This is a genomic window from Agrobacterium sp. 16-2014-1-2a, from assembly GCF_053522705.1.
Genome location: NZ_JBNWBX010000001.1, coordinates 1400969 through 1514361, shown reverse-complemented (window position 1 = coordinate 1514361; position 113393 = coordinate 1400969). Strand labels below are relative to the sequence as shown.

Below are 113393 nucleotides of genomic sequence, written 5' to 3'. Positions count from 1 at the left end.
CGGCGAACGTCCCGCAGAACAGGTTCCGGTAATTCTGGAATCGAGTGGCGCGGGTGATTTTCATCTCATCGACAGCGGCAATGGCCTGAAGCTTGAACAATACGGCGAATATCGCGTCGTCCGTCCCGAGGCGCAGGCTCTCTGGCAACCGTCGGTTCCCGACCGCGTATGGCAGAATGCCGACTCCATTTTTACCGGCGACACGGATGAAGACGGCATGGGCCGTTGGCGTTTTCCAAAGGCAGCACTTGGCGAAACCTGGCCACTGTCGCTGCTCGGCGTCGAATTTCTCGGCCGTTTCACGGCCTTCCGGCATGTCGGCGTCTTCCCGGAGCAGATCGTCCACTGGGAATGGCTGAAAAATGCCGTCGAAACGGCTGACCGGCCGCTGAAAGTCCTGAACCTGTTTGGTTACACCGGCGTCGCTTCTTTGGTCGCCGCTGCTGCAGGCGCTGAAGTGACCCATGTCGACGCCTCCAAGAAAGCGATCGGCTGGGCAAAGGAGAACCAGGCGCTTGCCGGGCTCGAACAGGCGCCGATCCGCTGGATTTGCGAAGACGCGATGAAGTTCATCCAGCGCGAGGAGCGTCGCGGCAGCACCTACGACATCATTCTCACCGACCCGCCGAAATTCGGCCGCGGCACCCATGGTGAAATCTGGCAATTGTTCGACCATCTTCCGTTGATGCTCGATATCTGCCGGGAAATCCTGTCGCCCAAAGCGCTCGGTCTGGTGCTGACGGCCTATTCTATCAGGGCCAGCTTCTATTCGATGCATGAATTGATGCGCGAAATCATGCGCGGCGCCGGTGGCGTCGTTGCGTCCGGCGAGCTCGTCATTCGCGAGGCCGGGCTTGATGGGAAGACGCCGGGCCGGGTGCTTTCCACATCGCTGTTCAGCCGCTGGGAGCCGAAATGACGAACGACATGCGCGAAAACACGACGCGCCGGGTTGGCCAGGTCAAGGAAGTCACCAGCCTTGCCAATCCCATCATCAAGGATATCAAGGCGCTTACCCAGAAAAAGGGCAGGGAAGAGACCGGCACCTTCATGGCGGAAGGCTTGAAGCTGGTTATCGACGCGCTCGAACTGGGCTGGACCATCCGCACCCTGGTTTACGCCAAGGCGGCCAAGGGCAAGCCGCTGGTGGAGCAGGCGGCCGTAAAGACGGTCGCTTCCGGCGGGCTGGTGCTAGAAGTCAGCGAAAAAGTCATCGCCTCGATCACCCGCCGCGACAATCCGCAGATGGTCGTTGGCATCTTTGACCAGAGATGGAAGCCATTGAAGGATATCCGTCCGGAAAAAGGCGAGACCTATATCGCGCTCGATCGGGTGCGTGATCCCGGCAATCTCGGCACCATCATCCGCACGGCGGATGCGGCGGGTGCCTCAGGTGTCATTCTGGTCGGCGATTGCACCGATCCGTTTTCGCTGGAAACCGTGCGTGCGACCATGGGTTCGGTCTTCGCTACGCCCGTTGCCCGCGCCTCGGTTGAGGAATTCCTCTCATGGAAAAAATCAGCCAATGTCAGTGTCGTTGCCACCCATCTTGCCGGGTCGGTGGACTATCGAAAAATCGATTACGCCGGAAAGCCCGTCGTGCTTTTGATGGGTAACGAACAATCCGGCCTGCCGCCTGAACTGGCCGGCAAGGCAGACCAACTGGCGCGCATTCCCCAACAGGGCCGTGCCGATAGTCTCAATCTCGCCATCGCAACCGCTGTCATGCTTTTCGAGGCGCGGCGACATCTCCTCGAACTGGCACCGGTGAAGTAATGGCCAAAGCGGCGTTGTTTTCGAAATTTGGCCCGGCTTTCGCGCTTATCGTTGCTGCCCTTGTGTTGGACCAGGTCGTCAAGCAACTGGTCGAGACCTATCTGCCGTTGCAGGAGATGGTGCCGGTCATTCCGTTCCTGGCGCTTTACCGCACCTATAATCTAGGTGTGGCGTTTTCGATGCTGGCGGACATGCACGGCTGGTTCATCGTCAGCATGCGGCTCGTCATCGTGGTCTTCGTTCTGTGGCTCTGGCGCAAGACGGCGGCGGATCGGACTTTTGCCCATCTTGGCTTCGCCTTCATCATCGCTGGAGCAGCCGGCAATCTTCTCGACCGCTTTTTCTACGGTCACGTCATCGACTACATCCTGTTTCACACCGATACATGGTCGTTCGCGGTCTTCAATCTGGCCGACACTTTCATAACAATCGGTGCCGGTTGCGTCATTCTCGATGAGTTTCTGCACGCCCGGGCGGCTAAAAAGTAAAATTTTAGCGTTTGAGCCAAGCATATCAAAACCGCTGCCGTGGTAGCGGTTGTGCATGAGCGAACTGGCACGACTGCGGGAAAAAGTTTCAGATGGCCTCGCCGCCACCCCGGCGCAGCCTGCGGATCGTGTCGACACGACATCTCACCATGGCGGTGCGGAGCGCGGGATAGATGCCAGATCGATCACGCTGTACGTTGCCGCGTCATTGTCGGTGGGTGCCTTCTCCGCGGCCTTGATCGCGCTTGCGGTGCCTTATTCGGTCACCGTCGCCTTGGCATCCTTCTTCGGTGCGGTGCTGGTCGGTCTCCTGTCCTACGCCATGTTCGGCAAATCCTTCCAGTATCCCGGCAAACTATCTGCAGATGATTTGGATGTACGGCTACGCCAAACTCAAAACCGATCGCTGATTGCCGAGATCCAGGAGGCCATGGGCGATATCATCGTCATCCGCAATATGGATCGGCGCATCGTCGAGGCGAATGCGGTTTTTCGTGAAGTGACGGGCTGCTCGGCACCCGAAGGGCTGAGCTGTGAGGAAATCGGCATCGCTTTCCGGCCAGGCGACAAGGCCCACGCTTATGATGTGGAAATCGCGACCCCGTTCGGTCAGCGCATTTTCTCCTGGCACGATGTCGTCACCCGCGATCTGGCAAGCAGTCGTCTTCTCATCAGCAGCATCGCGAGAGATGTCACCGAGGAGCGGCTGGCACTCGGCGAGCGGGAAAACGCCCGGTTACGCGCGGAAAAGGCCGATGCCGAAAAGGCAAGGCTGCTGGCAACTGTTAGCCACGAGATCCGTCTGCCGCTTTCCGGCATGCTCGGCATGAACCATCTTCTATCGCAGACGAAGCTCAATGAAGAGCAACGTAATTATCTCGACGGCATGAAGCAGTCCGGTCAGTCGCTGGTACAGTTGGTCGAGGACCTGCTGGATTATTCGACCATGGAGGCGGGCCGTTTCAAACTCAATCCGCGTGCGGAAAACCTGCGCCGGCTGATCGAGAGCATTGTCGAGATGCTGGCGCATCGCGCCCACGAAAAGGGCATCGAAATCACCTCCTTCGTCACGCCGGATGTGCCTGATTATCTGGATTTCGATCCGGCAAGGCTGCGTCAGGTTCTGTTCAACCTCCTCGGCAATGCCGTCAAATTCACGCAGGTGGGCGGGGTCGTCATCCGAGCGCGCATGGTTGAAGGCGAATTGCATATCACCGTCGAGGACACCGGCCCCGGCATGAGCCAAGCGGAACAAGCCCGTATCTTTGGCGAATTCGAACAGGCAGGCCCGATGTCGCAACAAAGTGGGGGAACAGGGCTTGGGCTCGCGATTTCCGCCCGCATCGTGCGGGAATTCGGCGGCAGCCTCACGGTCTTCAGCCGCAAGGGTGAGGGCAGCACCTTCAAGCTGGCATTCCGTCCGGGCAGTTCGTCCACCGGCACGCCGGACCCGGACCGGCACCATTGCCTGCAGCATACCAATGTCCTGCTGGTCGCGCCGAGGGGCGTGGCAGCAACGGTGACGATGGAGGCGATCGAGGCTTTCGGCGGTAAATGCGCTCTTATCCACGAACCGGAGGACTTGGAAAAGCTGCACGGTACAGCTGCCGATCTCACCGATATCATTGTCGACAGGCGTATTTCGCCTCTGTTCAGAGACGCGCTAAGGGATTGGCCGCAACAGAATGTCCGCCGCACGTTGCTGGTCAGTCCCGAAGAGCGGGCGTCGACCATGCATGCGTCCTTCGACGCCTGGTTGATCCGGCCGCTGCGCGAAAAGTCCCTGATTGACGTCCTCTGCGGCCGTCTGCGCGGCATAGAACGGCGCGATGCCATCAACGACAACCATCCGGATGTGGGGTTTTCGTCACGGGTAACGGAGGGGGTAAGCGGTATCGATATCCTCGTGGCCGAGGACGACGCCGTCAATGCGCGCATCATCCGGGCCGTTCTGGAAAAAAGCGGTTACATCGTGCGCGGTGTCGACGATTTTCAGGCCCTGCAGCAAGCCGTGGCGCCGGGCACAACCCGCCTGCCGCACCTCATCATATCCGATCTCAATATGCCGGGCGGCGAGGGGCTTGAGGTGCTGCCGGAGCTTCTCGGCACGCTGAAGGGCGGAAGAAATATTCCGCTCATCGTGCTCAGCGGCGATGCGAGCGTTGAAACCGCTGAAATCCTGCTGAATGCCGGTGCGGCCAAGGTTTTGACCAAGCCTGCCGACCCGAGACGACTGGTCGAGGAAATCCGCCGCTTGCTGGAGGCGAAACGCCTGTTGCCATCATGACTTGAGAGACTCGCAATGGCTGCATTTTGTCACTATTCTGTCGTCAATTAGTGATTTATGACAGGAAAAATCTTTTGGTGGCGGAGCGATTCCCCATGGTTGCCGAAATCTACAGTCACGACATTTGTGAAAACAAAGTTGTTATTCATCCTCGTCCAGACACCGCTCAGGACAATGAGGGGCTTTTCGGCCGTATCGGCTCGCTGGAAACGCGGCTCGCAAGAAACGAGCGGGAGATCGACGCGGCGCAGTCCGTTCGTTACCGGGTTTTCGTTGATGAAATGAAGGCGCGCCTTCCCGCAGACGCCATGCGCCGCAAGCGCGACATCGACGCCTGGGACAGTGTCTGCGACCATCTGCTCGTGCTCGACAAGGCGATTGAAGGCGACAGCGAGGACCAGATCGTCGGTACCTACCGTCTGTTACGTCAGGAAACTGCACTCGCGAATAACGGTTTTTATTCCGCAAGCGAATTCGACATCGCCGGGCTGGTAGCGCGCCATCCGGGCAAGCGCTTCATGGAGCTTGGCCGCTCCTGCGTGCTGCCGGAATATCGCACCAAGCGCACGGTTGAGCTTTTGTGGCAGGGCAACTGGGCCTATGCCGTGAAACACCGCATGGATGCCATGATCGGTTGCGCTTCGTTCCCCGGCGTGCAGCCGGAAGCCCACGCGCTTGCTCTGTCCTTCCTGCATCACAATTGCGTTGCAAAGGGCGAGTGGGCGGCTTCCGCTCTTCCCGAGCTTTATCACGAGATGGACCTGGTACCGGCTGAGGCGCTGAACGCCCGCAAGGCGCTGAACGCCATGCCGCCGCTGATCAAGGGCTATATGCGTCTCGGCGCTATGTTCGGCTCCGGCGCCGTGGTGGACCACGCCTTCAACACGACAGATGTTCTCGTGGTCCTGCCGGTTTCCTCTATCGCCGGCCGCTACATCAGCTATTACGGCGGCGAGACCGAGCGCATCAACGGCTAACCGGTTTTAACTCGGATCAAGCGGGATGTTCCTGTGGGCAGCGGTGCCGTGTGTGTTGTCTTGGTGCGGCCATTGCCGCTAGTGTCGGCGCTCCCTTTCCGCAACACGATATGACATCGGCAAGCCATTGACGGACGTTTTGACCACCGCTTCCCTGATCTCGGAAGAGAGCCGCGCTACGGCCACTCCCATGATGGAGCAATATATCGAGATCAAGGCGAACAACCCCGGTTCGCTGCTGTTTTACCGCATGGGCGATTTTTACGAATTGTTCTTTGACGATGCGGTGGAAGCCTCGCGGTCGCTCGGCATCACGCTGACGAAACGCGGCCAGCATATGGGGCAGGATATTCCCATGTGCGGCGTTCCCGTTCACGCCGCCGATGATTATCTCCAGAAGCTCATCCTGCGCGGTTATCGCGTCGCCGTCTGCGAGCAGGTGGAGGACCCGGCCGAGGCGAAGAAGCGCGGATCGAAATCCGTGGTGAAGCGCGATGTGGTGCGGCTTGTCACGCCTGGCACGCTCACCGAAGAAAAGCTGCTGTCGCCGACGGAATCCAACTATCTTATGGCGCTCGCTCGTATTCGCGGCAGTGCGGAGGCACAGTTTGCGCTTGCCTGGATTGATATTTCCACCGGCGTCTTCCGCTTGGCGGAAACCACGCTGACGCGGCTCCTCGCTGATATCTGGCGCATCGATCCGCGTGAGCTGATCGTTACCGACAGTCTGTTCCATGACGAAGAGCTGCGACCGGTTTTCGATATGCTTGGCCGTGTCGCCGTGCCGCAGCCGGCCATTCTGTTCGACAGCGCTACGGCGGAAGGGCGGATCGCGCGTTACTTCAACGTCTCGACCCTCGATGGTTTCGGCACATTTTCGCGCGTGGAAATGGCCGCTGCCGCTGCCGCGGTTGCCTATGTTGAAAAGACCCAGATTGCCGAGCGCCCGCCGCTTGGTGCGCCGGAACGCGAAAGCGCTGCCTCCACGCTGTTCATCGATCCCGCGACCCGCGCCAATCTGGAGTTGGTGAAGACGCTCTCAGGCGAAAGGGACGGATCGCTCCTGCATGCCCTCAACCGCACGGTCACGGGCGGCGGTGCGCGGCTTCTGGCCGAGCGGCTGATGTCTCCCTTGACCGATCCGGAAAGGGTTAACGCCCGTCTCGATGCGGTCGCCTATCTTATTGATGACGTATCCCTTTGCGATGGCCTGCGCGACGCCTTGAAACAGGTTGCCGATATGCCGCGCGCGCTCTCCCGTCTTGCGCTGGAGCGCGGTGGCCCGCGCGATCTCGGGGCGATCAGGCAGGGCCTGGCGTCGGCCGAGAGAATTGCCGCCATTCTCGATCAGGGATTATTGCCGGAGGAGCTTGCTGCTGCACTTGCGGATCTGAAGGCTTTGCCGGGCGGGTTGGAAGCCATGCTCGGATCGATGCTGGCCGACGATCTGCCGCTTTTGAAGCGTGATGGCGGTTTTCTGCGTGAGGGCGCCAATCCAGAACTCGACGACGTGCGCGCATTGCGTGACCAGTCGCGCCGGGTGATCGCCGGGCTGCAGCTGCAATATGCCGAGGAAACCGGCATCAAGTCGCTCAAGATCAAGCATAACAACGTGCTTGGTTATTTCATCGAGGTAACGGCGGGCAACGCCGATGTCATGATGGCGACGGATGAAGCGAAGGCGCGCTTCATTCACCGCCAGACCATGGCCGGCGCCATGCGCTTCACCACCACCGAGCTTGCCGATCTCGAAAGCCGCATCGCCAATGCCGCGGCTGAGGCTCTGACCATGGAGCTGGAAGCCTTCGAGCGCATGGTCGAGGCCGTGGTGCAGCAGGCGGAGGCGATCAAGGCGGGTGCGCTGGCGCTTGCGGTGATCGATGTCGCCTCAAGCCTTGCTTATCTCGCTACCGAACAGGCCTATTGCCGACCGATCGTTGATGCCTCCATGACCTTCGCGATCACAGGCGGGCGCCACCCTGTGGTTGAACAGGCCCTGCGGCGCCAGTCGGCTGGGCCATTCATCGCCAATAATTGCGATCTGTCGGCTGCTGCGGGCGGCAAAAATGGTGCGATCTGGCTGCTGACCGGCCCTAATATGGGCGGTAAGTCGACTTTCCTGCGTCAGAATGCGCTCATCGCCATCCTCGCGCAGATCGGCTCCTTCGTTCCGGCAGAAGCCGCCCATATCGGCATCGTAGACCGGCTGTTTTCCCGCGTCGGCGCGTCCGACGATCTGGCGCGTGGCCGCTCGACCTTCATGGTGGAAATGGTGGAAACGGCCGCCATCCTCAATCAGGCGACGGATCGCTCGCTGGTCATTCTGGATGAGATCGGCCGTGGCACGGCAACCTTCGACGGCCTTTCGATCGCCTGGGCGGCGGTCGAGCATCTGCACGAGGTCAATCGTTGCCGTGGCCTCTTCGCCACGCATTTCCACGAACTGACGGTGCTGTCGGAAAAACTTGGTCGCCTTTCCAATGCCACGATGCGGGTGAAGGAATGGGAGGGTGATGTCATCTTCCTGCACGAGGTCGGACCGGGTGCTGCGGATCGTTCCTACGGTATTCAGGTGGCAAGGCTCGCCGGACTTCCGGCATCGGTGGTGGAGCGCGCCCGTGAGGTGCTGACGAAGCTCGAAGATGCCGATCGAAAGAACCCGGCCAGTCAGCTGATCGACGATCTTCCGCTGTTCCAGATCGCGGTTCGCCGTGAGGAAACCCGCAAGGCTGGACCATCTAAGGTGGAAGAAGCTTTGAAGGGGCTCAACCCGGACGAAATGACGCCGCGTGAGGCATTGGACGCGCTCTATGCGTTAAAGAAAGAACTTGGCAAGGCTTAAGAGGATAGACTGCCTGTCCATCGCCTTTGAAACTCGCTATAGGACAATCCCATCGCAAGCGGTGGCTTTCCCACAGGACATGGATAACGGCATAAATGGCCATCAAGGACCTGGATTTTTCCGAAATTCTCGATGTTTCGGCGCTGAAGCGCGAATGCGACATCATCTTCAAGAACGACGGCAAGCGCATCGCCGATGTCAGGTCAGACCTGCTGCCGATCTTTCGCAAGGCCAGCACGGAAGGCCGGGAAAAGGCTCGCGAACTGCTGAAATCCGACGGCAGCGGCATCGATTGCGCCCGACGTATCTCCTGGCTCCAGGACCGGCTGATCGAAATCCTCTATGATCTCGCCTGCCAATATGTCTATCCGAAAGACGCGCCGCAGATCGCCGTTGCAGCGGTGGGGGGTTACGGTCGCGGCACGCTGGCGCCGGGATCGGATATCGACCTTCTGTTCCTGCTGCCGGCCAAGAACACGCCGGATATGCACAAGGCCGTGGAGTTCGTGCTTTATCTGCTCTGGGATCTCGGCTTCAAGGTCGGCCACGCCACGCGCACGGTGGATGAGTGCGTCCGCCTGTCGAAATCCGATATGACCATCCGCACCGCCATTCTGGAAGTGCGGGCAATCTGCGGCAAAAAATCCCTGACCGACGATCTCGAAAAACGTTTCGAGTCGGAAGTTGTCACCGGCACCGGGCCGGAATTCATCGCCGCCAAGCTGGCAGAGCGTGACCAGCGTCACCGCAAGGCGGGCGATACGCGCTATCTGGTGGAGCCGAACGTCAAGGAAGGCAAGGGCGGCCTGCGCGACCTGCACACGCTGTTCTGGATCGCCAAATATTATTACCATGTCCGCGATACAGCCGATCTCGTCAAGCTTGGCGTCCTGTCTAAGCGCGAACTCAGGCTGTTCGAAAAGGCCGATGATTTTCTCTGGGCCGTCCGTTGCCAGATGCATTTCATCACCAACAAGGCGGAAGAGCGCCTTTCCTTCGACATTCAGCGCGAGATCGCCGATGCGCTGGGCTATCAGCCACGCCCCGGGCTTTCCGCCGTCGAACGTTTCATGAAGCATTACTTCCTGGTGGCGAAGGACGTGGGTGACCTGACCCGCATCGTCTGCGCCGCACTGGAGGACAGGCAGGCAAAGGACGTGCCGGGCCTGTCGGGTGTTCTCAGCCGCTTTGCCCACCGCGTCCGCAAAATTCCCGGTTCTGTTGAATTCGTTGAGGATCGCGGCCGCATCGCGCTGGCCAAGCCGGACGTGTTCAAAAACGATCCGGTCAATTTGATCCGGCTCTTTCATATCGCCGATATCAACAATCTCGAACTTCACCCGGATGCGCTGCGTGTCGTTACCCGGTCGCTGTCGCTGATCAATGACGGGCTTCGCGAGAACGAGGAGGCGAACCGGCTGTTTCTGGCGATCCTCACCTCGAGGCGTGATCCGGCGCTCACCTTGCGGCGCATGAACGAGGCTGGCGTCCTCGGCAAGTTCATTCCCGAATTCGGCAAGATCGTCGCGATGATGCAGTTCAACATGTATCATCACTATACGGTGGACGAGCATCTGATCCGCTCGGTCGGCGTACTGTCGGAGGTGGACAAGGGGACGGCTGTGGATGCCCATCCGCTTGCCAACCAGCTGATGCCGGGTGTCGAGGAGCGTGAGGCACTTTATGTGGCCGTTCTGCTGCACGATGTCGCCAAGGGCCGGCAGGAGGACCACTCGATTGCCGGCGCGCGGGTGGCCCGCAAGCTTTGCCAGCGTTTCCGGCTGACCGGCAAGCAGACCGAAATGGTGGTCTGGCTGATCGAGCAGCATCTTCTGATGTCCATGGTCGCCCAGACGCGCGACCTGCACGACCGCAAGACCATCACCGATTTCGCCGACAAGGTACAATCCATGGAGCGGCTGAAGATGCTGCTTATCCTGACGGTCTGCGATATCCGCGCGGTCGGTCCGGGTGTCTGGAACGGCTGGAAGGGTCAGTTGCTCCGCTCGCTTTATTACGAGACCGAGCTGCTTCTCTCCGGTGGCTTTTCGGAAGTCTCCCGCAAGGAAAGGGCGCATATTGCCCGTCAGGCGCTTTACGACGCGCTGGAAGACTGGGGCCAGAAGGCACGGCGCAAATACACCAAGCTGCACTATGAGCCCTATCTGCTGACGGTGGCGCTGGAAGATCAGGTGCGTCACACCCGCTTCATCCGCGAGGCCGACAAGCAGGAAAAAGCGCTGTCGACCATGGTGCGCACACATTCCTTCCACGCCATCACCGAAATCACCGTGCTGGCGCCCGACCATCCGCGCCTGCTGTCGATCATTACCGGCGCCTGTGCTGCGGCCGGCGCCAACATTGCCGACGCGCAAATCTTCACCACATCCGATGGGCGGGCGCTCGATACGATCCTGATCAACCGCGAATTTCCGATCGACGAAGACGAGACGCGGCGCGGCAACAATGTCGGCAAGCTGATCGAAGAGGTTCTGTCCGGTCGTCAGCGCCTGCCGGAAATGATTGCCACCCGCACCAAGAGCCGGAGGAAGAAAAGCGCCTTCACCATTCCGCCCTCCGTTATCATTTCCAACGGGCTTTCGAACAAGTTCACCGTTATCGAGGTCGAGTGCCTGGACCGGCCGGGGCTTCTGGCGGATATGACGGCTGTCATCGCCGATCTGTCGCTGGATATTCATTCCGCACGCATCACCACCTTCGGCGAGAAGGTCATCGACACATTCTACGTGACTGATCTCTTCGGCCAGAAGGTCACCAATGACAACCGGCAGGCCAGCATTGCCACGCGCCTGAAGGCCGTGATGAGCGAGCAGGAAGACGAATTGCGCGATCGCATGCCAAACGGCATCATCGCCCATCCCGATGTGGCGGCGCTGCCGGCCACGCGCACGGCAAAGGCTTGAAATTCCCATGAGCTTGATCGGAAAGTTCGCCACGGTCGGCACGGCCACGCTCGGAAGCCGTATCTTCGGGTTCCTCCGCGAGACGCTGATGGCCGCAGCCGTCGGTACCGGCCCGGTCGCCGATGCCTTCAATGCTGCCTTCCGGTTCCCGAACACCTTCCGGCGCCTTTTTGCCGAAGGCGCGTTCAACTCGGCCTTCGTGCCGCTTTTTGCCAAGGAAATCGAGGCGAACGGCATGGAGGGCGCAAGGCGCTTTTCCGAAGAAGTTTTCGGCGTTCTGTTCACCGTGCTTCTGGCTTTGACGATCCTGATGGAACTGTCGATGCCGTTCATCGTGCGCACCGTTATTGCGCCGGGCTTTCTGGAAGACCCGGTGAAATTCGACAACACCGTCCGTCTCGCAACCATCATGTTCCCCTATCTCGCCTGCATGTCGCTGGCGGCGATGATGGGCGGCATGCTGAATTCGCTGCACCGCTATTTCGCTGCCGCGATTGCGCCGGTCTTCCTGAACATCATTCTGATTGGTGTTCTGATGCTGGCCTGGTGGAAGCATTACGACCCGCTTCAGGTGGGTTATGCCCTGTCCTGGGGTGTCATGGCGGCGGGTGTGGTGCAGCTTGGCATCGTCTGGATCGCCGTGCGCAATGCCGGCATGCGGATCGGTTTCCGCAGACCCCGGCTGACGAAGAATGTCCAGCGCCTGCTGGTCCTTGCTTTGCCGGCCGCGATCACCGGCGGCATCACCCAGATCAATCTCCTGATCAACACCAATATCGCGTCTGCCGGTGAGGGTGTGATCTCCTCGCTCGCCTATGCCGACCGGATTTACCAGCTGCCGCTCGGTGTCGTCGGCATCGCCGTTGCCACCGTGCTTTTGCCGGAGCTGGCGCGGGCTTTGCGTGGCGGACATATGGTCGAGGCGGGAAGCCTGCAAAACCGCTCGGTCGAATTCGTGCTGTTTTTGACATTGCCCGCCGCCGCTGCCCTTCTCGTCATGGCGGAACCCATCGTGCGCTTTCTGTACGAGCGCGGCAATTTCGCGCCTTCGGCCACCGTCACCGTCGCGCAGATCCTCGGTATTTATGGCCTCGGCCTGCCGGCTTTCGTGCTGATAAAGGCGTTCATTCCCGGCTTCTTTGCCCGCGAGGACACCCGCACCCCGATGATCTTCGCGGCGATTTCCGTGGTTGTGAACGTCTCTCTGGCGCTGACGTTGTTTCCGCGTCTCGGAGGTCCGGGCATCGCCATTGCCGAGATCACTGCCGGCTGGGTCAATGCCGCCCTGCTGTTCGGCATGCTGTTGTGGCGGGGTCACTGGCATGTGGACATTCCGCTCCTCACCCGCATTCCGCGCTTGCTGCTGGCCGCCGCCCTTATGGCGGGCTTCGTTCACTATGCGCTGACCTATCTCAGCTTCGAGCTGTCCTCCGCCTCCTCCATTTTCGTCCGGGCCGGAACCATCATGGGCCTCGTGCTCTCCGCCATGCTCGTTTATTTCGTGCTGGCTTTCGTTTCGGGTGGTGCCGATCTCGGCATGGTCAAGAGAGCCATCAAAAAGCGCCGCAACAAGAATGCCCAGACGGAGACAAGCTGATGTCCTTTGCAGAAAACCGTCGCATCGCCCTCATCACACTCTTGGTGGACGATTATGACCGGGCAAAGACGTTTTATTGCGAGGTCCTGGGGTTTGACTGCCTTTCCGACCAACCTCTTGATGACGGCAAACGCTGGCTGGTGGTGAAGCCTCAAGGGACCGATGGCTGTGCCCTGTTGCTTGCCGAGGCGGATGGCGAAGCGCAGCGTCTTGCCATCGGCAACCAGACCGGCGGCCGTGTCGGGTTTTTCCTGCATACCGACGATTTCGGTCGTGACTACGAGACGATGCTTGCGCGCGGCGTGCGCTTTCTGGAGGAGCCGCGCCATGAGGTTTATGGCTCTGTCGCGGTCTTTGCGGACCCTTATGGAAATCACTGGGATCTTCTTCAGCCACGCGGCTGACGCGCCCTGAAACCGCTTGATTGCGAGGGGCTGTAGGTGCATAAGCGCGCGTGCAATTCCAACCACGGGGCGGGGCCCTCCACAAGCCTTTTCGAGGACGACAATGAACGCATTCAAGCCGCTGGTTTTCTCGGGCGTCCAGCCGACCGGCAATCTGCATCTCGGCAATTATCTCGGGGCCATCCGCAAATTCGTGGCGTTGCAGGAAGATAACGACTGCATCTATTGCGTCGTCGACATGCACGCCATCACCGCCCAGCTCGTTCATTCCGACCTGAAGGCGCAGACCCGCTCGATCGCTGCCGCCTTCATTGCCGCAGGCATTGATCCGGTGAAGCATATCGTCTTCAACCAGTCGGCTGTGCCGCAGCACGCCGAACTCGCCTGGATCTTCAATTGCGTGGCGCGCATCGGCTGGATGGAGCGCATGACGCAGTTCAAGGACAAGTCCGGCAAGAATGCCGAGCAGGTGTCGCTTGGGCTGCTTGCCTATCCGAGCCTGATGGCTGCGGACATTCTCGTCTACCGCGCGACCCACGTTCCTGTCGGCGACGACCAGAAGCAGCATCTGGAACTGGCCCGCGACATCGCCCAGAAATTCAACATCGATTTCGGCGACCATATCCGCAACGCCGGTCTCGGGCTCGACATCACCGTGGGCAATGAGCCGGTGCATGCCTATTTCCCGATGGTGGAGCCGCTGATCGGCGGTCCGGCACCGCGGGTGATGTCGTTGAAGGACGGCACCAAGAAGATGTCGAAGTCCGATCCGTCGGATCTGTCGCGCATCAACCTCATGGACGATGTCGACGCAATTTCGAGAAAGATCAAGAAGGCGAAGACGGACCCGGATGCACTGCCGAGCGAAGTGGAAGGCCTGAAGGGCCGCCCGGAGGCCGAAAACCTCGTTGGTATCTATGCGGCACTGTCTGACAAGACGAAAGCGGAGGTTCTTTTAGAGTTCGGCGGACAGCAGTTCTCGGCCTTCAAGCCGGCTCTCGTCGAGCTTGCCGTCAATGTGCTGGCTCCGGTCAACAACGAGATGCGCCGCCTTCTCGACGATCCCACCCACATCGATGCCATCCTCAAACAGGGTGGTGAGCGCGCGCGCGCGATCGCCGAAAACACGATGAACGAGGTGCGCGACATCATCGGGTTCCTGCGCTGACCACGTATCGCCTTGCGGATCACGGCGGGCGGTTTGCGCCTGCCGTGATTTGATATAATCTCCGCCCGAACCGTCGGGCGGTTTTTCGGATCGCGGCGGACACAGGGAGTGCGGAATGGTTTCAAAACGGCTGTCGCGTCTGGAAGGGCATCGTCGCAAATTTCTCGCTGTTATCGATGACACACCGGAATGCGAAAGGGCCGTGCATTATGCCGGTCGTCGCGCCAAGAACTCCAATGGCGGACTGGTTCTGCTTTACATGATACCGGAAGGCGATTTCCAGCAGTGGCTGGGCGTCGAGCAGATCATGCGGGCCGAGGCGCGCGAGGAGGCGGAAGCAACGCTTGCCAAGATCGCCCAGAAGGTCCGTGAGACCATCGGCATCGAGCCAGAAGCGGTCATCCGTGAAGGCGGCGCAACCGAACAGATCCACGGGCTCATCGAGGAAGATCGCGATATTGCCATTCTGGTTTTGGCGGCAGGATCGACGAAGGAAGGGCCAGGACCGCTCGTCTCCTCCATCTCAGGACGCGGTGCGGCCTTCCCCATCCCCGTCACCGTGCTGCCGGATACGCTGACGGATGAGGAAATCGACGCCCTTTGCTGACCTTTGTTCGACCCCGAAAGGCAGGAACGGATTCGGGCAAGAATTTGGGGCTGACGATTTCTTGAATGTAATTATCATGTCAGGGCTTGAAGTAAGGCTTCGCCAGGCGTATTTTTTGGAAGAATTCTAAATTGCGGGGCGTGAACGGCGACCTCGAAGGAGACAGATAATGTTCATTCAGACGGAAGCCACGCCGAACCCCGCAACCCTCAAGTTCCTGCCGGGCAAGGTGGTGCTGGAAAGCGGCACGGCTGAGTTTCTCAACCCCGCGCAGGCGCAGGCCTCGCCGCTAGCAGAGCGCCTCTTCACCATTCCGGGTGTCACCGGCGTTTATTTCGGCTTCGATTTCATCACCGTCACCAAGGATGACGCCGAATGGCAGCATCTGAAGCCCGCCATTCTCGGTTCGATCATGGAGCATTTCATGTCTGGCCGCCCCATCATGGGCACTGCCATTGCGGCTGAAGTGTCGGATGAGGAAGGCGAGTTCTTTGAAGCGGGTGACGAAACCATCGTCGCCACCATCAAGGAACTGCTGGATACCCGCGTCCGCCCCGCCGTGGCGCAGGATGGTGGCGATATCACCTTCCGTGGTTTCCGCGACGGCACCGTGTTCCTGAACATGAAGGGCGCCTGCTCTGGTTGCCCGTCCTCCACCGCCACGCTGAAGCACGGCGTCCAGAACCTGCTTCGCCATTTCGTGCCGGAAGTGCGCGAAGTCGAAGCTGTATGACGTTGTAAGCCAGGCCGCGCCATGATTGTTCTCGCACTCGATACCTCAGGTGTGGACTGTTCTGCCTGCGTCTATGACAGCGCCTCCGACACGGTGCTTGGCGAGGTGTGCGAAACCATCGGAAAAGGTCATGCCGAGCGGCTGATGGCTGTGATTGATGGTGCCCTGCAGCAGGCACACCTGCCGCTTCAGAAAGTCGGGCGCATCGCGGTAACGATCGGACCGGGTTCCTTTACCGGCATTCGCGTCGGCGTTGCCGCCGCGCGTGGTTTTGCCCTGTCGCTCGGCATAGAGGCAGTCGGCGTAACCACGCTTGAGACGATCGCCTTGCATCATCTGCTGGAAAATCCCGGCCGGCCAGTGGCTGTCGGGCTCGACGCCAAACGGGGCGAGGCCTACCTCCAGACGTTTGCAGAGGATGGATCGCCGCTCCTCGAGGCCGCGCTTTTGTCTCTGGAGGATGCCAAAACGGCTCTCTCCGGTTTCGATGGCGCCATTATCGGTTCCGCCGCACCCCTTTTTCAGGGTTTCGACGCGGGGTCAGGGCCCGATCATTTTCCGATTTCCACTGTCGCGCGGGCGGGTGGACGCAAGCCGAAAGGCATGCCGAAACCCGCACCGCTTTACCTTCGCGGCCCGGATGCCCGGCCGCAGACGGGTTTTGCGCTGGCACGCCAGAGCGTTGCCTGATAGGTGGCACCCGTAAATGCGTGCGGATGATTCCTTGTTATGTTTGACGAATATCTAAGCTGGAAGCCCTATTTCGAGATCGTGCCGATGCAGCATGAGGATTGCGCCGGAGTGGCGGAATTGCATGCGCTGCGCTTTCCGCGCCCCTGGAATGACGGGGAGTTTTCCGGGCTGTTGACGCAAGGCTCGGTTTTCGGTGCCGTCGCGCGGCAGACGAACGCATTTTTCAGCAAACCGCTCGGTGGTTTCGTGCTTGCGCGCGAAGTGGCCGGCGAGGCGGAAATCCTGACCGTTGCGGTGGCCGACAAGTTCGCGCGCACCGGCCTCGGCTGGCGCCTGATGCAATCGGCCGTCCGTGAGGCGATGATGCGCGGTGCCGAAACGATGTTCCTGGAAGTGGACAGCAACAATGCCTCCGCCCTGGGACTTTATAAAAAGCTCGGCTTCAAAACGGTCGCTGAGCGCAAGGCCTATTACACCGCCAAGGATGGCGCGAAGTCGACGGCGCTTGTCATGCGCCGCGATCTTCGCTAGTTCCCTGCGACAGGCATTTTTCGGCGACAGCCCCGAAATTCAACCGGAATACTCAAAAGGCCAGAAGACGTGATAGACCTTTCGAAAACGCTGGAGGAACTTTGTGCCGAACGCGGCATGCGGATGACGGACCAGCGCCGTGTCATCGCCCGCGTGCTGCAGGAATCGGCAGACCATCCGGATGTCGAGGAGCTTTACCGCCGTTCCTCCGCCGTGGATCCGCGCATCTCGATTTCCACCGTTTACAGAACGGTGAAGCTGTTCGAGGACGCCGGCATCATCGAGCGTCATGATTTTCGCGATGGCCGCTCGCGTTACGAGACCGTGCCTGAGGAACATCACGATCATCTGATCGATCTGAAGAACAGTGTGGTCATCGAGTTTCATTCACCCGAGATCGAGGCGCTTCAGGAAAAGATCGCCAGGGAGCATGGCTTCAAGCTCGTCGATCACCGGCTCGAACTCTACGGCGTACCGTTGAAGCCCGGCGAACATTGAGACGCTGGTGAGCAAGCGCACGGTTCAATCATGATGTGGCTCCGGACAGCCTATATTGCGGTCGTTCTCCTGATCGTCACGCTTATATTGCTGCCGCTGCAACTGTTGGGCCTTGCCTTCGACTGGCAGCTTCGCCGTCGCATTCCCCGCATCTGGCACCGCATAGCCTGCCATGTCCTCGGCATCCGCGTGCATGTCCATGGGGATGTGGAGCGGGCAAAACCGTTGATGCTGGCGGTCAACCACGCCTCGTGGAAGGACATTCTCGTTCTCGGCAGTATTGCCGACGTGGTGTTCATCGCCAAGACGGAAGTGCGTGACTGGCCCGTCTTTGGCTGGCTCGCCCGTCTGCAGAAAAGCATCTTCGTCCAGCGCGAGCAGAAGCGCAGCACCGGTGCGCAGGTCGGCGAGATCGCCGCCCGCATGGCCGATGGCGAGATCGTCGTGTTGTTCCCGGAAGGCACCACCTCTGACGGCAACCGCATGCTTGCCGTCAAATCCTCGCTGTTTGGCGCAGCCTCCACGGCTGCCGAGCAGGTTCCGGGCAAGCTCGTCTATGTGCAGCCGGTCGCAATCGCCTATACGCGGGTGCAGGGCATGGCCATGGGACGTTACCACCGGGTCATTGCGGCCTGGCCGGGCAGCATAACTCTGGTGCCGCATCTGCTCGGTATCATCAGGGCAGGTGCTATCGACGTCGACGTTACATTCGGTGACAGCGTTCCGTTTCACAGCACGGATAACCGCAAGCGTCTGGCGACCGATATCGCCGCTTCTATCCGTTCCATGTTGGCTTTCAGCCTGCGTGGTGGCTGGCGGAAATAGAGCATTCCAGCTTTTCCGGTATTTTTCTGTTTAATCCGGGCGTGAAAAACACTAGATAACCGCCATGACCCAGGAAACGCTTGGCCTCGATGCCCCCGAAATGATTGCCCGCGAGGGCTCTAACAGCAGGAAGGTCTTCATCAAGACCTATGGCTGTCAGATGAACGTCTACGATTCCGTCCGCATGAGCGATGCGCTGGCGAAGGACGGTTACGTTCAGACGGAGGATATGGGCGAGGCGGATCTGGTGCTTCTGAACACCTGTCACATCCGCGAAAAGGCCGCTGAAAAGGTCTATTCGGCGCTCGGCCGCCTGCGCGACATGAAAAAATCGCGCGAAGAACAGGGCCGCGAATTCGTGATCGGCGTTGCCGGATGTGTGGCGCAGGCGGAAGGCGAGGAAATCCTTCGCCGTGCGCCAGCCGTCGATGTCGTCATCGGCCCACAGACCTATCATCGCCTGCCGGACGCCCTGAAGCGGGTGCGCGGCGGCGAGCGCGTCATCGAGACCGAATATGCCGTTGAGGACAAGTTCGAACATCTGCCGGTGGCCGAAAAGGCAACACTGCGTACGCGCGGCGTCACGGCATTTTTGACGGTGCAGGAAGGCTGCGACAAGTTCTGCACCTTCTGTGTTGTGCCCTATACGCGTGGTTCGGAAGTTTCGCGTCCCGTGCGCCAGATCGTGGATGAGGCGATGAAACTGGTGGATGCCGGTGTGCGCGAAATCACGCTGCTCGGCCAGAACGTCAATGCCTGGCAGGGCGAAGGCTCGAAAGGCGAAAAATGGGGACTTGCCGAGCTTCTTTACCGGCTGGCGGAAATTCCCGGTCTCGCACGCCTTCGTTATACCACCAGCCATCCGCGCGACATGGATGACCGCTTGATTGGCGCACATCGCGACCTGCGCATTCTGATGCCCTATCTGCATTTGCCTGTTCAGTCCGGGTCGGATCGCATTCTGAAGGCGATGAATCGTCGCCACACAGGTGAGGAATATATCCAGCTCATTGAAAAAATCCGGGCCGCCCGCCCTGATATCGCCATGTCCGGGGATTTTATTGTTGGCTTCCCCGGCGAGACGGATCGTGATTTCGAAGACACGATGGCGATCATCGAACAGGTGAAATATGCGCAGGCATTTTCATTCAAATATTCCACACGCCCCGGAACGCCGGGCGCTGATCTGACGGATCAGGTTGCGGAAGAGGTGAAGGCCGAGCGGCTGGAACGATTGCAGGCGCTGCTCTTGCGGCAGCAGAAGGAATTTGCGGAATCGCTGGTCGGAAAGACGATGGATGTGTTGCTGGAAAAGCCCGGCCGCATGCCTGAACAGTTGATAGGTCGCTCTCCCTGGCTGCAATCTGTGAATCTTGATGCAAAGACTTTGAAAATCGGTGACATTGTTAATGTACGAATCACCGCAACGGGTCCAAACAGCTTGTTTGCCGAGGTGGCAGAGAGTTAGAGTGAGGAGCCGACACTGATTGGGACAGGAGCCTGACCGCTTGAACGCACATGAATTGGTATCACCTTCATCGCGCCAGCCACGCCAAGCCGCGACCGACGCCAATCACTTCGTCCTCACGTTCGAGAATAACAGGATAGCGGGAGAGCTATTCGGTCAGTTCGATCAGAACCTCAAATTGCTGGAACAACGCCTCAACATCGATGCGCGCCCGCGCGGCAATTCCGTTGCCATCACCGGCGATGTCGTTGCCACCAATCAGGCTCGCCGGGCGCTGGATTTCCTTTACGAGCGTCTGCTCAAGGGCGGAACCGCCGAGGTTTCCGACGTGGAAGGCGCGATCCGCATGGCCATGGCGGCAGATGACCAGCTGACCTTGCCGACGATGGAGCGCAAGGCGAAGATCTCCATGGCGCAGATTTCCACGCGCAAGAAGACCGTCGCTGCCCGAACGCCCACCCAGGATGTCTACATGCGGGCGCTGGAGCAGTCCGAACTGGTTTTCGGCGTCGGCCCCGCCGGCACGGGCAAGACCTATCTTGCCGTGGCGCATGCAGCGCAACTTCTGGAGCGTGGTGCGGTCGACCGCATCATCCTCTCGCGTCCCGCAGTAGAAGCGGGCGAACGCCTTGGCTTCCTGCCGGGCGACATGAAGGAGAAGGTCGATCCTTATCTGCGCCCGCTTTACGACGCGCTTTACGACATGATGCCGGGTGACAAGGTGGAGCGCGCCATTCAGGCGGGCGTCATCGAAATTGCGCCGCTGGCCTTCATGCGCGGACGCACGCTCGCCAACGCCGCCGTCATTCTGGACGAAGCCCAGAACACCACGACCATGCAGATGAAAATGTTCCTTACCCGTCTTGGTGAGAAAGGCCGCATGATCGTGACCGGCGACCCAAGCCAGGTGGACCTTCCGCGCGGCGTGAAGTCGGGCCTTGTCGAGGCCCTGCAAATCCTCACCGATGTGGAAGGTGTATCCGTCGTGCGCTTCAAGGATGTGGACGTCGTGCGCCATCCGATGGTGGCGCGCATCGTGCGGGCGTACGAATCCCACACGGCGGTGCCGGATGAAAGCCTCGTGAAGGGCAACTGACGCAAGACAATGACAGCTCTGGATATTCAAATCAGCGTCGAGGCCGAAGGCTGGTCCTCGGAAGAGGACCTTCTTGCCTTCGCCACCAAGGCGCTGGATGCAGCGGTTGATTTTTTGAAGCGGGAAGAGAACCAACCCTTCCCGAAAATGCCGGTGGAACTGTCGCTGGTCTTTACCGACGATGAAAATATCCGGGAAATCAATGCCGAATGGCGCGACAAGGACAAGGCAACCAATGTCTTGTCTTTCCCCGCTTTTCCGCTGGAACCGGGCGGCATGCCTGGCCCGATGCTGGGCGATATCGTCATCGCGCGCGAGACGGTTGAACGCGAGGCTCTTGAACTTGAGAAGAGTTTCGAGGATCATCTGACCCATCTTCTTGTTCATGGGTTCCTGCACCTGTTCGGTTATGACCACATGGATGAGGAGGAGGCGGAAGAAATGGAGTCGCTTGAGACTCGCATTTTGGCGGTGCTTGGCCTATCTGATCCTTATGCGGGACAGGAACCGCTTTGAATATTGTCTGGAGCCATGAACGAACATTCTGCACGACCTGCCAATGAGGGCAGAGAAAACGGCGAGCAGTCCTCCTCGGAGGAGGGCAGTAGTCATTTACGGAACGACTCCAATGCAAAGCCGAGATCGACGATCTGGTCGCGCATTGGACGGTTGCTGAAACCGTCACAGGGTGAGCGCCTGCGCGAGGATTTGACCGACGCGCTGATGGACGACACCGAAATCGGTGCCGCCTTTTCGCCCGAAGAGCGGGCGATGCTGAACAATATCCTGCGTTTCCGGGAGGTTCGGGTCGAAGATATCATGATCCCACGCGTGGATATCGACGGTCTCGACCAGAATATGACCATCGGCGAAGCTCTGATCCTCTTTGAGGAAACCGGGCGCTCCCGCATGCCGGTCTACGATGAGACGCTGGATAATCCGAAGGGCATGATCCACATTCGCGATCTGCTGGCCTATGTCGCCAAGCAGGCGCGCAACAAGCGCCGGGTGGGATCGCGTGGCGTTGCCTATGGCGAGGCGAAAGCTCCGCGCTCGCCGCGACCGAATTTTGACCTGGCACGGGTGGATCTGGAACAGACGGTCGCCGATGCCGGGCTGGTGCGTAAAATTCTTTTTGCACCCCCCTCCATGCTGGCCTCCGATCTTTTGAAGACCATGCAGGCACAGAGAACACAGCTTGCCCTCGTGATCGACGAATATGGTGGCACGGACGGTCTCGTCAGCCATGAGGACATCGTCGAGATGGTCGTGGGTGACATTGATGACGAGCACGACAAGGACGAGACGATGTTTTCGCGTCTGTCCGCCGACGTGCTGGTGGCGGATGCCCGCGCCGAACTTACTGAACTTGCCGAGGCAATCGGACCGGAATTCGATGTCCGCGAGCATCTTGAAGAAATCGATACGCTCGGCGGCCTGATATTCTTCGCACTCGGCCGCATTCCGGCCAAGGGTGAAGTGGTCAGGGCCGTACCTGGTTTCGAGTTCCAGATCCTCGATGCGGATACAAGGCGTATCAAGGGTGTCCGTATCGTCCGCGATCATGGCTCGGAAGGGCAGGATGACCGCGCGCCGGGCGATGCCGATGCCGATGAGGTTATTCCGCTGCCCGCGCCGGATGTTCGCCTCATCACCCACCAGCAAAACGCTGACTGAGGTGGGCGACGGGATGCTCCCCGTCGCCGCCGCTCCTTGAACGCGTCATCAAGAGTCCAAAAGGACGGACGGTGCTCCGGCGACCATCCCTTCTGTGGACTGCGAATCTTTTTTCCTTTACGTCGAGTCTAAAGGGAAATTCCTTTGCGCGGCCATGCCGGGGTTGGGCTTTTCCGGGTGGGCATTAAACGGAGATGGCATGGAGCGTCTTGCAGGCAGGGTAATGCTGGCCGGCGGCAAAAGCCGCGCAGTGATGGCGATTGCCGCAGGCGCGGTTGGAGCGCTGGCCTTGCCTCCGGTTGGCTTTTTCGCGGCGCTTTTTTTGTCTTTCACTCTGCTTGTCTGGTTGGTCGATGGCTGCACCGGCAAGCCGGGCGGCGGCATCTTCAGCCGTATCATGCCCGCTTTCGGCATCGGTTGGTGTTTCGGCCTTGGTTATTTCGTGGCGGGCCTGTGGTGGCTGGGCAATGCGCTCCTGCTGGAAGCTGACGAGTTCGCCTGGGCGCTACCGCTCGCCATCCTCGGCCTTCCGGCTGTTCTCGCCGTGTTTTACGGTTTTGCGGTCGCAGCCGCCAATATCGTCTGGTCGGACGGTCTCGGCCGTATCGCCGCACTTGCGGCCGCATTCGGCCTTTTGGAATGGCTCCGCAGCTTCATAGCAACTGGCTTCCCCTGGAACGCCATCGGTTATGGCGTCATGCCTGTGCCGATCATGATGCAGTCGGCGCATCTGCTTGGTCTTTTTGGTGTCACCACGCTTGCCGTTTTCATCTTCGCCTCGCCTGCCTTGATCGGCACGAAAAAAGGCATGTGGCCGGGTCTCATTGTGGCGGGCCTGCTGCTGGCTGGCCATTTTGGTTATGGCTTTTACCGCCTTCAGACACCGTTGGAGACACCTGCGGACGCGCTGACCGTGAGGATAGTGCAGCCGTCGATCGACCAGTCCCGCAAGATGCTGAATGCAGACAGGGCCGAGATTTTCAGCGAGCATCTGCGCTTGACGGGACTGCCGCCCGGCGAAGGAAAAAAACGCCCAGATATCATTGTTTGGCCGGAGACCTCCGTGCCTTTCATCCTGACGCAAAATCCGGACGCTCTGGCGGAAATCGCCAAGACGCTTGAAGACGGGCAGGTCCTGTTTACCGGTGCGGTCAGAATGGAAGATGCCGGTGCCGGCCGGCCTCCGCGTTACTACAATTCGGTCTATGCGATTGACAGTCAGGGCGAGATCATCGGCGCGACCGACAAGGTCCATCTTACACCCTTTGGAGAATATGTCCCTTTCGAAGATATTCTACGGGGATTCGGCATCAATAATGTCATCAGCCTGCCGGGCGGCTTTTCAGCCGCGTCTTCGCGCACGCCTTTGACGCTTCCTTCCGGTAAAACCCTCTATCCCCTGATCTGCTACGAGATCATTTTTCCCGAAGAGATGACCCCTGGTCTGGCGGGCGCCGCAGCGATCCTGAACGTCACGAATGATGGCTGGTTCGGCGATACACCCGGCCCTTATCAGCATTTTCTACAGGCAAGAGTACGGGCCGTTGAAACGGGAGTGCCGGTGATTCGCGGCGCTAATACCGGGATTTCCGCCGTTATAGATCCCTATGGTCGTATTATTGCCGGGTTGGATTACGGCCGGGTCGGAATTGTTGACGCCACCTTGAGTGGTGGGTCAAATGACGCTGTTACTTACGACATACATCGGACGTATTTCTGGTTGATTTTTTCTATCATGCTGACCGTTTCGGTATTTTCTGCCTGGCGTTTTGCCCGGCGCCAGAATTGACCGGGAACCCCTACAATTGCATAGTGAATACGTCAGTCGTAAAACAAGTTTAGACGCTGTCGAAATACCAGCTCATTTCTTCGAATAAGCAATGAAACGAGATATCAACCCTTTCCGAGTGTCAGGACCGCATGATGACCGAAAATAAGAAAAAGCCTAACCCCATCGACATTCATGTCGGAAGCCGAATTCGTCTTCGCAGAACCATGCTGGGCATGAGCCAGGAAAAGCTGGGTGAAAGCCTCGGAATTACCTTTCAGCAAATTCAGAAGTATGAAAAGGGCACGAACCGCGTGGGCGCCAGCCGCCTGCAGAATATCTCCGCGATCCTGAATGTGCCGGTTTCCTTCTTCTTCGAGGACGCGCCGGGTGATCAGGCCGTCGGCACGACGGGCATGGCAGAAGCATCGAGTTCCAATTACGTGGTGGATTTCCTGTCGTCTGCCGAAGGCTTGCAACTGAACCGCGCTTTCGTGAAGATCGCCGACCCGAAGGTTCGCCGCCGCCTCGTTGATCTCGTGAAGTCGCTCGCCGCCGAAGGGGATGCCGAGTAGCACTCGCAGGCGACTGCTTTATTTTCCAGCGTACGGCGCTGGACACTCAACGGTCCGCAAGGGCCGTTTTTTTGTGCCCAATTAGAAAGGAATTCTCACATAAAGATATATTTATGTGGTTGTGTCCTTGTCTTTCATGGCCGAAATGACTAACAAACTCGAAGACCGTTCTTTGAGGGGAATCCCGCATGCGTGCCAATTACCTGTTCACCAGCGAGTCCGTGGCCGAAGGTCATCCGGACAAGGTTTGTGATCGTATTTCCGATGAAATCGTGGATCTCATCTATCGTGAGGCATCCAAGACGGGTGTCGACCCCTGGACCGTGCGCATCGCATGCGAAACGCTTGCGACGACGAACCGCGTCATTATCGCCGGTGAGGTTCGGGTTCCCGATACCCTGCTGAAAAAGGACAAGGACGGCAAGGTTCTCAAGGATGCTGCCGGCCACCCGGTTATCAATCCCTCGAAGTTCAAGTCGGCTGCCCGCAAGGCGATCCGCGACATCGGCTACGAGCAGGATGGTTTCCACTGGAAGACGGCGAAGATCGACGTTCTCCTGCATCCGCAGTCGGCGGATATCGCGCAGGGCGTGGACAACGCCTCCGACAAGCAGGGCGACGAGGGTGCTGGCGACCAGGGCATCATGTTCGGTTACGCCTGCAAGGAAACGCCGGACCTGATGCCGGCTCCGATCTATTATTCCCACCGTATTCTGCAGCTGCTCGCGACCGCCCGTAAAAGCGGCGAAGGCGAAGCTGCGAAACTCGGTCCCGACGCCAAGAGCCAGGTGACGGTTCGTTACGTCGACGGCAAGGCTTCGGAAGCCGTATCCATCGTTTTGTCCACGCAGCATCTCGATGCCAGCTGGGATTCGAAGAAGGTTCGCGAAGTTGTCGAACCTTATATCCGCGAAGCGCTGGGTGACCTGAAGATCGCCGATGATTGCCAGTGGTATATTAACCCGACGGGCAAATTCGTTATCGGTGGTCCGGATGGCGATGCGGGTCTGACCGGCCGCAAAATCATCGTGGACACCTATGGCGGTGCTGCCCCCCATGGCGGCGGTGCATTCTCCGGCAAGGACACGACCAAGGTTGACCGTTCCGCGGCCTATGCTGCCCGCTATCTGGCCAAGAACGTGGTGGCTGCCGGTCTGGCCGAGCGCTGCACCATTCAGATTTCCTACGCGATCGGCATCGCCCAGCCTCTGTCGATTTATGTCGATCTGCACGGTACCGGCAAGGTCAGCGAAGATCAGGTCGAAGGCGCCATCCGCAAGGTCATGGATCTCTCGCCGTCGGGCATTCGCCGTCATCTCGATCTCAACAAGCCGATCTATGCTAAGACGTCCTCCTACGGCCATTTCGGTCGCAAGGCGGGCCGTGACGGTTCCTTCTCCTGGGAGAAGCTCGATCTGGTGAAGCCGCTCAAGGAAGCTTTGAGCGCTTGAAGCATTTCCAGTAAAATTGCGTAGCGATTTTACGTTCGGAAAATGCGGGGACTTGTTCTAAGCCTTGTCATTCGACGGGGATTGAGAGATACCGGTTGCACCATTTGTAACCCGCATAGTGCCATTCAAGTGGCCCTGTGCGGGTTTAGTCTATTTGTTCTTGAGAGTATGACATGACGGAAGAGCGGCGTTCGCGCGCAACGGAAGCGTTTTTTGGCAGACGCAAGGGCAAGCCCCTGCGCAATCAGCAGATCGATACGATCGAAAACCTGCTGCCTTTGCTGAAAATCGATCTGGAAAGCGCGCCTCCGAAAAATCTCGTCGCTCTCTTTCCGGCGGATGTGAAATCGGTCCGTCTGGAAATCGGTTTCGGCGGCGGCGAGCACCTTGCCCACCGCGCGGTTGAAAATCCTGAGACCGGCTTTATCGGCGTCGAGCCCTTCGTCAATTCCATGGCAAAGCTGCTGGCAAGCGTGCGTGAAGGCGAGTTGATGAATATCCGCCTTTACGATGATGACGCGACGCAATTGCTGGATTGGCTGCCGGATGGGTCGATCGATCACATCGATCTACTCTATCCCGATCCCTGGCCGAAGAAGAAGCACTGGAAGCGCCGTTTCGTTTCCGACGTCAATCTTGCCCGTTTCCATCGCGTCCTGAAACCCGGTGGCAAGTTCTGCTTTGCTTCCGATATCGATACCTACGTCAACTGGACGCTACAGCATTGCGCCCGCCACGGCGGTTTCGAGTGGACGGCGGCAAGTGCCGAGGACTGGCACACCCCCTATGCCAACTGGCCGGGCACGCGTTATGAGAACAAGGCGAAAAGAGAAGGCCGCAGCTCGGCCTATCTCACTTTCATTCGCATTTAACAGCTCGAACCGTCAGATATTCGCGTCCACTTCGGCAGCAACCGGAATGGAAGGCTGGGCGCCGGCGCGGGTGCAGGCGAGCGAGCCTGCGACGGCGGCGCGCTTCAGCGCCTTTTCGAAATCCATACCCTGATCGAGGCTGGCGGCGAGATAACCGCAGAATGTATCGCCAGCGCCAACAGTATCGACCGGCTCGATCTTGAGACCGGACGCCTTGAAGACCTTGCCGTTGCGAATGGCGATCACGCCATCAGCACCAAGCGTCACGATCAATGTCTGGCCGGTCTGCTCATGCAGGGATTTGAGTTCATTTTCCCGTTCGGAGGCTGAAAGTCCGTTTTTGTCGATCAGCAGTTCGAACTCGGTTTCATTGGCGATGACGATTTCGGCAAGGCTGGCGAGGCGCGGCCCGTCCGCGGTCAGCGGCGCGGTATTGATGATAGTGGTGATGCGTTTAGCCTTCGCGGCCGTCAGTGCTGCTTCGATTGAGGGTGCCGGCACCTCGAACTGAAGCATCAGAATATCGCCCGCTGCCATCTCCGCCACGGCTTTTGCGGCGTCGGATGCGGAAACTTCGCCATTAGCGGCGGGAATGACCGAGATCATGTTCTCCCCGCCTTCACCGATCAGGATTACGGCGGTTCCCGTGGGGCCGGGCGCGGTCTTGACGAGCGACAGATCGGTGCCGGCATCGCGCAGCAATGTCAGCGCTGGCGCGGCAAAGGTGTCATCACCCGTAGCGCCCGCCATTTTGACCGTTGCACCTGCGCGCCGTGCGGCAAGCGCCTGATTGGCTCCCTTTCCGCCGGCCGCCGTGGAAAAGGTCTCTCCCGTCACGGTTTCACCGGGTTTGGGCAGGCGTTTGGCGGTGGCGACGAGATCCATGTTGATGGAGCCGAAAACAGTAATCATCAGGGCATGTCCGTATGAAATTCAAAGCAAGGCGGTGACTTTGCCCGAGGGGATCACTCGTCGTCAACCACCCGCAACTTGGCCGTTCCTGCCCTGTTCTCTGCAAAGCGTCGCGCCTGCTCGATTTCGCTATGGGAGGTCTCCTTTTCCGTCGGCGAAAAATCGAGGCCCTCGATCTTCTGGCCACGCGCCAGCACCTTGTCGGAGGAAATTAGCATCATGTCGACATCTTTCTGCGCCAGCCCGAAATGGGCCTGCAGCTTGCGCGTCCGGTCGTCCAGCCGCCGCACGTCATCCATGAGAAGCGCGACTTCACCCTGAATGAGGTGCGCCTGCTCGCGCATGCGCTGGTCCTTCAGCACCGACTGGATAACCTGCACCGACAGCATCAAAAGCGATGGCGAGACAATGACGACACGGGCGCGATGGGCACGCTGCACGAGATATTCGAAATGCTGGTGAATATCGGCGAAGATCGATTCCGACGGCACGAAGATGAAGGCCGTATCCTGCGTTTCGCCGCGTATCAGATATTTCTCAGCCACGTCGCGAATATGCACTTCCATATCGCGGCGGAACTGCTGGGTCGCAGCCCGTTTGCCCTCGGGCGTTTCATCCGCCTTCAGCGCATTCCACGCCTCCAGCGGAAACTTGGCGTCGATGACGAGGGACGGGGCGTTGTTCGGCATCCTGATGATGCAGTCTGGTCGGTAGCCATTCGAAAGCGTGGGCTGAAGCTGAAAGGCCCCGGCGGGAAGCGCATCGGCGATCAGCGCTTCCATCCGCGCCTGCCCGAAAGCGCCGCGCGTCTGCTTGTTGGAGAGGATCGCCTGAAGCCCGACCACGTCCTTTGCCAGATCCTGAATATTACCCTGGGCGGCATCGATAACCGCAAGCCGCTCCTGCAGGCGGCTTAGATTCTCGTGTGTCGACCGGGTCTGCTCGGTCAGCGTCTCGCCCAGCCGCTGCGACATGCCGTCGAGGCGCTGGTTGATCGTCTGGCCCATCTCGCTCTGGCGCGTGCCGAGCGTCTCGGCCATCGCCGCGATCCGGCCGTGCAGTTCCGACTGGGTCTTCAACAGATCGGAAATTTCACCATCGGCTTCCGCTTTTTTCCCACGACTTTTCGTGACCATCCAGAAAGCGGAAAGGCCGAAAACGAGAGCCGCAAGAAGCCCGCCGAAGCTGATGTCGACGGAGCCGGCCCGCAAGGCGGGATCGAGGAGAAAAGAGAAATCGATACTCATGGCTAAATCTACCAGATTTCCAGTGATTCGTAAGATCAAAACAAGAACATTCATGCGGCGGAATTGAGTCGGGCAAAACCAGCCGAAGGTCCCATTTCGACCGCGTATTTTTTATTTCCTCCGCGCAAGAGATACGTTATGGGAAGCCATGACTATCAAACCGCTTATCATTTTGCCCGATCCCGTGCTGCGCCAGCAATCAAGGCCCATCGAACAGGTGGATGCCGAAGTGTTGCGCCTTGCCGACGATATGCTTGAAACCATGTATGATGCGCCGGGTATCGGCCTTGCCGCCATTCAGGTGGGCGTGCCGCGCCGCATGCTGGTGATCGACGTTTCGCGCGAGGACGAGGAGAAAAAGCCGGTCGTCTTCATCAATCCGGAAATCCTCAAAGTGTCGGACGACGTGTCGGCCTATGAGGAAGGGTGTCTCTCCATTCCCGATTATTATGCCGAGGTAGAGCGTCCCGCATCCCTGACAGTGCGATATGTCGATCGTGACGGCAAGCAGCAGACGGTCGATGCGGACGGACTTCTGGCGACGTGTCTGCAGCATGAGATCGACCACCTGAACGGCATTCTGTTCATCGACCATATTTCGCGGCTGAAGCGAGAAATGGTCATCAAGAAATTCACCAAAGCAGCCCGCGCTAAGGTCTGATTCGTCTTAAATATGTAGACGGACCGGCATAGAGGGCAGGGGGCGATATGGCTCTTCGCATCATTTTCATGGGCACGCCGGATTTTTCCGTTCCCACGCTGCGTGCATTGGTGGACGCTGGTCACGAGGTCGTTGCCGTTTATACGCAGCCGCCGCGTCCAGGCGGTCGCCGTGGCCTCGATCTGCAGAAATCGCCGGTGCATCAGGCGGCCGAACTGCTGGGTCTGCCCGTGCTGACGCCGGTCAATTTCAAGGCCGAGGAAGACCGGCAGCAATTCAGGGAATTCGATGCGGACGTCGCTGTTGTCGTTGCCTATGGGCTGCTATTGCCCGAGGCGATCCTGAGCGGTACGCGTCTTGGCTGCTATAACGGCCACGCCTCGTTGCTGCCGCGCTGGCGCGGCGCTGCTCCCATTCAGCGGGCGATCATGGCTGGCGATGCCGAGACGGGCATGATGGTCATGAAAATGGAAAAGGGGCTGGATACCGGCCCGGTGGCGCTGACCGCCAAGGTCACGATCGGTGAGAATACCACGGCAGGTGAATTGCACGACAGCCTGATGCTGACAGGCGCGCGGCTGATGCGGCAGGCGATGGACAAGCTGGAAGCAGACGATCTTCCTCTCGTTGCGCAGCCGGAAGAAGGCGTCGTTTATGCGTCGAAAATCGACAAGGGCGAGACCCGGATTAATTTTTCCCGGCCGGCACAGGACGTCCATAACCATATCCGCGGCCTATCGCCTTTTCCCGGCGCCTGGCTGGAAATGGAAATCGGCGGCAAGGCCGAGCGCGTGAAGGTTCTGGCGTCAGAACTGGCGAGCGGTATGGGCGAGGCAGGCGCTGTGCTCGATGACGCCCTGACCATCGCCTGCGGAAGTGGCGCGGTGCGGCTTACCCGTTTGCAGAAGGCAGGTGGCAAGCCGCTGTCGGCTGCCGATTTCGTTCGTGGCACACCCGTTCCCGCCAGAACGAGGCTCGGCTGATGCCGCGTTTCCGCATGACCGTCGAATATGACGGTACGCCTTACTTCGGCTGGCAGAGACAGGATAACGGCCCTTCAGTTCAGGGCGCGCTTGAAGCTGCCGTCCGGTCGCTGACCGGCGAAACCGTTTCTATTCGCGGCGCTGGCCGCACCGATTCCGGCGTGCATGCCGTGGGACAGGTAGCTCATGTCGATCTTTCCCGCGATTGGGCGCCATATAAGCTTCGCAATGCTCTCAACGCCCATCTGGCCATGGCGAAAGAGGCCGTCTCGGTTGTCGACGTAACGGCGGTGACCGAGGATTTCGACGCGCGCTTCTCCGCGCTTCGCCGCCATTATCTGTACCGCATCATTTGCCGGAAAGCGCGGCTGGCACTCGAGCACAAGCGCGCATGGTGGGTATCGAAAGATCTGGACCACGAACACATGCATGAAGCTGCACAGATGCTCGTCGGCCGGCACGATTTTACCACTTTCCGCTCGGTTCATTGTCAGGCGACGAGCCCGGTCAGAACGCTCGACCGGCTGGATGTGACGCGCAATGGCGATCTTATCGAGATACGCGCCACCGCGCAGAGCTTTCTCCACAACCAGATACGCTCTTTTGCCGGAACGCTAAAAATGGCCGGTGAAGGCAGCATGACACCGGAAGACGTGCGCGCGGCACTGGAAGCACGGGATCGCAAAGCCTGCGGCCCCGTCGCGCCGCCGGATGGTCTCTATTTCATGCAAGTCGATTATCCCGATGTCATTCCGCCGCGGGTCTATTCAAAGGTCGAGACGGTCGAAGACACGGACTAAAGTCCGTCTCGTTTCTCAGGCCGGATAAACGCCGAGAAAACGCTGCAGCGCCTCGGACAGAAGCATGCCCGGCACCAGCAGGGTAATGACGATCGCCGAGACAAGCAACGACTGGTCGCGGATGAAGAAGCGCACGATCCGCGAAAAGGCGAAGACCAGCGACAGCAGGAGTGCCAGCCAGAGGATGGCGATCAGCCCCTGCAAGGGCGGCAGAAAAAACGCGATCAGGATCAGAACCGCATAGGCATAGGAAAACGGCAGCGACAGCCAGTTCATGGTGGTGACCAGTGCGGTGAATTTTTCCCGTGCGCCAAAGGCGAACAGCAGCATGCCGATCAACAGCAGCGGCACGATCCAGCAGATAGCCTCGACCATCGCAAGGCGGAAAAAGTAGATTAGTCCCGTTCCTGTTCCGGGCGGATAGCTTGCCAGGAACGCAGCGCGCAGCCACAGCCAGGACACCAGCATGGCGGGCAGGCACCAGAGGGCGGAGTAGAAGGACCGCCACATGCCGCGTTCGGACAGATCCAGATAACGCGCGCCGGTATGGTCGCCGAGCAGCAGCAGCCAGAGGCCTTTCAGATAGAGCCTTACTTCACTTGCCGTCGGCATGGGAGAACCAGCGTTCGATGAAGGTCTCGTAGATGTTTGTGAGAGTCTCCAGATCGGCGATTTCCACGCGCTCATCGACCATATGCATGGTCTGCCCGACGAGGCCGAATTCCACGACGGGGCAATAATCCTTGATGAAACGCGCATCCGACGTGCCGCCAGTGGTCGAAAGCTTGGGCTCCTTGCCTGTCACGGCTTCCACGGCGCCGGAAAGCGATGAGATGAGCGCATTGTTCCGGGTCAGGAAAACATGGGCCGGACGGTCCGCCCAGACGATCTCATATTTGACCGGGCTGCGGTCGGGACGAAGTTCTCCCTCGGCAGCGGCGGCATCGAGGCGGCGGATGATTTCCGCCCGCAGGCTCTCCACCGTCCAGCTGTCATTGAAACGGATGTTGAACGACGCCGTCGCCCGCGCCGGAATGACATTTGTGGCGGCATTGCCGGTGTCGATGGTCGTCACTTCCAGATTGGACGGCTGGAAGTCGTCCGTACCGTGATCGAAGGGCGGATGCATCAGCGCGTGGGTCAGTTGCAGCAGCCCGCGAATGGGGTTGTCGGCCAGATGCGGATATGCGGCATGACCCTGCACGCCATGCACGGTGATGCGGCCCGAAATCGATCCCCGGCGGCCGATCTTGATCATGTCGCCCAGCTGGTCGGGGTTGGTCGGTTCACCCACCACGCAGGCATCCCATGCCTCGCCTTTGGCGGCGGCCCATTCCAGCAACTTCGAGGTGCCGTTGATCGAGGGGCCTTCCTCGTCACCGGTGATCAGGAAAGAAACGGAACCTTTCGGTTTTCCGTGTTTCTCGATGTAGCGGGCGATGGCGGCAACGAAACAGGCAATGCCGCCCTTCATGTCCACCGCACCACGGCCGAACATTTCGCCGCCGGCAATTTCAGCGGCAAAGGGTGGATGGCTCCATGCCGCCTCGTCGCCCACCGGAACGACATCGGTATGGCCCGCAAACATCAGGTGCGGACCTTCCGTGCCAAGCCGGGCGTAGAGGTTTTCAACGTCAGGCGTTCCCGCTTCCGTCGCCACCATCTTTTCCACCGCAAAGCCAAGCGGTGAAAGCAGGGTGTCTAGCAGGGATAGCGCGCCACCTTCGGCTGGTGTCACCGAAGGGCAACGGATGAGGGCGGCGAGATTGGCAACGGGATCGGTCGTGGTCATGGTATCAGCTTTTATCAGTCGCGCAGAAGCTCGTTGATGCCGGTCTTGGAGCGGGTCTTTTCATCGACGCGCTTGACGATGACGGCGCAATAAAGGCTTGGGCCCGGCTCGCCGTTCGGGAACGGCTTGCCCGGCATGGTGCCGGCAACGACGACGGAATAGGGTGGCACTTCGCCATAGGTGATCTCGCCGGTGGCGCGATCGACGATCTTGGTCGACTTGCCGATGAAGACGCCCATGCCGAGAACGGCGCCTTCGCGCACGATGCAGCCTTCTACGACTTCCGAACGGGCACCGATGAAGCAATTGTCCTCGATGATGGTTGGGCCGGCCTGAAGCGGCTCCAGAACGCCGCCGATGCCAACGCCGCCGGACAGATGCACGTTCTTGCCGATCTGCGCGCAGGAGCCGACCGTCGCCCAGGTGTCGACCATCGTGCCTTCATCGACATAGGCGCCGAGATTGACGAAGGAAGGCATCAGCACCACGTTCTTGGCCACATAGGCCGAGCGGCGCACGACGGCGTTAGGCACTGCGCGGAAGCCCGCAGCGCGGAACTGGTTTTCACCCCAGTTCTCGAACTTCGACGGCACCTTGTCCCACCAGGTGGATTCACCGGGGCCGCCGGTGACGATTTCCATGTCGTTCAGACGGAAGGAGAGGAGCACGGCCTTTTTCAGCCATTGGTTCACTTTCCAGTTCCCGTCCGCCTGCTTTTCGGCGACGCGGACCTTGCCGCTGTCGAGAAGTTGAAGAGATGTGTTCACCGCGTCGCGAACCTCGCCCTTCGTCGATACGTTCACACCGTCACGGTTGTCGAAGGCTGTTTCGATGGTGGTTTCGAGAGAGGTGAGATCCGGAAGGCTCATGGAAAATTCCTTGAATGTCGCGTGTGTTCTTGGCCACGGATGGTCCCGCGCCGCTGGAAGGCTATGGTCATTTGATCTAAGGGAGTGTTGGAAAGGCGTCAATGTGATTTGGGTGATTTGGCGCACCAGACGAAAGGCTTGGAAATGACACGACTGAAAAACGGCAAATTGCGGCGCAAGGATGGGGTGTGGGACCCGTTGAAGCGTAGCTCTGCGGACAAGCAGCAGGCCGATGTCATTCCCAAAACACCGCAGTCGGATTCCCCATCCTACCGGCTTGCCTACGCGGATATGGATTTTCTCTGCCGCGAGGAGTTGCGCCCCGTCAGGCTTCAACTCGAACTTCTGAAGACGGAAATGGCGCTGACCGAGCGGGGCATCAAGTCCACCGTCGTCATGTTCGGCGGCGCGCGCATTCCCGAGCCCGGCGGCGAGGCTTGGGCGGCCCGCAACGAGACGCAGAAACGCAATCTGGAGCAATCCTCGGTTTATTACGAGGAGGCGCGCAAGTTCGCCCGGCTCTGCACCGACTACGGCGCGAAATCGGACCATCTGGAATATGTCGTGGTCACCGGCGGTGGTCCCGGCGTCATGGAAGCAGGCAATCGCGGCGCAGCCGATGTCGGAGGCCCGTCCATCGGCCTCAACATCGTTCTGCCGCATGAGCAGGCGCCCAACCCCTATGTCACGCCGGAGCTGAGCTTCAACTTCCACTATTTCGCCATCCGCAAGATGCATTTCCTGATGCGGGCCAAGGCCGTGGTGATCTTCCCCGGCGGTTTCGGCACGCTCGATGAACTCTTCGAGACGCTGACGCTGATCCAGACGAAGCGCATGGCGCCCATCCCGCTCATTCTCTTCGGAGAGAAATTCTGGCGCTCCGTCGTCAATTTCGAATTCCTCGTGGATTTCGGAACCATTGCGCCCGAAGATATGGAGCTGCTACATTTCGCCGAAACGGCCGACGATGCATGGAACATCGTATCCGCCTATTACGAGCACTGATTTCGGCTCGATGCGACGGGGGAATTTTAGGGGTTAATTAGCAAAGATATTCTAATTTCCCCTCGTCGCGTTGCAGCGCACTGCCCCCAGCGGGCGGGCCTCCATGACGGAGATTTCTCATCCGTTGACGCCAGCCTTTTCGGCCGGCGATTTGATCGAGGCCAAAATGTTCAATTTCAAAGTGAAGTCGCTTGCGACCAAGCTGATCCTTGTAACCGGCTGTGCAATCACCACGGTCCTTGTCGCATCGAATTCCTTCCTCATTTCCCAGACCAGCGACCGTGTCCATTCGCTGACCATGGATCAGGCGAACACCGAGGCACGCGCCATCGCCAACGTCATCGCCGCAGATGTCGGTGAACTCGGCAGTGCTGCCCGCTCCATGGCCGGTATCATCGGCCGTGCGCACCAGGCGAAATCGATGGACCGCCCCGGCATCGTCAACATCCTCAAGGCCAATGTCGAGCAGAATGCTTTCGCTTTCGGAAGCTGGTTCTGTGAGCAGCTGGGCCTTTTCGACGGACAGACCACCGAGATCGCCAACAGGCTCGATCTCGGCACCAATGCAACGGGTGCATTTGCCCCCTACTGGTCGAAGACCCAGAAAGGCGACATCCAGTTTTCGACCTTCAAGAACGACTATGCGGCGGAGTGGTATTCGCTGGCTGCCAAATCCGGCAAGGGCGCCATTACCCAGCCCTATCTGGCCGAAGGCACGGAAGTGCCCACCACAATGACCTCGCTTGCCTATCCCGTCATGTCTGATGGTAAGATGATTGGTGTGGCGGGGGTCGATATCTCTCTGGCAGCTCTGTCGCAGAAGCTGCAGGCTCTGCATCCTTTCGAAACCGGCCGTGTGACACTCATTTCGCAGGGCGGCCAATGGCTGGTACCGCCGACGCCCGAGCAGAACATGAAGGCCTATGACGGAGAGGGTGCAAGCACCGTTCAGGCGGCGATCACATCCGGCAAGCAGGGCCTGATCGAAAATCTCGGCCTTGATACAGACGCGCCCTATAACCGCCTTGTCTATCCGTTTGCGGTTCCGGGCCTCAATGCCACCTGGGTGGTTCTGGTGGATATCCCGCATCAGGCGTTGAACGCGCCAGTGCAGGAGCAGACTTATCTGATGATCCTCGGGGCGATCGTCATTCTTGCGGCGGTTATTGCCGCGCTTTATTTCTCCGTCCGCTATTTCGTCCGCAATCCGCTCGCCTCCCTGGTCTCCGATGTGAAAACACTGAGCGACGGTCGTTACGATGTGCCGGTTTCCGGACAGGATCGCAGGGATGAGACGGGCGCGGTGGCAACGGCTCTGGAAGGCTTCCGTGCGAAGCTTGCCGGTATCCGCGAAATGGAAGCGGATGCCGCCGTGCAGCGTGGCAATGCGGAAACGGAGCGCCAAAGGTCCGAATCCGAGCGCAATGAGAACAGCCGGATGCAGCAACACATCGTGAGCGTACTCGGCGCGGGTCTCAATGCGCTCTCGCAGGGCAATCTGACCTATCGTATCGAGGACCAGTTCCCCGGTGAATATGCAAAGCTGCGCAACGACTTCAACTCGGCGCTCGCCAGCCTCGAGGAAACCGTTTCCACCGTCAACGGAACCGTTGCCAGCATCGGCAACGGCACGGGCGAGATCACCCGCGCTGCGAGCGATCTCTCCCACCGCACGGAACAGCAGGCTGCAAGCCTGGAAGAAACCGCTGCCGCCCTCAACCAGCTGACTGCGCAGGTCAATTCCAGTGCGGAAAACGCAGCGCAGGCGGCGACAGCTGTCAGCAATGCCTGCGATGACGCCGGCAAGTCGGGCGAGGTCGTGCAGCAGGCCGTCAGTTCCATGGAAGGCATCGCTCAATCCTCGGCGGAAATCTCCCGCATCATCGGGGTAATCGACGAAATCGCTTTCCAGACCAACCTTCTGGCGCTGAATGCCGGTGTGGAAGCTGCCCGTGCGGGCGAGGCTGGCAAGGGTTTTGCCGTCGTCGCGCAGGAAGTACGTGAACTGGCGCAACGTTCCGCGACGGCTGCGAAGGAGATCAAAGGTCTGATCAACACCTCCGCAAGGCAGGTGGGCGAGGGCGTCCAGCTGGTCGGCAAGGCCGGCGAGACGATGAGAAAGATTGCCGATCAGGTTCTGCAGATCAACCAGCTGATACGGCAGATTTCGGCCTCCGCCAGCGAGCAGGCGGTCGGTCTCAAGGAAATCAATTCCGCCGTCACCCAGATGGATCAGGTCACCCAGCAGAATGCGGCCATGGTGGAAGAAACAACGGCGGCAAGCGTGACGCTGAACAGCGAGGCGGAAACGTTGAAATCGCTCGTTGCCGGCTTCTCCGTATCCGGCGGTCATTCCAGCCAGTCGAGCCAGCAATTGCGCGCCACCGCGGCGGCAATGCGTGCGCCTGTCGCCCCGTCACAGGCATCGGGCCGCTCGGCTGCGACCCAACGTTCGCGCCCAAGAACCAGCGGCGCAAACGCGCTGGCACAGGACGACTGGACCGAGTTCTGAGAATATCCCGTGGTTCCAAATGAAAGGGCCGCTGGTCATGCCAGCGGCCCTTTTCATGTCTGCGTTCCCATCAGAGGCGGGCGAAACGTTCCGTCAGCAATTCGAAAAAGCCGTCCGCATCCACATTTCGCATCACGCGGGCGTTGACCGGGCGCTCGGTCACCCGCCACCAATCCACCACCGTCATGCCCATGGTCAGTTCGGAATTGACCTCGATTTCGACATTGCAATCGCGGCCCTGAAACAGCTCGGGCTTGAGGAGATAGGCGATGACGCTTGGATCGTGCAGGGGGCCGCCGTCCGAACCGTATTTCTCGATGTCGAAACGCTCGAAGAATTCCAGCATTTCCGCCATGGCGATTGCCGGGCGTGTGCCTATATCGCGAATGCGGCTGACACGCGCCTTGGTGGTCAGCAACTGGTGGGTTACGTCAAGCGGCATTACGACGATGGGCACGCCGGAACGGAAGACGATATCGGCAGCCTGCGGATCGACATAGATGTTGAATTCCGCAGCCGGTGTGATGTTGCCGCCTTCAAAGAAGCCGCCACCCATCATCACAAGTTCCTTGACGCGGCCTGCAATCTCGGGGGCCTTCTGCAAAGCCAGCGCCACATTGGTCAGCGCGCCGAGCGTGCAGAGCGTCACGGTGCCCGCAGGCTCCCGCAGCAGCGTTTCGATCATGAAATCGACGGCGTGCTGCTTTTGTGCCTCCATCGTCGGCTCGTCGAGAACCGGGCCATCAAGGCCGGTGCTGCCGTGAACATGCTTGGCAGTGATGGGCTTTCGCACCAGTGGCCGCTCGGCACCCTCATAGACGGGAATATCGGTGCGGTCGCACAATTCGCAGATGATGCGGATGTTGCGGCTGGTCAGTTTCAGCGGAACATTGCCGGCGACGGCGCACAGACCGAGAATTTCAATTTCTTCCGGGCTTGCGAAAGCCAGCATGATCGCTGCCGCGTCGTCCTGACCTGGATCCGTGTCTATGATGATTTTTCTGCGTTCTGCCATGTCTTGCCCGCCGTTGAGATAAGGCGCTTTTTTCGAGCGGCGGACGCTCACTTGTCAAGTCTCATTCCTCGGCGTGCCCGCCTTTGCCTTGTGGCCCCGCCTTGCGCATCGTGGTTTTGCTTCCCATATTGCGTAGAGCCGGTAAGATTGACCGGCAGGGTTGCCGGAAGCGGGACCGCGAAACGTCGCTTGGTTGCAAGGACAGAGACGATATGAGCCGCATGACGCCATTCACCCACCCGCTTTTGCTGGGTTTTGATGCCATGGAAAAAACGCTGGAGCGTATGGCGAAGGCCAATGATGGCTACCCTCCATACAACATCGAGCGCCTGCCCGGCGGTGAAGACGTGCCGGAACGCCTGCGTATCACGATTGCAGTCGCCGGTTTTTCGCAGGACGATCTGGATGTGACGACGGCCGACAATCAGCTCGTCATTCGCGGTCGCCAGCAGGAGCAGGAAAAGCGAGATTTTCTCTACCGGGGTATCGCTGCCCGGCAATTCCAGCGGGTCTTCGTGCTTGCAGACGGCATGCAGGTGAGGGACGCGCGCCTGCGCAACGGCCTTCTTGCCATCGATCTGGTGAAGCCCGAAATTTCAAACGTGGTAAAGAAAATTAATATTTCCGTCTCAGAGTAGAACGTGAACGCCGGAATCCGACACGAATCGCTCGGCGTGAAGAAGGAGGCTGAAATATGCTTTTAAAAGAAGCGCATGCGCGTCTCACCCGGTCCCAGCTCGCTCATATCGGCGAGGGAGAAGTGGGCTATATCCGTAAAATCCGCGCGGAAGACGTAAGCCGCTGTTTCCCGGAAGCGCCTGATCTCGATCCGCAACTCGATCTCTGGGCCCTGTTTGGCGCGGATGGCACGCCGATCCTCCTGACAGACAATCGTTCCAGCACGTTTTTCAAGGCTGCCGAAGACGATCTGAAAACCGTCAGCCTGCATTGAAAGGAAAAAAGCCCGCCGATTGAGCGGGCTTTTTCTTATGTGATTAAAGGAACGGGCGGTCTGGCATATCATCGATAGAGATGACGCCGTCCTTGTTCCTGTCCAGCCGTTCGAACATTTTTTCGCCGGCTGCGGTGAATTCGGCCTTGCTGACCTGGCCGTTTTCATCGGTGTCGGCCATGCGCATCATCGCGAACGCCCCACCCTTGCCGCCATGCTTGCCCCAGCCCTGACGACCGCCATGTTCGCGTTCGGCGCGCTTGCCCTCAGGTCCCTTGCCTTCGCCCGCTTTGGCGTTAGCAGCCTCTGGGCGCGGATGAGCCGCACGGAACGCCTCCATTTTGGCCTGGCGGTATTCACGCATTTCCTTTGGCGTGATCGAACCGTCCTTGTCCTTGTCGATCTCGGCAAAAAGTGCGTCCTGACGTGCGGCGAACTCTTCCTTGGTAATCTTGCCGTCCTTGTTGGTGTCGGCCACCTTCAGCAGCTGAACGAACGCCAGTTCCGGGCGGAACGGCATGCGCTCGCCGTGGCCTTTGCCGTGCGCTGGCGGGGCCGCAAAGCTGGCTGTAGCGGCCGAGCCGAGCAAGAGGGCTGCGCCAAGAGCAGAGAGTGCGATCTTTCGTGTAGACATCGTCATTACCTTCCGTTGGTGTCCCTGAGGAGGAAGATAGTGGCGCAGGTGGCAGTTCACTACTTAAACATCCGTAAGGTGCATGAAGCTTCGGTAATGTCGTCTGCGCTCGATTTCGATGTTGCCGGTCAGCGGGTGATCGTTTTGGTCAGGAAACCGGTCAGATCGTCAGTGATGTAGTCGATATGCTCATCCGTCGCCGCGGGAATCTCCCAGCGCTCCATGATGACGCCTTCGAGGTTCGAAGGAACGAGCAGCACGGTCTTCATGCCGAGTGCCTTGGGTGCCGCGAGATTGCGTGGCAGGTCCTCGAACATGGCGGCTTTTCTGGTGTCGAGCTTCGCAAGTGCGGCGAACTTCTCATATGTCGCGCTGGCCGGTTTTGGCAGATAGTCCGCGGCGACGATATCGAAAATATCCTCGAAATGGTCGAGAATGCCGAGCGCGCCCGCCGCTGCCTGTGCATGCTTGACGCTGCCATTGGTGAGGATGAACTTGCGGCCCGGCAACGCCTTGATTGCCTCGCCGAGCTCCGGATGCGGGCTCAGCGCGGAATAGTCGATGGCATGCGCGCGCTCCAGAAACTCGTCCGGGCTGATGCCGTAGTGGATCATCAGGCCCTGAAGCGTGGTGCCATGTTCGTGGTAATAGCGCTTCTGAAGTGCGCGAGCCTCGTCGGGCTCGAGCTTTAAAAGCTCCGCAACATACGCCGTCATGTTACGATCGATCTGGGAAAACAGATTGACGTGATGCGGATAGAGCGTGTTGTCGAGGTCGAAGACCCATTCATTGACGTGGGCGAAATCGGCGGCATCGGGCAGGTTTTTCGGCTTTGTGTCCATGGGCAGCTTTATGCCCGTTTCGAATGCCGAAGAAAATCGAAAAGACGACGACAGACGGGAAAATCGGGCTTGGCTGCGGCCTCCAGCGCATGATACCGCCAAGATCATGGAACTCTGGATAGGCATAACCTTCGCAAGCGCGTTCTTGCAGAACCTGCGCTCGACCCTGCAAAAACACCTGAAGGGCATGATGGGCACCACGGGCGCAACTTTCGTGCGCTTCGTTTTTGGAATGCCCTTCGCTCTTGCCTATCTCGTTTTTCTGCATGGTGTACTTGGCCGGCCGCTGCCGGTGCCGAACATGTCATTCGCCGTCTGGGCGATGGTTGGGGCCATGGCGCAGATCGCCGCCACTTTCCTGTTGGTGCACCTGTTTTCCTTCCGCAACTTCGCGGTTGGCACGGCCTATTCCCGAACTGAGCCGGCGCAGGCGGCATTGTTTGCGCTGATTTTCGTTGGCGAAAGCGTCAATGGCGGCACTCTTGCGGCCATCGCTATTTCGGTGGCCGGCGTCATGCTGATTTCGGTCGCGCGCACGGAAGTGACCCCTGCCTCCATTCTCACCTCCATCTTCAGCCGGACGGCGGGCATCGGCCTCGCCTCGGGGGCTTTTTTCGGCCTGTCGTCTGTCGCTTACCGTTCGGCCTCGCTGGCGCTAGCACCCAGCCTGCCGGCACCGGATGCGGTGATGCAGGCCGGCTTTACCCTCGTCGTTGTCATCGTGACGCAGACCTTGGCGATGTTCTTGTGGATCATATGGCGGGAGAGGGACGAATTGCGGCGGATCGCGAAGGCATGGAAACCGTCGCTTGCGGTCGGTTTCGTGGGGGCCACGGCGTCATTCGGCTGGTTCACGGCGATGACGTTGCAGCAGGCGGCTGTGGTCAAGGCGCTGGCGCAGGTGGAGATGCTCTTCGCCTTCGCCTCGACCGTGCTCTTCTTCAAGGAAAAGATCAACCGGCTGGAACTCTCGGGCTGCCTGCTGATCGTGCTGGGCGTGCTGTCGCTTCTGATATTCGGCTGAAAGTGTTGTCGTGGCGGACAGGCATTCCCGTCCGCCACATGAACCGTATCAGGGCACGATGAGCGTGCCCGCGCCTTCCGTGAAGATTTCCAGAAGAACGGAATGGGCGGTCTTGCCGTTGAGGATCACCACGCCCTGAACACCGGCCTTGATGGCCTCGATGCAGGTCTCGACCTTCGGGATCATCCCACCGGAAATCGTGCCGTCCTTGATCAGCGCACGCGCCTGGGAGACCGTCAGTTCCTTGATGAGTTCCTTGTTCTTGTCGAGAACACCAGGCACGTCCGTGAGGAACAGGAGGCGGGTGGCGTTGAGCGCACCGGCAATTGCGCCGGCAAAGGTGTCGGCATTGATGTTGTAGGTGGCGCCATCGCGACCGGGAGCGACGGGAGCGATGACAGGGATCATCTCCGACTTGGCAAGCAGGTCAAGCAGGGTGCGGTCGACCTCGACGACTTCACCGACAAAACCAAGATCGAGAACGCGCTCGATATTGCTGTCGGGATCGACGACGGTCTTTTTCGCCTTTTCGGCGAAGACCATGTTGCCGTCCTTGCCGCACAGGCCAATGGCCCATTCGCCCGTCTGGTTGATGAGCGCGACGATCTCCTTGTTGATCGAGCCGGCCAGAACCATTTCGACGATCTCGACTGTCTTGGCATCGGTAACGCGCAAGCCGCTTTCGAACTTCGATTCAATGCCCATCTTCGTCAGCATCGCGCCGATCTGCGGGCCGCCGCCGTGCACGACGATGGGGTTGATACCGGACTGCTTCAACAGGGCGATATCTTCCGCAAAAGCCTTTCCAAGTGTGGAGTCGCCCATGGCATGACCGCCATATTTCACCACGATGGTCTTGTTCTCATATTTCTGCATAAAGGGCAGAGCCTGTGCGAGCAGCCGCGCCTGAGTCTCGCTTTCGGAAGCAGTCATGGAAAAACCTCGGTCTGTGGTTGCGGCCCTTGAGAGCCTTTCATCGCTCTACAGCATCGGCGCAAAAATCGGAATCGATTTTTGCGGTGCAGGATGCGCAGATTCGGCATGTCGATGCGTTTGCAAGGACAGGTGAATACGCGGGGTGAATGAATGAAGTAACCTCCGGGCCATATTGTGTCGGCGCATAGTAAAATTCCGCTTTTGGGCGGCCTGCGGCGCGTAATAAGATTGACATAAAGCACCAATCGGACCAGCCTTGTGGCGAGCAGGGGAGGGGTTATTCAGCAGGGCGACGGAGGATCGTTGCGCATCGCAAAAAACGATGCTGGCCTGAACGACCGAGGAGTTTGAAAACATATGACCGTACCGGATCGAGACAAGCAAAGCGGTTTGCGGGACGAAGTACTCGCTGGCGAATATGTGCTGGGTGCCTTGCCACCGGAAAGCATGGCGGAGCTTGCAAAACGCGTCAAACGCGACCGCCAGTTTGCGGCCATGGTCAGGCGCTGGCGGGACAATCTGGCGGAAACCGAATATCGCGAAAGAGCGGGCGTTGCAGCCCTGCTTGACAGGGATCCGCTTCGCTCCGGTCTGCCATTCAAGGGCCAGCCGCTTCGCAATGGCAGCATATTCGCCGCGATGCTTCTGGAGGTGTGGAATTCCGTGCGTTTCTGGCGGCTTCTGGCACTGACGGCGATGCTGTGGACCGCCGTCTTGCTTTTCACCATCGCCTGAAGGCGATGGTCTTTTAGAGCGAGACCGTTCGTACGATCTCGGCGCGCAGGCTATCCAGCCCGAAGGATTTTTCCGACGAGGTAGCGAGAACTTCCGGATAGGCGGCGGGACGCTTGCGGATTTTCTCCAGCGTTTCACTGATCAGCCGGGGAACGCCAACGTCCTTGATCTTGTCCGTCTTCGTCAGCACGACCTGATATGACACGGCCGCCTTGTCGAGCAGGCCAAGAACCTCCTCGTCGTTCTTTTTTATTCCGTGGCGGGAATCGATCAGCACGTACACGCGCTTCAGCGTCGCACGTCCACGCAGGTAATCGAAGACGAGCTTCGTCCAGGCATCGACGTGGTCCTTCGGCGCCTGCGCATAGCCGTAACCCGGCATATCGACCAGCGCCATCGGCGGCAGGTCGCCCGGCTCACCGGAATAACCCTCAGGAACGAAGTAGTTCAGTTCCTGCGTGCGTCCGGGTGTGTTGGAGGTGCGGGCAAGGCCTTTGTGGCCCACCAGCGCATTGATGAGCGAAGACTTGCCGACATTCGAACGTCCGGCGAAGGCAATCTCCGGCGGGCCTTCGGGCGGCAGGAATTTCATCGCGGGAACGCCGCGAATGAATATCCAGGGTCGCCCGAAGAGGGGCTTTTCGGTTGCCGGGCCGGTTTCACTCATTTCGATTGCACCGGCTTTCGCTTGAATAGCCCTTTGAGATTATCGAACAGTTCGATCTTGGCACCGTGACGCTTCATGATGAGGGCCTGCTGCGAGATCGACAGCGTGTTGTTCCATGCCCAGTAGATAACCAGACCGGCGGGGAACGAAGCCAGCATGAAGGTGAAGATCAGCGGCATCCAGGTGAAGATCATCGCCTGTGTCGGATCGGGTGGGGTCGGGTTCATGCGCATCTGCAGGAACATCGTGATGCCCATGACGAGGGGCCAGACGCCGATCATCAGGAAGTGCGGCACGTCGTAGGGCAGAAGGCCGAACAGGTTGAACAGCGAGGTCGGATCTGGCGCGGAAAGGTCGTGAATCCAGCCGAAGAACGGTGCATGCCGCATTTCGATGGTGACGTAGATGACCTTGTAGAGCGCGAAGAAGACCGGAATCTGCAGCAGCATCGGCCAGCAGCCGGCAACCGGATTGATCTTCTCTTCCTTGTAGAGCTGCATCATCGCCTGCTGCATGGCCATGCGGTCATCGCCATGCTTGGCCTTCAGTTCTTCCATCTTCGGCTGCATGCGCTTCATGTTCGCCATGGATGCATATTGCTTGCTGGCGAGCGGGAAGAAGAGAGCCTTGACGACGATGGTGGTCAGCAGGATGGCCACACCGAAGTTGCCAAAATAACGGAAGAAGAAATCCATCATTTTGAACATCGGCTTGGTGATGAAGTAGAACCAGCCCCAGTCGATCAACAGGTCGAACTTCGGAATGGAATATTCGGTTTCATAGCGGTCAACCAGCGGCACTTCCTTGGCACCGGCGAAGACAAGGCTCTTCAGTTCGATGGACTGGCCGGGTTCGACCGTCATGGTGTCGCTCTTGAAATCGGCCTGGTAGCTCGGCTGATTGCCCTTGATGTGCGAGTAACGCGTTTCGAACGGCGTCATCTGCGGCGGCACAATGGCAGCGGCCCAATATTTGTCGGTGATGCCGAGCCAGCCGCCGGTCGCCTTGGCAATCGTTACCGGGGTTTCTTCGACATCCTTGTATTTTTCTTCCGTCAGGCTGCCGTCTTTGCCCGAGACGCCGAGGAAGCCTTCATGGATGACGAAAACGGGCGGTATTGCGGGCTTGTTGTTGCGCGTCACGCGGCCGTAGGTGGCAAAGGAGACGGGCGCCTGCCCGGGGTTCTCGACCTTGTCGTTGACCGTGATCATGTAATGCTGATCGATCGAAACGGTACGCGAGAAAACGACGCCATTCTGGTTGGTATACTTCAGCGTAACCGGTGTGGTCTCCGTCAGCTTGTCGCCGCTTGCGAGTGTCCACACGGTCGAAGGACCGGGAACGCTGCCGGCATCGGCACCGCCAACGTAACCGAGTTCGGTGAAGTAGCCGTCCTTGGTGTCGGAAGGCGAAAACAGCGTGATGATCGGGCTCGAGTCATCGACGGTCTCATGGTAGCCCTTGAGCCGGATGTCATCGAAGCGGGCGCCGGTCAGATTGATCGAGCCGGCGATGGCGTTGGTGTCGATGGCGACACGCTGGCTTTTTGCAATCGCCTCTTCACGCGTCGCCGTGGCGGCGGCCTGCGTGGAGGAGGCAGGCGGTGCGCCGTCGACGGTCACGCCGGGTGCGGCACCCGGTGCCGGCTGTTGCTGCGTTGTCTGCTGCTGCGCCTGGCGGGCCTCTTCGGCGCGGCGCTGCTGCTCGATGCGCGGATTCATGTAAAGGAATTGCCAGGCGAGGACGATGACAACCGAAAGGGCTATCGCGATGAAGTAATTGCGGTTCTTTTCCATCATTCTTTCCTGGAGCGGGTGTCCTGGGACCGTTTCGGTTTCGCCGTTCCTTCAATTCGCTCGGTAAGGAGAGACTGAAGTTTCGGGAAGGCCGTCTCGAGCACGTCCCTGCGGGCGACAATCACATAGTCATGGCCGGGCTTCATTGCGAATCCGGCAGAAAGCCTGACGGCTTCCTTGAGACGGCGGCGCATGCGATTTCGCTCGACCGCGTTGCCTTGTCTTTTCGTTACGGTGAAACCGACCCGAGGTTCGGTTTCCGGGGTTTTCCTGTCGAGGACCTCCAGAAGAAAGGTGCCTCCCCGACGCTTTTCCCCCGTCTGCACGGCAAGAAAATCCGACCGGTTTTTAAGCCGGCCGGGCAGTTTTTTTGTCTTGCTCATGTGCCCGCGACTTTCATCGGGCCACAGAGACGGCAATTAAGCCGACAGACTTGCGCGGCCGCGCGCGCGGCGGGCTGCGAGAACTTTGCGACCGCCGGCAGTAGCCATACGGGCACGGAAACCATGACGACGCTTGCGAACAAGCTTGGATGGCTGGAATGTACGCTTCGACATTTATTTAATACCGCGGTGTGCGGCCCTTCTTGAATTTGCACTATTTGCAAGAGCGTTTCGTTTTTTGCACGGCTAACCCCGCCTGGGCGAGCTTTTAATGGCCGAGCGTGCGCGGCTTATAAGGGCATAGGCCGAGCAAAGTCAATTGCCGAAGGGGTTTTCGCGCTTCACCTTTTGCGGAAGCGCCATGAAATCGGCTTCGCTCACGGGCGATGCGGGCGCATTCCGATCGCACGATCGGTAAATTCTGAAATTCTTTCTTAAGACGGCATTGATAAATGTTGTGACGGGAAAAGTTATGCCAGCTTCCCATTTTCCATCGTGCGGCTGGCTTTTGGGGGAACGAAATTGAGAATTCGCGGTCGTATCAATCTTCTTGTCGGGCTTATGAGCCTTGTGGCCTGCACCATCGGCGGCCTGTCCATATATGCGGTCAGCGAATTTCAGGTGCGCACGGTCGGATACGAAAAGGCAGCGGAGCGCGCCTATAAGGGTGAAGCGCTGAACCGGCTTGTGACTGCGGTCGTCATGGAGGCGCGCGGGGTCTACGCTGCGCCCGATATCGAAAAGGCGGCACCTTTTGCTGATGGCATCGTCAAGAACCTCGACGCCATGGAGAAGCTGATCGCAACCTGGACCCCTCTCGTTCCGGCAGAACAGAAGGCGGCCTTCGACAATCTCTCCAGTCGCTTCAAGGAATTCAAGGCCTTCCGTCTGGAAACGGCGCGGCTTGCCCGCGAGGCCGGCCCGCAGGCTGCCAACCAGCAGGGTAACAACGACGCGAACCGGGCCAACCGCAAAGCCTATCAGGCGGAAATCGATGCTGTCGTGAAGAATGACATCGCCGGGCTTGAAGCCGTCAAGGCGGGCATCGACGGGTTTGTAACGACGACCTTCTGGCTGGTCATCATCGTCACCGGCAGCGGCATATTGGCCGGCGCGGCGTTCGGCCTCTACATCGGAGCGCGGCAGCTGAGCGCGCCCATCCGCAAGGTTTCGGAAGTGATGAATGCCGTTGCGGACGGAAATCTGGACGCGGACGTTCCCTATCTCGGCCGCACCGACGAAATCGGCGAAATGGCAGCGGCAGTCGAAGTCTTCAAGAAGAACGGTCGTGAAGTGCGCCGCATGAATGCGCAGGAAACCGCCATGCGTGCCAAGAGCGATGACCTGCAGGCCGGCATGGCCGTTGTCGTCGACGCTGCGGCCCAGGGCGATTTCAGCCGCCGCATCAACAAGGATTACGGCGACGAAAACCTCAATCGTTTCGCTGCGACGATCAATGCCCTGCTCACCGGCGTGGACAATGGTGTTTCCGAGACCAGCCGCGTCATCGAAGGTCTGGCGCGGGGCGATCTGACGGAAAAGATGGATGGCGAGTTCCGCGGCGTCTTCGCCGAGCTCCAGACCAATGTCAACGAGACGCTGGCCAAGCTGCGGGAGACGATGCGGGAAGTGCGCAGCAGCACGGAAGGCATCAGCGGCAATGCGAACGAATTGCGTTCGGCGGCCGACGACCTTTCGAAGCGGACGGAACAGCAGGCTGCGGCACTGGAGGAAACCTCCGCCGCCCTCGACGAAATCACCGCCGTCGTTCGCAATTCCACGGATCGGGCTCAGGAAGCCAGCACCATGGTCGCAGAGACCAAGCAGAAGACGGCAGAATCCGCCAATGTCGTGCGCGATGCCGTCTCCGCCATGGATCGGATCGAGCATGCCTCGCGGGAAATCAGCCAGATCATCAATGTCATTGACGAGATCGCCTTTCAGACCAACCTCCTGGCGCTGAACGCCGGCGTTGAGGCCGCGCGTGCGGGTGAGGCGGGCAAGGGCTTCGCTGTCGTCGCACAGGAAGTGCGTGAACTGGCGCAACGCTCTGCGACGGCTGCGAAGGACATCAAGGCGCTGATCACCAAGTCCGGCGAAGAGGTCGGGCGCGGTGTGTCGCTGGTGCAGAGAACCGGCAGCGCGCTGGGCGAGATCGAGACCCGCGTTCTGGCTATCAACGAACATATCCATTCGATCGCCACCGCGGCGCGGGAACAGTCGACCGGCCTGCATGAGGTGAATACCGCCATCAACCAGATGGATCAGGTGACGCAGCGCAATGCCGCAATGGTGGAGGAAACCTCGGCCGCAACCCACAAGCTGAGCGGTGAAGCGGGCCATCTCGTCACGCTGGTGTCGCGCTTCAAGGTCGGCGTAGAGGATGGTCAGATCCGCTCTCGCGCAGAACAGCCGATGCGGCCAGTGGCGGTGTCCGGAAGGGCAGCGGCCGTGGCCTCTCCGGCACGTAAATTGATGAGCAGCGTCAGCCGCGCTCTCAACGCCCAACCAGCCGCTGCTGTGGCGAACGGGGACTGGCAGGAGTTCTAAGCCATTCCGCCTGCGGTTTCGCTTGAGACCGGTTCTAAGTCAAACGCCGCCCTCTCGGGCGGCGTTTTGTTTTTCAGGCGATGGAAACGTTTGTTTTGCAACGCATTTGAAAAATATCTGTTAGGTCCTATTATCGTGCTTGCATATAAACCGAGCCGTTCCACCGAAGCGGCGGCGCGCATACAGGATCAGGGCCCGGTGTTTTCTAAAGGCGTAAACAGCTTGGACGGCACGGAAGACAATCCGGTGCACTGCATGCCGGGATTGACCGGGGGGCTTTCCGGGCGCCTGCTGTTGCTCACCGTTATTTTCGTGATGATTGCCGAAGTGCTGATCTTCGTGCCTTCGGTCGCCAATATGCGTCTTTCATGGCTGCGGGACCGTCTGAACACGGCGGCAGCAGCCGGCGCGGTGATCGATGGCTTGCAGGCCGAATTGCCGCGGAGCGTGCAGAACGACACGCTGATGGCCACCGGGGCGAAGCTGATTGCGCTGCGCAAGGATGGCACATCGCGCCTGCTTGCCGTGGCAGAAACGCCACCTGGGGTCGATGAGCAATATGATCTTTCCGATGTCTCGCAACTGGCAGCGGTGCGGGATGCCTTCTCCACATTGCTGTTTGGTGGCAATCGCGTCATCCGCGTTTTCGATGTGGTCGGAGACAGCGACACCATCATTGAACTCGTGCTGGGTGAAAACAAACTACGGGCGGCGATGCTGGCTTATGCCCGCAATGTTTTCCTGATCTCCATTGTCCTGTCGCTTGTCACCGCCGGTCTCATCTTCGTTTCCATCAACCGCATCATGATCCGGCCCATACGTCGCCTGACGCTCGGCATGCAGCGTTTTTCCGAGGAACCGGGCAATCCCGAGCGGATTTTCGTGCCGGAGGAGGGAAGCGACGAGCTGTCCGTCGCGGGCCGTCACCTGGCCGATATGCAGACGGAGTTGCAGAAAACCCTGCGGCAACAGAAAAACCTCGTGGATCTCGGTCTGGCGGTTTCGAAGATCAACCACGACATGCGCAATATCCTGTCATCCGCACAGCTTATGTCGGACCGGCTGGTGGACGCCAACGATCCGATGGTCAGGAGCTTTGCGCCGAAACTGCTGCGCACGATCGACCGCGCCGTATCCTATACAACCGAGGTTCTGGCCTACGGGCAGGCGACGGAGGGCGCGCCGAAACGCAAGACGGTGCAGTTAAGTCTTCTGGTGCGGGATGTGCGTGACATTCTGGCGCTCGATCCGGAAAGCGGCATCGAGTTTCACGATAGCGTGCCGCCCGATCTCACCGTCGATGCGGATGCCGAGCAGCTTTTCCGGGTGATCCACAATCTCTGTCGCAACGCCGTTCAGGCACTGCAATCCGACACGGCGAACGCGTCGCCTCGGCATCTGTCGATTGCAGCCCAGAGGGCCGGCAACGTCGTCAGCATCGTGATAGACGACAACGGGCCGGGAATGCCGCGCAAGGCGAAAGAGAACCTGTTTTCCGCCTTCAGGGGATCGGCTCGCTCCGGCGGCACCGGTCTCGGCCTCGTGATTGCGCGGGAACTTGTGCTTGCCCATGGCGGCACGATAGCGCTTGTCGAAAAACCCGGTCCCGGTACGCAGTTTCGCATCGAGATCGCCGACCGCGCCGCCTCCGTACACGCCGCTCGGACCGCCTGATCACTTCGCCTGAAGAAGGTCCTGCACAATCGCCGCACCTCCCGGAATATGCGCCCCATATGGCCACTCAAAAATGCCCTTGATGGAATTTCTAGTATAATCAATAAGATACATGAATTGCTGCGGAAAAATGACAATTTCGAAACGAAATCGCTTGCAATCGGAATGAGGACGTTTTAGAGGATCGCCACGCCACCGGAAATGACCGGAACGGCACGCACCCGTAGCTCAGCTGGATAGAGCACCAGACTACGAATCTGGGGGTCAGGAGTTCGAATCTCTTCGGGTGCGCCATTTCTCTTCCCACAAAAATACTATGATACTGCCTTTGCCTAAAGCTGTTTGTCGTGTCGATAGAATATCGGCACCGTTGGCATATCCGTAAAACCCACGTGGCCGAACAGATTCCGAATTTCCCGTATATGTGCTAAAGTTCCGGGGTCATCAGCTGACCGCAGGGTGGAAGCTATGTTGGAAACGGACAAGGTTTTTGCCGGCTCTATTCCGGAAAACTACGACCGCTATATGGTGCCGTTGATTTTCGAGCCATTCGCCCGCGATCTGGCACGGCGGGCGGCGGCGTTGACACCGATCAATGTTCTGGAAATCGCCGCAGGTACCGGGGTTGTCACGCGTGAACTGGCACCAGGATTACCGCCCGCGGCAAACTATGTCGTGACAGACCTCAACCAGCCGATGCTTGACTTTGCGGCGTCGCGCCAGGTGCCCGACAATCGCATCCAGTGGCGCCAAGCCGACGCTCAGGCGCTGCCGTTCGAAAATGCTGCTTTCGATCTCGTTATCTGCCAGTTCGGTGCGATGTTTTTTCCCGACCGCCCGTCTGCCTATCGCGAAGCGAAGAGGGTGCTGAAGCCCGGCGGCCATTATTTATTCAACGTATGGGACCGCATCGAGGAGAATCATCTCGCGAATGAGGTGACGAACGCCCTTGCAAGCCTGTTTCCCGACGATCCGCCGCGCTTCATGGTCCGCACCCCGCACGGCTACCACGATACGACATTGATTCGTGGTGAGCTGGAAACTGCCGGCTTCTCTCGGGTGGTGATCGAGACGATAGCGGCGCAAAGCCGTGCATCGTCACCGCGCATTCCTGCCATCGCCTATTGTCAGGGAACCGTTCTCCGGACCGAAATCGAAGCCAGAGCGCCGGGAAAACTTGAAGCCGCAACGGACTGCGCCGCATCCGCCATTGAAGCGCGCTATGGCAGCGACGAAGTCGTCGCCAAAATTCAGGCTCATGTGATTCTTGCAGCCGTTTAGAAACCGGGCCCGCGAGGCGCGCAGGGCCGGTGAACAAGCGTCGAGCTCGGATAGTCGAACTGCCCCCTGATATTAGCGGTTTTTTGTGAAGGTCGGCATCGCAAGGCGTGGCGATGAGCCGGGATTGCCGGGCTTTTCAGTGTCACGGAACTTTCTGCAAACCTTCGTCATATTGTCATACAATATAAGCATATGCGCTCCAGAAAAGGAGCGCAGAATGACGCCACAATCACTTGAACTTTCGGGTATCGGAAAAGGCTTTGGAGCTGACGATGTTCTGAAAGAGATCGATCTCTCCATCCGCCCCGGAGAATTTTTGTCCCTCGTCGGCATGTCCGGCTGCGGCAAGTCAACGCTGCTGCGCATCATCGCGGGGCTGGAAACGCCGGATCGCGGTTCGGTGACGATCGGCGGTCAGGATGTGACGGAGATCGATCCAAGTGACCGCAATCTGGCGATGGTGTTTCAATCCTACGCGCTTTATCCGCATATGAGCGTGCGCCAGAACATTGCGACGCCGCTTCGAATGCGACGTCTGCCGCTTGCTGCACGCTTGCCGCTGATCGGAAGATTTGCGGCGCCTGCCGAAACTTTGCGCCAGATCGATGCTGCCGTCGAACAGGCGGCCGAGACCCTGCAGATCGCGCATCTGTTGGACCGCAAGCCGGCCCAGCTTTCAGGCGGCCAGCGCCAGCGCGTGGCTCTGGCCCGGGCACTGGTGCGCTCGCCTGCCGCATTCCTCATGGACGAACCACTCTCCAACCTAGATGCAAAGCTTCGCGCCCACATGCGCGAGGAGCTTGCCGGGCTGCACCGGCGGTTGGGCGCGACGTTTATCTACGTCACCCATGACCAGATCGAAGCGATGACAATGTCGGACCGCATCGCGCTGATGTCGGAAGGTCGTATCGAGCAACTGGGCACGCCGGACGAGCTTTACCGGAAACCGGCGACACTGACGGTTGCGCGCTTCATTGGCACGCCGTCGATCAACCTGCTGCCGGTGGAAATCCATGCTGGAGGTAAGGTCACGGCTTTCGGCCGCGATCTTGGCGTCGAGGCTTCTGGTCGTGATGCCGGCCCGGCGACGCTTGGCCTTCGCGCCGAGGATCTGCGCCCGGGTGCGGAAGGCTTCGCGGTGCGGGTGACCCGCAGCGAAACCCATGGCGCGGACCGTTTCGTGAACTGCCGTCTTCTGAGCGATGAAACCGTCGCCATTACCCTGCGTCAGGCCGCGGGCGAGGTGTTGGGCGCCGATGAGAACGGTGTGATGAACCTCGGCTTTGCGCCGGAGCGCGTGCATCTTTTTGCCGCGGACGGCCTGCGTCGCAAGACGACGGTGCGTGAAATGGTGCCGGCATGACGGCGGTTGATTTTTCCTCGGCCACGGGCGCAAAGTCTCGCCCGCGCCTCTCGAAGGCGGACCGGCGGATGATATGGCGTGGCCTGATGTTCGCGGCACCGGCAAGTCTGCTGCTTTTGGCGATCTATATCGTTCCGATATTCGTTCTGGCCGGTTTTTCCGTCACAGATTACAAGCTCGGCGCACTCTCCACCCGCTTTGTGGGTCTCGACAATTTCGTGAAGGCTTTCCACGACCCGGTCTTCCTGCGCGCGCTGGCGAATACCGCCATTTATGCGGTCATCGTCATTCCCTTCGGCGTGTTCCTGGCGCTCGGCGTGGCTTTGCTCGTTTATAATCGCAAGCGCAGCCGTGCATTCTGGGAAGTCGCTTATTTCCTGCCCGTCACCGCAACGCTCGTCGCCATGGCGACCGTGTGGCAATTTCTGCTGCATCCGTCGCTTGGCCCGGTGAATGCGGCGATCAAGTGGTTCGGCTTCGAGCCCGTCGCGTTCCTCTCCAACCCGGTCCTGCTCATTCCCACCATGGCGCTGATGGGTGTCTGGCAGGTTCTGGGCTTCAACATGGTGCTGTTCCTCGCCGGCCTCACCGCCATTTCGAAGGATCTGCACGAGGCATCGAGACTGGACGGCGCTAAAAACCCGATTGACCGGTTTCTGACGGTGACTTGGCCGATGCTGGGGCCGACGACGATGTTCGTGGTGGTCACCACCTCGATCTCGGCCTTCAAGGTGTTCGAGACGGTTGCCGTGCTGACCAAGGGCCGCTTCGGTTCCGAAACCCTGCTTTTCGATCTCTATCTTGAAGGGTTCGAATATTCCAACACCGGTTATGCCGCCGCGCTGACGGTGATCTTCCTCGCTATCGTGTTGATCCTCTCGATCGGCCAGACGCTGCATATGGACCGGAAGGTGCACTACTGATGGCCGCGCTCCGCAAATACTTCCCGCATCTCGTGCTGGCACTCGGCGCTTTCGTGATGCTCCTGCCGTTCTACTGGATGATGTTGACGTCGATCCGCTCGCCTGCGGAAATATTCGACGTCTCGCTCTGGCCGATCCCGGCGAAATTCGATGCCGCCGAAAACTATACCCGCGCAGCGAGCCAGGTGCCGATGGCACGTTTCATGCTGAACGGCGTCATCGTCTGCGTCGGTATCCTCGTCGTACAGGTCCTGACATCGGTGCCGGCGGCCTATGCGCTGGCGAAGCTCAGGTTTCCGGGTCGCAAGCTGCTGCTGGGTCTCATCATCGCGGCACTCTGCGTGCCAATTCAGGCACTTGCCCTGCCGCTTTTCGTCGGTTTGGCGAAGACGGAACTGCTGAACACCTATTTCGCGATGATGATGCCGTTCTTCCTGTCGGTCTTCGCCATCTTCCTGTTCAACCAGTCCTTCCGCAGCTACCCGGATGAAATCATCGAAGCGGCCCGCATGGATGGTTTTTCGGAAATGGAGATTTGTTGGGGACTGGTGCTGCGCGGCTCGCTGCCTTCGCTCGCGGCTTTCTCGATCTTCTCGCTCGTCGCCCACTGGAACGACCTTTATTGGCCGATGATCGTGGTCTCCGACACCAATCTCGCCCCGCCGCCGCTCGGCATGATGCTTTTTGCGGATGTCGAATCCGGCGCCAATTACGGTGCCCTGATGGCGGGCGCAACACTGATTACCGCGCCAATGGTGCTGTGCTTCCTCCTCGCACGGCGGCATTTCATCGCCGGTATTACCATGACCGGCGTCAAGTGACGTCGTTCGAACTCCTCCTCCCAACCCATTTTGGAGAATGACATGAAAATCAACCGACGCGCTCTGATGGGCGGTCTGGCACTCGGCGTGGCCTTTGCAGGCCTCGCAACGCCGGTTCTTGCCAACGAAATCACGCTGAACGTTCTCTACAACCTGCCGGGTTTCACGAAATTCCATCAGCCGCTGGCCGATGAATTCATGAAGAAGAACCCGGATGTGAAGATCAACTTCCTCGCTCCGGCCGCAGGCTACAATGAAGGCCAGCAGCAAGTTCTGCGCTCCGCCGTCACCGGCAATCTGCCCGATGTTTATTTCTCGGGTTACAACCTGACGGCGGAACTGGTGCACACGCTCGCACCGCGCAACCAGATCACCGATCTTAGCCCCTTCATCCAGGCTGAAGGCGGTCAGGCCTTCCTCGACAAGAACTACAGCCCGAAGATGGCAGCTCTCGGCCAGATCGACGGCAAGCAGTACGGCCTGCCGGTCAACGCTTCCTCGCCGATCATCTACATCAACTCCGACCTCGTCACCAAGGCTGGCGGCGACCCGGACAAGGTGCCGACGACCTTCCCGGAGCTGATCGCTCTCGCCAAGAAGATCAAGGCACTCGACCCGAAGTTTGCGGGCATGAGCTACGACATCAATGGCTGGCCGGATGACTGGTTGTGGCAGGCGCTTGTTTTCGAACAGGGCGGCAAGCTCGTTGACGAAAAGACCAAGACCGTTGCGTTCGACAACGAGATCGGCCTCAACGCCCTGAAGATGACCCGCCAGTTCGTCACCGAAGGTGGCCAGAACCTGCTCGACTGGGACCAGTCGCGCCAGCAGTTCGGTGCAGGCCTTACCGGCTTCATCTTCTCGACGCCCGCCCACGTTCAGACCATCACCGGCCTGGTTGGTGACCGCTTCAAGCTGAAGACGGCAACCTTCCCGCTCGACAACAAGGAAAAGGGCGGCGTGCCGACGGGCGGCAACTCTGCCGTTATTCTGACGCAGGAAAAAGCCAAGCAGGATGCTGCCTGGAAGTATCTGAAGTGGATCACCGGCCCCGAGGCGCAGAACACCATCGTGCGCATCACCGGCTACCTGCCGACCAACAAGCTGGCAACCGGCGCTGACTTCCTGGCTCCCTATTACGCCGAGAACCCGAATGTGAAGACAGCTTCGCTGCAGGCCGATCGTTCTCTGCCGTGGGCCGGTTATCCCGGTGGCGATTCCGTCCGCATCTGGCGCACCCAGCGCGATATCATCGGCACCGTCATGCGCGGTGAAGTGTCGCCGGAAGCTGGTCTCAAGCAGATCGTCGAGCAGACCAACGCCCTGCTGAAGTAAGCGACACCATGGAAAAGGCTGCGGGAACCACATTCCCGCAGCCATTTTATGCAGAGAGACCGACAATGAAGATCATCCAGATTACAGACACCCATCTTTTGCCGCCAGGCATCGCGATAAACGGCGTGGATCCCGAGAAGCAGTTGCGCGCGGCGATATCAGATATCGTCGAAAAACACGCAGACGCCGACCTTCTGGTGATGACGGGCGATCTTTGCAATTACGGCGAGCCGGAGGCCTATGAACTCCTTCGCGACATTTTGGCGTCCGTGTCCTTGCCCGTGCGGCTGATGCTCGGCAATCACGACCGCCGTCCGGAATTCGTGGCGGCCTTTCCCGAACAGCCACGGGATGAAAACGGCTATATCCAGTCTTTCATCGATACCGATTTCGGCCGGCTGCTGTTTCTCGACAGCCACGAGGCCGATGTCATCGGCGGCATGTACGGTGCGGATCGCCTGACATGGCTGGACAAGGCGCTTGAAGGCGCTGGCGACCTTCCCGTGACGGTTTTCGTTCACCACCCGCCAATGGATTGCGGTATCCGGCATTTCGAAAACATCGGCATGCATGATGACGGCGCGGTTATGCAGCGTCTAGGCAGACATCCGGCCGGCGTGCGCCATATTGTTTTTGGCCATATCCACGTTCCGATGGCGGGCACCAGTGCCGAAGGCATCGCCTATAGTTCCGGCCAGGCCTGCGCGCATCGCTTCATCACCGATATCGAGGTTGTCGATCCCCTGTGGACCGGCGGCAACCCCTGTTACCGGGTGATCAGCCTCGGTACATTCGGCATGCGTGCCTATGATGTCGAAGTAGGGCAGGTCGTGCTGGGTCAGGCCTCCGCATGCGAAGGCCCCTGATTGCGGGCAATAGCTGAGGCAACCCCCCGGTATGTAATGAGGCGATCCATACGCCTCATCAGCGGTTGCGGTCGGCTGCGATGCTGCGATCGCCCCGCAGCCTGTCGCGCCGATGCGCCACTTGCGGTCTGTCGATCAGATTTGATGGATCAAAGCCATGGTCCCGTTCACACCCTTGATCTATGTCAGTTTCATCGTTGAAACTCCGCGCCATAGTCACTGGTAAGGTGGCCCGCCACGTGATGCGCCATCTGGAATGCAGATCATGGAGAAGTGCATGCTTGAAAAGCGTATCCGCAACGCGTCCCTCTTGAACAGGATCGTCAGCGCCGAAGAGGCTGCCCGCCTCATTCAGGATGGCATGACGGTGGGCATGAGCGGCTTTACGCGGGCCGGCGAAGCAAAGGCGGTACCGCTGGCGCTGGCCGAGCGTGCTAAGACGCACCCGATGAAGATTACCCTGATGACCGGTGCATCGCTTGGCAATGATCTCGACAAGACCATGGTGGAGGCGGGCATGCTGGCGCGCCGTATGCCGTTTCAGTCCGACCCCGCTTTGCGCAAGGCGATCAATGACGGCAAGGTGATGTTCATCGACCAGCACCTTTCTGAAACGGTCGAGCAATTGCGCGGCGGCCAGATCCACGGTGTGGATGTGGCCATCATCGAGGCGGTTGCGATTACGGCGGACGGCGGTATCGTGCCCACCACATCCGTTGGTAATTCGGCGAGCTTTGCCATTCTGGCTGAAAAGGTCATCGTTGAGATCAATCTGTCGCAACCCGACGTTCTCGAGGGGTTGCATGATATTTTCATCCCCGCAAAACGCCCGACCCGCATGCCCATTCCCGTGGTGGCAACGGACAGTCGCGTCGGTCTGCCGTTCATTCCGGTGCCGCCGGAAAAAATCGCCGCAATCGTCCTGAGCGACAAGAGCGACAGTTTTTCGACGGTGCTGCCACCTGATGACGAGACCAAGGCGATTGCTGGCCATCTCACCGAATTCCTGCTGAATGAGGTCCGTCATGGCCGCATGACCCACGAACTCCAGCCGTTGCAGGCCGGTATCGGCACCATCGCCAATGCCGTCATGCACGGTTTCATCGATACGCCGTTTCACGATCTCAAAATGTATTCGGAAGTTCTGCAGGATTCGACCTTCGAGCTTTTCGACGCGGGCAAGCTGACTTTCGCTTCCGGTTCATCGATCACGCTCTCCTCTGCCATGAACGAACGGGTCATGCCGCGACTGGCCGATTACAAGAGCAGGCTGATCCTGCGTCCGCAGGAGGTCAGCAATCACCCGGAGGTCATCCGCCGCCTCGGCATCATCGGCATCAACACCGCGCTGGAATTCGATATTTATGGCAACGTCAATTCCACTCATGTCGGTGGCACTCACATGATGAACGGCATTGGCGGCTCGGGGGATTTTGCCCGCAACGCCTATATGTCCATCTTCGTCACCAAGTCGATTGCCAAGGGCGGCGCCATCTCCAGCGTCGTGCCGATGGTCAGCCATGTCGACCATACCGAACATGATGTGGATATTCTGGTCACGGAAATCGGGTTGGCCGATCTGCGCGGCCTTGCCCCGCGTGAGCGCGCTGCGGTCATTATCGCAAATTGCGTGCACCCCCACTATCGCGATGCCCTGACGGACTATTTCCAGCGAGCGGTGGCACGCGGCGGACATACGCCGCACCTCATTGAAGAGGCGCTGTCCTGGCACAATGCCCTTCGCGAAAGGGGCACAATGCTGCCGCAGCGATAGAACTCGCCTGCACGTCACAATCACGTCTCGCGGCTCCGCAAGGCGGGGAAATTGGGTCTGTTTGGACACACCGGCGCGGAAATCTCCGCGCTTGCACGATGGTTGCTGGCGCGGCAGTTCCGCCTCCGGTAGAAATTCCTGTCCTCTGGCCGCTATCCGGCTGCCTTTGGGTTGCAGGAGAGTGATGTGATGCCAATCCGCTTCGTAGCCATAATCGCGATTGTTGCCCTGCTCGCTGGCTGCGGGGGGCGTCCCATCGGGGTCATGACGCCAACAGGGCAGACCGTGGCGGGAACCACGCCCGTCAATCTCCTGGTCGCCACCACGCGAGCTCCCTCGGACAATGCAGCCGTGCTTTTCGGCGGCGAACGCGGAACCGGCTTGAAGGTCGATGCCGTCACCATCTCCATTCCGCCCAAGGCCAACCGCAAGGTCGGGCAGGTGCAGTGGCCGAAGAAGCTGCCGCCTAACCCTCTGAAGGATTTCACCACGGTGGCGGTTGAGCCTGTTCGTTCCGAAGCGGAGACGAAAAGCTGGATCAGCAAACATATCCATAAGGACCGCCGCGTTCTGGTCTTCGTGCACGGTTTCAACAATCGTTACGAGGAATCGGTCTATCGCTTTGCGCAGATCGTCTATGATTCCGGCTCGGATGTCGTGCCTGTGGTTTTCACATGGCCGTCACGGGCGAGTATTTTCGACTATAATTACGACAAGGAAAGCACCAATTACTCGCGCGATGCGCTTGAGGAAATGCTGACCCGTCTGGCAAAGGACAAGTCGATCGGCGAGGTCACGGTCATGGCGCATTCCATGGGCACATGGCTTGCCGTGGAGGCGCTGCGCCAGATGGCCATCCGCAACGGCCGCGTCGATCCGAAGATCAGCAATGTCATTCTGGCAGCACCAGATCTCGATGTGGACGTGTTCAGCCGGCAGTTCGCCAGCTTCGGCAAGGCGCCGCCGAAATTCACCCTGTTCGTCTCGCAGGATGACCGTGCGCTCAGCCTGTCGCGCCGCATTTCCGGCAATGTCGACCGTCTGGGCCAGATCGACCCTTCCGTCGAACCCTATCGCAGCCAGCTGGAAAAGGCCGGCATCACTGTACTCGATCTGACCAAGCTGCAATCCGGTGACCGGTTGAACCACGGCAAATTTGCAGAAAGCCCTGAAGTCGTGCGCCTGATCGGCGACCGCCTCATTGCCGGCCAGACTGTGACGGATTCCGATGTCGGTCTGGGGGAGGCGCTGGGCGCGGTCAGCATCGGTGCCGCGCAAACTGTCGGAACGGCGGCAAGCGTCGTGGTCAGCGCGCCCATTGCGGTGTTCGATCCGCGCACGCGTGAAAATTACGGCAGGCAGGTGGAGAGGCTCGGCCGCTCTGTTGAAAACACCGTCGGATCGGTTGGTGATACGGCCGGCTCCGTAGTGGACGATCAGGCAGTTCAGTCTTCGAGAGTGAATTGCGACGCCGCCGCCAATCGTAACCGGGCGGAGTGCCGAAATCGCTAGATCACGATGAGAAGTGGATGGCGAAAACCATAAACGATTTTCGCCATCCAGCTCGCGCAGATTTGTATACAGCTTGTATTTTTACCTATATGGTCCGGTCAACAGCTCAACTTCCGGAGTAAGATCCCATGCGTTGGAAACGCACCCTGCAGCTTCTCGATGTTCATTGCGAAGGCGAAATCGGCCGTGTCGTCACCGGCGGCGCGCCGAAAATTCCCGGCAACACCGTGGCCGAGCAGCTTAACTGGATGAATACCGATCCAAAAGGGGAAGCCCTGCGCCGCTTTCTGACGCTGGAGCCGCGTGGCACGCCCATGGGGTCAGTCAATCTTCTGCTGCCGCCGAAGCACCCGGATGCCCATACAGCCTTCGTCATTCTCCAGCCGGATCAGGCGCATGCCAGTTCCGGCTCCAATTCCATCTGCGCGACGACAGCACTTCTGGAAAGCGGCATGGTGGAGATGCAGGAGCCGGAAACGGTCGTCATTCTGGAAACGGCCGCCGGTCTGGTCAAGGCCACCGCCACCTGCCGCGACGGGCGCTGCGAAAAGGTCAAGCTGACCATGGTGCCGTCCTTCGTGCATGAGCTGGATGTGACCATCGACACGCCCGAATGGGGCAAGGTGACGATGGATATTTCCTATGGCGGCATCTTTTACGCGCTGGTCGATGTGCGCCAGATCGGCCTGACCATCGAAAAGGCCAATGCAGCGAAACTGGTTGCTGCGGGCATGATCCTCAAGGACCTCGTCAACAGTGAAATGACGGTCGTGCATCCCGAAATCCCCGCCATATCAGGCGTGGCCTATGTGATGTTCCGCGATGTGGATGCCGATGGTTCCATCCGCACCTGCACCACCATGTGGCCTGGCCGGGCGGATCGCTCGCCCTGCGGCACCGGCAACTCCGCCAATCTTGCAACGCTTTACGCGCGCGGCAAGGTGAAGGTGGGAGACGAATACAAATCCCGTTCGATCATCGGTTCGGAATTCGATGTCGGCCTTTCCGCCGTCACCGAAGTGGCAGGTCGTCCGGCGGTCATTCCCACCATTGCCGGGCGCGGTTTCACCTTCGGGCTGCACCAGGTCGGCCTTGACCCCTTCGATCCCTTTGCGGACGGCTTTGCCATGACGGATGTGTGGGGTCCCGAAGCGGGCGGCATCTGAGGCTCGCTTCAAAAAAATGACATTTACAGCCGCCCGATGCCTCTCGGCGGCTGTTTTCCTGTGACGAAAGATGCTAAGCGGGCGCCAATTCCGTCATGCTCCGAGGTATCCCGATGAAGTCGCTCACCCTTCGCCGCCCTGATGACTGGCATCTGCATCTGCGCGATGGCGCCATGCTGGAAGGCGTGATCGGGGATACGAGCCGCCATTTCGCCCGCGCAATCATCATGCCGAACCTCGTGCCACCGGTAGTCACCTGCGCCGATGCCCGCGCCTATCGCGAACGCATCGTCAAGGCCATTCCTGCGGGCGACCGTTTCGAGCCGCTGATGACGCTTTATCTCACCGAGGACACGCAGGCCGACGACGTGGAAGAGGGCAAGAAAAGTGGCCTTATCACCGCCGTGAAGCTCTATCCGGCCGGCGCGACCACCAATTCCCACGGCGGCGTGCGCGACTTCAACAAGGCGATGCCGGTTCTGGAACGCATGGCGAAGATCGGCCTGCCGCTTTGCGTGCATGGCGAGGTGACGACGCCGGAGGTCGATATTTTCGACCGCGAGAAAGCCTTCATCGACACGGTTCTGGAGCCGCTGCGCCAGCGCCTGCCTGAGCTCAAGGTGACGATGGAGCACATTACCACCCGCGATGGCGTGGACTACATCAAGTCGTCCAAGGCCAATCTCGCCGGTTCCATCACCACTCACCATCTCATCATCAACCGCAACGCCATTCTGGTCGGCGGTATCAAGCCGCATTATTACTGCCTGCCCGTCGCAAAGCGCGAGGAGCACCGGTTGGCACTCCGTGCGGCCGCGATTTCGGGTGATGCCCGCTTCTTCCTCGGCACCGATTCCGCCCCGCATGTCGATCCGCTGAAGGAATGCGCCTGCGGCTGCGCCGGCATATATACCTCGATCAACACCATGAGCTGTCTTGCGCATGTCTTCGAGCAGGAAAACGCTCTCGACAAGCTGGAAGCCTTCGCTTCCCTCAACGGCCCAGCCTGGTACGGGTTGGCGCCAAATGAGGAGACGATCACGCTGGTGAAGCGCGATGAGCCGGTGTCGTTTCCCGCCAAGATCGAGACGGGCGCCGGGCCGGTGACCGTATTTGATCCGATGTTCCCGCTTCATTGGGACGTGAGCTGATTTTTTTTAATGACCGCCGGCACTGCCGGCGGTTTTGTTATGAAGGCCGAAAAAGGAGAACGCCTATGAACCATTTCACATTCACTGACCGCACTGTCGTTGCAGAACTGGTTGCGAAGATGTTGTGGGAAATCAAGGCGGTCCACTTCAATTCGGAAAGCCCGTACACCTTCGCGTCGGGCATGAAGAGCCCTGTTTATATCGACATGCGCAAGCTCATTTCCTTCCCGCGCATTCGCTCTGCGGCAATGGATTTTGCGGCAGCGGCGGTTATGCGCGAGGCCGGTTTCGAGAAATTTGACTGTGTCGCGGGCGGTGAAACGGCGGGCATTCCCTTCGCGGCTTTCCTTGCTGAGCGTCTTGGCCTGCCGATGATCTATTGCCGCAAGAAGCCAAAGGGCCATGGCCGCAACGCCCAGATCGAAGGCCATATGCCGGAAGGCGCGCGCGTGCTCGTCATTGAGGACCTGACGACGGCCGGCGGCTCGATGTTCACCTTCATCGACGCCATCCGCGCGGCAGGCGGCATTGTCGATCACGGTATTGCGCTCTTCTATTACGGCATTTTCGAACAGGCCGAAGCGCGCTTCGCCAATGGCAATGTCAAGCTGCATTATCTCACGACCTGGCGCGATGTTCTGGCTGTTGCCCGGGCTGAAAAGCTGTTCGACGAAAAGACCCTGTCGGAGGTCGAGGCCTTCCTCGATAACCCGTTGCCATGGTCTGCAAAGCGCGGCGGCGTCAGCGAATTGCCGCAATCTTAATTTCGGATGCGGCCAGCCAGCTTGTGGCTGGCCTTCCGATCGATCTTCGTCTAAATCGATTTAAGTCCATTTGATTTGCTGTTTGAGGAGGACCGTAATGATCCTGTGTTGTGGTGAAGCCCTGATCGACATGCTGCCCCGGCAGACGACGCTGGGTGAGGCGGGTTTTGCCCCCTATGCAGGCGGAGCAGTCTTCAACACGGCCATTGCGCTCGGGCGTCTCGGCGTCCCGTCCGCGTTCTTCACGGGTCTTTCCGATGACATGATGGGCGATATCCTGCGGACAACCCTGCGGGCGAGCAACGTGGATTTCAGCTATTGCGCAACACTTTCGCGCCCGACCACCATCGCCTTCGTCAAGCTCGTCGATGGCCATGCCACCTACGCCTTTTATGACGAAAACACTGCCGGCCGGATGATCACCGAGGCCGAGCTTCCGGCCTTGGGCGCCGATTGCGAGGCGCTGCATTTCGGCGCGATCAGCCTCATTCCGGAACCCTGCGGCAGCACCTATGAGGCGCTTATGGTGCGCGAGCATCAAAGCCGAGTCATCTCCCTCGATCCGAATATCCGCCCCGGTTTCATCAAGGACAAGCAGTCGCATATGGCCCGCATCCGTCGTATGGCTGCCATGTCTGATATCGTGAAATTCTCTGACGAAGACCTCGAGTGGTTCGGTCTGGAAGGTGACGAGGACACGCTCGCTCGCCACTGGCTGCATCACGGCGCGAAACTGGTCGTCGTCACCCGTGGCGCCAAGGGTGCGGTCGGTTACACCGCCAATTTCAAGGTGGAAGTGGCTTCCGAGCGGGTGGAGGTCGTCGATACCGTCGGCGCGGGCGACACCTTCGACGCCGGCATTCTCGCCTCGCTGAAAATGCAGGGGCTTCTGACGAAGGCGCAGGTCGCTTCGCTGACGGAAGAGCAGATCAGAAAGGCTTTGGCGCTCGGCGCAAAGGCTGCTGCGGTGACCGTCTCGCGAGCTGGCGCAAATCCGCCCTTCGCGCATGAAATCGGATTGTAAAGGATATGGTTGAACCGTTTTGAAAAGGCGGTTCATCACTCCTGCCTGGGCCGGGGTCGTAAAAAATCGATATTTGGATATCAAGAAGCTTGTGTCGGCCGGTCTTTCACGAAACAAGCATCGCATGAGCGTTCCAACAACCCATCCTTTCGATTTCGACCCGACCTATGGCATGCGGCGCGAGCAGTTGCTGGCCATTATCCCGCCTGAGGCGCCGCCGGGCTTTGATGATTTCTGGAAGAAGCGTTATCGCCACGCGCTGGCCACGGATCCGCGACCGGTGCTGCGCAAGAGCAAACTCAGCCATCCCCGCTGGCATGTTCTCGATATCTCATACACATCCACCGGCGGCTTCCGCATCGGTGGATGGATGCTTCTGCCGCGCAAAGGACAGGTGCGGCGCGGACTTGTTGTCGGCCATGGTTATGGCGGGCGGGGAGAGCCCGATTTCGACGTGCCGGTGGAAGAAACGGCCGTGCTGTTTCCCTGTTTTCGCGGGCTTTCGCTAAGCGCCTGTCCGCCGATTTCGTCCGACCCGGCCCTTCATGTCCTCTACAACATCGACAGAAAAGACGACTACATCATCGGTGGCTGTGTCGATGATCTGTGGATCGCCGTCTCCACGCTCGTCACGCTCTATCCATGGCTGGAAGGGAAGGTGGGCTACAGCGGCATCAGCTTCGGGGGCGGGATTGGGGCTTTGGCGATACCATATGATGCGCGCATCGACCGGGGCCATCTGGTCGTACCGACATTCGGACACCGGCCGTTCTGGCTGACGCTGCCGACCGTCGGCAGCGCGGATGCGGTCCAGACCTATCAGAAGACCCATGCCAATGTGCTGGAAATGCTGCGTCTGTTCGATGCCGCTTCTGCGGCTTCCCGCATAAAAGTGCCGATGCTGGTCGCGCCCGCCCTGTTCGATCCGGCGGTGGCGCCGCCGTGCCAGTTTGCGGTTGCCAATGCCCTGCCGTTCTCAAAATTTAATGAAATCTTCATCCTAGACGCGGGACATTTCGAATACGCTGACAGTGCATCCCAAGATGCGGTCCACAGGGACAAGGTCAGACAGTTTTTCAAGGTGCCATGAAACGCGAATATCTCCGCTGGTATAGTCAAAGGCTTCATCGTGATATGGAGCTGTTGATATTCGGTCATTCTGGCGCCAAGGTGCTGATGTTTCCCACACGCGACGGGCGCTTCTTCGAATATGAGGAACTTGGCCTTGTCGACAGTCTGGCCGATAAAGTGGAGGCCGGTCATCTTCAGCTCTATTGTATCGAGGGGCTGGCCAAAGAGACCTTTTATGCGGCCTATAATCACCCGGCCGAGCGCATTCGCCGCCATGCCGCCTTCGAAGATTATATTCTCAATGAAGTGCTGCCGCTGATGGCTGAGAAAAACCCGCATGGTGATACCATCGTGCAGGGCTGCAGTCTCGGCGCGTTTCAGGCCGCCAGCCTCGTCTTTCGTCACCCACATCTTTTCCGCAAGCTCGTCGCCTTTTCCGGCCGCTACGATCTGACGATGAAGGTGGAATCCTTCGGCGATCTGTTCGACGGTTACTACGATGACGATGTCTATTTCCACATGCCGAGCCACTTTCTGCCGGACCTCGCCTGCGGCTGGCGGCTTGAAAACCTCCGCCGCATCGACATGGTTTTCACCATCGGCGATGCCGATCCGTTTTTGGACAACAACCATCACCTGAGCCGGGTTCTTAATGACAAGCACATAGGGCATCAGTTGCATGTCTGGGAGGGACGTGCTCATCGTGCAGGCGCCTGGCGCAAGATGGCGGCGCTGTATATCTGAGGCGACCGGCGCCGCCTCAGGCGAGGAGAAATTCCATCAGGGCATTCTGCGCGTGCAGAAGAAATGCCTTTGCGGGCCGGCTTTGACAGGCCGGATGGGTCATTGCGTCTGCCGTCACTTCCTGACCACGGGCGACCGGTGGGCAGGGTAAAAAGATCACCTCGGGCTGCATCCTGTCGAGAAGGGATGCGGATATGCGGTACTCGATCGGGATATGATCCGAACCGGCGGGCCAGGAATCGGTAATGACCACATCCGCGTCCAGCAACTCCGCCATATCAGAGCTGGCCCGGAAATTCGGGTTGATAAGCGCAGCATCGGTGACGTGCCATTGTTCGGGGTAAACTTGTGTGACCTGAATTGGCAGGGAAATCGAGGCCTCGACCCACGAGCGCAAAATATTGGCATCCGGCGCGACGCCGACGATCTTGAGACCGTCGACCCGGCCTCTCAAGCTTTTGATGTGGGCAAGATCGCCAAGCGTCTCGCAGGGATGATTGGACTTGGTCCGCGCGTTGATGACGGATGCGCGCATTTCGCCCGCAAGCACCCGGAGGGTCGAGAGTTCTTTCGTGCGGATAATGACTAGATCGAACCAGTTGTCGAGATAGCCCGCCAGGTCGGCAATTTCTTCGCGGCCATTAAAGCTGATCGGGACGGTGACACAAACACCGCCCATGGCCTGAATGCCGAGATCGAAGGCAGCGGTGTTGCGCCAACCGGTATCGTCGACGATCAGCCCGATGCGTTTTCCCTTGAGCAGCTGCGGCATCGTGCCCTTTGACCAGTCCTGCGCCAGACTGCCTGCACGGTCTATGATCGACAGCACCGCATCTTCAGGCAGGTCATGAAACGCCAGAAAATCCTTGCCTTGCCGCAGTGCCATATGTGCCTCCAATCGGCGTTCCATCGATGTTGAATTGAAAAAGCCGGAAGTTTCCTTCCGGCTTTCGTAATTATCAAGGGAGCAAGAATTTTACCCCGCCAGTCCCGACAGCGCCTTCACCAGACCCTGTGTCGAGCTGTCATGGCCGGCTGCACTTTCCTTGCCTTCAACGACGGGAAGCAGGCCGGTTGCCAGTTCCTTGCCAAGCTCCACACCCCACTGGTCGAAGGAGTTGATGCGGAACAGCACGCCTTCCACGAAGACGCGGTGTTCGTAGAGCGCGATCAGACGGCCAAGCGCAAATGGCGTCAGCTTGTCGTAGACGAAGGTAATGGACGGGCGGTTGCCGGTGAAAACGCGGTGCGGCGCGATGAAATCGGCTTGGCTGTCTTCCATGCCCTTGGAGGTGAGCTGGGCTTTCGCCTCAGCCAGCGTGCGGCCCTTCATCAGGGCTTCCGACTGCGCCAGGCAATTGGCGATGAGAAGCTGGTGCTGATGGCGCAGTTCTGGTTCGAAACCGTTGGCGGCGATCATGAATTCCGCCGGAATGACGCTCGTGCCCTGGTGGATGAGCTGGTAGAAGGCGTGCTGGCCGTTGGTGCCGGGTTCGCCCCAGACGACCGGGCCGGACTGGCCTTCGACAGGTGTCCCGTCGATCGTCACGCCCTTGCCGTTCGATTCCATGTCGAGTTGCTGCAGATAGGCAGGAAAACGCGACAGGCGCTGGTCATAGGGCAGGATCGCCCGCGTGGAATAGTTCAGCACGTTGCGGTGATAAAATCCGATGAGACCGAGCAGCATCGGCAGGTTTTCACGGATCGGCGCCTCGCGGAAATGCTTGTCCATGGCATGCGCGCCATCCAGAAACTTTCCGAAATTCTCCGGCCCGATGGCGATCATCAGCGGCAGGCCGATAGCCGACCAGATCGAATAACGTCCGCCAACCCAGTCCCAGAAACCGAAGATGCGATCGCTCTCGATGCCGAAGGCGGCAACCTTTTCCAATGCTGTCGAAACGGCGGCGAAATGGTGCTTCACAGCCTCTTCACCCAGCTTGTCGGCAATGAAACGGCGTGCGGTCGCGGCATTCGTCATCGTTTCGATTGTGGTGAAGGTTTTGGAGGCGACGATGAAGAGCGAGGTCTCGGGATCAACGAGCTTCAGCGTGTCGGCAATATGCGCGCCATCAATATTGGAGACGAAATGCGCACGCGGACCATCATGGAAAGGCGCAAGCGCCAGCGTCGCCATGACGGGGCCGAGATCGGAGCCGCCGATACCGATATTGATGATGTCGGTGATCTTCTTGCCGGTCGCACCTTTCAGGGAACCGGAGCGAATGGCGTCGGCAAACTTGCCCATGGCGGTAAGAACGGCGTTCACATCCGGCATCACATCCTTGCCGTCAACGAGAACCGGCGTGTTGGAGCGATTGCGCAGTGCGGTGTGCAACACGGCACGATCTTCGGTGAAATTGATCGCCTTGCCGGAGAACATCTCCTCGCGCTTTGCCTCGACGCCACCGTCGCGCGCCAGCTGTTCGAGAAGCGTGACGATTTCGTCATTAACAGCGCATTTGGAATAGTCCATCAGCAGGTCATCGAATTTGGCGCTGAAACGGCTGAATCGTTTGTCGTCGGCCGCAAAAGCAGCGCGCAGATCGGTTGCGGCTGTGCTGCTTGCCGTTGCTTTCAGTTTTTCGATGGTGGCCTGCATCTCGTGCTCCTCGGCTTCCTGGAAGGATGAGGAAACTATTCTTTTTCAGGCGACCAAATCAAGGCGACTTCGGTAAAAGAAATGGACTGGGAGAAAAGAAAAGAGCCGGTTACCCGGCTCTCGTCCTTCAGTTCAGATTGCGCAACTCACGCCGCAAGATCTTGCCGACGTTCGATTTCGGCAGCTCCGTTCGGAACTCGATGATTTTCGGCCGTTTGTAGTTTGTCAGGCTTTTGGCGCAGAAGGCCTTGAGTTCCGCTTCCGTCAGCGACTGATCCTTCTTGACGACGAAAAGCTTGACGGTCTCGCCGGAATGTTCGTCGGGAACCCCTATTGCCGCGCATTCCAGCACGCCGGGATGGCTGGCGGCCACTTCCTCGATCTCGTTCGGATAGACGTTGAAACCGGAAACGAGGATCATGTCCTTCTTGCGGTCGACGATCTTGGTGTAGCCGCGCTCGTCCATGAAGCCCATGTCGCCTGAACGGAAGAAGCCGTCTTCGGTCATTGCTTTCGCGGTTTCATCCGGCCTCTGCCAGTAACCGGCCATGACCTGCGGCCCGCGAATGCAGATCTCGCCGACCTCGCCGGTCGGCAGGCTTTTGCCTTCCTCGTCGCGAATGTCGATTTCCGTAGAGGAAATTGGCAGGCCGATGGTGCCGCTGAATTCCGTGGCATCGAGTCTGTTAACGGTGGCAACAGGCGATGTTTCCGATAGCCCGTAACCTTCGGCGATCGGGCAGCCGACCATGGAAAGCCAACGCTCGGCCACCGGCCTCTGCACCGCCATGCCGCCGCCGAGAACAAGAATGAGCGAGGACAGATCGAGCTTGCGGAAATCCTCATTGTTCATCAGCGCGTTGAACAGCGTATTGATACCCGGAAAAATATGCGGTCGATAATGCGACAACTCTTTCACGAAGCCGGGAATATCGCGTGGATTGGCGATCAGCAGGTTATGGCCGCCAAGCGCGATGCCCATCAGCGAATTCACTGTCAGCGCAAAGATGTGGCACAGGGGCAGCGCGCAGATGAAGTTGAGGACTTCTGGACGGTCCTTGCGTTGGGTGAAAGCAGCATCCAGCCACAGGCTTATCTGGGCCTTGTTGGCCAGAAGATTGGCGTGGGTGAGGATCGCACCTTTGGAAATGCCCGTCGTTCCGCCGGTATATTGCAGGAATGCGATATCCTGCGGCAGGAGGCGGACCGCCTTCAGGGAAAATCCCTGACCTTCCTTCAACACGGCCTTGAAGCTGACGGAGCCGGGAATAGCGTAGGCCGGCACCAGTTTCTTCACCTTGCGAACCACAAGATTGACGATATGTCCCTTGAGGCCGAGGAGATCACCCATGGCTGCAACGACAACATGTCTGACGGCGGTTTTCGGCACCGCCTGCTGCGCCACATGGGCGAAATTCTCCAGTACGAAAAGCGCTTTTGAGCCGGAATCCTTCAGCTGGTGTTCCAGCTCGCGCGGCGTATAGAGCGGATTGACGTTGACCACGATCATGCCTGCCCGCAAAATTCCGTATACGGCGACGGGGTTCTGCAGGATATTCGGCATCATCACCGCAACCCGGTCGCCTTTTTCCAGCCCTCTGGATTGCAGCCATGCGGCCACCGCGCGGGTTTCGATATCCAGATCCCGGTAGGTCAGGGACTTTCCCATGCTGGAAAAGGCCTTCCTGTCGGCAAATTTCGCGCAGCTCTTTTCGAGAAGTTCGACAAGGGAGGTATTGGCGGATGCGGGGATTTCGGAAGGTACGCCCGGCGGGTAGGATGCCAGCCAGCGCTTCTCTGCGCTGACATTTTCCGGATGTCCCAGGGACAATTCACTCATGCTTCTCCTCCCAGAGTCTCTGTCGCGCCGTGCGTTCGATGGAACGCATGAAAGGCGCTATAAGCTGCCTGATCATCATGAGACCCCCAATCAACCGGCGTAATGGCCGGATTGAGGGAACCTCATGTGGCGTCACCGGATCGACTGCTCCTCCGCTCCCCGATGACGAATGATAGACGTCTAATCACTTGACGTCCATCGTATCGGCAAAGCCTATTTAACTCTAACGTAAACGTCAATATTCCTGCCGAACATCTCGCAACCTCGTGAATGGAAACCTATTTTCCCCGCCTTTTGACTTTAATCCTGATTTGAGCGATCAACATAATTCGTAAAGCAGGGCAGGATTGGAAATGGCAGGCAACGCAGCGCTTGAACTGAAATCGGTCGGAAAAAGATTCGGCGATACGGATGTATTGTCCGATATCGATCTGACCGTCGAACGCGGCGAAATCATTTGTCTGGTGGGACGTTCCGGCTGTGGAAAATCGACCCTGCTGCGCATTATAGCGGGTGTGGAAACGCCGGATCATGGCAGCGTTTGTGTGAATGGCGCAGTCGTTGCTGGTCCGGCTGGTTTCGTGGAACCGGAAAAGCGCAATATCGGTTTCGTCTTTCAGGATTATGCGCTCTTCCCGCATCTCACCGTCGAACAGAATGTGATGTTTGGTCTCAGGTCATTGCCAAAGGCCGAGGCCCGCCGCCGGGCTGCGGAGATGATCGAGCACGTTCATCTGCAGGAGTTGGCCAAGCGCTATCCGCACACGCTTTCGGGCGGTGAGCAGCAGCGCGTAGCCCTCGCCCGCGCCCTTGCCCCGCAACCCGGCCTGCTGTTGATGGATGAGCCCTTTTCCAATCTGGACCGGGGATTGCGCGACACTGTGCGCGAGGAAACGCTGGGCGTCCTGCGGCAACTGGGCACGACGGCGATCATGGTCACCCATGATCCGGAAGAAGCGCTTTCCGCCGGCGATCGTGTGGTGCTGATGCAGCGCGGTCGTATCGTCCAGAGCGGCACGGGCTACGAAATCCACGATCATCCCAAAAGCCGCTACGCCGCCGATTTTTTCTGCGCCTTCAACAAGATCGAGGGCAGAGTGAGGGAGGGGCGGGTGGAAACGCCGCTCGGGCCTCTGGGCGATGCGTCCGGTCTGGCGGAAGGTCTTGCCGCCACCGCCTATGTTCGCCCCAATGCGATTTCGATCATCGAGGACAGCGCTGCGAAAGACGGGATTGCCGGCGAAATATCAAGTCGTGTGTTCCTCGGCGAGATCGAACAGCTCGGCATAGCCGTTCCCGGCCTTCCAGCCGACCTGCGCGTCAGGACGATGCAGCGCACACCCGCCAAGACCAAGGCCGTGCGCTTCGGCATCGATCCGAAGGGTGTCCTGATATTTACCTGAAGTTGAATGAGCGGATTTGCATGTTTATTTTCGCTCCATTTTCAACTGTTGGTGATCGAAACCCGTCTGAAACCGGCCAAATAAAACTTGATTTGATACGTCATGTATGATGTTTGCTCCCCCTATATTGCGCCATCGAAGAGGGAGACACATCATGACGAAATTTGCCAAACTTGCCCTGCTTGCCAGCACGGTCACTTTTGCAGCGGGATCAGTCAGCGCTGCTGAACTGAATATCTACACCACGAGAGAGCCGGCCCTGATCCAGCCCCTGCTGGAATCCTTCACGGCCTCCAGCGGTGTCAAGGTCAACACCGTATTCCTCAAGGATGGCCTTGCAGAGCGCGTTCTGAGCGAGGGTGCAAGCTCACCTGCCGACGTGCTGATGACGGTGGATGCCGGCAATCTCGTCGATCTCGCGGAAAAGGGTGTTACCCAGCCGGTTGAATCCGAAACCCTGAACAAGGCTATTCCGGCGGAACTTCGCGACGCCAAGGGCCACTGGTTCGCACTTTCCATGCGTGCCCGCGTTCTCTATGCGGCGAAGGATCTCGACCTTGCCTCCTTCAACTATGAAGACCTGGCAGATGCGAAGTGGAAGGGCAAGATCTGCATTCGCGCCGGCCAGCATCCCTATAATACGGCTCTCTTTGCCGACTACATCGCTCACTATGGCGCAGCGGACACCGAAAAGTGGCTTGCCGGCGTCAAGGAAAACCTGGCCCGCAAGGCAGGCGGCGGCGACCGTGACGTTGCCAAGGATATCCTCGGTGGCATTTGCGATATCGGCATCGCCAACTCCTATTATGTCGGCCTGATGCGCTCGGGCAAGGGCGGCGAGGAGCAGGTGAAGTGGGGCGACGCGATCAAGGTCGTTCTGCCGACGTTCAAGAATGGTGGCACGCAGGTCAACATCAGCGGTGCGGCTGTTGCCAAGAACGCTCCGAACAAGGCCGAAGCCGTCAAGCTTCTGGAATACCTTGTTTCGGACGAAGCCCAGAAGATCTATGCCGAAGCCAACTTCGAATATCCGGTCAGGCAGGGCGCAGCACTCAACGACATCGTTGCCTCCTTCGGCACCCTGAAGGTTGACAACAAGTCGCTGACGGAGATCGTCTCTCATCGCAAACAGGCGAGCGAGCTGGTCGACAAGGTCGGTTTCGACCAGTAAAGGCCAATTGGCGACAACAAGTTGGAAGGCGTTCGCATCCGCGGGCGCCTTCCCTGTATTTTCAAGAAGCTCATGAATCCAGACGCCGTCCAGCCATTGATGCCCCGCGCAAGACCAAGGTTTTCATCCTCCTTCTGGTGGCTGAGCCTGTCTCTGGCAGCGGTCTGCGGCGCCATGCTGCCGGTTCTGGCACTCGTCTCGCAGGCGGTGCAGGGGTCTGATGGCCTGTGGTCCCATCTCGGTTCCAGCGTGATTTTGACGGCTTTGCCGGATACCGCAGTTCTGATGCTCGGCGTCGGGTTGCTGGCCGGTGTTATCGGCACATTTGCCGCCTGGCTGGTTACGGCCTATGATTTTCCCGGCCGCAAAATACTGGAATGGGCGCTGCTGCTGCCGCTCGCCATGCCCACCTATATCGTCGCTTACGCCTATCTCGATATCCTGCATCCGATCGGGCCGGTGCAGGGGGCGATCCGCTGGCTGCTGGGCTATTCCAGCCCGCGTGAATTCCGCCTGCCGGACATAAGGTCCATGACGGGCTGCATCATCCTGCTCGGTTTCGTGCTGTTTCCCTATGTCTATATTCCTGTGCGCGCCATGTTCCTCACGCAGGCGGGCAACCTGCTTGAAGCAGCACGCACGCTTGGCGTTTCCAGACGCGCGGCTTTCTTCAAGGTTGCGGTGCCTTTGGCACGCCCGGCCGTCGCGGTCGGCATCAGCCTTGCCCTGATGGAAGCGCTGAACGATATCGGCGCATCGGAATTCCTTGGTGTCCGAACACTCACCGTTTCGGTCTATACCACATGGGTCACGAAATCCGACCTGCCAGGTGCGGCGCAGATCGCGCTTTCCATGTTATTCATCGTGGTTGCCCTCGTGGCATTTGAACGATGGGCGCGGCGTAAGCAGCGTTATACCGTGTCGGCGCAGAAAAGCAGGGAACTGGAGCCTGTGCGTCTCACCGGTCTTAAAGCTTGCGGTGCCTTTGCGCTCGGCAGCCTGCCGGTTCTGATCGGCTTCGTGGCGCCGGCAAGCTATCTCGTCACCGAGGCATGGAAGCGTTTCCGGTTCAGCGGACTGTCGTCCCGTTTTGCCGATGAGGCTCTGAATACCATCCTCTTTGCCGGACTGGCGACGGCGATCACCCTCGTCCTCGGCCTTGCGGTCGCTTACGCGATGCGCCTTGCTCCGGGACGCTTCTCGCTCTGGTCCTACCGGCTTTCCACGGTAGGTTACGCGGCCCCCGGCACGGTCATCGCCATAGGTGTGCTGATTGCGCTTGGCGGCTTCGACCGGTTTGTCGACCAGACCATGCGCGACTGGTTCGGCATATCCACCGGCCTCATTTTCATCGGCAGCGGTGCGGCCCTGATTTACGCCTATTCGGCGCGGTTCCTCACCATTGCGGCTGGCGGCGTTGATGCCGGCCTGAGCCGTATCCCGCAATCCTTCGATCACGCCTCGCGAACACTGGGACGATCCGCAACACAGACATTCCGACAGATCCATCTGCCGCTTTCAAAGGCATCGCTGGCCGCCGCCGCCTTGCTGATCTTCGTCGATTGCGTCAAGGAACTTCCCGCCACCCTCCTGTTGCGGCCGCTGAATTTTGAGACTTTCGCAACCCATCTTTACGGTGAGGCAGCGCGTGGCACCTACGAGGAAGCGTCGATTGCGGCACTGGCGATCGTCGTCATCGGCATCCTGCCGGTCATGCAGCTTGCAAGGATCGGGCGGCGCAAGAGCTGACGCCTGCACCATAAATGACAGGCGCAAAACTGTGCGAGAAGCCAATAAGCTTCAAATCTGCCCAGAAAACGACAAGCATCCGGCCTTAATCCTGATGTAAATACTCAGCTTAATTGAGGTGCTGCGGCCTGCCGTATATAAACGTCGGCCGTGATCTGTTTCGGGGCATATCTTGAAAAATTTGCATGAGATGTTTTTGGGCCGCCTGGCTTTGGGAACGGCTGCCATTGTTTTGATGGCGCCATTGGTAGGTCACGCACAGCAGACGACCGTCCTGCGGGAGATCACCGTCGAGGGGCAGGGCGCGGAAAACGCCACTGGTCCGGTCCGGGGGTACGTTGCGAAGAAAAGCGCGACGGGTTCGAAAACTGAGACGGAAACGAAGGACATTCCTCAGTCCGTATCGGTCGTCGGCCGCAAGGAAATGGATGACCGCGGCGTCGTGACCAAGATCGACGAGGTGCTGCGTTACACGCCCGGCGTAACGGCGGAGCCTTTCGGCACCGATCCGGATACGGACTGGTTTTACATTCGCGGTTTCCAGGCAACCCAGACCGGCGTGTTTCTGGATGGGCTGAACCTGTTCAGCTACGGTTTCGGCGGTTTCCAGATGGATGCCTATGGTTTGGAGCGGGTGGAGGTGCTGAAGGGACCGGCTTCGGTGCTCTACGGCGGCGCCAATCCCGGCGGCATCGTGCAGATGGTTCGCAAGCGCCCGCAGGATGAGCCAGTCCGCGAAACGGAAATCGGCATCAACAATTTCGGCAATGCTTTCTTCGGTTTCGATCTCGGCGACAAGGTTGACGGTGAGGGCGTGTGGAAATACCGCGTCACCGGCAAGGTCTCGGGCGGCGATAATTACACCGACTACTCCGAGGATCTGCGCGGCTTCATCATGCCGCAGATCACCTTCGAGCCGGATGCTCAGACCAGTGCCACGCTCTACGGCTATTTCTCGGCGCTGGATCAGGTCCATGTCGGCAATGGCTTCCTGCCCTATGTAGGCACTGTGGTTGACGCACCTTTTGGCAAGCTGGACCGCAAGGCCTTTTATGGCGAGCCTGATATCGACAATGGTCGCGTCTACCAGTCCATGGTGGGTTACGAAGTCAGCCACGAATTCGACAATGGCTGGAAGATCAGCCAGAACGCACGCTACGGCCACCTCTACAAGCATGAAACCGGACCCTATGCGGGCGGCTGGGCCAATACTGACGCCAATGGCCAGCCAATCCTCGATGCCACCACCAATGACTATATGCTGACCCGCTTTGGTTATGACGGCCTGTCGAAGGTCGACAGTTTCGGCGTCGACAACCGCGTCGAAGGCCAGTTCGATACCGGTGCTGTCAGCCATTCGTTGCTCTTCGGTCTCGATTATAAATACTACAAGCTGGATCAGGTGCAGGCGTGCTGCGGATCGAATGCGATCGGTGCGCTCAACCCGGTCTATGGTTCGACGCAGGGAACGAATTTCGTCTACGCCAATAACGTCGTGACGCAGCAGCAGATCGGCATCTATGCACAGGATCAGTTGCGTTTCGGCGATGGCTGGCTGGTAACGCTGAACGGGCGCTACGATTACGTCGATACCGAACTGAACAACAGGCTGCCAGCGGGTGTGTCTCGCCGCTCAAATGACGATGCGCTGAGCGGTCGCGCCGGTCTTGCCTATGAATTCGACAATGGCCTGACGCCCTATGTCTCGGCGGCCACCTTCTTCAATCCGCTCATCGATACACTTGCGGATGGCAGCTCCGCCGTACCCGAGGAAGGACATCAGTTCGAGGCCGGTATCAAATACGAGCCGACCTTCTTCGATGGCAGCATCACCGCCTCTGTCTTCAAGCTTGTTAAGGACAACGCCATCGTTTCCTATACCGCCGGCGGCGTAACGACGAGCGGCCAGTTCGGACAGGTGGAGTCTACCGGCTTTGAGCTGGAGGCGAAGGCCAATCTCACTGACAACTGGAAAACCATTGCCTCCTATTCCTATACCGATCTCGATATCACCAAGGACGCCAATCCTAACCTGATCGGCAAATCTCCGTGGATTGTGCCTGCTCACACCGCGTCGCTTTGGGTGGATTACGCCTTCACCGATGATACGTTTGAAGGTCTCAGTATTGGCGGCGGCGTGCGTTATCAGGGCAAGTCCTGGGCAGATGCGGCAAACACGCTGCGTGTTCCGGATGCTGCGGTCTTCGATGCCGCGATCCGCTACGAGAAGAACGACTGGACGGCATCCGTCAACGTCGCGAATGTCTTCGACAAGGAATACGTCAAGAGTTGCGCCGGCGTCTCGGTTTGCGGCTGGGGTGACAGCCGCACCATCACCTTCAAGCTTTCCAAGAAGTGGTAACGGGTAGCTGGCAGTTGCGGGAAAAATAGTTTGCCCCTATAAACATGAATAATCTTATCATGTTTATAGGGGCGCCTTTGCGCCTTGCGGGATCGAGAGGCCATGGCTTTCCGCGTTCGGATGGAAAATGAGATCGAGGGCTTTGCCGTTATCGGCGGCCCACGCTCGCGGGTGTGGAACGGCATCGTCGCCGATCTGTGGGACGTGCGTTGCGCATCGAAGGCGGGTGGCCGCTATGTCGGCAAGGACCCGCGTTTCGTTTTCCTGCTTGATATGGATGGGACGGATGATGGGCGGTTCATGATGAACCGTAGCCGCCGCGACAATTACGCGTCATCCGAAGCGAACCGCATTTCCTTCGTACCGGCCGACCTGGACGTACATGCGGAACTCAGCAATGTTTCCTTCGTGCGCCATCTCGATCTGCACTTCGATGCGGGATTGCTGGGGGCGCGGCTGGTGCAGGGGTTCGATCCGCACGGATTGCTCGATCCGCACCTGATGTTCGAGGATGAGCGCCTGCTGGTGCTTGCGCGGCTGATCGCCGCCGAATGTGATAATCCAGACCCTTTGCACGATCTATACGGCGAAAGCCTCGTGCTGGCGCTATTGACGGATTTCCTCAAGGTGAAGCGGGAGCCGGTCAAAAAACGCAGCAAGCTGGCCTCCTGGCAGTTGAGGGCGGCGACCGATTACATTCGCGAACATTGCCTGCGGTCGATAAGGCTGGAGGAACTGGCAGAACTCACCAACCTGTCGCAATCCCATTTCAGCCACGCCTTCAAGGCGTCGACAGGCGTACCGCCGCATCAATGGCAGATGCAGGCGCGTATCGATCGGGTCAAGGACCTGATGATGCGAACCGACATGGCGCTGACCGACATCGCCATCGCAGCCGGGTTTTCGGATCAGGCGCATTTTTCCCGCGTCTTCCGTAAAATGGTCGGTGTTTCTCCTTCCGTCTGGCAAAAAATCCGCCAATAGGGCTTTTTCCGCGCCTCCTGATCCGCGTCTTCAGTCCGCAGCGCGCGAAAAGCTTCGGAACGAATTTCTGGTGGAGGGGTTTACCAGGCGTAATACTCACGAGGAAAAACCAAGGAGGAAAGACGTTATGTTGCATCAAGAACCCCGTGCCGGGCAGGACCCTTACGTCAAGGATACACCGAGCCTGATCGCCAGCGACAAGGTTGAAGGCACGCGCGTCTATGGCGCCGATGGTAAGCATATCGGCTCGATCCAGCGGATCATTCTGGAAAAACGCGGCGGCCGTGTCGCCTATGCGGTTTTGAGCTTTGGTGGCTTTTTCGGAATCGGCGACGACTATTATCCGCTGCCGTGGGAAAAGCTCCATTACGACGAAGAGCTTGATGGCTATCGCATCGATCTTACCAAAGAGCAGATCGAAAATGCGCCTCACTTCGCCAACCTGGACGATGATGACCTGCTGCATGCGCGAGACCGCAAGGTTTACGACTACTACGGCGTCGCACCTTACTGGATGTAGATCGAACGAAATATAGCAATCATGAAATTGGCCCCTTTCGAGGGGCCATTTGTCGTCTGAATATGGTCAGTGCGGATTTTTCTGCATCTCGGAAACCGCATCGGTAAAGCACTTTCGCGCTTCCTCCGGCGATTTGCGTCCATCAAGCGCAGCGCGGCAGGCGCTTCTGGCTCTCACGAAACTCAATCCGCGAATTTTCGGCCAGCCTTCCGTCAATAACATCAGTGCCTCGAACGGGCCGGCGATAACGCTTTTGCCCTTCGCCTCGAGATTGACCTCGACAGGCTCTGTCCATCTCTCGTTCTTCATCGTGCACCTCCCAGAGCAACGCGATCCCGAAATACACCCGACAGCAAAGCAACCCATGAACGCAGCCGTGTGTTACCGCTGATTAGAATAAGCGCAAGCGATCGAATTGACAACGGTGATCAACGAAAGCCGAAAAACGAAAGAATCGCCAGAACGATGACGACGAGGCCCACGATGTAGATGATCTGGTTCATGATTTTCTCCTTAGCTGGTGTCATCACCATAACGTGAGGGAGAAGATGAGGTTCCAGTCGGTATTACGAATTTAATCACGTACTAAAATATTGTGCGAATCTGATGGTTGTCCCATCATATGCCGCGCAAATCTCATTTGCGCAGGATCACCCAGATCGCGTGAATGATGCCGGGAATGTAACCGCAAAGCGTGAGCAGGATATTCAACCAGAAATGCAGGCCAAGTCCGACCTGGAGAAACACGCCAACCGGCGGAAGGATGATGGCGATGAGAATACGAAGGACATCCACGATGGCAGGCTTTCCATTTGATTGCGACTTGCTGCTCAACGTGCGGAGGCCTGTTTGGTTTCAAAGGTTTTATGATTGCAGCAGCAGCGCCAAATGACGATTTCCGCCAGTGGACAACGCCGCGCCAAAGGCAACTCAGTGTCAGAAATGAATTTTTTAGAAAGAAATGGTGCCGCTTACGTGACTCGAACACGTGACCCCGTCATTACGAATGACGTGCTCTACCAACTGAGCTAAAGCGGCCCGATTGTGACCCGTTTGTTACGGATCAGCTTCATGGCGGGCTGATACAGGCAATGCTGACGGATTTCAAGCCTTGAATGCGCGGGTTTCGAAAAATCCGAAAAAAAGCTTTGCCTGCCCGTTGTTTATAGGTGGCCTCAGCCTCTCGCGCAGATGCGCTGTCTGGCTGCCTCATACTCGCGTACCAGCCGATCGACAAGGTCAGCCACTGGCTCCACCACCTTGACCGCGCCGATGCCTTGTCCGGCGCCCCAGATATCCTTCCAGGCCTTTGCGCCGCCGGTGGCGGTTTCGAAGTCCATCTTGGAAGGGTCCGCTTCCGGCAGGTTGTCGGGGTCCATGCCTGAGGCGACGATCGAGCTTTTCAGGTAGTTGCCGTGTACGCCCGTGAAATAGTTCGAATAAACGATGTCCTTGGCCTGTGCCTCCACGATCGCCTGCTTGTAAGCGTCGGAGGCCCGGGCTTCCTGCGTCGCGATGAAGGGGGAGCCTATATAGGCCATATCCGCGCCCATGGCCTGCGCCGCAAGGATGGAGCCGCCATTGGCGATGGCGCCAGCCAGCAGCAGGGGACCATCGAACCATTCGCGGATTTCCTGAACCAGGGCGAAGGGTGAAAGCGTGCCCGCATGTCCGCCTGCACCCGTTGCCACCGCAATCAGCCCGTCCGCGCCCTTGCGGATGGCGGAGCGGGCGTGGCGATCGTTGATGACATCATGCAGCACGATACCGCCATAGGAATGCACGGCCGCATTGACTTCCGGTACTGCACCAAGCGAGGAAATCACGACCGGCACCTTGTATTTGACGCAGAGGCCGAGATCGTGTTCCAGCCGCCGGTTGGACATATGTACGATCTGGTTGACGGCGAAAGGAGCGGCCGGGCGCTCGGGGTTGGCCCTGTTGTGGGCGGCTAGATCCTCGGTGATCATTGCCAGCCATTCGTCCAGCTGGCTTTCGGGCCGCGCATTCAGCGCCGGGAAAGCGCCGATGACACCCGCCTTGCATTGCGCCAGCGTCAATTGCGGATGCGAAATAATGAATAGCGGTGACGCTATGACCGGAAGACGCAGATTGTCTTTCAGCACGGACGGCAGCATGTCTCCTCCCACGGATTACGTTTACGCGCACGTAAGTCAATATCGTGTTCGGCAGCGGATTGAAAGCGAAAACAGCGTCGTACTGGCCCGGCAGACCTGCGCTCGCAGCGCCACAATGGATCGATTTTCCCCAAGGCAATCCGGTCTTTATCGCAAACGATGCTTGCGGAGGCGCGGCATAGCCGTTACCGAATCGTAAACCAATGGCGCACTGCCACATATTTTTTGCGAAGAGCAGTAGAATAAGGATCGGTCGTGAGCGGACTGGAAACGGCAATCAGAAATGCTCTGGAAAAATCGGACAGATCGAACGCCGAAGTTCGTGCACGAATTTACCAATCGTCCCGTCAGGCACTGGAAGCGGGCCTGCGCAAGCAGGGCATAGACGACCCGCAGATTGTGGGCCAGCAGCGCCAGCGGCTCGAAAGCCTGATCCATGTTATAGAGAATGAAGAGCGGAACCGTCTTATGGACAGGGTGGAGCAGCAGTTGCGGCCGCCTGTGCCGGAAAGTGCGGCGCATGACGGCCCCTCGGTCGATCCCGTCTCACAATCGCAGCATCACGGCGATATGGCCGTCGAGCCGGAATTGCGTGGCGAAACGCGCGATGTGCGGCCGGGCGCCGCTGCTGCTCCGGAACCTCTGAGTGCTGGACATCGCAATGGAAAACCGCCAAGAAGAGGCTCCAGCGCAGGTGACGCCTCGCTCGCGTTTCGTCCGGAAGGTGCCGTTGGCCGCCGCAAGCGTCGCGGACTTTTCGCCCGGCTTTTCATGCTCGTATCGCTTCTGGCCTTTGTCGGTTTCGGCGCCTGGTGGGTCTATTCCTCAGGCCTGCTGCTCACGCCGGAGCAGCGCGATACCAGCGTGCCCAATCCGCCGGCACAAGTCCAGGCGGAGGACTTCAACGGTACTGAGCCCGCGCCGAGCCTTTCCGCCGGCCGCGGTTTTTCCGACGACTGGGTGGAAGTATTTAATGCGGAGCGCGGCAGTTCCGGAGTTTCGGCAGGCCCCCGCGCCAATGTCGAGAACATCGCCACACCCGCCGGCAAGGCGATACGGGTGACGTCGAGAAGCGTCTCTCAGGACGGCGCAATCAGCGTCGAGGTTCCGGTGGAAGTGATGCGCGACATGGCGGGTAAATCCTCGACCATCTCGATCACGCTGCAATCCTCCAGCGATCGGCAAACGCAGGTTTCCGTAGCATGCGATTTCGCCACGTTGGGCGATTGCTCCCGTCACCGTTTCACGGCCACGGCCGAGCGTGCGGATATGCTGCTGAACACGACGTTCGAGCGTTCGCTTGCCCCGAATGCGCCCGGCAAGATCTTCATCAACAGCGATATCGATGGCAATGCCCGCCCGGTGAACCTGTACTCCGTGCGCATTTTGCCGGGTCAGTAAGAATCCAGCAAGAAGAGGGAACAAGCGCCGCAGCCGGGGCGCTTGTTGACGTCTCCCAGTCTTATTTCAGAAAACCCGGTCCTGATCCAAGAATCTTGTCGTCGATTTCGCCAATCGCCTTTTTGTCCTTGCCGTCGTAATCAAGCGTAGTGAGGATGTGGCGAATGAGGTTCACCCTCGCACGGCGTTTGTCGTTGGCGCGCACCACCGTCCAAGGGGCGACATCGGTGTGGGTCTTTTCCAGCATCTCGTCGCGCTTTTGTGTGTAGTCGTCCCACTTCGTCAGCGCGGCGATATCCATGTCGGAAAGCTTCCAGCATTTTAGCGGGCTGTGGCGACGGTCATGGAAGCGCTCGATCTGCGTTTCACGGCCGATATCAAGCCAGAACTTGAAAAGATGAACACCCTCGTGGACCAGCATCTTTTCGAGGCGTGGTGTTTCCTTGAGAAAGCGCTTGTGCTCTTCCGGGGTGCAGAAGCCCATAACAGGCTCCACCCCGGCGCGGTTATACCAGGAACGGTCGAAGAGGACGAATTCTCCAGCCGTCGGGAAATGCGAGATATAGCGCTGGAAATACCATTGGCCACGCTCGGTCTCGGTTGGTTTGGTCAGCGCCACGACACGGGCATAGCGGGGGTTGAGGTAAGCGTGGGCCGCAAAGATCGCGCCGCCCTTTCCGGCGGCATCGCGTCCTTCGAAGACTGCCATCACCCGTTTGCCGGTGGCCTGCAGCCAGAACTGCACCTTGACCAGCTCAACCTGCAGCGCCTCGAGGGTGGCGTCGTATTCCTCCCGCTTCATCTTTTTGTCGTAAGGAAAATCTCCGGCGGAAAGCTTCTTCTCCTCCACCCAGTCGGGAAGAACCGGATCGTCGATGTCGAAGCTGCGCAGCTTGCCGCCAATGGTGATCTCCACCGATCGCTTCTTCGTTTCTTCGCCCATGCTTTCCTCCTGATGTTGTTGTGTAAAGGCAACTCGCTGCCAATGAGTTCATATCCACCCGCATAATTCAAGTGAAAGAGGATTGGTTAGCCGGAGTGCTACCGCAGTGACGATTGCGGCGCAGATTTTGCGCATATACGCTGTGGAAAATACGCGATGATGAATCTCTGTCATGAAGCTGGCCTATGAGACTCCGATGCGCTGTCAGGTGAAAGTGGAAAGTGTGCTGAAATGGCAGTCATGAAAGGCGAGAGTGGATTGAAGCTTTTTGCGAAAAAGCTTGGCCGAAACTGGTTGCCTGTTCTCGTCGTCAGCATGCTTGCCGTCGCTGCCGTTTCTGAGTTGCAAACGCCCTATATGCCAGCCGTCCTGTGGCTCTGTGCCGTCATCGCTATTTTGACCGCTCGGCAAAAGCCGGAGGAGCCGGCTAAGGATGAAACCGCAGCTGCTGAGGCGGAAGAACCTGATGTGCCCGGCGAAAACGTCATTTCCGGGGTGAGGGCGGGTCTGGCCGTTCTGGATACGCCGGTCTTCATCCTCGATAAAAACGCAGGCGTGCTTTATCAGAACGGCGCGGCGGAACGCGCCTTTGGCCAGCTTCCGGCCGGCGCACATATTTCCGCCCGGCTGCGTTCGCCGGGCTTGCTGGATGTCATTCGCGAAACCATCACCACCGGCCAGCCCAACCAGGTCGAGCATTCCGAGCGTTTTCCCTCAGAGCGGGTCTTCATCGTCCGCATTGCCCGGGCGGATGCGGGAGAGGCAGCGGGTCCACCGTTCTACATCCTGTCGTTCCGCGATGTTTCGGAGCTTCGCCGCATCGACCGCATGCGCAGCGACTTCGTCGCCAATGCAAGCCATGAATTGCGCACCCCGCTCGCCTCGCTGCGCGGTTTCATCGAAACCATGCAGGGGCCGGCCCGCAACGACCCCAAAGCGCAGGAACGTTTCCTCGCCATCATGCTCGATCAGGCCACACGCATGAGCAGGCTGGTGGATGACCTCATGTCGCTTTCAAGGCTGGAATTGCGGGCGAATATTGCGCCGGACCAGAAGGTCGATCTCGTCCCAGTCATCGGCCATGTCCGGGATGCGCTGCTGCCGCTCGCCAACGAGCTGGATGTGGTTATTACGCTGCATCTGCCCGACCGGCCGGCAGAAGTGCAGGGCGACCGCGACGAACTGGTGCAAGTGTTTCAGAACCTCGTTGAAAATGCTTGTAAATATGGCCAGGAAGGCAAGGTCGTGGATGTCTGGCTGCGTGCCGATCCCGGTAAGCCGGTGGAGGTGAGCGTCATTGACAAGGGGCCGGGCATTCCTGCCGAACATGTGCCGCGTCTGACGGAACGGTTTTACCGCGTCAGTGTCGCTGACAGTCGCTCCAAAAAAGGGACCGGCCTCGGGCTTGCCATCGTCAAGCACATCCTCACCCGCCACCGCGCCCGCCTCATCATTAAATCGGAACTGGGCAATGGCACGGACTTTACCGTCAGATTCTGACATAGAGTACGTTACAGTCTTCAGCTTCGAAAAATTTTATAAATAAAATCAATAATTTAGGCTGTCACAAATCTTTCACCGAAGTGACATAAAAGGAAGTGGTTACGGTGGTTAAGAAGAGACCGCCGAGCGCATGCTAAGAGCGTCTGCCGCTATCGGCTGCGTCCACAAACAAGCCCACGACGGGAGAGACAAATGAACTTCGTTAAATTTTCCGCAGCAGCTCTGGTGGCTTCTGTCGCCTTCGCTGGCGCCGCCGCTGCTCGCGACCAGATCCAGGTTGCTGGTTCCTCCACGGTTCTGCCCTATGCCAAGATCGTTGCCGAAACTTTTGCTGAGACTTTTCCGAACTTCAAGGCTCCGGTTGTTGAGTCTGGCGGCACGGGCGGCGGTCTGAAGGCGTTCTGCTCTGGCGTCGGCGAAGGCACCATCGACATTGCAAACGCTTCGCGCCCGATCAAGAGCGACGAACTTGCCGCTTGTAAGGCCGCTGGCGTTGCCGACGTTCAGGAAGTGAAGATCGGCTACGACGGCATCGTCTTCGCAATGGACTCTTCCAACAAGGACATCAAGCTCGAGCCGAAGGATCTGTACCTCGCGCTCGCCGCTGAAATCGTCAAGGACGGCAAGCTCGTTGCCAACCCTTACAAGAAGTGGTCGGAAATCAACAAGGAACTGCCTGATGTAGCGATCGCCGCTTACATTCCGGGTTCCAAGCACGGCACACGTGAAGTCTTCGAAGAGAAGATCATGGCTGACGGCTGCAAGGAAGCCAAGGCGACCGACGCCATCAAGGCGCTGATCACCGACGCCAAGCAGGCTGCTGCCAAGTGCGTTGCAGTTCGCAAGGACGGCGCTGCAGTCGACATCGACGGCGACTACACCGAGACGCTTGCCCGCATCGACGCCAACAAGACCGGCCTCGGCGTTTTCGGCCTGGCATTTTACGAGAACAACGCTGACCGCCTGAAGGTTGCGACCGTCAGCGGCGTTGTTCCGTCCACGGAAACCGTTGCCAGCGGCAAGTACCCGGTTTCGCGCCCGCTGTTCTTCTACGTGAAGAAGGCTCACTTGGGCGTTATCCCGGGCCTCAAGGAATATGTCGAGTTCTTCGTTTCTGACGAAATGATCGGCCCCGACTCCCCGCTCGCAAACTACGGCCTCGTTGCCGCTCCGGAAAAAGAACGCGAAGAAATTCGCTCCAAGTTCGCTGCCGGCGCTTCGATGTAATAAACAAGGAGGGGTGTGGCCTGCCGCACCCCTCTCTCCGCTCCGGTACCGTTGTGCTTAAGGCGGCTGTCTCCGGTTGACAGTTCCCATCCATCGCCGTCCACATAATTGTTGATGGATTACAGATGGATAGGATGTATCAACCTTGACGCTTGCCAGACTTTGTTACAGTCAGGCGGCAAGCATCTCTGGATGGTCCAGCGGTCTCGTTTTGATGACTTTTTGATTTGCCCGATATCGCACCGTGCTCTTGAGGCACGACGAGGGAACTCTAATGAACACATCGATCCTTTTGCTGATACTGGTGTTGATCGGCATCGGCAGTTATCTGCTCGGCAGCCGCCGCGCCGTTGCTTTGTCTGGTGGGCGTCCCTCCAGCATGCATTCCCGTGCCGGTTATCACGGTTCCTACGCTGTCGTCTGGGCGGTGCTGCCCGCAGCGCTCATTCTCTGTATCTGGCTTGTTATCAGCCCGCTGATCGTTACCTCTGCGGTGCGTGGCGAATTTCCCGAAGATGTGCGCTCCCAATCCGAAGCGCAGCAGAGCCTCACCTACGGCATGGTAACGTCCATCGCCCGCGGTCTTCAGCGTCTGACGCCGGAAGAAACCGCAAAGGTTGATGCGGATACGGCTGCGGTAAGATCGCTTCTTGCATCGAAGGGCGTGGCAATTGCCGGCGAACCCCAGCGTTTCATGGTCGATGCCGCCCAGACGCTGAATGCGATGACCTCCACCAGCCGCCTGGGCATGATCGCCACCGTGCTGCTGGCCGCATTCGCCGGTGCCGCTTATGCACTGCGTTCAATCGCGCCGCGTTTTCGGGCGCGCAACAGGGTGGAGCGGGTCATTCTCGCGGCTCTGGTCGTCGCGTCGTCCATCGCCATCCTGACGACCATCGGCATCGTCCTTTCGATGCTTTCGGAAGCAATCCAGTTCTTTACCATGGTTCCGGCGCACCAGTTCTTCTTCGGAACGGTATGGGATCCGCGTTTTGCCGCTGCCGGTGCGACCGACTCTTCCGGCCAGTTCGGCCTGATCCCGCTGCTCGCCGGCACGCTCTATATTGGTTTCGTCGCCATGCTGGTCGCCGTTCCGGTCGGGCTGTTTTCGGCGATCTATATGTCGGAATATGCGACGCCGCGCCTTCGCTCGATTGTAAAGCCGCTGCTCGAGGTGCTCGCGGGCATCCCGACAATCGTCTACGGCTTCTTCGCGCTGACGACCGTTGGTCCTTTCCTGCGAGACATTTCCACGCAGATCAGCGGTCTTGCGACAGGCAACTACGCCAACTTCATCCAGGCGCAGAGCGTCATCACCGCCGGCTTCGTCATGGGCATCATGCTGATCCCTTATGTTTCGTCGCTGTCTGACGACATCATCACCGCCGTGCCGCGTTCGCTGCGCGATGGCTCTCTCGGTCTCGGCGCCACGCGCTCTGAAACCATCAAGAAGGTCATCCTTCCCGCCGCTCTTCCCGGCATCGTCGGCGCCGTGCTGATGACGGCGTCGCGTGCGATCGGCGAGACCATGATCGTGGTTCTTGCGGCTGGTGTCGCTGCCCGCCTGCAGCTCAACCCCTTCGAACCCATGACAACAGTGACGGTCAAGATTGTCAGCCAGCTGACGGGTGACCTTGAGTTTACCTCGCCGCAAACGCTGGTGGCCTTCGCGCTGGGCATAACTCTTTTTGCAATCACGCTTTGCCTGAATATCTACGCGCTTTACATCGTGCGCAAATACCGGGAGCAATATGAATGACCGACATCGTTTCTCCGGCGGCCGGTGCTGCCGCCGTGAACAAGGCCACGCGCCGTGATATCGGCATCAAGCGTCGCTATGCAGCTGAACGCCGCTTCCGCGCCTATGGATTGGCAGCAATCTCGTTCGGCCTCATCTTCCTCTTTCTGCTGCTCTGGTCGGTCGTATCCAAGGGTCACACCGCCTTCCAGCAGACGATGATCACCGTTCCGGTCGAGTTTTCCGAACTGATCATCGATCCAAAGAACGAGCGCGCAACCAATCCGGCAAAGCTGATGACGGCCAACTATCCCGTCCTCGCCCGTGATGCGGTGGCAAAGGTTCTCGGCGTCGCGCCGACGGATAAGGCCGGTCTTCGCGCCGTCAACGTCATGATCTCCGACAGCGTACGCACCCAGCTGCGTGATATCGTCGTCGCCGATCCGTCCGTCATCGGCACCACGCGCAGCGTCACGCTTCTGGCGTCGGGTGATGTCGACAGCGCCTTCAAGGGCCAGGTCGACATGTCGGGGGATGAAGCAAACCGCCGTATCTCGAACCAGCAGCTCGGCTGGATGAACCAGCTCGTGGAAAGCGGACAGCTTGGCAAGCATTTCAATACCGGCATCTTCGTCAACGGCGCTTCGAGCCGTCCGGAAGCCGCGGGTGTTGGCGTTGCGCTGATCGGCTCGTTCTACATGATGCTGATCGTGCTGGTGCTGTCGCTGCCGATCGGTGTTGCGGCCTCCATCTATCTGGAGGAATTTGCCCCCAAGAACCGTTTGACGGACCTTATCGAGGTCAACATCAACAATCTGGCGGCTGTTCCCTCCATTGTTTACGGTCTGCTCGGTCTCTCCGTCTTCATCAACTTCATGGGCTTTCCACGCTCGGCCTCGCTGGTCGGCGGCCTCGTCCTGACGCTGATGACCCTGCCGACGATCATCATCGCCACCCGCGCTGCATTGAAGGCCGTGCCGCCGTCGATCCGCGCCGCCGCACTCGGTCTTGGCGCTTCCAAGATGCAGACGATTTTCCATCACGTCCTGCCGCTGGCAATGCCTGGCATTCTGACCGGCACCATCATCGGTCTCGCCCACGCACTGGGCGAAACGGCGCCGCTGCTTCTGATCGGCATGGTGGCATTCGTCGCGAACTATCCGACAACGCCTATGGATCCGTCCACGGCCCTGCCGGTGCAGATTTACATGTGGGCGAACGAAGCTGAGCGCGCCTTTGTCGAACGGACATCTGGCGCTATCATCATCCTGCTTCTGTTCCTCATTCTCATGAATGTTGGCGCAATCCTGTTGCGTCGCCGCTTTGAGCGGCGCTGGTAGAGGGAGCTAGAGCAATGAACATGTTGTCGGAAGCAGCAGTTGAAAAGGCGCTGGACAAGAAAATGAATGAAGTCTCATACAAGATGATCGGCAAGGATGTTTCGGTTTATTACGGCGAAAAGCGCGCGCTTTACGACGTGAACCTCAATGTCCGCGAAAACACGGTGACTGCACTTATCGGCCCGTCCGGTTGCGGTAAATCCACTTTCCTGCGCACCTTGAACCGCATGAACGACACGATCGACGGTTGCCGGGTCACCGGCAAGATCACGCTCGATACCGACGATATCTACGATCAGCAGATCGACGTCGTGGAACTGCGTGCCCGCGTCGGCATGGTGTTCCAGAAGCCGAACCCGTTTCCGAAGACGATTTATGAGAACATCGCCTACGGCCCGCGTATCCATGGTCTCGCCCGCAACAAGGCGGATATGGACCAGATCGTCGAGCATAGCTTGCAGAAAGCGGGTCTCTGGAACGAGGTGAAGGATCGTTTGCTGGAATCCGGCACGGGCCTCTCCGGTGGCCAGCAGCAGCGTCTGTGCATCGCACGCGCGGTTGCCGTCAGCCCGGAAGTGATCCTGATGGACGAGCCGTGCTCGGCGCTGGATCCGATCGCGACTGCGAAGGTCGAGGAACTGATCCACGAACTGCGCACCAACTACACCATCGTCATCGTCACGCACTCCATGCAGCAGGCGGCGCGCGTTTCCCAGCGTACGGCCATGTTCCATCTTGGTCATCTTGTCGAAGAAAACGAAACCGACAAGATGTTCACCAATCCGGACGACCAGCGCACGCAGGACTACATCATGGGCCGCTTCGGCTGATCCCCGGCCGGTGCTTTATCGTAACCGTACAAGACTGGTGCCTCTGCCGTGCCCCGCTGTTGGGCACGCGCATGCAGGCCAAGCCGGAGGAATAGACCATGACACAGACAACGACCCATTCGCATATCCTGTCTGCCTATGACGACGAACTGAAGTTTCTGACGCGCCGCATCGCCGAAATGGGCGGTCTTGCCGAGCAGATGTGCGGTGACGCCGTGCGCGCACTCGTCAATTCCGATGCTGCGCTCGCGCAGAAAGTCATTTCGGACGATACCATTCTCGACCACGCTGAGCGCGAAATCGGCGACAAGGCGATCGTAACCATCGCCAAGCGTCAGCCGATGGCGGCAGACCTTCGCGAGATCATCGGCACCCTGCGTATCGCCGCCGATCTCGAACGCGTCGGCGATCTTGGCAAGAACACGGCCAAGCGCGTTATCGCTGTCGCCGGCACCGGCGTTCCGCGCAAGCTCGCCCGCGGCATCGAGCATCTGTCCGACCTGGCGCTGGTGCAGCTCAAGGAAGTCCTCGACGTCTATTCCACGCGTTCCGCCGAAAAGGCCAATGCGATCCGTGAACGCGACGAGGAAATCGATGCCATGTACACGTCGCTCTTCCGGGAGCTTCTGACCTACATGATGGAAGACCCGCGCAACATCACCACCTGCACGCATCTTCTGTTCTGCGCCAAGAACATCGAGCGTATCGGCGATCATGCGACCAATATCGCAGAGACGATCTATTACATGACCACCGGCAGCCAGCCGGAGGGCGAGCGTCCGAAGGACGACAGTTCCAACACGCTTGGTTCGGTGACCGAGTAACAGACAAGCAGAAGCTTGCGGAGTTCAGCATATGGTGCCCAAGATTGCAGTTGTGGAAGACGAGGAAGCGTTGAGCGTCCTGCTTCGTTACAATCTCGAGGCTGAGGGATACGACGTCGACACGATACCCCGTGGCGATGAGGCGGAAATCAGGCTGCAGGAGCGCATTCCGGATCTTCTCATCCTGGACTGGATGTTGCCCGGTGTCTCCGGTATCGAACTATGCCGGCGCTTGAGAATGCGGCCGGAAACAGAACGCCTGCCCATCATCATGCTGACGGCGCGTGGCGAAGAGAGCGAACGGGTTCGCGGTCTCGCTACCGGCGCTGACGATTATGTCGTCAAGCCGTTCTCGACGCCGGAACTCATGGCCCGGGTCAAGGCCATGTTGCGCCGGGCCCGTCCCGAGGTTCTGTCGTCGGTGCTCAAATGCGGCGATATCGAACTGGATCGCGAGACCCATCGCGTTCACCGCAAAAGCCGCGAAGTGCGCCTCGGCCCGACGGAATTCCGCTTGCTGGAATTCCTGATGACGTCGCCGGGTCGGGTGTTTTCCCGCTCGCAATTGCTGGATGGCGTCTGGGGTCATGATATCTATGTCGACGAGCGCACTGTCGATGTGCACGTCGGACGTCTGCGCAAGGCCCTGAATTTCTCGCACATGCAGGATGTCATCCGCACGGTGCGTGGCGCGGGATATTCTATGGAAGCCTGAGCGACGCGGAACCAGGTGGTTTCGCTGGCGAAGTAGTGCACCAAAAAATCAGGAAGCCCGAAATCTGAAACGGTTTCGGGCTTTTTCAATGTGAATATCCGCCAAACTCGATGCCATTGTCCGTTTTGACCGGAGAAGATCGGCTGCGCGTTGAAATCCGGATTGAAGGGTCACGCCCAATAGTAAGGGGAAAGGGTGTGGCCTGCCATCAAGTCGCCCCAGAAAGCGGCTTGATTTTTGTCATAAAAAAAACGGGCCCGAAGGCCCGTAATTTTTGAGTGCTGAATGCGTGCCGCAACACTCAAGCCTTGCGGCGCTCGCTCACCGGCTGGTAGGCGAGTTTCGCATGGAACTTGCAATAGGGCGAAGATTCCAGCGCCTCACAACCGCAGAAATGGAAGTCGTCCTTCAGCGGATCGCCAACCGGCCATTTGCAGGTGCGCTCGGTCAGTTCCGTCAGCGTCAGGCGACGGGAAATCGGCGTGACAACGTTCTTGGAAGGAACGTAATCGAGCACCTGCGCGGTCTCGATATCGATCTCCTCGTGCAGCGCCGTTGCCGCGTTCGAACGGGTGAGGATACGCGCCGGTGCCGCGTTGACGCGACCTGCGAAAGTCGTCGCGCGCGGGGCAGGGGCAGCTGTGCGCTTCGGCGCGGAGCGTGCCGAAGTCACTGGACCGCCAGCCTTGACGCGTCCCGGCAGATTGAGACGATGGACCTTGCCGATCACGGCATTACGGCTGACGCCGCCCAGCTGCGCTGCAATCTGGCTGGCGCTAAGGCCCTCGGACCACAATTTCTTGAGCTTTTCGACTCGTTCGTCTGTCCAGTTCATGCCGCTTCTCCGCTTGTCGCGTGTATTTTCGGCAGAATCCCTCTCCGTCTCGCGCGCATGCCGCAAGCGTGGTTTCCGCCTGATTTTCGGTGACTAGTTCCGCCGCAATGCAGTCTAGTAATTAGCGATTAACCTAGTGCCAGCCCGACTCCGTGGCAAGAGTCGCGGGAATCATCTGGAATCGATTTTCCGGTTTTCCCCAACTTGCTGGCGTATTGAGTCTGAAAGGCAACACCTTGGGGCTGGCCCGCCGCCGCATACTAGTGCTTGAGAAGCCCGGGAAACGCTGACTTTTGTTGACATCGGCAAACGAAGTGACAATAGTGCCCCTGCCGCCGCAAGGCGGCATTTTGATTTTCAGGCGAGGGATAACCCCGCAAGCCTATTGACAACAGTTTGACAGCGCATCTGCGCAAGGAGTGATACAGCCATGGCCGAAGCCGGCGCGCCATTGTTTGATACGTTTTCAAGAGCCCCCCTGCGCTTCGAGCGCGGTGAGGGTGTATGGCTGTTCACGGAAAGCGGCGAGCGATATCTGGATTTTGCGGCCGGTGTCGCTGTCAACTCGCTGGGCCACGCCCATCCTCACCTCGTTGATGCGATCAAGACGCAGGCCGAGAAGGTCTGGCACGTCTCGAACCTTTATGAAGTGCCGGGACAGGAAAAACTCGCCAGGCGCCTGACGGAAGCGACTTTCGCGGACAAGGTATTCTTCACAAATTCAGGCGCGGAAGCCCTGGAATGCGCCATCAAGACCGCCCGCCGCTATCACTATACCAAGGGCCATCCGGAGAAGTTCCGCATCGTGTCCTTCGAAGGCGCTTTCCATGGCCGTACACTGGCGACGATCGCCGCGGGTGGCCAGCAGAAATACCTCGAAGGTTTCGGTCCCAAGGTCGAAGGTTTCGATCAGGTTCCGTTCGGTGATGTCGATGCCCTCAAGGCCGTCATCACGGCTGAGACTGCAGCACTTCTGATCGAGCCCATCCAGGGCGAGGGCGGCATTCGCTCGCCCAGCAAGGAATTCCTGCAAATTCTGCGCGGATTGTGCGACGAGCACGGCCTGCTGCTGATTTTCGATGAGGTCCAGACGGGTGTCGGCCGCACAGGCAAGCTGTTTGCTTATGAACATACCGGTGTTGCGCCCGATATCATGGCGGTCGCCAAGGGTATCGGTGGCGGTTTCCCGCTCGGCGCATGCCTTGCCACGGCAGATGCCGCTTCCGGCATGACGGCGGGCGTACATGGCACCACCTATGGCGGCAACCCGCTGGCCATGGCAGTCGGCAATGCCGTGCTTGACGTCGTTCTCTCCGAAGGTTTTCTCGAGAAGGTCCGTGACGTCGCGCTGGTCTTCCGGCAGGGTCTGGCCTCGCTCAAGGACCGTTATCCTGACGTGATCGAGGAAATTCGCGGCGAAGGTCTGCTTCTGGGCATCAAGGCGAAGATTCCTTCGGGCGAATTGCTGCAGGCCATGCGCGCAGAGCATCTGCTTGGCGTTCCTGCGGGCGACAATGTCATCCGTCTTCTGCCGCCGCTCGTCACCACGGCGGAAGAGGCCCGTGAGGGTCTTGCACGTATCGACGCGGCTGCCGCCTCCCTGACGGTTGCGAAACAGGCAAAAAGCGCCTGAAAAAATCAAGAGCGGGCCTCTCTTCAGGGGCTCGCAAGCATGGGACAGATTAGAATGGGTTCACCAAAACATTTTCTGGACCTCTCGGCCGTCGGGTCGGAGGATCTGCGGACAATTCTTGATGATGCGCGCACGCGCAAGATTGCCACCAAAACCGGCACGGCGGAAAAGCCGCTTGCTGGCAAGATGCTGGCAATGATTTTCGAAAAACCGTCCACACGCACCCGCGTCTCCTTCGATGTCGGCATGCGCCAGCTCGGCGGTGAGACCCTGTTCCTGTCGGGCACGGAAATGCAGCTGGGCCGCGCGGAAACGATTGGCGATACGGCCAAGGTTTTGTCGCGCTATGTCGATGCCATCATGATCCGCACCACGGATCACTCGCGTCTGCTCGAGCTTGCCGAACACGCCACCGTGCCTGTTATCAATGGCCTGACGGACGACACGCATCCCTGCCAGATCATGGCGGATATATTGACGTTCGAAGAACATCGCGGCCCGGTCAAGGGCAAGACCATTGCCTGGACGGGTGACGGCAATAACGTGCTGCATTCGTTCGTGGAAGGCTCCGCCCGTTTCGGTTACCGCATGGCGATGGCAGTCCCGATGGGTTCGGAACCGCACGACAAGTTCCTGAACTGGGCACGCAACAATGGTGGCGAAATCTCGCTGTACCACGATGCCGACAAGGCAGTGGCGGGCGCTGATTGCGTCGTCACCGATACCTGGGTGTCCATGAACCAGGAACACAAGGCGCGCGGCCACAATATCTTCCAGCCTTATCAGGTCAATGAAGCGCTGATGGCGAAGGCCAACAAGGAAGCGCTGTTCATGCACTGCCTGCCGGCGCATCGCGGCGAGGAAGTAACGGATGCAGTGATCGACGGGCCGCAATCGGTGGTCTTCGACGAGGCGGAAAACCGGCTCCATGCGCAGAAGTCCATTATCGCATGGTGCATGGGCGTCATCTGACCGCTATCGGCCGGGTGCTTGAACTCGGCGATGCACATTCCCATCTGTGGGGCTTCGAAGACGCTCGTCGGCTTTTCGCTGGCGGGCCACCTCACGATTTGCACGATTTTCCCCGGAGGCGGTTTCGCTTCCCGGATCTCTGTGCGACAAGCTGAAAAAGTACATTTTAAAAGCCGGACTTTTGGACGGTAGCGGCGCAACGGCTGCGCCAAGGAGTTATGACATGGCAGATGTAACGGTTGAACTGGACAATCTCGATTTAGCTGGCGACGACAAGGTTGTGCCCTTTCAGGTCGAAGGTCTGGACGTGCGCGGTCGCGCCGTACAGGTCGGGCCGCTGTTGAATGCCATCCTCGAACGTCACGAATATCCCGAGATTGTCGCCCGCCTGCTCGCGGAAGCAACGGTTCTGACGGCGCTGATCGGCACATCCCTGAAATTTTCCGGCAAGCTGACTGTGCAGACCAAGGGCGACGGCCCGGTTGACCTTCTGGTGGCGGATTTCACCGCGCCCGAGAGCATGCGCGCTTATGCCCGTTTCGATGAGGAGCGGCTGGCGGAAGCTGTTGCTGCGGGGCAAACCTCGCCCGAACAACTGCTCGGAACCGGCATTCTGGCCTTCACCATCGATCAGGGCGTCGGCATGCAGCCTTATCAGGGCATCGTGCCGCTGGACGGTTCTTCGCTGGAAGAAATCGCCGGGGTTTATTTCCGTCAGTCGGAACAGCTTCCCACCCGCGTGCGCCTCGGCGTTGCCCAGTTCTTCGACCGTGACGGCGAAGGGAAGCCACGCCATAGCTGGCGTGCAGGCGGCGTGATTGCCCAGTTCCTGCCGCAGGCGCCCGAGCGTTTGCGCATGCGCGATCTCCATGGCGGTGACGGCGACGAGGGCGATTATGAAGTGGCGGAGGACGATGCCTGGACAGAGGCAGTGTCGCTGCTGAATACGGTGGATACCGACGAGCTGACCGATCCGCAGGTGCCAGTGGAGCGTCTGCTTTACAGGCTTTTCCACGAGAGCGGCGTGCGCATCTACGATCCGCAGGTCATTTTCGACCGTTGCAGCTGTTCACGGGACAAGATCAAGGGTGTGCTGTCCGGTTTCACCGCCGAAGAGATCAAGGCGAGTGAGGAAGACGGTGCGATTGCCGTGACGTGCGAGTTCTGCTCCACGACCTATCGCTACGATGTCAGCGAGTTTGAAAACGTCTGACGAGGAGAGCCGCGCTTGTGAATGGCGCGGCTTTTTTGTCAGTTCAGCACCCGCAACAGGCCGGGTGAATCCAGTGAAAAGGCGGGGATGGTGACGTTGAACACCTCGCCTTTGTCCGTTTCCATTTCATAATGGCCAAACATAAGGCCTGACGGCGTATCCAGCGGGCAGCCGGATGAATATTCGTAACTGTCGCCGGGGTTCAGATGCGGTTTTTCGCCGACGACACCCGGCCCGTAGACCTCATCCACCTGTCCGTTCTGGTCGGTGATGTGCCAATAGCGGTTGACGAGTGTTATCGGAACATCGGAATTGTTCGAGATCACGACTTTATAGCCCCAGACATAGCGATCGTCATCCGGGTCGGACTGCTCCTCGAGATAATACGGATCGACCGTTACCTCGATATCCCTTGTCAGAGCACGATACATACGCGCCACACCTCGATATTTTCCCTGCTGCCATCATCCTACACTACAGGTTCTGGCTATCGTCAAGAAAATGAATGACTTGACGACCACGTGCATCTTCTGTTGCGCCGTTTTTTCACCGTTAGGGATAACGGTAAAGGTAAATATTGGTTGCCCGACGCGGGCTTTCACCCAGGCGGGATGCGTGCCATGGCCCGACGGGAAGTCGGGCCATGGCGATATGTCGATTGAATCCTTAAACTGAAACGGCCGCAAGACCCTTCGCCAGATCTTCCAGCAGATCGTCCGTATCTTCGATACCGCAGGAAAGACGCAAGGTCCCGCCGGAAATACCCAGTTCGGCACGCGCCTCGTCGGTCAGGTTCTTGTGCGTCGTGGTGCCAGGGTGGGTAATGAGGCTCTTGGCATCGCCGAGATTGTTGGAAATCTTCACGATATCAAGCGCGTTCTGCAGTGCGAATGCCGCTTCCTTGCCGCCCTTCAGTTCGAAAGCCACGAGCGTCGAGCCGCCCGACATCTGCCGCGCGATGATGTCTGCCTGCGGATGGTCGGCGCGACCAGGATAGATCACTTTGGCAACCTTGCCGCTGTCGGCTAGGAAATCGGCGATCTTCGAGGCATTGGCCGTCTGCTGCTTGACACGCAGCGGCAGGGTTTCGATGCCCTTCAGTAGCGTCCAGGCATTGAACGGCGACATGGCTGGGCCGGTGTGGCGGAAATAGTCCTGCAGCTCTTCCTCAATCCACTTCTTGTCGGAAAGGATCACGCCGCCAAGGCAGCGGCCCTGACCGTCAATATGCTTCGTCGCCGAATAAACGACGATATGGGCGCCGAGTTCGAGTGGCTTCTGGAAAAGCGGTGTGGCGAAAACATTGTCGACAACCACTTTCGCGCCGATCTGGTTGGCGAGCTTCGCCACGCCGGCAATATCTACCACTTCGAGCGTCGGGTTGGTCGGGCTTTCGAGGAAAAACAGCTTGGTGTTCGGCTGGATCGCCTTTTCCCAATTGTTGAGATCGCGTCCGTCGATCAGCGTGCACTCGATGCCGTATTTGGGTGCAAGCGTTTCTACCACCCAACGGCAGGAGCCAAAAAGCGCGCGGGCAGCAACGATGTGATCGCCGGCACGCAGCTGGCACATGATGGCGGCTGTCACGGCGGCCATGCCGGAGGCAAGCGCACGGGCGTCTTCCGCACCTTCCAGCAGGCACATGCGCTTTTCGAACATGTCATTGGTCGGGCTTGCATAGCGGGCATAGATGAAGCCATCCGTTTCGCCCTTGAAGCGCGCTTCGGCGGCTTCGGAGTTTTCGTAAACGAAACCCTGGGTCAGATAGATCGCTTCCGACGTTTCACCATAGGGTGAGCGTAGCGTACCACCGTGAACGAGCTGGGTTGCCGGGCGCCATTTATTGCTCATGTGATCACCTCAAAACAAAAAAACCGGTCGCAAAAGCAGACCGGTTCCTAGCACCCGGTCTTTTTAGCCACTTGTTTAACGTGGCTGCAAGCCGACCGGCCAAATCACCACGGGATAAGCTTGCCATACTGCCGTTACCGGCTTGCGTCAATGCTTTCCTTTTGGTTTTGTCGCCGTAAAAAGGAATGATGATCATGACCAGAACCACGGGCATTTTGGCGGATGGCGCGATCAGGGCGCTGTTTGCGGGCGGCAAGCTGAAAAGCGAGGCTGATCTCGATGTCGATCAGGTGCAACCCGCGAGCCTCGATCTGCGACTGGGCTCCAAAGCCTATCGCGTGCGCGCCAGTTTCATGCCCGGCCCCGGAACCCGAGTCATCGACAAGCTCAACCGCTTCAGCCTGCACGAGGTCGATCTGAGCGAGGGGGCGGTTCTGGAAACCGGTTGCGTCTACATCGTGCCCTTGATGGAGAGCCTGGAGCTGCCGGCGGATATGTCGGCTTCGGCCAATCCGAAAAGCTCGACTGGGCGTCTTGATATCTTCACCCGCGTCATGACCGACAATGCGCAGGAATTCGACAAGATACCTGCGGGCTATGCCGGCCCGCTCTATCTGGAAATCAGCCCGCGCACCTTCCCGGTCGTCGTGCGCCGTGGCTCGCGCCTCTCGCAAATCCGTTTCCGCATCGGCCACTCGTTGCTCAACGAGGCCGAGCTTCTGAAATTGCACGAGACGGAGATGCTGGTCGCCAGCGAAACCCCTAATGTGACCGGCGGCGGCATCGCGCTTTCCATCGACCTAAAGGGTTTTGGTGAAAAAGGGCTGATCGGTTATCGCGGCAAGCATCACACGGCGGTGGTAGATGTCGACAAGAAGGCTCAGCACGATGTTCTCGATTTCTGGGAACCTCTATACGCCCGCGGCCGTGCCGAACTGATCCTCGATCCGGATGAGTTCTATATTCTCGTTTCGCGTGAAGCCGTGCATGTACCGCCACTTTATGCGGCCGAAATGACGCCCTTCGATCCCTTGGTGGGCGAGTTCCGCGTGCATTATGCGGGCTTCTTCGATCCAGGCTTCGGCCATGCGCAGGCGGGCGGCACGGGCAGCCGCGCCGTTCTCGAGGTGCGCAGCCACGAGGTGCCCTTCATCCTCGAACACGGCCAGATCGTCGGCCGGCTGGTTTACGAGCACATGTTGCAAAAACCTGATGGCCTCTACGGCAGCGGCCTTGGCTCCAACTATCAGGCACAGGGCCTGAAGCTCTCCAAGCATTTCCGCGCGGAGTAATGATCCTGTCGGGTGCTTGACACCCGATAAGAACTGTCCGATGTCTTGTGCGCGGCGCGGGTGTAGCTCAATGGTAGAGCAGCAGCTTCCCAAGCTGAATACGAGGGTTCGATTCCCTTCACCCGCTCCATATTTTCAAGGCAATCCAAACAACTTCCTGGCCAGCCAAAAGCGCGCATGTCACCGCCATCGCTGCGGCAAACGTGCGACTATGCGATTTAGCTTGACTACAATTAAATTGCACGTAATAGTTGATACGGTCGTAACATTATTGGGGGAGTGTTATGAGTCGCAAGCTTCTTTCGGAATTTCTTGGCACTTTCTGGCTCGTGTTCGGAGGTTGCGGCAGTGCGGTTTTTGCCGCTGCTTTTCCTGAACTCGGCATTGGCTTTCTCGGTGTCGCTTTCGCTTTCGGTCTGACGGTTTTGACCATGGCATATGCGGTCGGGGGTATTTCGGGCGGTCATTTTAATCCAGCCGTTTCCGTCGGTCTGTCCGTTGCTGGCAAATTTCCGGCATCGAACCTCGTTCCTTACATAGTGGCGCAGGTTCTGGGTGCGATCGTCGCGGCGGGGGCGCTTTATGTCATCCTTACCGGTAAAGCCGGTGCCGATATTGGCGGTTTTGCCGCAAATGGTTACGGGGAACATTCACCGGGTGGATATTCGCTCGTGTCGGCGCTGCTGATCGAAGTCATTTTGACGGCATTTTTCCTGATCGTCATTCTGGGATCGACGCATGGCAGGGTTCCCACTGGTTTTGCGCCGATCGCCATCGGCCTTGCTCTCACACTTATTCATCTGATCTCCATTCCGGTCACCAATACATCCGTCAATCCGGCCCGCTCGACGGGACAGGCGTTGTTTGTTGGTGGATGGGCGCTGCAACAGCTCTGGCTGTTCTGGCTCGCTCCGATCCTCGGCGGCGCAATCGGCGCCGTGGTCTGGAAACTTTTCGGCGAGAAAGACTAAGGCTCAAAGCCCGCTTTCTCCGGCCCGCACAGACATGAATGGGAAGCATTGTTTCCCCGAATGGTCGGGGAAACCTGTGAGGAGGATGACATGGATCTTACTTCGATATTGGCCCAAATTGTCGGCGGTGCGGTTGGTGGTTCGGCCGGCGGAAAAATACTCAAGGATTCCGATCTCGGTGCGCTCGGCAACCTGATTGCCGGCGCTATTGGCGGCATCGGCGGAGGAGCCGTGCTCGGATCGCTGCTCGGGACGGCGGGAACTGCTGCCGCCGGCGGCATGGATATAGGCGCTCTTGCCGGCCAGCTTGTTGGCGGCGGCGTCGGCGGCCTGATTGTCCAGATCATTGTCGGCCTCATCAAGAACAAGCTCGTTACCAAATAGAGCTGCTCGGCCGATCTTTTGCGAAGCGATAAAGCTTGCCGATGGAGAAGCCTCGATCGGCAAGGCTTTTTGGTTTGTGCCATATCCGCAGTGGCGGCGCTGACGGAACCGGAATTCGTTTATAAAATCTGGTCGTCAGGCCTTGTTCCTGATGACCGGCATATGCGGCGTCTTGTTCCAGACGAACGGCTTGGTTTTCAATTCCACCACGGCGCGCCATGCGGCGAGTGACAGCATCAGCCAGTAAAGCGGGATCGCCAACCAGCGCCGTCCGACCTGTTGTTTCTCATGAGCTATCATCCTGTTTCTGCCCATCAGTACGAAGATGGCGTAGCTTCCGAAAATATTCAGCGTATCGATGAAAAACAGAATGCCCTGCCAGGAAAGCAGCATATCCGCGCCGTTTTCCCGGATTGCTATGGCCATGAAGGCGAAGGAAACAAACAGCAAGGGATGGGCCAGCGACGACAGAAGCATGCCGCCAATCAGCAGCTGAAAGACGATATAGGCGATCCATCCCATGCGGTGCGCGGTCGTGAAGGGCGAGCGGGTCATGACCAGCCAGCTTTGCAGCCAGCCCTTGTACCAACGCGCGCGCTGGTTCAGCCAGACGGAAAGGGAGGTTGGAGCATCCTCCAGTGTCTGCCGCCGGATGACACCACAGCGATAACCCAGCCTGTGCAGCCGGAGGCCCATATCGGCATCTTCCGTCACATTATAGGGGTCCCATCCTCCCACCCGGCGTAAAACGGCGGTGCGGAAATGGTTGGAGGTGCCACCAAGCGGCAGCGGTAACCTGCACGCTGCAAGAACGGGCAACATGCAGCGGAAAAGGCCGGAATATTCCAGTGCGAAACAGGCGCTGAGCCAGGAGGAACTGGCATTGCTGATAATAAGCGGCGCCTGCACACAGGCCACCTCGTCCGGCTGGTCGCGGAAGGCGGCATAGGCCTCGCGCAATTGCAGCGGATGCGGCCGGTCCTCGGCGTCGTAAACGGCAACGAAAGTGCCACGCGCGCCGGAAAGCGCATAGGTCAGGGCCTTGGGCTTCGTGCGTGGCATGGATGGCGGCACCCTGACGATCTCGATATGCGGACCGGGATTTATCCGCTGGATGGCCTCTATCGTCGCTACGTCGTCTGCCTCGCAGACGAGCTTGATATCGAGCCGGGATTTGGGCCAGTCCAGCCGCTCCAGCGCATGAATGAGCTGCTCAACGACCGCCTCTTCGCGATAAAGCGGCATAAGAATAGTGTAGACCGGCAGCTCTCCGTCCTGCTGGAGTGGTATGACGTTTTTCGGATCGTTTCCTTTTGGCGTATGGACGAGTGCAAACAACCTGAAAAGCAAGGTGGAGAGATAAAGCATCGTGAGGGTGACGTGAATATAGGCCAGGGCCGCCTGCGTATAAAACAGTAGCGACAGAACGAGCAGGGTAACGAAAATGCCGCTGACAAAACCCTGCTCGCCATGCAGCGTGATCCTTGCGGAATGCTGTGGCGCCGCGTTGAAAAGCTGATGTCGCGTGTCTCGGCAGCGGCGTGCTTCGCCCGCCTTCCAGATCGCGCTGCGCATGGCCTGTGGCGTGGTCACGGCAAGTTCTTCAAGAAGATACGGACGCTGATCGAGGATGCCTTTCAGCAATTCCATTCTTGCCAGTTCCGGCACGATCAGCAGCACTGGCTTACCATTCAGCGGTGTCAACCGCAGGAGCCGTGGTTCGGCTAGTTGCGCGTCCAGGTGATTGATGTCTGCCACACGACCCGGATCGATTTCCGGTCGAAACGGCAATCGCAACAATCTGGCAAAAGCACCGTAATACGCATCCGCATCGACTAGGCCGCTCGCCAGCAATTCGTCTTCCACGGTTGAGCCGTTTTTGAGGGCCTGCTCTTCGAATGCAGCGATATAAGGCTTGCCGAATCCCAGCGAAGAGAGAAAGCGTGTTGGCCCATGCTCGTCCGGTTCGGGCGCTGTCCAAAGCGGATTGTCGCTGATGAGCGAAAACGCAATTTTTCGCCCCGCTGACGTCGTGCGGAACGATTCTCGTGTATAGTGCCTAAAATAATCCATGCATCGCCGCCGCCGCCATGGTAACGCCCTGCTTCTTGCTACGGACAGTATAGATGAGAATGATGAATGTAACGCGAAATATAGTTATTGGTTTTACTTTAGCTATCGCTTTACAATTCGGTGGTAATTTGGGAAAACTTCACGCGGAAGGTCTCTCGGACAGAAACCGCATGCCGGTGCTGTTTGATGCGCAGGAGCGGTTTCCGGGTGGCGATCTCTCCTCCGTGCCCCGGATCAGGTTTTTGATGTCGGTCGATTTCCCACCCTTCAATTTTACCGATCAGGAAGGCCGGCTTGCCGGTTTTCATGTCGATCTGGTGCGCGAAATCTGCGCCCAGCTGAAGGTTGAGAGCAAATGCCAGGTGCAGGCACTGCCGTTTGACGAGCTGGAGGCAGCGCTGGAAATGGGAGAGGGCGAAGCGGTGATTTCCGGCATTGCCACCACCGCCGATCTGCGCAAGAGTTTCACCTTCTCGCGACCCTATCTGCTGTTGCCCGCGCGTCTTGCCGTCAACAAAGCGGCGAAATTCACTGGCTCCGGCGCAGATGCCCTGTCGGGAAAGAAGGTGGGTGTGGTCACGGGCTCGCGGCACGAACAGATGCTCAAGGCATTTTTTCCCAAAGCCTCGGCTGAAGGCTTTAATGGTTACGAACCCATGTATGAGGCGTTGAAGACGGGCAAGGTGGACGCCGTTTTTGCGGATGGTCTGCGCCTGCCTTTCTGGGTTTCGGGAAGCGCGTCCGGTGCTTGCTGTGCGCTTTTCGGCGGACCTTATTTATCCGACAGATTTCTTGGCGAAGGCCTTTCCATCATGGCAGTTGATCCGGACGATGTGCTTGTACCGGCCTTTGATCAGGCGCTTGCCGCGCTTTCGCGCAATGGCCGGCTGGAAGAAATCTACCGGCGTTATTTCCCCTACGGGCTTTATTAGAGAAATCCGGTTTCACTCGGATCGGGGCCCGGATGACGTTCTATTTGGCGGGCGCAAAGGCTTCTTCGTTGCGCCGCAATCGCAAAAGCGCGATCCAAACGGCGGCGGCGATGGCGGCTTCCACGAAGAAATAGCTGCCGATCGTTCCCGAAATGCTGAAGGACCAGGTGAGGAAGGCGACGATAACGGAGCCGATGAGATTGCCGCTATTCCATATCTTGGCGCGGATATCCTGCCGTCCGGATGCGCCAAGCGCCTCAAGCGCGGTTGCCGCAACGGCCATCGGCAGCACGACCCAGCAAAGGATACGGGTGATGATCGGCAGCGAGACGTATTCGTCGCCGAACAGTAGCGGCAGGAAGGGTGCGATGATGAAGATGACAAGTGCGCTGCCGACTGCGATGACAAGCGCTGCCTTCAGCACATTATAAGCGCGCTCTATGGTCTTTCCGATACCCTGCAGGGCGGCTGAGGCCGACCCCGGATAGATCAGCCGGTTCAGAGCCTCGACGGAGAGGTAGGAGCTGTCGAGAATTCGCCGGGCAATGGAGTAGCTGCCCAGAACCTCGGCGCTGGCAACGGCACCGAGAACGAGAATATCGGCATTGCCACGCACGGCCTTGAACAGGAACTGGGTGGAAAACAGGATGCCGATGCGGATTTCATCGCGAACGATCCGGAAAACCGGCCGACCGAGCCTGCCAATCGCCTTAAGCGAAATCACTGCCGCAATCGTATGGGCAGCCAGGTTCCACAGGGCCCAGGCCTCCACCGTCTCCACCTTGAAGATGAGACAGGCGACCACGGCGGCAATTGTGCGGGCAACGGCGAACATCACTTCCAGCTTGTTGGCCGAGGCGAAGTCGGAATGGGCGATGAAGCTTTGGGTGGAAAGCGAAATGACTTTCAAAAGGATGAGGTTCGTGACCAGGATCACGAAAGTGGTGATGAGGGTATGCAGCAATGTTTCCGACGTCGGGAAAAACACCGGGATCGTGACCATGCCGATGATGGTCAGCACAATGCCGGTAGCGGCGCTCAAGAGATAGCTGTGGCCGAGCATCACGGGAAACATACTGCGATCCTGCGCCACGCGGCGGATCAGCGATTCCTGCGAACCGAAACCACAAATCTGTACGCCGAGATTGGTCACGGCCGTGATCGAGGCATAGAGCGCGAATTGTTCCACGCCGAGATGGCGGGCAAGCAGGGCGAAGGTCAAAAGCTGGGCGGCGCTGGACATCAAAAGCGCCCCGCCGGATGCCATATAGGTCAATCCCAGTCTGACTAGATGGCTGAACCGCGGCGTATTCAACGACACCTTATTCTCCGTGCTTTCCGGCGTCGCCGGGCGAATTCAAGATAACTGCCGTGTTCTTAAAATTGATGAACTGGAAAACCCGGCAAGGGGGCAATAATTCGAAGGCCGTTGACCTCTATGAATGGCAGTTGCCCAGTCTTAGCCTTCTTGAGGTAAGAGAGGGTTAAAGCAATTGTATAATAATGATGATAATGACTGTTATGGTTATTTGGACATGGCCCGGTTTCAAAAAGGGTTTCGTTGTTCGTCACAAGGCAGGCCAATGATCCGATTATCCTTTTTCGATGTGGCCGACGATGCCGCCTTTTACTGATACGCAGTCCATTCCTGTACAAAGCAACAGCATGTCGCTTACGGGCGGCCGTCGCGACGCGATTTTTTTCGTCGTCACGATGCTTTATATCTGGATTTCCGTTGCGCCTTTTGAAAATCTTGCGGCTGCACCCGTGCCGCACGCCGCCGCAAACCAGCTGACCGGGCTGGTAATTGCGCTGATGCTGGGTGTTTTTGCCCTGCGTCATCGGCTGACGGGGCTTTTGTTGCGGCCGCGTCTGCCCATTCTGCTGTTGTTTTCCTGGCTGGTGATTTGTTCGGTGCTTGGCTCCCAGCCCGGCACTTCGCTGCAACGTTTGCTCTTTACGGGCCTTCTGTGCTTCATCACCAGCGTCCTCGTCGTCATGCCGCGCGACAGGCGGCAGTTCGACCGGATGATGGCCATCTTCGCCGTTATCCTGCTGGCGCTCTGCTACTTCGGGGTGATCTTCCTGCGCTCGCGCTCGATCCACCAGCCCTACGATCTCGATGAAACGGCGCTGGCCGGCGATTGGCGCGGCATCTTCAATCACAAGAATGCCGCCGCTCCGGCCATGATCATTCTCGTCATGATCGGGCTTTACCTGCGCAATAGCTGGTCGACGGTTGGCGGCATTGTCATCACGCTTCTGGCAGGGTTCTTCCTCTGGAAAACCAACGGGAAAACCGCAGCGATGCTGTTGCCCGTCACTGTTGCGCTGGTCTGGGTCATGGAAAGACATGCCGGTCGGACATTGCTGATGATCGGAGGTCTTCTGGCTTTCCTCAACATCCTCGCGGTCGGCTCCACCTATTTTCCGAGCATACGGCATGTGGTCGATAGTCTGGGGATCGATTCCACCTTTACCGGCCGAACGGATATATGGCGCCTGTCCTTCGACACGTTTGCGCAATCGCCGATCTTCGGGCAGGGTTTTCAGGCATTCTGGACGAGTGACCGGCTTCTGGCGCAGGCCGATACTGCCGGCACTTGGGCGGTCACCGCCTTCCATGCCCATAACGGCTTTGTCGAAAGCCTGCTGAATGGCGGCCTGCCGGCCTTTGTTCTCATCGTCATATGGCTCGTCATCATACCCGCAAATGATTTTCATATAGCTGTGAACAAGGGTACCGATCCGGCATTAACGCGGCTTTTTGCAAGAATTTGGGTGTATGCACTGCTTTCTTCGTGTCTTGAGAGTAATTTCTTTACCGGAACCGGGCCTATCTGGTCTTCTCTACTGATTGCAATCTATTGTTTGAGGCATCAGGCGTACGACATACTTGAGCAGGGGCAGTAATTTGCAGACAGGCCGGGGGGCTTATGCATGACACAAAAAATCGGGACATTTGCAGACAGGATCAATAACCGGCTGGTGCAGTACTTTCCAGGACCGGCGTCGCTGATCAAAACGTCCGAACCAATCGTCTCCTTCACATTCGATGATGTGCCGGCGAGCGCCTGGACGAAGGGCGCGCGCATTCTGGAAAGCGAGGGTGTTCGCGGGACATTTTATCTCGCAGGTACTTTTATCGACAAGCACTATGAACAGCAGGACATGATTTCAACCGAAGGCTGTTCGGAACTTGCAGCGGCCGGCCACGAGCTTGCCTGCCATACTTTTTCCCATCGCAAACTCTCGAGCTTTTCACGGCGCGGGCTTGAAGAGGATCTTGATCGCAACGAAACCGTGCTGGGATCGTTCGCCAAAAACCGAGGCAGGCGGAATTTCTCCGTTCCTTTCGGCATGGCCTCGCCCGTCATGCAGCCCCTGTTACGACGAAGGTTCAAGACCGCTCGCGGCATCATGCCTGGCATCAACCGGGGCAGCATCGATCCGTACAATCTTGCCGGGGTGGAGTTGCGCGCGGACCAAAACTATCTCGATGCCGCCGATCGTTGGCTCGAGGATGTTTTGCAAAATGGCGGCTGGCTCATCATTTTCACCCATGATGTTTCGCAGACGCCGAGCTTTTACGGTTGCCCGGAAGACAAACTTCAGAGCCTTGTCCGCAGGGCAGCCTCCGGCGGTGCGAAGATCATGACGGTTGATGCCGCGGCAACGTCACTCGGTCTGTAAAGGGATAGTATCGACGCCTGCTCTCTGAGTTGGGCCCGGGCAAGTAGGACGCCTGTCTTCGCAATGGCGGGTGTCTATTGGCTGGCCCAGATGATGCGGGCGATCCATTCCACATCGGCCATGTCGAAGCTGCGGTTCGGATGTTCGGGATTGAGCGAAAGAAGCTCGATATTCTTGGGGCTTTGCCGCGCCAGCACCTTGGCCATCACTTCGCCGTCTCGGCTTTTTAGCACCACGCGGTCGCCGCGCCGCACCTGCGCGCCCGGCTCCACGATCAGGATATCGCCGTCGCGGTAAAGCGGCATCATGCTTTCGCCCTGTACTTCCAACGCGTAGACGCCCTGCTTGCGTTCGGGAGAAGAGGGGAACTCCACCACATCCCAGCCTTGACCGGCCGGAAAACCGCCATCGTCGAAAAAGCCGCCGGAGCCCGCCTGCGCAAAACCGAGCAGGGGGATGGCATTGTCCGCACCTGAAGGCTGCATTGTCTGCGTCCTGCCGAAAGCATAACCAAAAAACTGGTCGACGCTTGCCCCCGTCGCCTCCAGCACCTTGGATACCGATTCCGTCGAAGGCCAGCGTTTGCGGCCATCCGGGCCGAAACGCTTCGATTTGTTGAACGAGGTGGGATCGAGACCGGCACGCTTCGCCAAGGCCGAAGGCGTCAGCTGGTGACGTTTGGCAAGCGTATCGATGGCGCTCCAGATCGTCTCGTGTGAAAGCATGATGAAAGCCCGCAGGTGGAGCCCGTGGCGGAAAAGCTCCTGTCGTTTACTCCGCGGAATCTAGACCATATCCCGTTAGGAGTAAAGAAAAGAAAGGAATAAAATCCTCGATTATGCCACCATGGCCGATGTGTTTATCTTGCTGAGCTGTATCACCGCCTGTGTACGGCTATCGACCTTAAGCTTCAACAGAATAGCGGAGACATGCGCCTTGATGGTGGCTTCCGAAACATTCAGCGCATAGGCGATCTGCTTGTTCAGCAGGCCTTCCGCCAGCATGCCCAGAACCCGGCTCTGTTGCGGCGTCAGCGTTCTGAGCCGGCCGATGAGATCAGCCACGTCAGGATCATGCTCCTTTTCGCCCTGACAGCTTGCCGGTATCCACACATCGCCTTCAAGAACCGCGCGAATGCCATCCCTGATATCGTCGATGCTCGAGGATTTGGAAATAAAACCGGAAGCGCCGAGTTCGATGGACCGGCGAACAGTGGTTGCGTCGTCCGTTGCCGAAACGATCACGATGGGCAGGCTGGAAAATTCCGCCCGCAGCGCCATCAGGCCTGAAAATCCGCTGACACCCGGCATGGCGAGGTCCAGAAGCATCAGATCGGCGTCGTTGCATGCCGTCGCGGCACTTCTGGCAGCCTCGAAATCCCCGGCTTCCATGATTGTCTGCTGCCCGTCGAGACCGGATACGGCCTGTTTGAGGGCACCGCGAAAAAGCGGGTGGTCGTCTGCGATGATAATGACAAGTTCCGACATTCTGGCCCCCTCCCAAGGGCGTTATGCGGTTCTTTGAAAGGTATGGCGCACTCCCGTTTGCCGGCAGTCTAGACTGCTTCCGGCTCCTCTGCTGAAAGGTTGCGCTAATCGGTTGCGTATTACAAGAAAAAGCTTGGGAACAGCCGTCGCGGCAATAAAAATGCCGTGGAAACTGTGGACAATCGACCCGCTTTGCGGCAAACCGCCCAGACTGAAAAGCCTTGGAAAGCCTTCGGAGAGCCCCATGCACGAAACGCCCGCGATCATTTATAAAATCGTGCCGGAGACGTTGTGGAATGCAGCCAGGGAACAAGGCGTCTTCGAAGGCGCCGCCATCGATCTGACGGATGGGTTCATTCATTTTTCAACGGCAAAGCAGGCGGCCGAGACTGCCGCCCGACATTTTTCCGGCCAGACCGACCTGCTTCTGATCGCTGTTGATGGTGCAGCACTTGGCGACAAGCTGGTTTATGAACCCTCGAGAGGCGGCGATCTTTTCCCCCATCTCTATGCGTCTCTTCCCTTGACCGCCGTGCTTTGGGAAACGCCGCTTTCACTTGGCCATGATGGCCAGCACCAGTTTCCGGAGATTTTGTGATGAGCGGATTATTTTCCTCAATCGGCCGCAAGGGCCTGTTTCTTGTCGATCCGGAAAAGGCACATGGCCTGTCTGTGGCGGCGCTGAAAAGCGGCTTTCTGCCCACCTGCATGGTGCCGCACGATCCGCGGCTGCAGCAGACCGTTGCAGGCCTCGTTTTCCCCAATCCGCTCGGCATGGCGGCGGGTTACGACAAGAATGCGGAAGTCCCGGGACCACTTCTGAGGCTCGGTTTCGGCTTTACTGAAATCGGCACCGTCACGCCGCGTGGGCAATCCGGCAATCCCAAACCGCGCATCTTCCGTCTGGTTGAGGATGAAGGCGTCATCAACCGCCTCGGTTTCAACAATGAAGGCCATGCCGCAGCGCTGGAGCGCCTGAAGCAGGCGCAGCTACGCGGCATCGTCGGCGTCAATATCGGTGCCAACAAGGACAGCGAAGACCGCATCGCCGATTATGTGCAGGGCATCGAGGCCTTTTATTCGGTCGCATCCTATTTCACCGTCAACATCTCTTCGCCCAATACGCCGGGTCTGCGTGACTTGCAGGCGCGCGAAAGCCTCGCGGCACTTCTTGGCGCCGTGCTGGAGCGCCGCAGGGCAGAAGCCGAACGCTTTGGCAAACGCATTCCGATCTTTCTGAAGATCGCGCCCGATCTGACCGAGGAAGGGCTGGATGACGTGGCGGAAGAGGCGCTGGCCCATGATCTCGATGGCCTGATCGTCTCCAACACCACGCTCTCGCGTGAAGGCCTGCGGCCCGGTCCGCATAAGGGTGAGGCGGGTGGACTGTCCGGCAAGCCGCTATTCGAGCTTTCGACCACTGTTCTCGCCAAGATGCGCCGGCGCGTCGGCAGCAATCTGCCCATCATCGGCGTGGGTGGCGTTTCTTCGCCGGAAACGGCACTGGAAAAGGTAAGGGCAGGGGCCGATCTGGTTCAGCTCTATTCCTGCATGGTCTATGAAGGCCCCGGCCTGCCGTCGTCCATCGTCAAAGGCCTGTCGAAGCTGGTCTCTCGCGAAGGTGTGCAGTCCATTCGTGACCTACGCGACAGCACGGTCGACCGCTGGGCCGACCGCAAGCTTGGATGACGATGACCTGAACGGTCGAGACGCTGCGTCGGTTAAGATAAGTGCTTATCGTGGTGGTGTGCTCTCCTGCCTCATCCCTGTGACAGGGACAGGAATGAGGGTGGAGGGGGCGCCCCCCGTTATCTCACGCGCAGAGCACCATCGCCCAATAGGGCCGGTTGCGGCTTGCGGCATCATAGGCAACCGCGACGCCAAGGCCATTATAGGGTCCGAGCATGTTTTCGAGATGATGTTTCGAGCCGATCCAGGCCTTGACGACACGCTCCACGCTGTCCTGCCCGGCCGCCACGTTTTCCGCTGCTGGTAGCGGCACATTGCCGTCCTTCATGCGGATGAGGAAACTGTCGGTCAGGCCGATCAGATGCGCCATCTTCTGCGCCTTGACCATGCGTCCGGCCTGATAAGCGGCCGCACCACTTGCCGCACTACTGAAGGAGAGTGGCGAAAGCCCTTTCGAGCGGCGCAACTCGTTGACCATTGGAAGCGCTGCCGCGGTCTCATCGCGGGTGCCTGACGGCATGCCCTTGTTTGTAGGCACGGAAACACAGGCGGAAAGAACGGAACCGGCGGAAATCAGCACGAAGCCGCGCCGCGTAAGCGTCTGGAAAGATGTGTCGGTCATGTCAGCGGCGATAGCTCAGGAGGCGCAGGATGATGAAAATGGGTATGACGATCGTCGCGCCAAGGATCAGATAGTCGCCGATCGCGCCAAGCGCGTGGAAACCGCTGCGCCACAGATCGACCACGAAGTCGCGTGCGCCATAGATGATATTCCATGGCGTCAATCCGAAGATCGCCATCAGAAAGCCGACGAGCAATGAAACCACCAGCAGCTTCACCACGGTGCGGGCCACCGTATCACCCAGCATTTTGTTGACCTCACCGGCCATCAGCAAGTCTCCTGTTTTGTCCTGACATATGAAGCACGCTGCTTCGATGCAAGTTTCGGTGCACTATATCGCGTCATATTCGCAATTCCATGAGTGCGCCATGAAATAGGACTTGAGTTTTTTTATGGCTTGATAAATGACAGCCGACATCTTCTCAGGAAATCTTGAATGGCCCCAAACCAGTTTTCTTCCGGTGACGTCATTGCCGACCGCCGGGCGGACTATGCCCGCATGTTGGCGGAGAGCGGTGATTATCCCGCCGCCGCCGAACTCATGGAGCAGGCGCTTGAACTTGCGCCACGGTGGACGGCGGGCTGGTTTCGCTTCGGGGAATATCATGAAAAGGCGGGGGAAACGGACAAAGCCGTGGCGGCTTACGAAAAAGTCGCCGAACTGGATACGGAAGGGCTGTTTGCAGCCGAACTGAAACTCGCGGTTCTCGGCGCCGCGGACACACCGGAGCAGCCGCCGAGCCGTTATGTGGAAGGGCTGTTCGACGATTATGCAGACCGTTTCGAAACGTCGCTAGTCGAGAAACTGGATTACAGCGTACCGCAGAAGCTGGCGGAACTGATCGGCAAGGCGACGGGAGGCGGCGTCTTCGACACCATTGTCGATATTGGCTGCGGCACCGGCCTTCTCGGCGTTGAAATCCGCTCCCTGGCGAAGCGGCTGGAAGGTTTCGACATTTCCCAGAACATGCTCGCCAAGGCGGAGGAAAAGGGACTTTACGACCATCTCGGCCAGGCCGATCTATCGCTGGAAGCTGACGCCTCGGGACTGTTCGCGCCGGCAATGCCGCACCACCGCGCGGACCTCGTCGCCGCCGCCGACGTGATGATGTATCTCGGCAGTCTTGAAACCGTCATGCCCCTCGTTTCGGCCCTGCTTGCGCCCTCCGGCTTCTTCGCCTTTTCGGTGGAGGACGCAGGGGATGAAGATGGTTTCGTGCTGCGGGAATCGCTGCGTTACGCACATTCGAAAAGCTATGTGAGCGGCCTTCTTGAGCGGGCGGGCTATTCTCTTGTCGAAATCCGCAAAACCACCATTCGAAAGGATGCCGGAAAACCCCTTTCCGGCATTCTTTTTCTTGCCCGCGCCAAAGCCTGAACATTTCGTTTCTTGCCTTTTTCACGATAGGTCAGTC

General features: G+C 58.8%; 104 protein-coding genes, 3 tRNA genes and 1 riboswitch (1 of these 108 cut by a window edge). Of the genes, 77 read left to right on the top strand and 30 right to left on the bottom strand.

Going from position 1 to position 113393, the window contains the following annotated elements:
• From ACQZ45_RS07535 to trmB, 24 genes are all read left to right on the top strand, one after another.
• Positions 1–919 carry the 3' portion of a class I SAM-dependent rRNA methyltransferase gene (locus tag ACQZ45_RS07535; protein WP_113291255.1) on the top strand. The gene continues 215 nt to the left of window position 1, outside the view, so only the last 919 of its 1134 coding nucleotides appear in the window; its start codon lies off the left edge, out of view; its stop codon occupies positions 917–919.
• A complete protein-coding gene (locus ACQZ45_RS07530; protein WP_003514768.1) occupies positions 916–1776 on the top strand; it encodes a TrmH family RNA methyltransferase in 861 nt (286 codons plus the stop codon). Before ACQZ45_RS07535 ends, ACQZ45_RS07530 begins: the two co-directional genes overlap by 4 nt.
• Positions 1776–2264: a signal peptidase II gene (gene lspA / locus ACQZ45_RS07525; protein ID WP_003514769.1), complete on the top strand. Its 489-nt coding sequence runs from the start codon at positions 1776–1778 to the stop codon at positions 2262–2264. Before ACQZ45_RS07530 ends, lspA begins: the two co-directional genes overlap by 1 nt.
• Before the next feature lie 55 nt (positions 2265–2319).
• Positions 2320–4551, top strand: coding sequence for a hybrid sensor histidine kinase/response regulator (locus tag ACQZ45_RS07520; protein ID WP_112290929.1), 2232 nt, complete (start codon positions 2320–2322; stop codon positions 4549–4551).
• Between the two features lie 95 nt (positions 4552–4646).
• Complete coding sequence (gene olsB / locus ACQZ45_RS07515) at positions 4647–5528, top strand: l-ornithine N(alpha)-acyltransferase (protein WP_003514771.1); 882 nt, start codon at positions 4647–4649, stop codon at positions 5526–5528.
• Between the two features lie 190 nt (positions 5529–5718).
• Complete coding sequence (mutS, locus tag ACQZ45_RS07510) at positions 5719–8370, top strand: DNA mismatch repair protein MutS (RefSeq protein ID WP_003514772.1); 2652 nt, start codon at positions 5719–5721, stop codon at positions 8368–8370.
• A 95-nt stretch (positions 8371–8465) separates the two neighbouring features.
• The gene (locus ACQZ45_RS07505; protein ID WP_003514778.1) at positions 8466–11294 is read left to right on the top strand and encodes a [protein-PII] uridylyltransferase; all 2829 of its coding nucleotides are present in this window, start codon (positions 8466–8468) and stop codon (positions 11292–11294) included.
• Positions 11295–11301: 7 nt separating this feature from the next.
• Complete coding sequence (gene murJ, locus ACQZ45_RS07500; protein ID WP_003514779.1) at positions 11302–12891, top strand: murein biosynthesis integral membrane protein MurJ; 1590 nt, start codon at positions 11302–11304, stop codon at positions 12889–12891.
• Entirely contained in the window at positions 12891–13295 is a 405-nt protein-coding gene (locus ACQZ45_RS07495; protein ID WP_003514780.1) for a VOC family protein, read from the top strand. The genes murJ and ACQZ45_RS07495 overlap by 1 nt, the downstream gene beginning before the upstream one ends.
• Positions 13296–13398: 103 nt before the next feature.
• The gene (gene trpS, locus ACQZ45_RS07490) at positions 13399–14463 is read left to right on the top strand and encodes a tryptophan--tRNA ligase (RefSeq protein ID WP_003514781.1); all 1065 of its coding nucleotides are present in this window, start codon (positions 13399–13401) and stop codon (positions 14461–14463) included.
• Positions 14464–14578: 115 nt separating this feature from the next.
• On the top strand, positions 14579–15070 hold the full coding sequence (locus ACQZ45_RS07485) for a universal stress protein (protein ID WP_003514782.1): 492 nt from the start codon (positions 14579–14581) through the stop codon (positions 15068–15070).
• 169 nt (positions 15071–15239) lie between these two features.
• A complete protein-coding gene (locus ACQZ45_RS07480) occupies positions 15240–15803 on the top strand; it encodes a NifU family protein (protein WP_003514783.1) in 564 nt (187 codons plus the stop codon).
• A gap of 21 nt (positions 15804–15824) precedes the next feature.
• Positions 15825–16493 (top strand): tRNA (adenosine(37)-N6)-threonylcarbamoyltransferase complex dimerization subunit type 1 TsaB, encoded by a 669-nt coding sequence (tsaB, locus tag ACQZ45_RS07475; protein WP_025592265.1) that lies wholly within the window; start codon positions 15825–15827, stop codon positions 16491–16493.
• Between the two features lie 39 nt (positions 16494–16532).
• Positions 16533–17027 carry a GNAT family N-acetyltransferase gene (locus tag ACQZ45_RS07470; RefSeq protein ID WP_003514785.1) on the top strand — a complete coding sequence of 165 codons (495 nt, stop codon included), beginning with the start codon at positions 16533–16535 and terminating at the stop codon, positions 17025–17027.
• Positions 17028–17096: 69 nt separating this feature from the next.
• Positions 17097–17525, top strand: a complete 429-nt coding sequence (locus ACQZ45_RS07465) for a Fur family transcriptional regulator (protein ID WP_003514787.1) — start codon at positions 17097–17099, stop codon at positions 17523–17525.
• A gap of 30 nt (positions 17526–17555) precedes the next feature.
• Positions 17556–18350, top strand: a complete 795-nt coding sequence (olsA, locus tag ACQZ45_RS07460) for a lyso-ornithine lipid O-acyltransferase (protein WP_003514789.1) — start codon at positions 17556–17558, stop codon at positions 18348–18350.
• A gap of 64 nt (positions 18351–18414) precedes the next feature.
• Entirely contained in the window at positions 18415–19818 is a 1404-nt protein-coding gene (gene miaB, locus ACQZ45_RS07455; protein ID WP_003514798.1) for a tRNA (N6-isopentenyl adenosine(37)-C2)-methylthiotransferase MiaB, read from the top strand.
• A 40-nt stretch (positions 19819–19858) separates the two neighbouring features.
• The gene (locus tag ACQZ45_RS07450; RefSeq protein WP_003514799.1) at positions 19859–20914 is read left to right on the top strand and encodes a PhoH family protein; all 1056 of its coding nucleotides are present in this window, start codon (positions 19859–19861) and stop codon (positions 20912–20914) included.
• A gap of 9 nt (positions 20915–20923) precedes the next feature.
• Positions 20924–21430: an rRNA maturation RNase YbeY gene (gene ybeY, locus ACQZ45_RS07445; protein ID WP_003514801.1), complete on the top strand. Its 507-nt coding sequence runs from the start codon at positions 20924–20926 to the stop codon at positions 21428–21430.
• A 15-nt stretch (positions 21431–21445) separates the two neighbouring features.
• The gene (locus ACQZ45_RS07440) at positions 21446–22591 is read left to right on the top strand and encodes a hemolysin family protein (RefSeq protein WP_003514803.1); all 1146 of its coding nucleotides are present in this window, start codon (positions 21446–21448) and stop codon (positions 22589–22591) included.
• A 199-nt stretch (positions 22592–22790) separates the two neighbouring features.
• Entirely contained in the window at positions 22791–24380 is a 1590-nt protein-coding gene (gene lnt, locus ACQZ45_RS07435; RefSeq protein ID WP_113291254.1) for an apolipoprotein N-acyltransferase, read from the top strand.
• 134 nt (positions 24381–24514) lie between these two features.
• Entirely contained in the window at positions 24515–24934 is a 420-nt protein-coding gene (locus ACQZ45_RS07430) for a helix-turn-helix domain-containing protein (protein ID WP_003514807.1), read from the top strand.
• A 188-nt stretch (positions 24935–25122) separates the two neighbouring features.
• Entirely contained in the window at positions 25123–26385 is a 1263-nt protein-coding gene (metK, locus tag ACQZ45_RS07425; RefSeq protein WP_003514808.1) for a methionine adenosyltransferase, read from the top strand.
• A 173-nt stretch (positions 26386–26558) separates the two neighbouring features.
• On the top strand, positions 26559–27257 hold the full coding sequence (trmB, locus tag ACQZ45_RS07420) for a tRNA (guanosine(46)-N7)-methyltransferase TrmB (protein WP_003514809.1): 699 nt from the start codon (positions 26559–26561) through the stop codon (positions 27255–27257).
• A 12-nt stretch (positions 27258–27269) separates the two neighbouring features.
• Here the strand turns inward: trmB and ACQZ45_RS07415 are convergent, their stop codons facing one another.
• A complete protein-coding gene (locus ACQZ45_RS07415) occupies positions 27270–28169 on the bottom strand; it encodes a ribokinase (protein ID WP_113291253.1) in 900 nt (299 codons plus the stop codon).
• A 53-nt stretch (positions 28170–28222) separates the two neighbouring features.
• A complete protein-coding gene (locus ACQZ45_RS07410; protein WP_003514811.1) occupies positions 28223–29416 on the bottom strand; it encodes a DNA recombination protein RmuC in 1194 nt (397 codons plus the stop codon).
• A 148-nt stretch (positions 29417–29564) separates the two neighbouring features.
• On the opposite strand from ACQZ45_RS07410, the gene def reads away from it, so the two are divergent.
• The 3 genes from def to truA are packed head-to-tail and all read left to right on the top strand — an operon-like array spanning position 29565 to position 31860.
• Positions 29565–30077 (top strand): peptide deformylase, encoded by a 513-nt coding sequence (def, locus tag ACQZ45_RS07405; protein WP_003514812.1) that lies wholly within the window; start codon positions 29565–29567, stop codon positions 30075–30077.
• Positions 30078–30124: 47 nt separating this feature from the next.
• On the top strand, positions 30125–31060 hold the full coding sequence (fmt, locus tag ACQZ45_RS07400) for a methionyl-tRNA formyltransferase (RefSeq protein WP_038489684.1): 936 nt from the start codon (positions 30125–30127) through the stop codon (positions 31058–31060).
• On the top strand, positions 31060–31860 hold the full coding sequence (truA, locus tag ACQZ45_RS07395) for a tRNA pseudouridine(38-40) synthase TruA (protein WP_113291252.1): 801 nt from the start codon (positions 31060–31062) through the stop codon (positions 31858–31860). Before fmt ends, truA begins: the two co-directional genes overlap by 1 nt.
• Positions 31861–31875: 15 nt before the next feature.
• On the opposite strand, the gene ACQZ45_RS07390 is transcribed toward truA, so the two are convergent.
• The 3 genes from ACQZ45_RS07390 to dapD are packed head-to-tail and all read right to left on the bottom strand — an operon-like array spanning position 31876 to position 34521.
• The gene (locus ACQZ45_RS07390) at positions 31876–32472 is read right to left on the bottom strand and encodes a hypothetical protein (RefSeq protein WP_113291251.1); all 597 of its coding nucleotides are present in this window, start codon (positions 32470–32472) and stop codon (positions 31876–31878) included.
• Positions 32456–33652, bottom strand: a complete 1197-nt coding sequence (gene dapE, locus ACQZ45_RS07385; protein ID WP_003514819.1) for a succinyl-diaminopimelate desuccinylase — start codon at positions 33650–33652, stop codon at positions 32456–32458. Before dapE ends, ACQZ45_RS07390 begins: the two co-directional genes overlap by 17 nt.
• 14 nt (positions 33653–33666) lie before the next feature.
• Positions 33667–34521 (bottom strand): 2,3,4,5-tetrahydropyridine-2,6-dicarboxylate N-succinyltransferase, encoded by an 855-nt coding sequence (dapD, locus tag ACQZ45_RS07380; protein WP_003514821.1) that lies wholly within the window; start codon positions 34519–34521, stop codon positions 33667–33669.
• 144 nt (positions 34522–34665) lie between these two features.
• On the opposite strand from dapD, the gene ACQZ45_RS07375 reads away from it, so the two are divergent.
• Both ACQZ45_RS07375 and ACQZ45_RS07370 read left to right on the top strand, forming a co-directional pair.
• Positions 34666–35526, top strand: coding sequence for an LOG family protein (locus ACQZ45_RS07375; protein WP_113291297.1), 861 nt, complete (start codon positions 34666–34668; stop codon positions 35524–35526).
• Positions 35527–35692: 166 nt separating this feature from the next.
• Positions 35693–38038, top strand: a complete 2346-nt coding sequence (locus tag ACQZ45_RS07370; protein WP_026330650.1) for a methyl-accepting chemotaxis protein — start codon at positions 35693–35695, stop codon at positions 38036–38038.
• 70 nt (positions 38039–38108) lie between these two features.
• Here the strand turns inward: ACQZ45_RS07370 and ACQZ45_RS07365 are convergent, their stop codons facing one another.
• Positions 38109–39053, bottom strand: a complete 945-nt coding sequence (locus tag ACQZ45_RS07365; RefSeq protein ID WP_113291296.1) for a nucleoside hydrolase — start codon at positions 39051–39053, stop codon at positions 38109–38111.
• 212 nt (positions 39054–39265) lie between these two features.
• Here ACQZ45_RS07365 and ACQZ45_RS07360 point away from each other — a divergent pair, with 212 nt between their 5' ends.
• Positions 39266–39691, top strand: coding sequence for an Hsp20 family protein (locus ACQZ45_RS07360; RefSeq protein WP_013635387.1), 426 nt, complete (start codon positions 39266–39268; stop codon positions 39689–39691).
• Positions 39692–39747: 56 nt separating this feature from the next.
• Positions 39748–40005, top strand: coding sequence for a BQ00720 family protein (locus ACQZ45_RS07355; protein ID WP_003493591.1), 258 nt, complete (start codon positions 39748–39750; stop codon positions 40003–40005).
• A 43-nt stretch (positions 40006–40048) separates the two neighbouring features.
• Here ACQZ45_RS07355 and ACQZ45_RS07350 read toward each other — a convergent pair whose 3' ends face one another.
• Together ACQZ45_RS07350 and ACQZ45_RS07345 are read right to left on the bottom strand one after the other, a co-directional pair.
• On the bottom strand, positions 40049–40645 hold the full coding sequence (locus ACQZ45_RS07350; RefSeq protein WP_113291250.1) for an EF-hand domain-containing protein: 597 nt from the start codon (positions 40643–40645) through the stop codon (positions 40049–40051).
• Between the two features lie 122 nt (positions 40646–40767).
• Complete coding sequence (locus ACQZ45_RS07345; RefSeq protein ID WP_113291249.1) at positions 40768–41481, bottom strand: pyrimidine 5'-nucleotidase; 714 nt, start codon at positions 41479–41481, stop codon at positions 40768–40770.
• Positions 41482–41587: 106 nt separating this feature from the next.
• On the opposite strand from ACQZ45_RS07345, the gene ACQZ45_RS07340 reads away from it, so the two are divergent.
• Positions 41588–42505, top strand: coding sequence for a DMT family transporter (locus tag ACQZ45_RS07340; RefSeq protein WP_112675285.1), 918 nt, complete (start codon positions 41588–41590; stop codon positions 42503–42505).
• 48 nt (positions 42506–42553) lie between these two features.
• Here the strand turns inward: ACQZ45_RS07340 and argB are convergent, their stop codons facing one another.
• Positions 42554–43438, bottom strand: a complete 885-nt coding sequence (gene argB / locus ACQZ45_RS07335) for an acetylglutamate kinase (RefSeq protein WP_003514834.1) — start codon at positions 43436–43438, stop codon at positions 42554–42556.
• 360 nt (positions 43439–43798) lie between these two features.
• Here argB and ACQZ45_RS07330 point away from each other — a divergent pair, with 360 nt between their 5' ends.
• Complete coding sequence (locus ACQZ45_RS07330; RefSeq protein ID WP_003514836.1) at positions 43799–44176, top strand: hypothetical protein; 378 nt, start codon at positions 43799–43801, stop codon at positions 44174–44176.
• A gap of 13 nt (positions 44177–44189) precedes the next feature.
• On the opposite strand, the gene yihA is transcribed toward ACQZ45_RS07330, so the two are convergent.
• From yihA to rpmH, 4 genes are read right to left on the bottom strand one after another with little or no spacing between them, the layout of a single operon-like run.
• Positions 44190–44843: a ribosome biogenesis GTP-binding protein YihA/YsxC gene (gene yihA / locus ACQZ45_RS07325; RefSeq protein WP_003514838.1), complete on the bottom strand. Its 654-nt coding sequence runs from the start codon at positions 44841–44843 to the stop codon at positions 44190–44192.
• Positions 44840–46639, bottom strand: a complete 1800-nt coding sequence (gene yidC, locus ACQZ45_RS07320; RefSeq protein WP_113291248.1) for a membrane protein insertase YidC — start codon at positions 46637–46639, stop codon at positions 44840–44842. The genes yihA and yidC overlap by 4 nt, the downstream gene beginning before the upstream one ends.
• Entirely contained in the window at positions 46639–47022 is a 384-nt protein-coding gene (rnpA, locus tag ACQZ45_RS07315) for a ribonuclease P protein component (RefSeq protein WP_003514841.1), read from the bottom strand. Before rnpA ends, yidC begins: the two co-directional genes overlap by 1 nt.
• Before the next feature lie 36 nt (positions 47023–47058).
• Positions 47059–47196 carry a 50S ribosomal protein L34 gene (gene rpmH, locus ACQZ45_RS07310; protein ID WP_013635393.1) on the bottom strand — a complete coding sequence of 46 codons (138 nt, stop codon included), beginning with the start codon at positions 47194–47196 and terminating at the stop codon, positions 47059–47061.
• 348 nt (positions 47197–47544) lie between these two features.
• Between rpmH and ACQZ45_RS07305 the strand changes: the two genes are divergently transcribed.
• The 17 genes from ACQZ45_RS07305 to ACQZ45_RS07225 all read left to right on the top strand — a co-directional run bounded on the left by ACQZ45_RS07305 (position 47545) and on the right by ACQZ45_RS07225 (position 67041).
• On the top strand, positions 47545–49572 hold the full coding sequence (locus ACQZ45_RS07305) for a methyl-accepting chemotaxis protein (protein ID WP_003514848.1): 2028 nt from the start codon (positions 47545–47547) through the stop codon (positions 49570–49572).
• A gap of 255 nt (positions 49573–49827) precedes the next feature.
• Positions 49828–51246: a sensor histidine kinase gene (locus ACQZ45_RS07300; RefSeq protein ID WP_162736144.1), complete on the top strand. Its 1419-nt coding sequence runs from the start codon at positions 49828–49830 to the stop codon at positions 51244–51246.
• A gap of 217 nt (positions 51247–51463) precedes the next feature.
• Positions 51464–51540 (top strand) — tRNA-Arg (locus ACQZ45_RS07295).
• 174 nt (positions 51541–51714) lie between these two features.
• A complete protein-coding gene (locus ACQZ45_RS07290) occupies positions 51715–52527 on the top strand; it encodes a class I SAM-dependent methyltransferase (protein ID WP_113291246.1) in 813 nt (270 codons plus the stop codon).
• Positions 52528–52744: 217 nt separating this feature from the next.
• A complete protein-coding gene (locus ACQZ45_RS07285) occupies positions 52745–53890 on the top strand; it encodes an ABC transporter ATP-binding protein (protein ID WP_013635397.1) in 1146 nt (381 codons plus the stop codon).
• Positions 53887–54813, top strand: coding sequence for a carbohydrate ABC transporter permease (locus tag ACQZ45_RS07280; protein WP_013635398.1), 927 nt, complete (start codon positions 53887–53889; stop codon positions 54811–54813). Before ACQZ45_RS07285 ends, ACQZ45_RS07280 begins: the two co-directional genes overlap by 4 nt.
• On the top strand, positions 54813–55634 hold the full coding sequence (locus ACQZ45_RS07275; protein ID WP_113291245.1) for a carbohydrate ABC transporter permease: 822 nt from the start codon (positions 54813–54815) through the stop codon (positions 55632–55634). The genes ACQZ45_RS07280 and ACQZ45_RS07275 overlap by 1 nt, the downstream gene beginning before the upstream one ends.
• 42 nt (positions 55635–55676) lie before the next feature.
• Entirely contained in the window at positions 55677–56969 is a 1293-nt protein-coding gene (locus tag ACQZ45_RS07270) for an ABC transporter substrate-binding protein (protein WP_113291244.1), read from the top strand.
• Between the two features lie 65 nt (positions 56970–57034).
• Positions 57035–57835 carry a phosphodiesterase gene (locus ACQZ45_RS07265; RefSeq protein ID WP_113291294.1) on the top strand — a complete coding sequence of 267 codons (801 nt, stop codon included), beginning with the start codon at positions 57035–57037 and terminating at the stop codon, positions 57833–57835.
• A 277-nt stretch (positions 57836–58112) separates the two neighbouring features.
• Positions 58113–59609: an acetyl-CoA hydrolase/transferase family protein gene (locus ACQZ45_RS07260; RefSeq protein WP_113291243.1), complete on the top strand. Its 1497-nt coding sequence runs from the start codon at positions 58113–58115 to the stop codon at positions 59607–59609.
• Positions 59610–59798: 189 nt separating this feature from the next.
• A complete protein-coding gene (locus tag ACQZ45_RS07255; protein WP_013635402.1) occupies positions 59799–61121 on the top strand; it encodes an alpha/beta hydrolase in 1323 nt (440 codons plus the stop codon).
• A 128-nt stretch (positions 61122–61249) separates the two neighbouring features.
• Complete coding sequence (locus ACQZ45_RS07250) at positions 61250–62287, top strand: 4-hydroxyproline epimerase (RefSeq protein WP_038489725.1); 1038 nt, start codon at positions 61250–61252, stop codon at positions 62285–62287.
• A gap of 113 nt (positions 62288–62400) precedes the next feature.
• A complete protein-coding gene (gene pyrC, locus ACQZ45_RS07245; RefSeq protein WP_013635404.1) occupies positions 62401–63438 on the top strand; it encodes a dihydroorotase in 1038 nt (345 codons plus the stop codon).
• Between the two features lie 65 nt (positions 63439–63503).
• A complete protein-coding gene (locus ACQZ45_RS07240; RefSeq protein WP_003514873.1) occupies positions 63504–64202 on the top strand; it encodes an orotate phosphoribosyltransferase in 699 nt (232 codons plus the stop codon).
• Between the two features lie 97 nt (positions 64203–64299).
• The gene (locus ACQZ45_RS07235) at positions 64300–65226 is read left to right on the top strand and encodes a carbohydrate kinase family protein (RefSeq protein ID WP_003514875.1); all 927 of its coding nucleotides are present in this window, start codon (positions 64300–64302) and stop codon (positions 65224–65226) included.
• 124 nt (positions 65227–65350) lie between these two features.
• Positions 65351–66316 carry an acetylxylan esterase gene (locus ACQZ45_RS07230; RefSeq protein ID WP_113291293.1) on the top strand — a complete coding sequence of 322 codons (966 nt, stop codon included), beginning with the start codon at positions 65351–65353 and terminating at the stop codon, positions 66314–66316.
• Positions 66313–67041, top strand: a complete 729-nt coding sequence (locus ACQZ45_RS07225; protein WP_113291242.1) for an esterase family protein — start codon at positions 66313–66315, stop codon at positions 67039–67041. Before ACQZ45_RS07230 ends, ACQZ45_RS07225 begins: the two co-directional genes overlap by 4 nt.
• A 16-nt stretch (positions 67042–67057) precedes the next feature.
• Here the strand turns inward: ACQZ45_RS07225 and ACQZ45_RS07220 are convergent, their stop codons facing one another.
• The 3 genes from ACQZ45_RS07220 to ACQZ45_RS07210 form a co-directional block, all read right to left on the bottom strand.
• Positions 67058–67927, bottom strand: a complete 870-nt coding sequence (locus ACQZ45_RS07220) for an ornithine carbamoyltransferase (protein ID WP_113291241.1) — start codon at positions 67925–67927, stop codon at positions 67058–67060.
• A 90-nt stretch (positions 67928–68017) separates the two neighbouring features.
• Positions 68018–69643, bottom strand: coding sequence for a glucose-6-phosphate isomerase (pgi, locus tag ACQZ45_RS07215; RefSeq protein WP_111795021.1), 1626 nt, complete (start codon positions 69641–69643; stop codon positions 68018–68020).
• Between the two features lie 127 nt (positions 69644–69770).
• The gene (locus ACQZ45_RS07210) at positions 69771–71483 is read right to left on the bottom strand and encodes a long-chain fatty acid--CoA ligase (protein ID WP_113291240.1); all 1713 of its coding nucleotides are present in this window, start codon (positions 71481–71483) and stop codon (positions 69771–69773) included.
• Positions 71484–71836: 353 nt separating this feature from the next.
• Between ACQZ45_RS07210 and ACQZ45_RS07205 the strand changes: the two genes are divergently transcribed.
• The 6 genes from ACQZ45_RS07205 to ACQZ45_RS07180 all read left to right on the top strand — a co-directional run bounded on the left by ACQZ45_RS07205 (position 71837) and on the right by ACQZ45_RS07180 (position 79672).
• Positions 71837–72886, top strand: a complete 1050-nt coding sequence (locus ACQZ45_RS07205) for an ABC transporter ATP-binding protein (protein ID WP_013635410.1) — start codon at positions 71837–71839, stop codon at positions 72884–72886.
• Positions 72887–73040: 154 nt separating this feature from the next.
• Positions 73041–74057: a Fe(3+) ABC transporter substrate-binding protein gene (locus ACQZ45_RS07200; RefSeq protein WP_025592309.1), complete on the top strand. Its 1017-nt coding sequence runs from the start codon at positions 73041–73043 to the stop codon at positions 74055–74057.
• A 72-nt stretch (positions 74058–74129) separates the two neighbouring features.
• Positions 74130–75806: an ABC transporter permease gene (locus tag ACQZ45_RS07195; RefSeq protein ID WP_013635412.1), complete on the top strand. Its 1677-nt coding sequence runs from the start codon at positions 74130–74132 to the stop codon at positions 75804–75806.
• A 172-nt stretch (positions 75807–75978) separates the two neighbouring features.
• Positions 75979–78168 (top strand): TonB-dependent siderophore receptor, encoded by a 2190-nt coding sequence (locus ACQZ45_RS07190; RefSeq protein WP_081308906.1) that lies wholly within the window; start codon positions 75979–75981, stop codon positions 78166–78168.
• A gap of 102 nt (positions 78169–78270) precedes the next feature.
• Entirely contained in the window at positions 78271–79152 is an 882-nt protein-coding gene (locus ACQZ45_RS07185) for a helix-turn-helix transcriptional regulator (protein ID WP_003514892.1), read from the top strand.
• Positions 79153–79279: 127 nt separating this feature from the next.
• A complete protein-coding gene (locus ACQZ45_RS07180; RefSeq protein ID WP_003514894.1) occupies positions 79280–79672 on the top strand; it encodes a PRC-barrel domain-containing protein in 393 nt (130 codons plus the stop codon).
• Between the two features lie 66 nt (positions 79673–79738).
• Here the strand turns inward: ACQZ45_RS07180 and ACQZ45_RS07175 are convergent, their stop codons facing one another.
• The 4 genes from ACQZ45_RS07175 to ACQZ45_RS07160 all read right to left on the bottom strand — a co-directional run bounded on the left by ACQZ45_RS07175 (position 79739) and on the right by ACQZ45_RS07160 (position 81810).
• A complete protein-coding gene (locus tag ACQZ45_RS07175) occupies positions 79739–79981 on the bottom strand; it encodes a DUF982 domain-containing protein (RefSeq protein WP_003514896.1) in 243 nt (80 codons plus the stop codon).
• A gap of 327 nt (positions 79982–80308) precedes the next feature.
• A complete protein-coding gene (locus ACQZ45_RS07170; RefSeq protein ID WP_003514897.1) occupies positions 80309–80467 on the bottom strand; it encodes a YqaE/Pmp3 family membrane protein in 159 nt (52 codons plus the stop codon).
• A gap of 167 nt (positions 80468–80634) precedes the next feature.
• Positions 80635–80710 (bottom strand) — tRNA-Thr (locus ACQZ45_RS07165).
• 137 nt (positions 80711–80847) lie between these two features.
• Positions 80848–81810 (bottom strand): NAD(P)H-dependent flavin oxidoreductase, encoded by a 963-nt coding sequence (locus tag ACQZ45_RS07160; RefSeq protein WP_025592384.1) that lies wholly within the window; start codon positions 81808–81810, stop codon positions 80848–80850.
• Positions 81811–82065: 255 nt separating this feature from the next.
• On the opposite strand from ACQZ45_RS07160, the gene ACQZ45_RS07155 reads away from it, so the two are divergent.
• Positions 82066–83211, top strand: coding sequence for a hypothetical protein (locus ACQZ45_RS07155; RefSeq protein WP_025592386.1), 1146 nt, complete (start codon positions 82066–82068; stop codon positions 83209–83211).
• A 61-nt stretch (positions 83212–83272) separates the two neighbouring features.
• Here the strand turns inward: ACQZ45_RS07155 and ppk2 are convergent, their stop codons facing one another.
• Positions 83273–84154: a polyphosphate kinase 2 gene (ppk2, locus tag ACQZ45_RS07150; protein ID WP_025592388.1), complete on the bottom strand. Its 882-nt coding sequence runs from the start codon at positions 84152–84154 to the stop codon at positions 83273–83275.
• A 240-nt stretch (positions 84155–84394) separates the two neighbouring features.
• On the opposite strand from ppk2, the gene phoR reads away from it, so the two are divergent.
• The 7 genes from phoR to phoB all read left to right on the top strand — a co-directional run bounded on the left by phoR (position 84395) and on the right by phoB (position 92331).
• Complete coding sequence (gene phoR / locus ACQZ45_RS07145; protein WP_051365513.1) at positions 84395–85654, top strand: phosphate regulon sensor histidine kinase PhoR; 1260 nt, start codon at positions 84395–84397, stop codon at positions 85652–85654.
• A gap of 195 nt (positions 85655–85849) precedes the next feature.
• On the top strand, positions 85850–86884 hold the full coding sequence (locus ACQZ45_RS07140; RefSeq protein ID WP_003514907.1) for a substrate-binding domain-containing protein: 1035 nt from the start codon (positions 85850–85852) through the stop codon (positions 86882–86884).
• 274 nt (positions 86885–87158) lie between these two features.
• The gene (gene pstC / locus ACQZ45_RS07135; protein WP_003514909.1) at positions 87159–88643 is read left to right on the top strand and encodes a phosphate ABC transporter permease subunit PstC; all 1485 of its coding nucleotides are present in this window, start codon (positions 87159–87161) and stop codon (positions 88641–88643) included.
• Complete coding sequence (pstA, locus tag ACQZ45_RS07130; protein ID WP_003514911.1) at positions 88640–89962, top strand: phosphate ABC transporter permease PstA; 1323 nt, start codon at positions 88640–88642, stop codon at positions 89960–89962. The genes pstC and pstA overlap by 4 nt, the downstream gene beginning before the upstream one ends.
• Before the next feature lie 14 nt (positions 89963–89976).
• Complete coding sequence (pstB, locus tag ACQZ45_RS07125; protein WP_003514913.1) at positions 89977–90792, top strand: phosphate ABC transporter ATP-binding protein PstB; 816 nt, start codon at positions 89977–89979, stop codon at positions 90790–90792.
• 98 nt (positions 90793–90890) lie between these two features.
• Positions 90891–91616 carry a phosphate signaling complex protein PhoU gene (phoU, locus tag ACQZ45_RS07120; RefSeq protein WP_003514921.1) on the top strand — a complete coding sequence of 242 codons (726 nt, stop codon included), beginning with the start codon at positions 90891–90893 and terminating at the stop codon, positions 91614–91616.
• 31 nt (positions 91617–91647) lie between these two features.
• Positions 91648–92331 (top strand): phosphate regulon transcriptional regulator PhoB, encoded by a 684-nt coding sequence (gene phoB / locus ACQZ45_RS07115; RefSeq protein ID WP_003493692.1) that lies wholly within the window; start codon positions 91648–91650, stop codon positions 92329–92331.
• A 301-nt stretch (positions 92332–92632) separates the two neighbouring features.
• Here phoB and ACQZ45_RS07110 read toward each other — a convergent pair whose 3' ends face one another.
• A complete protein-coding gene (locus ACQZ45_RS07110) occupies positions 92633–93166 on the bottom strand; it encodes a GcrA family cell cycle regulator (RefSeq protein ID WP_003514924.1) in 534 nt (177 codons plus the stop codon).
• 430 nt (positions 93167–93596) lie between these two features.
• On the opposite strand from ACQZ45_RS07110, the gene ACQZ45_RS07105 reads away from it, so the two are divergent.
• The 3 genes from ACQZ45_RS07105 (at position 93597) to ACQZ45_RS07095 (ending at position 96984) form a co-directional block, all read left to right on the top strand.
• A complete protein-coding gene (locus ACQZ45_RS07105; protein ID WP_013635420.1) occupies positions 93597–94799 on the top strand; it encodes an aspartate aminotransferase family protein in 1203 nt (400 codons plus the stop codon).
• 54 nt (positions 94800–94853) lie between these two features.
• The gene (gene argF / locus ACQZ45_RS07100; RefSeq protein ID WP_003514928.1) at positions 94854–95771 is read left to right on the top strand and encodes an ornithine carbamoyltransferase; all 918 of its coding nucleotides are present in this window, start codon (positions 94854–94856) and stop codon (positions 95769–95771) included.
• Between the two features lie 223 nt (positions 95772–95994).
• Positions 95995–96984: an Hsp33 family molecular chaperone gene (locus ACQZ45_RS07095; RefSeq protein ID WP_003514930.1), complete on the top strand. Its 990-nt coding sequence runs from the start codon at positions 95995–95997 to the stop codon at positions 96982–96984.
• A gap of 38 nt (positions 96985–97022) precedes the next feature.
• Here the strand turns inward: ACQZ45_RS07095 and apaG are convergent, their stop codons facing one another.
• Both apaG and ACQZ45_RS07085 read right to left on the bottom strand, forming a co-directional pair.
• On the bottom strand, positions 97023–97415 hold the full coding sequence (gene apaG, locus ACQZ45_RS07090; protein ID WP_003514932.1) for a Co2+/Mg2+ efflux protein ApaG: 393 nt from the start codon (positions 97413–97415) through the stop codon (positions 97023–97025).
• A 235-nt stretch (positions 97416–97650) separates the two neighbouring features.
• Positions 97651–98835 carry an O-succinylhomoserine sulfhydrylase gene (locus tag ACQZ45_RS07085; RefSeq protein ID WP_003514934.1) on the bottom strand — a complete coding sequence of 395 codons (1185 nt, stop codon included), beginning with the start codon at positions 98833–98835 and terminating at the stop codon, positions 97651–97653.
• A gap of 42 nt (positions 98836–98877) precedes the next feature.
• Positions 98878–98956, bottom strand: a riboswitch (SAM riboswitch).
• Between the two features lie 73 nt (positions 98957–99029).
• Here ACQZ45_RS07085 and ACQZ45_RS07080 point away from each other — a divergent pair.
• The 4 genes from ACQZ45_RS07080 (at position 99030) to ACQZ45_RS07065 (ending at position 101482) form a co-directional block, all read left to right on the top strand.
• Positions 99030–100127, top strand: a complete 1098-nt coding sequence (locus ACQZ45_RS07080; protein WP_003514935.1) for a 2'-deoxycytidine 5'-triphosphate deaminase — start codon at positions 99030–99032, stop codon at positions 100125–100127.
• A 56-nt stretch (positions 100128–100183) separates the two neighbouring features.
• Positions 100184–100257: transfer RNA gene (locus tag ACQZ45_RS07075), tRNA-Gly, on the top strand.
• Between the two features lie 154 nt (positions 100258–100411).
• Positions 100412–101098 carry an aquaporin Z gene (aqpZ, locus tag ACQZ45_RS07070; protein WP_019564342.1) on the top strand — a complete coding sequence of 229 codons (687 nt, stop codon included), beginning with the start codon at positions 100412–100414 and terminating at the stop codon, positions 101096–101098.
• Between the two features lie 90 nt (positions 101099–101188).
• A complete protein-coding gene (locus ACQZ45_RS07065; protein WP_025592400.1) occupies positions 101189–101482 on the top strand; it encodes a hypothetical protein in 294 nt (97 codons plus the stop codon).
• 135 nt (positions 101483–101617) lie between these two features.
• Here ACQZ45_RS07065 and ACQZ45_RS07060 read toward each other — a convergent pair whose 3' ends face one another.
• The gene (locus tag ACQZ45_RS07060) at positions 101618–103555 is read right to left on the bottom strand and encodes a glycosyltransferase family 2 protein (protein ID WP_162736228.1); all 1938 of its coding nucleotides are present in this window, start codon (positions 103553–103555) and stop codon (positions 101618–101620) included.
• Between the two features lie 170 nt (positions 103556–103725).
• On the opposite strand from ACQZ45_RS07060, the gene ACQZ45_RS07055 reads away from it, so the two are divergent.
• On the top strand, positions 103726–104487 hold the full coding sequence (locus ACQZ45_RS07055) for a transporter substrate-binding domain-containing protein (RefSeq protein ID WP_019564339.1): 762 nt from the start codon (positions 103726–103728) through the stop codon (positions 104485–104487).
• A gap of 40 nt (positions 104488–104527) precedes the next feature.
• Here ACQZ45_RS07055 and uppX read toward each other — a convergent pair whose 3' ends face one another.
• Positions 104528–105754, bottom strand: a complete 1227-nt coding sequence (gene uppX, locus ACQZ45_RS07050; protein ID WP_003514941.1) for a Wzx-type polysaccharide biosynthesis protein UppX — start codon at positions 105752–105754, stop codon at positions 104528–104530.
• Between the two features lie 350 nt (positions 105755–106104).
• Here uppX and uppY point away from each other — a divergent pair, with 350 nt between their 5' ends.
• Positions 106105–107400 (top strand): Wzy-type polysaccharide biosynthesis protein UppY, encoded by a 1296-nt coding sequence (gene uppY / locus ACQZ45_RS07045; protein WP_113292034.1) that lies wholly within the window; start codon positions 106105–106107, stop codon positions 107398–107400.
• A 27-nt stretch (positions 107401–107427) separates the two neighbouring features.
• Positions 107428–108180, top strand: a complete 753-nt coding sequence (locus ACQZ45_RS07040; RefSeq protein WP_113292001.1) for a polysaccharide deacetylase family protein — start codon at positions 107428–107430, stop codon at positions 108178–108180.
• A gap of 74 nt (positions 108181–108254) precedes the next feature.
• Here the strand turns inward: ACQZ45_RS07040 and ACQZ45_RS07035 are convergent, their stop codons facing one another.
• Both ACQZ45_RS07035 and ACQZ45_RS07030 read right to left on the bottom strand, forming a co-directional pair.
• Complete coding sequence (locus tag ACQZ45_RS07035) at positions 108255–108905, bottom strand: S24 family peptidase (RefSeq protein ID WP_003514944.1); 651 nt, start codon at positions 108903–108905, stop codon at positions 108255–108257.
• Between the two features lie 111 nt (positions 108906–109016).
• Positions 109017–109667, bottom strand: a complete 651-nt coding sequence (locus tag ACQZ45_RS07030) for a response regulator transcription factor (RefSeq protein WP_113292000.1) — start codon at positions 109665–109667, stop codon at positions 109017–109019.
• Between the two features lie 244 nt (positions 109668–109911).
• On the opposite strand from ACQZ45_RS07030, the gene ACQZ45_RS07025 reads away from it, so the two are divergent.
• Together ACQZ45_RS07025 and ACQZ45_RS07020 are read left to right on the top strand one after the other, a co-directional pair.
• Complete coding sequence (locus ACQZ45_RS07025) at positions 109912–110265, top strand: DUF952 domain-containing protein (protein WP_113291999.1); 354 nt, start codon at positions 109912–109914, stop codon at positions 110263–110265.
• On the top strand, positions 110265–111356 hold the full coding sequence (locus ACQZ45_RS07020; protein ID WP_013635431.1) for a quinone-dependent dihydroorotate dehydrogenase: 1092 nt from the start codon (positions 110265–110267) through the stop codon (positions 111354–111356). Before ACQZ45_RS07025 ends, ACQZ45_RS07020 begins: the two co-directional genes overlap by 1 nt.
• Before the next feature lie 124 nt (positions 111357–111480).
• On the opposite strand, the gene ACQZ45_RS07015 is transcribed toward ACQZ45_RS07020, so the two are convergent.
• Together ACQZ45_RS07015 and ACQZ45_RS07010 are read right to left on the bottom strand one after the other, a co-directional pair.
• On the bottom strand, positions 111481–111978 hold the full coding sequence (locus ACQZ45_RS07015) for a CAP domain-containing protein (protein WP_013635432.1): 498 nt from the start codon (positions 111976–111978) through the stop codon (positions 111481–111483).
• 1 nt (position 111979) lies between these two features.
• Entirely contained in the window at positions 111980–112246 is a 267-nt protein-coding gene (locus ACQZ45_RS07010) for a DUF6460 domain-containing protein (RefSeq protein WP_003514949.1), read from the bottom strand.
• Between the two features lie 168 nt (positions 112247–112414).
• On the opposite strand from ACQZ45_RS07010, the gene ACQZ45_RS07005 reads away from it, so the two are divergent.
• A complete protein-coding gene (locus ACQZ45_RS07005) occupies positions 112415–113356 on the top strand; it encodes a class I SAM-dependent DNA methyltransferase (protein ID WP_162736227.1) in 942 nt (313 codons plus the stop codon).
• Positions 113357–113393: the final 37 nt, after the last annotated feature.

What these genes read in the sequence shown, in the direction of transcription:
- ACQZ45_RS07495 (WP_003514780.1), top strand. Translation starts at nt 12,891, where the DNA reads ATGTCCTTTGCAGAAAACCGTCGCATCGCCCTCATCACACTCTTGGTG.
- pyrC (WP_013635404.1), top strand. Translation starts at nt 62,401, where the DNA reads ATGAAGTCGCTCACCCTTCGCCGCCCTGATGACTGGCATCTGCATCTG.
- ACQZ45_RS07290 (WP_113291246.1), top strand. Translation starts at nt 51,715, where the DNA reads ATGTTGGAAACGGACAAGGTTTTTGCCGGCTCTATTCCGGAAAACTAC.
- ACQZ45_RS07350 (WP_113291250.1), bottom strand. Translation starts at nt 40,645, where the DNA reads ATGACGATGTCTACACGAAAGATCGCACTCTCTGCTCTTGGCGCAGCC.
- ACQZ45_RS07440 (WP_003514803.1), top strand. Translation starts at nt 21,446, where the DNA reads ATGAACGAACATTCTGCACGACCTGCCAATGAGGGCAGAGAAAACGGC.
- phoU (WP_003514921.1), top strand. Translation starts at nt 90,891, where the DNA reads ATGACACAGACAACGACCCATTCGCATATCCTGTCTGCCTATGACGAC.
- metK (WP_003514808.1), top strand. Translation starts at nt 25,123, where the DNA reads ATGCGTGCCAATTACCTGTTCACCAGCGAGTCCGTGGCCGAAGGTCAT.
- ybeY (WP_003514801.1), top strand. Translation starts at nt 20,924, where the DNA reads ATGACAGCTCTGGATATTCAAATCAGCGTCGAGGCCGAAGGCTGGTCC.
- ACQZ45_RS07010 (WP_003514949.1), bottom strand. Translation starts at nt 112,246, where the DNA reads ATGGCCGGTGAGGTCAACAAAATGCTGGGTGATACGGTGGCCCGCACC.
- ACQZ45_RS07415 (WP_113291253.1), bottom strand. Translation starts at nt 28,169, where the DNA reads ATGATTACTGTTTTCGGCTCCATCAACATGGATCTCGTCGCCACCGCC.
- ACQZ45_RS07110 (WP_003514924.1), bottom strand. Translation starts at nt 93,166, where the DNA reads ATGAACTGGACAGACGAACGAGTCGAAAAGCTCAAGAAATTGTGGTCC.
- ACQZ45_RS07015 (WP_013635432.1), bottom strand. Translation starts at nt 111,978, where the DNA reads ATGACCGACACATCTTTCCAGACGCTTACGCGGCGCGGCTTCGTGCTG.
- ACQZ45_RS07330 (WP_003514836.1), top strand. Translation starts at nt 43,799, where the DNA reads ATGACCGTACCGGATCGAGACAAGCAAAGCGGTTTGCGGGACGAAGTA.
- argB (WP_003514834.1), bottom strand. Translation starts at nt 43,438, where the DNA reads ATGACTGCTTCCGAAAGCGAGACTCAGGCGCGGCTGCTCGCACAGGCT.
- phoR (WP_051365513.1), top strand. Translation starts at nt 84,395, where the DNA reads ATGAAAGGCGAGAGTGGATTGAAGCTTTTTGCGAAAAAGCTTGGCCGA.
- pstC (WP_003514909.1), top strand. Translation starts at nt 87,159, where the DNA reads ATGAACACATCGATCCTTTTGCTGATACTGGTGTTGATCGGCATCGGC.
- lspA (WP_003514769.1), top strand. Translation starts at nt 1,776, where the DNA reads ATGGCCAAAGCGGCGTTGTTTTCGAAATTTGGCCCGGCTTTCGCGCTT.
- murJ (WP_003514779.1), top strand. Translation starts at nt 11,302, where the DNA reads ATGAGCTTGATCGGAAAGTTCGCCACGGTCGGCACGGCCACGCTCGGA.
- ACQZ45_RS07035 (WP_003514944.1), bottom strand. Translation starts at nt 108,905, where the DNA reads ATGCTTTCACACGAGACGATCTGGAGCGCCATCGATACGCTTGCCAAA.
- ACQZ45_RS07485 (WP_003514782.1), top strand. Translation starts at nt 14,579, where the DNA reads ATGGTTTCAAAACGGCTGTCGCGTCTGGAAGGGCATCGTCGCAAATTT.
- ACQZ45_RS07480 (WP_003514783.1), top strand. Translation starts at nt 15,240, where the DNA reads ATGTTCATTCAGACGGAAGCCACGCCGAACCCCGCAACCCTCAAGTTC.
- ACQZ45_RS07185 (WP_003514892.1), top strand. Translation starts at nt 78,271, where the DNA reads ATGGCTTTCCGCGTTCGGATGGAAAATGAGATCGAGGGCTTTGCCGTT.
- phoB (WP_003493692.1), top strand. Translation starts at nt 91,648, where the DNA reads ATGGTGCCCAAGATTGCAGTTGTGGAAGACGAGGAAGCGTTGAGCGTC.
- ACQZ45_RS07060 (WP_162736228.1), bottom strand. Translation starts at nt 103,555, where the DNA reads ATGGATTATTTTAGGCACTATACACGAGAATCGTTCCGCACGACGTCA.
- lnt (WP_113291254.1), top strand. Translation starts at nt 22,791, where the DNA reads ATGGAGCGTCTTGCAGGCAGGGTAATGCTGGCCGGCGGCAAAAGCCGC.
- ACQZ45_RS07230 (WP_113291293.1), top strand. Translation starts at nt 65,351, where the DNA reads ATGAGCGTTCCAACAACCCATCCTTTCGATTTCGACCCGACCTATGGC.
- def (WP_003514812.1), top strand. Translation starts at nt 29,565, where the DNA reads ATGACTATCAAACCGCTTATCATTTTGCCCGATCCCGTGCTGCGCCAG.
- ACQZ45_RS07085 (WP_003514934.1), bottom strand. Translation starts at nt 98,835, where the DNA reads ATGAGCAATAAATGGCGCCCGGCAACCCAGCTCGTTCACGGTGGTACG.
- argF (WP_003514928.1), top strand. Translation starts at nt 94,854, where the DNA reads ATGGGTTCACCAAAACATTTTCTGGACCTCTCGGCCGTCGGGTCGGAG.
- ACQZ45_RS07105 (WP_013635420.1), top strand. Translation starts at nt 93,597, where the DNA reads ATGGCCGAAGCCGGCGCGCCATTGTTTGATACGTTTTCAAGAGCCCCC.
- tsaB (WP_025592265.1), top strand. Translation starts at nt 15,825, where the DNA reads ATGATTGTTCTCGCACTCGATACCTCAGGTGTGGACTGTTCTGCCTGC.
- yihA (WP_003514838.1), bottom strand. Translation starts at nt 44,843, where the DNA reads ATGAGTGAAACCGGCCCGGCAACCGAAAAGCCCCTCTTCGGGCGACCC.
- ACQZ45_RS07345 (WP_113291249.1), bottom strand. Translation starts at nt 41,481, where the DNA reads ATGGACACAAAGCCGAAAAACCTGCCCGATGCCGCCGATTTCGCCCAC.
- ACQZ45_RS07365 (WP_113291296.1), bottom strand. Translation starts at nt 39,053, where the DNA reads ATGGCAGAACGCAGAAAAATCATCATAGACACGGATCCAGGTCAGGAC.
- yidC (WP_113291248.1), bottom strand. Translation starts at nt 46,639, where the DNA reads ATGGAAAAGAACCGCAATTACTTCATCGCGATAGCCCTTTCGGTTGTC.
- fmt (WP_038489684.1), top strand. Translation starts at nt 30,125, where the DNA reads ATGGCTCTTCGCATCATTTTCATGGGCACGCCGGATTTTTCCGTTCCC.
- truA (WP_113291252.1), top strand. Translation starts at nt 31,060, where the DNA reads ATGCCGCGTTTCCGCATGACCGTCGAATATGACGGTACGCCTTACTTC.
- rnpA (WP_003514841.1), bottom strand. Translation starts at nt 47,022, where the DNA reads ATGAGCAAGACAAAAAAACTGCCCGGCCGGCTTAAAAACCGGTCGGAT.
- ACQZ45_RS07375 (WP_113291297.1), top strand. Translation starts at nt 34,666, where the DNA reads ATGACACGACTGAAAAACGGCAAATTGCGGCGCAAGGATGGGGTGTGG.
- ACQZ45_RS07210 (WP_113291240.1), bottom strand. Translation starts at nt 71,483, where the DNA reads ATGAGTGAATTGTCCCTGGGACATCCGGAAAATGTCAGCGCAGAGAAG.
- ACQZ45_RS07020 (WP_013635431.1), top strand. Translation starts at nt 110,265, where the DNA reads ATGAGCGGATTATTTTCCTCAATCGGCCGCAAGGGCCTGTTTCTTGTC.
- uppY (WP_113292034.1), top strand. Translation starts at nt 106,105, where the DNA reads ATGCCGCCTTTTACTGATACGCAGTCCATTCCTGTACAAAGCAACAGC.
- ACQZ45_RS07200 (WP_025592309.1), top strand. Translation starts at nt 73,041, where the DNA reads ATGACGAAATTTGCCAAACTTGCCCTGCTTGCCAGCACGGTCACTTTT.
- ACQZ45_RS07250 (WP_038489725.1), top strand. Translation starts at nt 61,250, where the DNA reads ATGCGTTGGAAACGCACCCTGCAGCTTCTCGATGTTCATTGCGAAGGC.
- ACQZ45_RS07390 (WP_113291251.1), bottom strand. Translation starts at nt 32,472, where the DNA reads ATGCCGACGGCAAGTGAAGTAAGGCTCTATCTGAAAGGCCTCTGGCTG.
- ACQZ45_RS07040 (WP_113292001.1), top strand. Translation starts at nt 107,428, where the DNA reads ATGACACAAAAAATCGGGACATTTGCAGACAGGATCAATAACCGGCTG.
- ACQZ45_RS07180 (WP_003514894.1), top strand. Translation starts at nt 79,280, where the DNA reads ATGTTGCATCAAGAACCCCGTGCCGGGCAGGACCCTTACGTCAAGGAT.
- ACQZ45_RS07195 (WP_013635412.1), top strand. Translation starts at nt 74,130, where the DNA reads ATGAATCCAGACGCCGTCCAGCCATTGATGCCCCGCGCAAGACCAAGG.
- ACQZ45_RS07030 (WP_113292000.1), bottom strand. Translation starts at nt 109,667, where the DNA reads ATGTCGGAACTTGTCATTATCATCGCAGACGACCACCCGCTTTTTCGC.
- ACQZ45_RS07065 (WP_025592400.1), top strand. Translation starts at nt 101,189, where the DNA reads ATGGATCTTACTTCGATATTGGCCCAAATTGTCGGCGGTGCGGTTGGT.
- ACQZ45_RS07270 (WP_113291244.1), top strand. Translation starts at nt 55,677, where the DNA reads ATGAAAATCAACCGACGCGCTCTGATGGGCGGTCTGGCACTCGGCGTG.
- miaB (WP_003514798.1), top strand. Translation starts at nt 18,415, where the DNA reads ATGACCCAGGAAACGCTTGGCCTCGATGCCCCCGAAATGATTGCCCGC.
- ACQZ45_RS07360 (WP_013635387.1), top strand. Translation starts at nt 39,266, where the DNA reads ATGAGCCGCATGACGCCATTCACCCACCCGCTTTTGCTGGGTTTTGAT.
- ACQZ45_RS07225 (WP_113291242.1), top strand. Translation starts at nt 66,313, where the DNA reads ATGAAACGCGAATATCTCCGCTGGTATAGTCAAAGGCTTCATCGTGAT.
- pstB (WP_003514913.1), top strand. Translation starts at nt 89,977, where the DNA reads ATGAACATGTTGTCGGAAGCAGCAGTTGAAAAGGCGCTGGACAAGAAA.
- ppk2 (WP_025592388.1), bottom strand. Translation starts at nt 84,154, where the DNA reads ATGGGCGAAGAAACGAAGAAGCGATCGGTGGAGATCACCATTGGCGGC.
- ACQZ45_RS07505 (WP_003514778.1), top strand. Translation starts at nt 8,466, where the DNA reads ATGGCCATCAAGGACCTGGATTTTTCCGAAATTCTCGATGTTTCGGCG.
- ACQZ45_RS07255 (WP_013635402.1), top strand. Translation starts at nt 59,799, where the DNA reads ATGCCAATCCGCTTCGTAGCCATAATCGCGATTGTTGCCCTGCTCGCT.
- ACQZ45_RS07220 (WP_113291241.1), bottom strand. Translation starts at nt 67,927, where the DNA reads ATGGCACTGCGGCAAGGCAAGGATTTTCTGGCGTTTCATGACCTGCCT.
- ACQZ45_RS07530 (WP_003514768.1), top strand. Translation starts at nt 916, where the DNA reads ATGACGAACGACATGCGCGAAAACACGACGCGCCGGGTTGGCCAGGTC.
- ACQZ45_RS07300 (WP_162736144.1), top strand. Translation starts at nt 49,828, where the DNA reads ATGCCGGGATTGACCGGGGGGCTTTCCGGGCGCCTGCTGTTGCTCACC.
- ACQZ45_RS07055 (WP_019564339.1), top strand. Translation starts at nt 103,726, where the DNA reads ATGCCGGTGCTGTTTGATGCGCAGGAGCGGTTTCCGGGTGGCGATCTC.
- dapD (WP_003514821.1), bottom strand. Translation starts at nt 34,521, where the DNA reads ATGAGCCTTCCGGATCTCACCTCTCTCGAAACCACCATCGAAACAGCC.
- trmB (WP_003514809.1), top strand. Translation starts at nt 26,559, where the DNA reads ATGACGGAAGAGCGGCGTTCGCGCGCAACGGAAGCGTTTTTTGGCAGA.
- ACQZ45_RS07005 (WP_162736227.1), top strand. Translation starts at nt 112,415, where the DNA reads ATGGCCCCAAACCAGTTTTCTTCCGGTGACGTCATTGCCGACCGCCGG.
- ACQZ45_RS07340 (WP_112675285.1), top strand. Translation starts at nt 41,588, where the DNA reads ATGGAACTCTGGATAGGCATAACCTTCGCAAGCGCGTTCTTGCAGAAC.
- ACQZ45_RS07275 (WP_113291245.1), top strand. Translation starts at nt 54,813, where the DNA reads ATGGCCGCGCTCCGCAAATACTTCCCGCATCTCGTGCTGGCACTCGGC.
- ACQZ45_RS07175 (WP_003514896.1), bottom strand. Translation starts at nt 79,981, where the DNA reads ATGAAGAACGAGAGATGGACAGAGCCTGTCGAGGTCAATCTCGAGGCG.
- uppX (WP_003514941.1), bottom strand. Translation starts at nt 105,754, where the DNA reads ATGGCATCCGGCGGGGCGCTTTTGATGTCCAGCGCCGCCCAGCTTTTG.
- ACQZ45_RS07240 (WP_003514873.1), top strand. Translation starts at nt 63,504, where the DNA reads ATGAACCATTTCACATTCACTGACCGCACTGTCGTTGCAGAACTGGTT.
- ACQZ45_RS07260 (WP_113291243.1), top strand. Translation starts at nt 58,113, where the DNA reads ATGCTTGAAAAGCGTATCCGCAACGCGTCCCTCTTGAACAGGATCGTC.
- olsB (WP_003514771.1), top strand. Translation starts at nt 4,647, where the DNA reads ATGGTTGCCGAAATCTACAGTCACGACATTTGTGAAAACAAAGTTGTT.
- pgi (WP_111795021.1), bottom strand. Translation starts at nt 69,643, where the DNA reads ATGCAGGCCACCATCGAAAAACTGAAAGCAACGGCAAGCAGCACAGCC.
- ACQZ45_RS07355 (WP_003493591.1), top strand. Translation starts at nt 39,748, where the DNA reads ATGCTTTTAAAAGAAGCGCATGCGCGTCTCACCCGGTCCCAGCTCGCT.
- ACQZ45_RS07140 (WP_003514907.1), top strand. Translation starts at nt 85,850, where the DNA reads ATGAACTTCGTTAAATTTTCCGCAGCAGCTCTGGTGGCTTCTGTCGCC.
- ACQZ45_RS07080 (WP_003514935.1), top strand. Translation starts at nt 99,030, where the DNA reads ATGACCAGAACCACGGGCATTTTGGCGGATGGCGCGATCAGGGCGCTG.
- ACQZ45_RS07095 (WP_003514930.1), top strand. Translation starts at nt 95,995, where the DNA reads ATGGCAGATGTAACGGTTGAACTGGACAATCTCGATTTAGCTGGCGAC.
- pstA (WP_003514911.1), top strand. Translation starts at nt 88,640, where the DNA reads ATGACCGACATCGTTTCTCCGGCGGCCGGTGCTGCCGCCGTGAACAAG.
- ACQZ45_RS07235 (WP_003514875.1), top strand. Translation starts at nt 64,300, where the DNA reads ATGATCCTGTGTTGTGGTGAAGCCCTGATCGACATGCTGCCCCGGCAG.
- ACQZ45_RS07285 (WP_013635397.1), top strand. Translation starts at nt 52,745, where the DNA reads ATGACGCCACAATCACTTGAACTTTCGGGTATCGGAAAAGGCTTTGGA.
- trpS (WP_003514781.1), top strand. Translation starts at nt 13,399, where the DNA reads ATGAACGCATTCAAGCCGCTGGTTTTCTCGGGCGTCCAGCCGACCGGC.
- mutS (WP_003514772.1), top strand. Translation starts at nt 5,719, where the DNA reads ATGATGGAGCAATATATCGAGATCAAGGCGAACAACCCCGGTTCGCTG.
- aqpZ (WP_019564342.1), top strand. Translation starts at nt 100,412, where the DNA reads ATGAGTCGCAAGCTTCTTTCGGAATTTCTTGGCACTTTCTGGCTCGTG.
- ACQZ45_RS07430 (WP_003514807.1), top strand. Translation starts at nt 24,515, where the DNA reads ATGACCGAAAATAAGAAAAAGCCTAACCCCATCGACATTCATGTCGGA.
- ACQZ45_RS07280 (WP_013635398.1), top strand. Translation starts at nt 53,887, where the DNA reads ATGACGGCGGTTGATTTTTCCTCGGCCACGGGCGCAAAGTCTCGCCCG.
- ACQZ45_RS07160 (WP_025592384.1), bottom strand. Translation starts at nt 81,810, where the DNA reads ATGCTGCCGTCCGTGCTGAAAGACAATCTGCGTCTTCCGGTCATAGCG.
- ACQZ45_RS07370 (WP_026330650.1), top strand. Translation starts at nt 35,693, where the DNA reads ATGTTCAATTTCAAAGTGAAGTCGCTTGCGACCAAGCTGATCCTTGTA.
- ACQZ45_RS07265 (WP_113291294.1), top strand. Translation starts at nt 57,035, where the DNA reads ATGAAGATCATCCAGATTACAGACACCCATCTTTTGCCGCCAGGCATC.
- ACQZ45_RS07025 (WP_113291999.1), top strand. Translation starts at nt 109,912, where the DNA reads ATGCACGAAACGCCCGCGATCATTTATAAAATCGTGCCGGAGACGTTG.
- ACQZ45_RS07410 (WP_003514811.1), bottom strand. Translation starts at nt 29,416, where the DNA reads ATGAGTATCGATTTCTCTTTTCTCCTCGATCCCGCCTTGCGGGCCGGC.
- ACQZ45_RS07205 (WP_013635410.1), top strand. Translation starts at nt 71,837, where the DNA reads ATGGCAGGCAACGCAGCGCTTGAACTGAAATCGGTCGGAAAAAGATTC.
- rpmH (WP_013635393.1), bottom strand. Translation starts at nt 47,196, where the DNA reads ATGTCGAAGCGTACATTCCAGCCATCCAAGCTTGTTCGCAAGCGTCGT.
- dapE (WP_003514819.1), bottom strand. Translation starts at nt 33,652, where the DNA reads ATGACCACGACCGATCCCGTTGCCAATCTCGCCGCCCTCATCCGTTGC.
- ACQZ45_RS07520 (WP_112290929.1), top strand. Translation starts at nt 2,320, where the DNA reads ATGAGCGAACTGGCACGACTGCGGGAAAAAGTTTCAGATGGCCTCGCC.
- apaG (WP_003514932.1), bottom strand. Translation starts at nt 97,415, where the DNA reads ATGTATCGTGCTCTGACAAGGGATATCGAGGTAACGGTCGATCCGTAT.
- ACQZ45_RS07470 (WP_003514785.1), top strand. Translation starts at nt 16,533, where the DNA reads ATGTTTGACGAATATCTAAGCTGGAAGCCCTATTTCGAGATCGTGCCG.
- olsA (WP_003514789.1), top strand. Translation starts at nt 17,556, where the DNA reads ATGATGTGGCTCCGGACAGCCTATATTGCGGTCGTTCTCCTGATCGTC.